We start from the raw sequence: 88,365 nt of genomic DNA, 5'->3' as shown, positions 1-88,365 counted from the left end.
GAGGCGGCGGGTTATCCACAGCTATTACCGCTATTATTAAGAAAGAAATGGCCCTGTGGATAACAGACCTGACAACTGGGGGACGAACTTGGGTACAGAATCGTGAGAATTTCTAGCAAGAATTCACCTTGTGCATAAACTAGCATTCTGTACACCGCTTTTACCCAGCTCGTACATACGTTAAACGCATGTAGTACCGAACTTATCATTTCTCTATCTTATTGATTTATATAGAAAATTATCAGTTATTCACAGAAAAGTAGCTCTATAAGAATAATAAATACAAACTATCTCCTCTTTCTTTAAACATCATTTCATACATATTCTTTAGTAAACAAAATTCAAAATTACGGTCAGCAAAATTGAATAGAAATTAGCCATTGCTATTACGCTTTGATTTTCATACAATTGCCGCCCTTAAAAATTAGACCCTTTTCACTTAACGGGTGACAGTGTTATGAAACGTACTTTCCAACCAAGCGTATTAAAACGTAAGCGTACTCACGGTTTTCGTGCTCGTATGGCTACTAAAAACGGCCGATTAGTTTTGGCTCGTCGTCGTGCAAAAGGCCGTCATAGCCTGACAGCATAATTGTTCGTTGAATCCCATCGAACGTCTGTGCATGCCGGATTTAGCATTTCGCCGTCAATCGCGATTGTTAAAACCTGCTGAGTTTAAGCGAGTCTTTGACAACACAGCGTTGCGTGGGAGTACGGCTGACCTCTTGGTGTTAGCCGCTCCTAATGAGCAAGATCAGCCACGAATCGGATTCGTGCTGGCGAAAAAACAGATTAAGCGAGCTGTAGACCGTAATCGTGTCAAACGGCTTATCCGCGAGTCATTTCGTGCTCACCAGCACGATATTGCGGCGCTTGATCTGGTTATTCTTGCCCGATCTGGTATTACCGGACTGGACAACCAGCAAATTCGTGAGATGATCGACGCCCTCTGGTTCAGACTGAAGCAACCTCATGGCCGACAAGCAAACGGAAACCGCAACAAGCGGCGTCAAACCGGGCGCTAAGGTCTTGCTGTCTTTGATAGCTGTCTATCGCTATGCCATCAGTCCTCTTTTCCCCAGCCGTTGTCGCTATTATCCTACGTGTTCTTCTTACGCTGCCGAAGCAATTCAGCGGTATGGAGCGCTTCGTGGTGGTATGCTTGCCGCGAAACGGATAGGTCGGTGTCATCCATGGGGTTCCCATGGTGTTGATCCCGTCCCCGATTTACCCACCCATTCACCTACTTGTTGTCAACGGAAACCCTGATCATGGATATCCGCAGATTGGCCATATTTATTGGCCTGGCCGTTAGTACTTACTTTCTGATTTATACCTGGAATCAGGATTATGGACAGAAAAACCTAAATAACGCGCCGATTGCTAGCGCAGAAGTTACCCAAGCATCGGATGCTCCACAAACCACGGACGTTAATGAAACACCCGTTGTAGGTACAGGCGATCAACCGATTGTTGATGCACCCGTAACAGATGTTTCTGTATCAGCTGAACCAACCGGTGAACTGATTACGGTGACTACCGATGTTCTACAAGTCAAAATTGATCCACGCGGTGGTGAAGTAGCCGAGGTGTTATTGCCGGCTTACCCACTGTCGATTGATCAACAAGACGTGCCCTTCGTATTGCTAGAGAAAAACCAGCGTCGCACTTATGTTGCGCAGAGTGGTTTAGTCGGCAAAGACGGTATTGATAAGGCAGGTCCTGCGTTATATAGCGCTGCCCAAACTACCTATACTTTGTCTGATGATCAGCAAGCGATTACTGTTGTTCTAACTCATGTTAGTGATAAAGCTAAGATTGAGAAGATTTATACCTTCCGTCGTGGTGATTATCTAATGGATATGAATTACCGCATCACCAACACTTCTGATAGCGAATGGCAGGGTGCATTTTACGCTCAGCTGAAGCGTGATGGTTCGCAAGATCCGTCAACTGCGTCAGGCATGGGTATGAAAGCGTATCTTGGTGCGGCATTAACCACCAAAGAAGATCGCTATAAAAAAGTAAGCTTCAGTGATTTAGAAGATGACGGTTATAAATCGGTACAAGAAGGCGGTTGGGCAGCAATGCTTCAGCATTATTTCTTGTCTGCTTGGGTACCATCGCAAGAGACTCAACACACCTACAATGGTCGTTTCGTTAAAGGCAATTATGTATTCGGTTTCTACGATGCTCCATTCACAGTAGCGGCTGGTGATACGGCCAATGTTGGTGCTCAGCTGTACGTTGGCCCTAAAGACCAAGAACGTTTAGAGACTATAGCTCCAAACCTAAATCTAACGGTTGATTACGGTATTTTGTGGTTTATCGCTCAGCCTTTGTTCTGGTTGCTCGAGTTCATTCATGGTTTTGTTGGCAACTGGGGTGTGGCTATTATCTTGCTGACCGTGGTTATTAAAGCGGCCTTCTTTAAGCTGTCAGCGACTAGCTATCGCTCAATGGCGAATATGCGCAAAGTGGCGCCGAAGATGGCCGAAATTAAAGAAAAATTCGGCGATAACCGTGAGAAGCTTGGTCAGGAAATGATGAAGCTTTATAAAGAAGAGAAGATCAATCCGCTGGGCGGCTGCTTACCTATTTTGGTACAGATGCCAGTGTTTATCTCCTTGTACTGGGTATTAATGGAATCCGTTGAACTGCGTCAAGCGCCGTTTTTCTTCTGGATTCGTGATATGTCGGTGATGGATCCATATTTCATCTTGCCGTTGATCATGGGTGCTTCGATGTTTATTCAAATGAAGCTTAACCCAACGCCGCCAGATCCGATGCAAGCGCGTGTTATGCAGTTTATGCCGGTGATCTTTACCGTATTCTTCCTGTGGTTCCCTGCTGGCCTAGTACTGTACTGGGTAGTGAACAACGTGCTGTCGATTGCTCAGCAGTACGTGATTACTAAACAGATAGAAAATTCGTAAGCACTGAGTGCTGATGAGAAAATGAAAGGGCGCTTCGGCGCCCTTTTTTATGGCTGTTCGTCGGCCTCATGTACAATGCTGTTTTACGACTTCTGTTTTTAAGGTACCGATATGACCAACGCCGTCCACCAAGATACCATTGCTGCAGTAGCGACTGCTCCCGGTCGTGGTGGCGTCGGCATTATTCGTGTATCAGGCGACAAGGCGCAGGCGGTGGCACTGGCAGTGCTCGGACATCTACCGAAACCGCGCTACGCCCACTACGGGCCGTTTAAAGCACAAGATGGCTGCGTACTCGACGAGGGCATCGCCCTCTTCTTTCCGAATCCCAATTCTTTTACTGGTGAAGACGTACTTGAGCTGCAAGGCCACGGTGGCCCAGTGGTATTGGATATTTTATTGAAAGAAGTGATAGCGCAAGGTTGTCGCTTGGCGCGCCCAGGCGAATTCTCCGAACGCGCCTTCTTAAACGACAAAATGGACTTAGCCCAAGCAGAAGCCATTGCTGATCTAATCGATTCTGCATCAGAACAAGCAGCACGCTGCGCATTACGCTCACTGCAAGGCGAGTTTTCCCGCCGGGTGCATAGCCTGCTCGATCAACTGATTCAATTACGCATTTATGTAGAAGCCGCCATCGACTTTCCGGAAGAAGAAATCGACTTCCTAAGCGACGGCAAAGTCAGCGCCATGCTGGCCGAAGTTGAAGCCGAGCTGGCCGCCGTTATGCGCGAAGCTAACCAAGGTGCGATCTTACGCGAAGGCATGAACGTGGTGATTGCTGGACGCCCTAACGCCGGTAAGTCTTCACTATTGAACGCCTTGGCTGGCCAAGAACGCGCCATCGTTACCGACATTGCCGGTACTACTCGCGACGTACTGAAAGAACACATCCACATCGACGGCATGCCGCTGCACATTATCGACACCGCTGGCTTGCGAGATGCGCCCGATGAAGTCGAAAAGATTGGGATTCAGCGCGCTTGGGACGAAATTAGCAAAGCCGATCGCGTGCTTTTGATGGTGGATAGCACCACAACAGAGACTGATCCGGAGAAATTACTGCACGCTTTATACGACGAAAGAGGCTTAAAAGAGCAAGCAGATGATTTTTTGCAATCAAAACGCATAACCGTGATTCGCAACAAAGCAGACTTATCCACAGAGGTAATCGGTTTAGATATACATAAGCGCTATCCCACCATCACCTTATCGGCCAAACAAAATGCCGGTGTTGACGTACTGCGCGAACATCTAAAAGACATCATGGGCTACAACGCTGCCAACGAAGGTGGTTTCCTCGCTCGCCGCCGTCATATCGACGCTCTCAACCGCGCCAACGACGCCGTCGCCTTTGGCCGCCAGCAATTGGATGGTATGGGCGCAGGCGAGCTGCTGGCCGAAGACTTGCGCATGGCGCAACAAGCATTGAATGAGATTACCGGCGCGTTTACCGCAGATGATTTGCTGGGCGAGATTTTTGGGTCGTTTTGTATTGGGAAGTAGCGGAATAGTTTTAGTTAGTTACAGTATTTTCTTTCTCCGAATTCTTAGCAATTTTTACATGTGACTTATAGTCCGTAGACTTATAGTCAACTAAACAGTGAAGTTCAAGTTCGACATTGTTTGTGGAACTAAGAATGGAACAGCGGTTGTTAGAGCAATTTGGGGCTCGGGTTAGAGATGCGCGTATAGCAAAGGCGTTAAGTCAAGAGCAACTCGGAAGCTTAGCAGATCTCGATCGTACGTACGTTAGTGGTGTGGAGAGAGGTAAGAGAAACGTCTCTTTAGTTAATATCGCGAAATTAGCCAAAGCATTAGATCTACAAATGTCGTTGCTCCTTGATTTTGAGGTGGCAGATGACTAGGGCTTATTATTTTTCTGATGTTAGTAGTTTTATTCAAGAATCTGATGATTCTATTATTGGTAAAATTACGCAAAAACATTCGCAAGATATTGTTAATCAACAAACCTTTGCTTGGACTGAGCAGATCAGAATTCTTAAACAGCAATTAGTCAATTTTTCTGATGCTTATGTCGCTTTCGAGGTGTTAATTCCGCGAATGGGACGAAGAGCAGATGTTGTTGTTTTGTATAAAGGAATAATTTTTGTTCTTGAATTTAAAGTAGGCTCAAGTCTCTTTAATTCTTCTGATCAGGAGCAAACTTATAGTTACTGTTTGGATTTTCAAAGTTTTCATGAAGGTAGTGATAACAAGCTTATTGTTCCAATATTGGTAGCAACTCGGGCAACAAAAATATATAAAACAGAGCTACATATCGATCGAAATATAGCATCTATTCAAAAAACTAATGGTAATTCTATAGCAAATATTCTTACGGATTTTACGGAAAAATATCCTAATTATTCTTCAATTGATTTTAGTATATGGATTAATTCTGCTTATAAACCTACGCCTACTATTATTGAAGCTGCTCGGGCGCTTTATGCAAATCACAATGTGGCCGATATAATGCGCCACGATGCTACGGCAAAAAATCTGACAGAAACGACAACAGCTATTAAGGATGTCATCTCGAAATGCCATAGAGATAAAAAGAAAGCAATTTGTTTTGTAACAGGCGTTCCAGGTGCTGGAAAAACCTTGGTGGGGTTGAATGTCGCGACTCGGCCTACAATCGACAAGTTGGAATCTGCAGTATATCTATCAGGTAATGGACCTTTAGTTAATGTGTTGCGAGAAGCCTTGATTCAAGATCGGGTAGTTCGAGGAGAGCGACGAGTAGCAGTGACCCCTGAAGTCAAAGCTAGTATTCAGAATGTCCATCATTTTAGAGACCAGTATTCCTTAGTCGAAACGGTACCTCATGAGCATGTGGTAATTTTTGATGAGGCTCAACGCGCATGGACGGAAGAGCACCTTGTCAGGAATAAGCCAGAGTATTCAGGTCTGGGATCTGAGCCAGATCTTCTGCTAAGTAGTATGGATAGACACGGAGACTGGTGTGTTGTTGTGGCGCTAGTTGGTACAGGTCAGGAAATTAATACTGGCGAGGCTGGAATTTCTTCATGGACTGATTCAATCAAGACTAATTTTCAGGAGTGGGATGTTTATTATTCAAACGCTCTAGATAGAAATTATTTTAATACTGAAGATCCTCGATATTATCAAAAGTCAGGCTTTCATTTACCTAGCTCGCAGAGATCTTATAGAGCATCGAATCTATCTAACTTCACAGATGCAATTTTGAAAGGGGACGCTCAGCTTGCTAAAGAAGATCACAGAAAAATTTCTGATAAATATCCTATCCGAATTACTCGATCTTTAGTAGATGCAAAAAATTGGATAAAAAAACAATGCCGTGGATTAGAAAGAATGGGAGTGCTGTCTAGTTCCTCTGCTAGACGACTGCGAGCGGAAGGTATATTTAATAGTAAAGAAACAGATGAAGCTCATTGGTTTTTAAAGCCGAGCCAAGATGTTCGAAGCTCGAACATGTTAGAGGAAGCAATGAGTGAGTTTAAAGTGCAGGGTTTGGAACTCGATTGGTCTTTGATTGGTTGGGATGCCGATTTTCGATACGTTGATGGAAGTTTTGAGTACTATAAATTTTCAGGAACAAAGTGGCAAAATCGAGGGACTAATGATTCGAAAAGGTATCTTGAAAATACCTACCGTGTACTTTTAACAAGAGCGCGTCAAGGTTTCATAATATATATTCCTATTGGTGATAAAGAGGATATAACTCGTTTGCCTGAATACTATAATTCGACGTATGATTTCTTAAAAGATTGCGGTATAGAAGAGTTAAGGTAGTTAATAAGAGCTAGCTTAGCGTGATTTTATAATAGCCCTATTTATTAAAGTAAATGTTTTCTTAACTGAGCTTTCTCTGCAACAAGTCCATCTAATGAGATCGATTGAGTTTGTAATGATCGGAGATAAGCGAGATTAAGCTATCGCGCGATTGCTAGGATCATTTAGGAGACGATGAAAAAAGATACGTAGCCGCTTTTCAGCGGCTTTATTTTTAGTGACGATTCATGGAATTTTAAACCACTTTATAATTCTCGTGCCCTGCTTGCCATTTACCAAGCTCTTCACGATTGTCGTGATCCCACGGATGAAAGTCACGACGATAGTAGTCTTTGTAGTCATTCCAAACGCTACGGATTAAGCCCGGTTTTTTCCAATAAAAACTAAAGCCTGATTTCCACACCGATGGGCTGAATAATTTTCCATCTTTCCATAAGAAAATGCATTGCACGATGGTCGCACGCAGTAAAAACATCCAAGTGACGTTGAACATAGCGAATACGCGCATAAAGTATTTACCACCGGTAGCTTCATACGCATCAAAACAGACGGCTTTATGTTCAGTTTCTTCAATGGCATGCCATAGCCACATTTCTTTAAAGCGTGGATCCATGCCTTCTGTTGCTTCTGGATTGGTAAGCACTTGATGAGCAAGAATAGCGGTAAAGTGTTCTACCGCGCAGGTAATCGCTAAGCGGCGACGTGCTGGCATCCACTTTTTCATCCACACTTTTTCTTTGCGTTCGAAGGCTTCTACCTTCGTGGCCGGATAGCCTAAGCTGTCGAGATATTTGCTGAACTGATGGTGCTCGTTGCCATGAATAGCTTCTTGTTTAATGAAGCTTTTGATCTGCTCTTGCAGGCGCGGGTCGGTAATTAAATGCTGATGATCGCGCACGGCGTCGATGAACATACGCTCACCTTCTAAAAATAGGCACGACAAAGCATTCATAAAATGAGTTTTGAAGGGATCGTTATCATTCCAATAACGCGGAAGATCTTTAAATTCAAAACCAAAGTCCATTTTACGACCTGGGAAAGTAACTTCAGCGCTGATTTCTCTTGCTGACTTTTTCATAACCTTGCCTACTTCTTATAAGTGTTTAAACAACGATAGAACCGGCAGGTTGAATGTGACAGGTTAACTAAGGACAAAGTGTGACTGAAAATCACAATATGAGTATCTGGCAGGTGCTTGCAGGCCTATACACACGAGGAATAGGCCTGATTTGACTTAATGACAGCTTACAAACTGGATAAGGTACAGATCCAATCTTTGGTGGCCTGCAAATGTCTTGGTTCGCTGTGAAGGCGATCAAACAGTAATGAGCCTTCAAGGCTGCTGACTAAAACACGCGCGAGCTGCTCGCGTGGCATAGGTAATAAACGTGCATTCGCGAGTGTATCGGTCACCCATTCTTCTAAGCGGCTTAAAAAGTGATCGACGGCCTCTAAACTGGCAGGGCTAAGTTCGTGCTGAGACGCAGCGTAAGCCAAGCTCATACACTGTAACTGGTGTTTATGAGAGTCTTCAAAAATGCTGAACAGCGCAAGTAAACGCTGGCGCGGCTTGGTCATGCCTTCGGTCATAAGATCGAGGCGATCAAAAAAGTCGGTATCGTAATCTTGCAGTAGCTCTGTGAGTAACTTATCGCGGCTTTGAAAGTGATAATGCACTGAGCTGGATTTAATGCCTGCTGCTTTTCCTAGCTCACGAAAGCTAGCGGCGGCTAAGTTGGCATGGCGTATTTGATCGGTGGCGAGTGCTTTTAGGTGCGTGCGAGTTTCTGACATAACGATTCCTCCCTGTGAGAACACATTCAAGTCTACCAAGCGTTAGAAGTGCAATGCCTGAGTGCTAATTAACGGTAAACGTCTGAATTGGCAGACTGCTTTTTGCGTCACTGACCTAAGTTGGTCTGATTTTTCACACAAGTATCATGACTAAAGCCAACGAAAAGCCTGCCGTTAACTAAGCTATAGGTTAATTCGTTTTTATGTTTTGTTGGGAGCTCCATTGTGCGAAGTCTATTTTTAGGATTAATGGCGACCTTGTTGGTTGGATGCATCGCCGAAGAAGCGCCGAAGGACATCGTTAACGAGCAAGGTGAGGTTGTGGATGATCCTACCTTGCTGCTCAATGGTTTATGGGATGGCCAATTTGATCAAGCAGGAACGCTTAGAGTATTGATTTATAACGGAAATGTGTTCGCTTTTGATGAGGCTACGGGCTATTACGGTACGGTCGATCTCGATGATAAAACCAAGCTCGCGGATATCACGCTTGAGGGTTATGACTTTATTGATGCGGATACCAGTGCAGAACAGTACGTTGCCGGTGGTTTAGCCGAGGACTATTTATTAAGTGGCTTGTTGTTTAGCAGCAGCGCTGAAAATGACACTTTGGTAGGAGATTACGAAACATCTACGGTTGGCGGCAGCTTCTCGTTAACCAATGATGGTACTTGGGAGAATAATTCCGCGCTTAACGCGATTGATGGGCAGTGGTTATCCACAGGGTATGAGCTTTATCTAACCGCGCTTTCGGATCGCGTTACGTTTAAAGGCATTAGCACCGATGCCTCCGGCTGTACATTTAACGGGGCAATTCGGCTATTAGATAAAAATCAGACGCTGTATCAGGTGGAAATGACAGAACGCAAAAATTGCTCTGAATTTAACGTGGTTAATGCACCTGGGTATGCAGCCGTTAACGTTGATGGTGACCTAGAGTTTTTTATTCGTAAAAGTGATGAGCTGCTCTTTATGAGCTTCACCCCAGCCGCGACGGATACACCGACAGATACGACAACCGACACAACAACGGATACCACCACTGATACAACGACAGACACGACCATTTAGCTGTGGATAAGTCTGTTGATTAGTGGGGAAAAACCTAAGACTAAAGTGTTATTTGTGTTGGAATAACTTTTGTATCAGTTGGCGTGATAATACTTGTCCACATTAGTGAACAGGTTTATCAACAGCCATAACGCCTTGAAATCAAAAGGTTTCAGCTAGATTACTCACAATGTGGATAACTAGTATTCACAACTCGCTTTTGTTTACTTGATCGTGTTAATAATTCTTCTGATCAAAAACTATCCAAATGCTATGGGGTTTTTCTACAGCGCTGTTATAATGCGCGCCCTTTTCTGCACGAACGAATATTGAGGTGGCTTGTGGATTATCCCGTTCGCTATGACGTCATTGTGATTGGTGGTGGTCATGCTGGTACTGAGGCTGCATTAGCAGCGGCCCGTACTGGCTGTAAGACCCTATTACTCACGCATAACACCGATACGGTCGGTGTGATGTCCTGTAATCCAGCGATTGGTGGTATCGGTAAGAGCCATTTGGTGAAAGAAATCGACGCCCTTGGCGGTGCAATGGCGCGAGCAACCGACTTGGCCGGTATTCAATTCCGTATTTTGAATAGCCGCAAAGGCCCAGCGGTGCGTGCCACTCGTGCCCAAGCCGACCGTGCTTTGTATCGTTCTGCGATCCGCAATATTGTTGAAAACCAGCCCAATCTCGATATTTTCCAAGCCGCTTGCGACGATCTAATCGTGCAAGGTGATGGCGTGGGCAGCACGGTTTGCGGTGTCGTCACCAATACCAATATGCGCATCCATGCGACCAGCGTAGTGTTAACCGCTGGTACGTTTTTGGGCGGACTTATCCACATTGGTATGGAAAACCACAGCGGTGGTCGCGCGGGTGATCCCCCATCAAATGCTTTATCGAAGCGTTTGCGCGAAATGCCCTTTAACGTTGGCCGCTTAAAAACCGGAACACCGGCGCGTATTGATCGTCGCAGCGTTGATTTTTCGGTGATGCAAGAGCAAGCGGGCGATACACCGCTGCCTGTGATGTCGTTTATGGGCTCGGTCTCTCAACACCCTGAACAAATTAGCTGTTACGTCACCCACACCAACGAGCGTACTCACGAGATTATTCGCAATAACCTTGATCGCTCGCCTATGTATGCCGGTGTGATTGAAGGTATTGGCCCGCGTTATTGCCCGTCGATTGAAGATAAAGTTACGCGCTTTGCTGATAAAACCAGCCACCAGATTTTTGTGGAGCCAGAAGGTTTAAATAGCAACGAGCTGTACCCGAATGGCATCTCAACCAGCTTGCCGTTTGATGTGCAGTTGGATCTTATTCACAGCATGGTCGGCTTCGAGAACGCGCACATCACGCGTCCGGGTTATGCCATCGAATACGATTATTTTGATCCGCAAGATTTGAAGCACAGCCTCGAAACCAAGTTTGTGAATAACTTGTTCTTTGCTGGCCAGATCAACGGTACGACAGGCTATGAAGAAGCTGGTGCGCAAGGCCTTTTGGCCGGTGTGAATGCCGCTATGCGCGCGTTAGAAAAAGACGCTTGGGTACCGCGCCGCGATCAATCCTATATCGGTGTGTTGGTCGATGACTTAATCACCATGGGCACCAAAGAACCGTACCGCATGTTCACCAGCCGTGCGGAATACCGTTTGGTATTGCGTGAAGACAACGCTGATTTGCGCTTAACCGAAGTTGGTCGTGATTTAGGTTTAGTTGATGACGAACGCTGGGCCGCATTTTCGGCTAAGCGCGAAGCCATTGAGCAAGAAGTGACGCGTCTTAAAACGACTTGGGTGCAACCGAATACCCCAGAAGCCGCAGCGCTATTAGACATGGGCGAAGCTGCGATTAATCACGAATATAGCCTGCACGATTTGCTCAAGCGCCCGGGTTTGGATTACGCCAAAGTCGCGCAGTTTAAAGGCGAGCCAGTGGCCGACCCACAAGTGGCCGAGCAGGTCGAAATTCAAGCCAAGTACGATGGTTATATTGCACGCCAGCTAGAAGAAATCGAACAATCGCGTCGCTATGAAAGTACTAAATTGCCGGTTGATTTGGATTACGATGCCATCGGTGGCTTATCGAACGAAGTGAAGCAAAAACTGCGCACCTTGCAGCCAGAAACACTGGGCGTTGCTTCGCGTTTGTCCGGTATCACCCCTGCTGCGATTAGCCAGATTTTGATTCATCTGAAAAAACGCAATATGGCGACCAAGATGAGTGCTTAGGTGGTGTTTTGCCACTAAATAGGCACAAACAACACTCAACGGGCTTGATGCGAATCAAGCCCGTTTTTTATCCTAGCTTATGTGCTCTTGTGTATTAAGAATGCTGTCGCTGAAAGTGTAATAAATTGCACTTAGATTCAATATTTTGAGGATTTAGTGCTTTTTATTGCACTTATTTCGACCTGAGAGTAATAATAGTGCATTAAAATGCATTATCCGGTGAGCCGATGGAAACCTTAACGCTTCAGACTTATCTTGATGGCCAGTGGTTGGATGCTTGCGTGTTGACGTTTCATGAGCCAGATAAGGGCCGTCACGGACGCGTCAGTCTAGAATACAACGCTTCATATGTAGCAAAACACCAAAGCAATTTAGCGGCGCGTGTCAGCATGCGTTATCCCATAGACTTTTTCCCGCATGAATGCGATATCTGGCCGGCCTTTTTGTTTGATGTTATGCCAATGGGTGCTGGCCGCCGCTATTGGTTGCAGCGCGAAAATCTTATGGATGGTGCGCAGCAGGATCTGCATTTGTTACGGCTGGGTTCACGTTCGCCTATCGGCAATATGCGAGTCAAAGAGAGTTGCTCAGATAGCGATATAGCGCCATTGGGTTTTGCTATGGCGGATGTCCTTTCCCGTGACACCCATTTTCTAGACTACGCCCGTGAACATGGTGCCGCCGTCGGTGGGGCATCGGGGGCTGGCGGTGACGCACCTAAGTTTCAGCTAATTTCTGGGCAAGATGGACTGTACTATCCCGAAGCTTCTTTACCTGATAGCGATGCCAACGAATTTTTTCTGGTTAAATTCCCGCGTCAAAATTCGAGCCAAGGTCGCCCGTTAGCCTCGGATATTTTAGTGCTAGAAACTGAGGCTGCGTATTATCGGCTAGCTAAACGACTGGGGTTAAATGTTGTGGGTTACGCCCAATATGAAACCAATCAATCTGAATCAGCAAACGTGAGTTATTTTGGTGCCGATGAAGAAAAGCGCATCACGACTCCTAGCCTTTGGTTGCCTCGCTTCGACAGATTGAAAGGTGTAGACGGTATGTATCGCTGCGCCATTGAATCACTCTACTCGCTGGTTGGTAACACAGAGCCGGGCGCAACCGTGTCGCATGGCGTTTATTTAAAACAGCTTGCGGATGATTGGCGAGATGCTGGCCAAGAAGATGATGTTGAGAAAATGGTTGTTGAATATTTACGCCGCGATCTTCTCAATATCGTATTGGGAAATAGCGATAACCATGGCCGTAATACCTCAATTATTCGCTGGGAAGGTGAAATTGAGTTGGCGCCTATTTACGATTTGGCACCAATGGTATTGGATGACTCTGGCATTACTCGCACCAGCCGTTGGAGCAATGAGAATGAACTGGGCGGACGCTATGATTGGCGAGGAATTTGTGCGGAAGCCAGTGCCGCAGCCCAAGTTAATTGCGACGCTTTGTGGAGTGGTCTTTGTGATTTTGCCAAAAAATTGGCCCCGTTAAAACGTTTAGCGGAGGAGTGTGGCGTTCCGGATGAAGTATTAAATCATCACGTGGCTAGTTTAAATTTACCTGGCACAGAGGAACGCCTAAAAACATGGGGGCTGTTACCATGAGCGGGATAACCGATATTCCAGATAACGAGCTGGCGCACATGTCACGAGCTGAGTTGTTGGCTTTGGTCGAGCAATCTGTCGCGTCGGGCCAGTTAACGTTGGGTGGTGCTACCCGTATTTTACGCAAACATATTGCGCGTTTAAATCAGCATGAATTTGCGAAGTTATGTGGCGTATCACGCCGCACTTTGGCAGCCATTGAAATGGACGAAGGCAACCCAACGGTCAATTCTCTAAATCAGGTGTTTAAGTTGTTTGGTTTAGAGCTCGGCCTACAGCGGATTTATCGTAAGGGATGATTTAAGCTCGTTACGCGAAATTTTAATCTTTTTTTGCTGCTAGTTAGGCACAAACAACACCCAACGGGCTTGATGCGAATCAAGCCCGTTTTTTTTGTCTGTTGCACAATGGAAGCTAATTCGTTGTGTTAGGGCAATGTCATGAGTGGTGAACAGCAGATTGTGAATAGTCTTCTTCAGCAAATGGATGACGCGGTTGTGGCTGAGGTGAAAACCAACGCGGCTTATGTCGAAGATTTACTTTTTACTGAGTTATTGGCGCGCATGCAATTACGGCGTTCGAGCACGGATATTTTGCATCAGGTGAATTATCAGCTGACGTTTGCGCAAAAGAACCTCGATGACGATGAGTTTGTCGTGACGCGCGGTTGTTAATAGCAACGAAAATTGTCTATTAACCGCTATGCTGTGCGAGTAATTCAGTTAGCACCGGCGATACAAATTGGCGCTTAACGGTTACCGCATAAAAGCTCTCGTACACATTTGGCAGGGTCATAAATTCTTGCAATGTGCCTCGGGCTATTTCATCTTTTACCACCACCGGCGGCAGTACCGTCAATGCGCCTGTGTCTCGTGCCAGCAGACGCAACATGGCCATGTCATCGGCTTCTGCTTGTACATCAGGATCGTAATTCCAGCGGCTACAAAAACCATCGAAAGCGGTACGTAATTCCGTTCGTGTGGTCGGTAGCACCCAGCGCTTTCCCGTATAACCTTGCGGAAAGCTAGTCGTCGGCTTTTGCCCTTTAGGCCCAACCACGGCGAGTGGTTGGCGCGCCAATAATTGGCTTTGCCACAGCGTATCCTGATCATCAGCAGTAACGTTGCTGTTGGTAAGAATCAGATCAAATTGATGATTCGCCAAGCCATTTAACAAATTGGCCATGCCGCGCGCATGCAGACTAAAGCGAACTTTAGGTTGATTGATTAAGGGCGCTATAAATCCCTCGATAAAGTTACGCGACATAGTAGATAACACACCAATACGCAGCTGCTGATATTCCGGTTCTACGCCATGGCGCAGTAATGATTCGAGTTCTTCACCGCGGCTAAAAATGTCGTTGGCATAGCCTAGCACTCGCTGCCCTGTGGCCGTCAGCACTAGTCGGCGACCGCTACGTTCAAACAATTTCGTTTCCATACTCTCTTCTAACGCGCGGATTTGCGCAGACAGTGCCGACTGCGACACATGCAGCTGGCGCGCGGCTTCCGTCAGGTTGCCTAGGGTGGCGACGCGCCAGAAGTAATGAAGATGATGATAATTTAGGCGGCTCACTCAATCGTTCTCAAAAAGTGAATGAATTATGAGTTTATATCTATTTTACTTGCAATGACCAGCGCAGAGATACTGAACGCACACCTAATCCCATAACCAGAGGTTGCGTACCATGAGTATTTCCTCTCTGCTGATGGCCACGGTGTTGGCGGCGATCCCGCTAACACTGATATTGGCCGCCATGCCTGCCGGTTTGCAGACCCGGCGCTTTGCTTTAAACGATCACCAGCGTTGGCGTTTTGCTTGGCGTGCGGTGCAACTCGTTGCCGTATTCACACTCACCGCTGTTGCCTCATCCTTTATGCTTCCTGACGCGGATCTGCATTGGTTCAGTGATTCTCCTCTGCGGCTAACCTTACTGGTGCTGTTAAGTGTAATGGCTCTGGTGGTGGTTAAATTCTCGTACCGCTATCTTGCCGCAGAGCCCGGCTTTGGCCGTTATCTACGCTGGCTGTTGCTCACGCTCGCGGCGGTTGCGCTGGTGTTTATCAGCAATCATCTTCTACTGTTCGTGCTGGGTTGGATTGCAATAAGCCTAGCCTTACATCAGTTATTGATGTTTTACCCCGATCGCCCTCGAGCAGCGCTGGCGGCACATAAAAAATTCTTACTGGCACGAGTGGCAGAAGCCTCGTTGTTAACCGCTTTTTATTTGCTCTGGCAACAGCATGGTAGTGCTCATATCGATACGATTTTGGCCGCGTATCAGGCTCCGGCTCAACTCAATTTGAGCGAGCAGATCGCCGCTGTACTGATTGCCCTAACAGCTCTGATTAAGTGCGCTCAGTTACCGGTTCATGGCTGGTTGATTCAAGTCGTGGAAGCGCCTACACCAGTATCTGCCCTGCTACATGCTGGGGTGATCAACTTAGGTGGTTTCTTATTGATTCTTTTTGCCCCTCTGTTCTTACAGGTGGCTGCGGCGCAGTGGTTAGTGCTGGTCGTTGCAGGTTTAACCACAGTATTAGCGGCCTTGATTATGACCACCCGTATCAGTGTCAAAGTACGGCTGGCTTGGTCGACGAGTGCGCAAATGGGACTGATGCTACTTGAGTGTGCACTGGGTTTGGTGGAGCTAGCGTTACTGCATCTACTCGCTCATTCGTCATATAAGGCTTGGGCATTTCTCAGTTCCGGCTCGGCCGTGCAGCAACATATTCAGCAATCGTTACTTGTTTCACCGCCGCCTGGGTTGCGCCAATGGTTTGTCGTGGTTGTTCCGGCAACGGCTGTCGTCGTTGGCGCGGCTTGGTTGTCGGCATATTTACATCCTGTCTCGCAGTTACTCAGCAGCTGGTTACTCTTGGCTCTGGCGTTGACGGCTTTTCTGGCACAGAGCGGTCAGGGATCGATCTTTTCCGCTGTTTGGTTGCGATCACTCACTTTGGCCGTTTCATTAGCGCTGGCTTACAGCCTGCTTAAAGTCTTGATGCAGCCTCTTGCGGGCAATTTGGGCGAGACCGTGCGGCCTGAACTTTTCAGTGCGGCAGATTGGTGGGCGTCTGGGTTGTTCTTAGTCTTGTTTGTAACTTGGTGGCTGCTGCGCTGGCGTTCGCATTGGCCGTCGATGCAGCGGTTATCGGTCGCCTTATTTGCCGGTTTCTATTTAGACGAATGGTTTACCCGTATTACCTTGCGCCTATGGCCAGCGCGTTTACCTGTGCGCGCCAATCCTAAACTGGCACCTATGCAAAATTCTGAACAATTAGCACAACAACTACTGGCGGCTAAGGGTCGTACGGAGCAATTGTCATGAAAACACAGACGGTTTCTACAGAATATGCGGCGCGTTTGGCTGCGGTGAACGCGGCAGGACAGCGTGTTGCGCCAACATGGCCGCTTGATCAGTTGATTGCAGTGAATCCTCTTTGGGAGATGCGCGATCAGCCATTCCCTGCTGTAGCCGCTCGGCTTGAAGCGCTGGGCCGTATTCGTTGTCTGATGCCAGCAGAGTACTATGCGCGTTTATGGCAGCGCAGTCAGATTCGTGAGATCGATTTGCTGGCTGCCGCGGCTGAGGCTAACGCGCCTGAAGATATTGATACTTTATTGCGGGCGTTGAATCACTCGAACAAGCAAGCGCATTGGCACAACGTATCCGACTGGCTCGATAGTACCCGCGATAGCCAGCATAAGATGGCTTGGCGAGATGAAATTACTCATCAAATTAGTCAGTTCTGTGCGGCCTTTTGTCAGCAACAAGGTCATGAATCGCACAACAATTTATACCTGAGTTGGGTAAGGCAGATCCGCGTTGATCAAGGTATTGCCATTCTGATGGGGGAGCCGGGTTTGACGAAGGCATTTCGTGAGTTGCCAGATGACCCTCAAGCGTTGATTTTGATTGCTTTGGAGGAGCTTGGTTTTTCGACACCCGCGCAGATCGAAGCCTATACCCATGCGTTGCTACTCGACATCAATGGTTGGGCATCGTGGTTAGCTTTTGAGCGTTGGCAGTCGCACTTGGATGGCGGCAGCGACGATGCGTTGCCGCAGCTCATTGCAATCCGGTTGGGCTGGGAATTAGCGCTTTGGCGTCACTGGCAATGGCGGCATCAACAGGCATCGCAACTGTTGCAACAGCAGTGGTACGGCCAGCTTCCACAAATTAATTCACTGATCGAATCACAGCAGCAGTTACAGAAACCCTTGTGGATATGGCAGCGGGCGGCAGAACTGGCGCGCCAGCGCGAGGAACAGCAGATCCTTCTGCAAAAACCGTTAGCAGCCTCGCCACAACCTAAATTGCAGGCGGTGTTTTGCATTGATGTGCGCTCCGAGGTGATGCGTCGTGCATTCGAAGCGCAGAGTAGCAAGATTCAGACATTCGGTTTTGCCGGTTTTTTTGGCATCCCTTTAGTCTACACCCCCGTTGGTACTGATCTTAATCGGCCACAACTTCCGGGTTTATTGGCGGCGGGTTTACGCGCGAGTGAAGGCGGTTTTAAGGCGCAAGCATTAGCGGTAAGTCGTCGAGCGCAGCAAGAGAGCAATGCGGCGTGGTCTGACTTTAGCCGTGGGGCGGTGACGTCATTCAGCATGGTTGAAGCCGCGGGCTTGAGTTATGTCGCGAAATTGCTGCGTAAAACCTTTGGCCTCAGTGCCGAGGCGCATCCGGTGAATGATATGCCGGTGACTGGAGAGTGGACCTTGTGGAAGGGGGAGCCGAGCTTAACTCTGGTGGAAAAAACGGATTTGGTCGAAGGTATTCTGAAAGCCATGAGTATCAAACGGTTCGCGTCCGAGGTGTTGCTCGTTGGTCATGGTAGTCATACCACCAACAATCCTCATGCCGCAGGGTTGGATTGCGGTGCTTGTGGGGGCCAGACCGGAGCGGTGAACGTGCAGGTTCTTGCCCAGTTGTTGAACAACCAAGGTGTACGCGCCGCATTGGCCGACCGTGGCTGGGTTATTCCGACGAGTACTCGTTTTATCGCTGCGTTGCACAACACCACAACGGATCATATCCAATGTTTTGGCCAAGTATCGGAGCTTGGTACGCAATGGCTCAAGGATGCCACTGTGTTAGCGCAGCGCGAGCGTGCTGTTGGTTTAGGTTTGGCCGATGAAGCCTTTTTTAATCAGCCAGAAAAACTGGATGCGGCGATCCAGCGTCGCGCGCTCGATTGGTCGGAAGTTCGCCCTGAGTGGGGGCTAGCAGGTAATAGTGCATTTATCGTGGCACCGCGTCAGCGTACCCGTGGTCTGAACTTTGATGGTCGTGCCTTCTTGCACGACTATGACAGCAAAGACGATGAAGGCTTCGCCGTACTGGAGCAAATTATGACCGCGCCTATGATCGTTACCCATTGGATTAATATGCAATACAACGCCTCGGTTACCGATCCACTGAAATTTGGCAGTGGCAACAAGGTGCTGCACAACGTCGTGGGTGGCAATCTTGGTGTTTTTGAAGGCAATGGCGGTGACTTGCGCATTGGTCTTTCGCAGCAGTCACTGCACGATGGACAGCAGTGGGTGCACGAACCCTTACGCTTGAGTGTTTATATTCAGGCTCCGCAAGAGGCCATCGCGAGCATCATTAGTCAGCATGACAACGTACGGCAGTTAGTCGACAACCAGTGGCTTTATATTTTCCATCTGACCGATGAGGGGGTCAGCAAACAATACACAGCCAGCGGCTGGCAGGAGGTTCGGAATGCTTGATGTTATTGAGAGACGCATGACGCATTTGCAGTGGCTTGAAGCAGAAGCCATTCACATTATTCGTGAGGTCGCAGCCGCGTTTGATAACCCCTGTATGTTCTATTCCATTGGTAAAGACTCTACCGTCATGCTGCATTTGGCGCGTAAGGCATTTTATCCCGGTCGAGTGCCCTTCCCGTTGCTGCATATTGATACCACGTGGGAGTTTGCCGAAATGGCACGCTTCCGTGATCGACTAGCGGCAGAGCACGATTTGCAGGTGCATGTTCATATTAATGAGGCGGCGTTAGCGGAGGGTGTTCATCCGATTGAATCTGGCTCGGTAAAGTACAACGATCAAATGAAAACGGCGGCGTTGAAACAGGCAGTGGACCATTACGGTTTTGATGCGGCGTTGGGCGGTGCCCGGCGCGATGAGGAAAAATCGCGTGCCAAAGAACGTGTGTTCTCGGTACGCAGTGCTAATCATGTCTGGGACCCGAAAGCGCAGCGCCCGGAGCTTTGGTCGATCTACAACAGTAAGATCAAAAAAGGCGAGTCGGTGCGCGTATTCCCGCTCTCGAACTGGACTGAGCTGGATATCTGGTTGTATATCCTCAAGGAGAAGATCGACATAGTACCGCTCTATTTTGCTGCCGAACGCCTCAGTTGGGTCGATGACGATAGCGGTCAAATTCTTGCTCTAGATGATGAACGCATGCGTCCGTATTTATCGCCTAAGGAGCTGGAATCTTTGCAAATGCGCTGGATTCGCTTCCGCACTTTGGGTTGTTATCCACAAACCGGCGCAGTGGAAAGTCGTGCGACAACGCTTGAAGGCATTGTTGCTGAAATGTTGACCGCACGCACCAGTGAACGTCAGGGGCGGCTATTGGATGCTGACCAAGCGGGCTCTATGGAAAAGAAAAAGCGTGAGGGGTATTTCTAACCGACAGCGATCAGCGACCGGTTGCGGTGGGTAATGTCACAACGACGCTAAGTCCATGCGGCCGGTTTGCAGCAAGCTCAAGGCTGCCGTGATAACTGTCGACAATATCGCTGACGATGGCTAAACCAAGCCCATCGCCTTGAGCGCTGTGCTCGTCCAGACGGATTCCGCGCTGTAGTAAGTGCTTACATTGATTCGGTTCAATGCCCGGCCCTTGGTCGCGTACTTGTATTCGCCAACCGGCTTGGTCGTCCTGGTCTTGGTGTTGATACGCTTCGATACTGAGCTGGATCTCTCCACCGGCGTATTTGCAGGCGTTGTCGAGTAAATTGCCGAGTAGTTCGAGTAGGTCGTCATGATCTTGCGGTAGCACGGCATCTTGGTCGTAGGCCGCATGTATTCGCGCCTGTGGATACAGTTGCCCAAGTATTTGCAGCAATGGTGGTAGATCTTCGGCCAGTTTGAGCTGGCGTCCGGGGGATGACATTCCAACAATACGCGCACGTTTTAACTCGCGCTCTACTAATCGACTTAGGCGTGATAGTGCGTCGCGTTGCTCGATTTGATGCGAAGCATCCAGTTGTTCGGCCAGAAGTTGCAGTTGTTGCAGTGGTCGCTTCATTTCGTGGGCAAGATTACCCAAGGCATTGCGCGAACGACCTACGCGTTGCTGTAGCAGGCTGAGCAAGCGGTCGATTTCTTCGGCCAGTGGTTGCACCTCTTGTGGGTACAACCCAGAAGCGGCATTTAAGTCATCTCTTTCACCAAAGCGCAGCGCGCGTAGTTGCTGTTTCAATGGCTCCAGACGCGCAAAGGCGCGGCTTAACTGGTAGCGCTGGATCAGCATTAAAGAGACTAAGGCCATTGCCAATAGCGATATCGCAGCTATGCGGTAGCGATTGAGTTGGTTGTTCAGGGGAGTAATATCTTCGGCGACCCAGATGGTGAAATCGTGGTCTTGCACCCGAATACCTTTGGCCCAATTGAGCCATTGTTCGGCGAGCTGATCGCCTTGAATACCAAGTTGTTGCCACTTTTGTTGTTCACCAAAAGTGAGGGTAATAACGGGCGCTTGTTTGTCCCAGAGCGAGCGGCTACGCAAGTCCGTGCCGTGCTCATCGCGAATGGCAAAATAGTGGCCGGAATACACGCGTTGATACAAGGTACCGAGATGGCTGTCGTCGAGTTGCCATTCTCCATTCTCATTGTGGCTTAATGCCGCGATAAGACTGTCGGCATCATGCTGTAAGCGGCTCATGACGGTATCGGTGACGAGCTGACGCACGCCAAAATCGGCTAATAACAGTAGCGGCAGCATGATGAGCAAAATAGTGATCAGCCATTGGCGTCTTAGCTGCTGCTGTAACGAAATCATGGCGTTAACTCAGGTGCTAGCTGATAGCCTTGGCCGCGCCGGGTTTCGATAAAGTCTTTACCAAAATATTGGCGCAGCCGATTGATGTAAACCTCCATCACGTTGCTGTCTTTTAACTGGTCTTCTTCGTAGACATGTTCGCTTAGGCGGGTTTTCGAGTGCACGTCATTGGGATGCAGCATCAAGTAGCGTAGCAAACGAAACTCAATACCGGTGAGTTCGATAACACGGCCATCGTTGGTGGTTGCGTGTTGACGTTCGGAATCTAAACTCACTCCACGCCAACTCAGTTGATTGCTGGCTTGACCGACTTGGCGACGATTGATGGCTTCTAAGCGCGCTAGTAATTCTTGACTGTGAAAGGGTTTGCCGAGGTAATCATCGGCACCAGCTTTTAGCCCTTGCACACGTTCGTGCCAAGAGTCGCGGGCCGTTAAAATTAGAACTGGCGTTTTATTTCCTGACGCTCGCCAGTTTGTAAGTACTTCCAAACCTCCTCTTTTAGGCAGGCCAAGGTCCAAGACGATGAGGTCTGGTTGCAGTTCGTTGCCCATAAATTCACCTTCTATGCCGTCGTGAGCAATCTCGACGGCATAGCCTGCATGGCGCAGTATGGGCTGCAAGGAATCGGTCAGTTGTGTGTCATCTTCAATTAGCAGGAGCTTCACGTTTGGCTGGCCTCAATCGTTCTCGGACTCAACTTTAATAACTTTTCCGGTACGCGCATCGACATAAGCTTCGTGCCTTTGTCCTTGTGCATCCAGCCACTTTAACTCGTACGTTAGCATGCCTTTTTCCCATTCGACTTCGGCATCCAGAAGTTCGCCACCGAGCGGGGTAAGTTGCAGGATAGATTCAAGTGATAGTATCTCACCCTGCTCTACCCATGCCCTGACCTGTGCCGCGTTTGGGTGCTTTTCTGCAAATGCGGGATTAATCGTCCCAACGGCCATAGCCAGGAATAACCACGTTATCTTCATCGAATTTTCCTTTTGCGGCGTTTTTGTGGCAGCTATCACACTGACTGAACGATCTGACTTCTGGGTTACCTTGTACTAAACGCTCTGGTACTTCGCGGTGTTTGCGCTTGTAGTATGGCAGTTCTGTAATGCGCATGGGAGTTACACTGTCGCGAATACTGGCCATCATACGGCTATGGTTACTCGCGCTGTGAGCGCTGAGATAGGCCAAAATATTTGCCTGGGCTGTATCGCTAACCGTGGCATCGTCGCCATAGTGATCATCCAGTGTTGTCATAATGGCGTGCCAACTACGAGCTGGGAGGAAGTGTGCTGGGTAGGCAATGTGGCAGCTGCCGCATTCCGCTTTATAAGCCGCAGCATCAGCAGTCGTCGTGCCTGGCGTTGGCGTCGGTTCTATATTTTTACTGCTTCCCTCCTTTTTGTAACTGCCCTCTTGGTTATAACGTTTCTCGCTTGTTTCGCTGTAGCGATTACTGCGTTCGTGGTCATCATCGTCTTCATCCGCAAATGACAGATTATTGATGGAACTGAGTCCATACAGCCCTAGGGTTAAAGCACCGCCGAGCATCAAGATACCGGTGGTATAGCGCAGAGTGTTAAGTATTGGTTTCATTGTTCTCTCTCGATTAATACTGATTTAGCCAAGTGATGACATCGCCTTTTTCTTGGGCAGTGCATTCTCGTCCTAGCGTCCATTTGCAGTTGCGTAAGAACCACTTTTCGGTTTTGGTGCGATCAGCGAAGCGTTCTGGGTTCGCACTCACCGCCATAGGAGCAATGCTTCTGCCGGTTTTTTGGTGTTTGCCTGATTGTGCAGGGTCTTTGCCGTGGCACGTGGTGCAACTGCGCTGTTCGCCACCATTGGAAAAGGATTGATTCCAAAATGCTTCTCCAGCGCTGGCACTGAAGGGGCCTGAACCCGTTGCCGCGAGTGTTTGCAATTGCGTTGTCGCATCCGCTAGTACGCAATGACTTGCGAGTGGGCTAAGCATTAGCCCGACGAGTGCAATGATCTGAGTGATGGATTTCATTAGGTTTGTCTCAGCTGTTTTTACGTGAGGTATTTACATCATCAGCGCGGGATTCTTTGCGGCCAGTCACCATAGAGCGGGGCAAGTTTTCGCGATGATGAAAGCTACTAAAAATCACACCTGCAACGTGTAAGCCGACCAAGGCTAAGGTGAAGTTGGCGAAGAATTCATGGATTTCTTTCAGCGTGTGTTCGTCGAATGTTGCAATCCAAGTGCCTGCTAACGGCCCTGCTTGTTCATCGGCTCCGTAAAGCGCCATGCCAAAAAGGGTCGTGCCCGCCAAGGACAGAATCAGGGCGATGACCATAGCGCCACCGGCAGGGTTATGACCGATGTAGCGTTTTGCTTTACCTGCGGGGATGGCAACGACATAGCGCCAAATGGTACTTGGCGACGCAACGAAATCGCCGAACCGCGCATGATGAGTGCCGATTAGCCCCCAAACAATACGGAAGCCGATCAGAGCTGCCACGGTATAACCAGACCAAGTGTGAATGGTTTCAAAATCGTCTTCGGTGAAATACGCGAGAAAGAAAAAGAAAACCAACGACCAGTGAAAGATACGGACCAAAGGGTCCCAAACTTTAACGGTTGGGTTGTTTGCTATGGGATTGTTCACAATGTGCGCTCCAGTAATTCTGCTGTAGGTTTGCAGAATAACGGGCACTTACTTAAACGAAGCTTAAAGGCTGATTTATATAAGGATACCGTTTAAGAAATAGAGTGCGGACTAGTGTGTCCGCTTGGTTGGCACCCAGAACATCAAAACCATTCCCCAGATACAAGCGCCTAAGCCCCAAATAAAGGTTGCCGCCAGTGTCGCGCCCATATTGATGCCCACTTCGGCCAAAATTGGTCCGACTAATTGCGCGACTCCATAGAGTGCGATTAAGGCTGCGCTTAATCGCGGTCCTTGATGCGGGTGCAGGGTTCTTGCGAGGCGTTGGGTCAGGAATACTGCACCAAGGAAGCTACCGCCCATGAAGATAGCGCATATCCATAAACCTAGTGCTGCTTCAGGCATGACGAGAATCGCGGCGACGGCGACCGCTTGCACGGCATAATTGATGATTAACGCATTACGATCGCCAAGGCGAGTGCCGAGTGAATTCCAAATAATAGTGGATGGAATTGAGGCGATGGCAACAAGGAGCCAAGCACTTGGGTTGAGCTGTAAATTCCAATCATGGGCGACGGCGGGTAAAAACGTCATGGGCAAAATATAGCCGAGGCCTGCACCGGTATAGGCAAGAAATAACGGGGTGCTTGCCCTATCCCACAGTGGGGTATTGTCGTCGCGGCTTTGCGCCGGCGTACCTTTTGATAAATGTGATAAGTACCACGCACTCCACAATGCTAATGGCATTGAAATAAGCGCGGCAGGGAACCAACGTTGATTGCCTGTAAGCCAAATTTCGGTGGCATCGACAATAGCATTGCTGCTGAGCAAACCAACGCCAACGCCTAAATACATTAGCCCGCTAAGGTGGGCCTTATTGTTGGCGACGAGCCACTCCAGCACTAACGCGGGTGCTAATACGAACACCACGCCATTGGAGATACCATTCAGTAAGCGCAGCAGGGCTAGTGATTCATATTGAGCGGAAAATATTTGGCCAAAGGTAATAACGGCGTTGCCAATAAGCGCTAGAGTCAGCGCCATCTTGCCTAGCCCGCGTTGATAGCTGAATAAGGCCAGCATGGCGCCAGTTAGATAGCCGACGTAATTCCAAGTGGCAAGTTGAGCGGCTTGGGCCAAGGTCAGAATACCATCCTGCACAAACAGTGGGATCAGCGGGGTATAAATAAAGCGCCCAAAGCCGTGCACCACGACTAAGGCAATAGCAGCTGCGAGTAATGGAACTAGGGCAGATTTGGGCGCAGTCATTGGATTCATAATGGTGTCTTAGTAAAAAGTGCGTGCAGTATAGAGGGTGACGTTTGTTAGATCACGATATGGCTTTGGTTAAGACTGTTCTGTACAGCGAACCGAGGAGCGGTGCGAGTGGCGATTTGTGATAAACTGCGCCGCTCGACAACCAAACGATAGATCCCATGAGCACATCGACTAAATCCTATGCCACGAATATCACCCAAGGCGCTGACGCTATGGGTATCGCTCTCAGTGAAGAGCAATTGTACGCACTGCAAGAATATTTAGCGCTGCTACAAAAGTGGAACAAGGCTTATAACCTGACGGCGATTCGCGATCCCAAGGATATGGTGAACTTACATTTACTCGATAGTCTTGCCGTCAATCCTTATGTGTTGGGTGCTCAGCGGGTTATTGATGTGGGCACTGGTCCTGGTTTGCCGGGCATTATTTTGGCCATTATGAATCCGGATATCGCCTTTACCTTGCTAGACAGTAACGGCAAAAAGACGCGATTTTTGTTTCAAGCGGTGACACATTTAGGTTTAAAGAATGTCACCATAGTGAACGATCGAGTTGAGGCATATCATCCCTCGGAGCCTTTCGATATTATTGTCAGCCGCGCATTTGCTTCATTAGCGGATATGACCTTTTGGTGTAAGCATTTACGGGCTGAACATGGGCACTTTCTGGCAATGAAAGGCCAATATCCACAGCAAGAAATCGATGACTTGCGTGGTGAATTTGCAGTAACCGAGAGTTTTGAATTACAGATTCCCGGGGTGGAGGGCGAGCGCCACATTATGCGTTTGATTCCTACCGCCAATGTTTAACGGTCCACTTAACAACGTCCAGCCAAGTAAAAGGAAAGCTGATCTGTGAGTAAAATAATTGCTATCGCGAATCAGAAAGGCGGAGTGGGTAAAACCACGACTGCGGTAAACTTGGCTGCGTCTTTGGTTGCGACCAAGCGTCGAGTGTTGTTGATCGATCTTGATCCGCAAGGCAACGCGACGATGGGGAGCGGCGTCGATAAGCATGATCTAGAACGCTCGCTGTATGACGTTTTAACGGGGCGCTGTCGCACCGCTGAAGCAATGCAGCACAGCGAAGAAGGTGGCTTTGATGTTTTACCGTCTAACGGTGACCTTACCGCAGCTGAAGTCGAACTGATGGAGTTACCGCGTCGTGAACAGCGTTTACGCGAAGCTTTAGCTGAAGTGCGTCCTGATTACGACTACATCCTGATCGACTGCCCGCCGTCACTCAATATGCTAACCGTGAATGCATTAGTTGCAGCGCACGGTGTTTTAATTCCAATGCAGTGTGAATATTACGCACTGGAAGGCTTGAGCGCCTTGATGCAAACGATTGAGTCAATTCAATCAGGGCCAAATACTGCTCTGCAAATTGAAGGCTTAGTGCGCACTATGTATGACCCGCGTAATAGCCTTACGGTTGATGTATCTAACCAATTGACCGAACACTTTGGCGATCGAGTTTACAGCACGGTGATACCGCGTAATGTCCGTTTGGCGGAAGCGCCAAGCTTTGGTTTGCCAGCATTGAAATACGATAAAACCTCTCGCGGCGCGATGGCATATTTGGCCTTGGCCGGAGAAATGAATCGCCGCACTAAAGCGGCACAGAAGACAGCTGCCGCCTCCGTTTGAGCGGCAAAGAAAGGATTAGGTAATACGCATGACGACGACAAAACGTAAACGCGGCTTAGGGCGCGGCCTCGATGCCCTTTTGGCCAGTTCGCGCGCTGCAGCGGTTCCGACTGAGCCGTTGGCCGAGGGCGAAGAAAGCCAGCCGGTAAAGCTACCCGAAGGTGAGTTGCGTCATTTACCCATCGAGTTTGTGCAGCCCGGCCGTTATCAGCCGCGCCAAGATATTCAGCCAGAAGCGCTAGAAGAATTAGCGGCGTCTATTCGTGCTCAAGGTTTAATGCAACCGATTGTTGTACGTCCATTACCTGGCCAAGATGATCGTTTCGAGATCATTGCGGGTGAGCGTCGCTGGCGTGCTTGCCAGTTAGCCGGTATGGATCGCGTGCCTGCATTGGTTCGCGATGTGCCGGATTCTGCTGCCATTGCGATGGCTCTCATTGAGAACATTCAGCGCGAAAACCTCAATCCTATGGAAGAGGCTATGGCGTTGCACCGTTTGCAGCACGAATTTGAGCTGACGCAAATGGAAGTAGCGGAAGCCGTAGGTAAGAACCGTGCGACCGTGGCTAACTTGTTGCGCTTAATGAATCTAAATGAAGACGTAAAGCGCTTGCTGGAGCATGGCGATATCGAAATGGGTCATGCTCGCGCTCTGCTCGGCCTTGATGGGCAAGCGCAAAGCGATGCTGGTGTGCAGGTGGTTAGTCGTGCTTTAACGGTGCGCCAGACTGAAGCTTTGGTTCGCCACATTCAATCCGGTGCCAATACTGAGAGTAAGCCAACTGAAAAACCAAATCCGGATGTGCAGCGTCTAGAACGTATGTTAGGGGATCGATTGGGGGCCAAGGTTGCGATTCAGCACACCGCTAAGGGTAAAGGGAAATTGGTGATTAGTTACACCAATTTAGATGAGCTTGATGGCATTCTTGAGCACATTAAGTAAGCCAGTATTCTTACGCCTGATCGATATTTTCCTTCCTGTTGTTAACGATAGTTTCATGTCTTTCATGAAGCTATCCCCCTCTTTCTGTCATATTTGACTCGTTTCGCCTCCACCTTACTCAATCCTGACTATTATTAAGGTTATTAAGTCGCGCATTTCGCTGCCGACTGATCCAGACTGATAGTTCAGTAACTTGCGAGGCCGAAGTTATGCGTTCTTTGTTCCTTTTACTATTAGCTTCAGCGTTAAGCGCCAGCGTTTTCGCTGACAAACGCTTTATGCAGCTAGTGCCTGATGACGAACTAACGGAGATACGGCTCGATAGCCATACGGAAGTTGTGATTGACGATAATAAAGAGCCGACAACTGCTGCTACGATAGAGCGCAATCAATTAGATCAGGCGTCGACACCGCGAGAGTTGAATAATGTTCCTGCTCCTGCGGCAGCTCCCGCCCCTCCGGTAGCTCCTCCTATGGTCACGATTAATCCTCGTCCTTAGAAAATAGACCCGAGTTGCAGACAAAACATCCAAAAATCCTTCTCTAAGCCTCGGAAATATCGAGTGAATGCTCGGTATCTGCGCTTCATTCCTGCCTTTTCTACTCAAATACGCATTTATTGCGCGATAAAGCGCCACAGCGGTTGAAGCCGACAGGCCTTGCCAATATAATCACCGCGCCCTGAAACTGGGTGTTGCAGAAATCTGACTAAAACGTGGAGCACAGGTTGTCATCGATACCACGTCCACCGGTTTATAGAATTGTGTTGTTACAACTGATTCTGACCGTTCTTTCTGCTTCGTTGGCTTGGTTGTATAGCGATGTCGCTGCCTACTCGGCGCTATTAGGAGGGTTAACATGCGCCCTGCCCAATGCGTACTTCGTATGGCGAGCATTCCGCTACAGCGGAGCAAGATCCACTGTGCAAGTTGTACAGTCGTTTTACCAGGGTGAATCCTGGAAGTTTGTGCTGACAGCGTTGAGTTTTGCGGTAATTTTTCAACGCGTCGAGCCTTTGAATGTTCTGGCACTGTTTGCAGGCTTCATAACAGTGCAGCTGGGGCACGTAGCCTCAGCAAAGATCGCCAATTTATAAACCTTTGAATTGAGAGTGAACAATGGCTGGTAACTCCCAAGAGTATATCTCGCACCATTTGACCAACTTAACCTACGGCAAACTGCCGGCGGGCTACGTTCGTCATAACGAAGATGGCACGACCACTGAACTAACCAGTTCAACTTGGACTATGGCTCATGGCGGCGAAGAAGCTGCTGCAATGGGTTTCAATGCAGTTCACGTTGACTCACTGGGCTGGTCTATTGGTTTAGGCGCTCTGATTATGTTTTTGTTTTGGCGCGCAGCGCGTAACGCCACCACTGGTGTTCCGACTGGCTTCCAGAACTTTATCGAAATGGTTGTTGAGTTTATCGACAACACTGTTAAAGAAGGCTTCCACGGCGCAAATAAAGTCGTAGCTCCTCTTTCTCTGACCGTATTTACTTGGGTTTTCATGATGAACTTCATGGATTTGATCCCAGTTGACGTATTACCTTCTATTTTCGGTGCCTTCGGTGTGCATTATATGAAGGTTGTACCGTCTACCGACGTGAACGTGACGTTGGGCATGTCGCTATTTGTATTTGCTTTGATGATCTTCTACTCGATCAAAATCAAAGGTATTGGTGGTTTCGTGGGCGAATTGACCCTGCATCCATTCAATGCGAAAAACCCTATCGTTCAAGCGCTATTTATTCCTGTGAACTTCTTCCTGGAGTCGATTGCGTTGCTGGCCAAGCCTATCTCTTTGGCGCTTCGTCTTTTCGGTAACATGTATGCAGGTGAGATGATCTTCATCTTGATCGCATTAATGTTCTCCGCTGGCGTTGGCATGGCATTACTTGGTGGTGTCCTGCAATGGGCTTGGGCGGTATTCCATATTCTAGTGATCACACTGCAAGCGTTCATTTTCATGATGTTAACCATCGTGTATTTGAGCATGGCGCACGAAGATCATTAATTTTTAACCCTTAACTTTAACTAACTTAACTTCTATTTGGAGATAATTATGGAACAAGGTCTGGTATTCCTGGCTGCAGCTCTGATGATCGGTCTTGGTGCCCTAGGTACTGCAATCGGTTTTGGTCTGTTGGGTGGTCGTCTGCTTGAAGGCACTGCGCGTCAACCTGAACTAGGTCCAATGTTACAAGGTAAAATGTTCCTGATCGCAGGTCTATTGGACGCAGTTCCAATGATCGGTGTTGGTCTGGGCTTGTACCTGATGTTTGCTGCCTAAGGGTTCTTTGGTAACAACGAACTTCCTTAATCAACGAACATGAGGGCTCTGGCGTGAACATAAACGCGACTCTGATCGGCCAGATCATTACTTTCGCGATCTTCGTGCTGTTTTGCATGAAGTTTGTGTGGCCTCACCTGCTCAATGCGATGCAGGAACGCGAAAAGAAAATTGCCGATGGTCTAGACGCAGCAAACCGCGCTGCACGTGACTTGGAACTGGCTCAAGAAAAAGCCGTTGCCCAAATCCGTGAAAGCAAAGAAAAAGCAGCTGAAATCATCGAGTTAGCTAACAAGCGTGCTAACCAAATCGTCGACGAAGCCAAAGAAGCGGCTCGTAGCGAAGGGGATCGTTTGCTAGCTGGTGCTCAAGCTGAAGTTGAGCAAGAAGTGAACCGCGCTAAAGAAGTACTGCGTAAGCAGGTATCTGAGCTAGCAGTAGCTGGCGCAGCTAAAATTCTTGGCAAGTCAGTCGACGCTTCAGCTCAAAACGAGCTGTTGAACAAATTAGCTGACGAGCTTTAAGCGAGGTTTACATGGCTGAATTAACAACTCTCGCTCGGCCATACGCCAAAGCGGTGTTTGCTGAAGCAAGTGAGAAGAAAGCTCTAGATGCATGGTCGGAAGACCTTGCATTGTTGTCTGCAGTATCGGCTGATGCCGGTATGCTGAAGGTAACTGGGCACCCTTCTCTAACGTCAAAACAGCAAGCACAAGCGCTTATTGACGTATGTGGCGACAAGCTGAATGAAGCAGCCAAAAACCTGGTAGCAGTCCTTTCTGAGAACAAGCGTTTGGCTTTATTGCCTGAAATCGCCGCTCTTTATGAAGAGATGAAAGCTCAGTTACAGAACACCGTAGACGTAGTCGTCACATCGGCGTTCGAACTGACGAGCGAGCAGGCGGAAAAGCTGACGCAGTCGCTTAAAGCGAGACTGCAGTGTGATGTACGTATGACAAGTGAAATCGACGAGACTCTCGTTGGTGGCGCCATCATACGTGCCGGGGACTTGGTAATTGATGGCTCCGTAAAGGGCAAGCTGTCCAAATTAGCCGAAGCGATGAAATCCTAGTTTGAGGGACGATGCATGCAGCAACTGAATCCATCCGAGATCAGTGAAGTCATCAAAAAACGCATCGAAAATCTCGATGTGACTTCACAGGCCCAGAATGAGGGCACCGTCGTATCAGTATCCGACGGTATCGTTCGTATCCATGGTCTTGCCGACGCTATGTACGGTGAGATGATTGAATTTGAAGGCGGCGTATACGGCCTAGCAATGAACCTTGAGCGTGACTCAGTAGGTTCAGTGATTTTAGGTGATTACAAAGGTTTGGCCGAAGGCCAAACTGCCAAATGTACTGGCCGCATTCTTGAAGTGCCGGTTGGCGAAGCTCTATTGGGTCGCGTTGTCGACACTCTGGGTAACCCAATCGACGGTAAAGGTCCGATTGAAACGACATTGACTGCACCTGTTGAGCGCGTAGCGCCCGGCGTTATTGCACGTCAATCCGTTGATCAACCATTACCGACTGGTTATAAGTCAGTAGACTCCATGGTGCCGGTAGGCCGTGGTCAGCGTGAGTTGATCATTGGTGACCGTCAGACTGGTAAAACTGCGATGGCGATCGATGCCATCATCAACCAGAAAGGCACTGGTATTAAATGTATTTACGTCGCCATTGGCCAGAAGCAATCTTCTATCGCCAACGTGGTACGTAAGCTTGAAGAACACGGCGCGATGGATCACACCATCATCGTCGCAGCTGGCGCGGCTGATCCTGCAGCAATGCAGTTCTTGGCTCCGTACTCTGGTTGTGCGATGGGTGAATACTTCCTAGACCGCGGTGAAGACGCTCTGATCATCTATGATGATTTGACTAAACAAGCATGGGCATATCGTCAGATTTCCCTATTGTTGAAGCGTCCTCCAGGTCGTGAAGCATACCCAGGTGACGTATTCTACTTGCACTCACGTTTGTTGGAGCGCGCATGTCGCGTAAACCCGACTTATGTAGAGCAAATGACTAACGGTGCAGTGACAGGCAAAACTGGTTCTTTGACCGCTTTACCTATCATTGAAACCCAAGGTGGTGACGTATCGGCTTTCGTACCGACTAACGTGATCTCCATTACTGACGGTCAGATCTTCTTAGAAACCAACCTATTCAACGCGGGTATTCGCCCAGCAATGAACGCGGGTATTTCGGTATCTCGTGTAGGTGGTGCTGCTCAGACTAAGATCATCAAGAAGCTTGGCGGTGGTATCCGTATGGCTCTAGCTCAGTATCGTGAATTGGCGGCTTTCGCTCAGTTCGCATCTGACTTAGACGAAGCTACCCGTAAGCAGTTAGAACATGGTCGCGCTGTTACCGAGCTGATGAAGCAAGGTCAATACGCACCAATGTCAGCTGCTGAAATGGGCTTGGTAATTTTTGCTGTCAACGAAGGCTACCTGAACGACGTTGAAGTGGCTAAGATTCTTGCATTTGAAGCTGCCCTGCTGAGCTTTGCTAACAGTGAATACGCTTCACTGATGGCGAGCATCGGTGAGAAAGGCAATTACAATGACGAGATCGCAGCTGGTCTAAAAGAGTGTATTGAAGCATTCAAGAACACTCAGACCTGGTAAGTCCAACGCTGACGGTGATAAGCCGTCAGCAGGATTCACTCAATGAGAAGGCAGCTTAAGTATGGCAGTCGGTAAAGAAATTAAAGGTCAGATTTCGAGTGTGAAGAGCACGCAGAAAATTACCTCAGCAATGGAAAAAGTTGCTGTAAGTAAGATGCGTCGTGCTCAGATGCGCATGGAACAAAGCCGTCCATATGCGGATAAAATCCGTAACGTGGTTGGCCATTTGGCGAATGCGACGTCTGAATATCGTCACCGTTATCTGCAAGACCGCGAAATCAAGCGAGTTGGTTATATCGTGGTGTCTTCCGACCGTGGCCTGTGTGGTGGCTTAAACAACAACTTGTTTAAGCAATTGGCACAGAATGCTAAAGATTGGAAAAGCAAAGGCGTAGAAGTCGATTATTGTTCAATCGGTTCTAAGGCTAATTTGTTCTTCGCTAACTTTGGTGGCAACGTGGTCGCTTCTAAGTCTCACCTTGGTGATGCTCCAGAACTGGCCAGCCTGATCGGAGCGGTAAAAGTGATGTTGGAGGCATTCGACAGTGGTCGAATCGATCGCCTATTCATCATGCATAACCGTTTTGTGAACACGATGACCCAATCGCCTCAAGCGGTGCAGTTATTGCCCCTTAAGGCAGAAAAAGATGACGCACTGAAGCATCATTGGGATTACATTTACGAGCCAGATGCTAAAGAGATCTTAGAAGGTCTATTAGTACGCTACGTAGAATCTCAGGCGTACCAGGGTGTAGTTGAGAATAATGCCTGTGAGCAGGCTGCACGTATGTTGGCAATGAAGAATGCCACCGATAACGCCGGTGACATGATCAAAGAGCTGCAGTTGTTGTATAACAAAGCTCGCCAGGCAGCTATTACCCAGGAAATTTCAGAAATCGTCAGCGGTGCTGCGGCTGTATAAGCCCAGTAACGAAGGTTTTTAGATTAAGAGGAACCGAATATGAGCGGATGTATCGTACAGATCATCGGTGCCGTAATCGACGTGGAATTTCCGCGTGATGTGGTACCTAAGGTCTACGACGCCCTTACTGTTGATGGTACAGAAACCACCCTCGAAGTTCAGCAACAGCTGGGCGATGGCGTAGTTCGTACTATTGCGATGGGCTCGACAGAAGGTCTGAAGCGTGGGCTTCAAGTAACAAACACGAACGGTCCTATTTCTGTACCTGTGGGTATCGAAACACTGGGTCGTATCATGGACGTTCTTGGTCGCCCTATCGACGAATGTGGCCCTATCGGTGAGAAAGAAGTTGCTTCTATTCACCGCAAGGCACCAGCATTTGACGAGCAAGCAAATTCTACAGATTTGCTAGAAACTGGTATCAAAGTAATCGACTTGGTTTGCCCATTCGCTAAGGGTGGTAAAGTAGGTCTGTTCGGTGGTGCTGGTGTTGGTAAAACTGTAAACATGATGGAATTGATCAACAACATCGCTAAGGCACACTCAGGTTTGTCTGTATTCGCCGGTGTTGGTGAGCGTACTCGTGAAGGTAACGATTTCTACTACGAAATGGCAGAGTCTGGTGTTGTAAACCTAGACGACAAAGCTAAATCAAAAGTAGCAATGGTTTACGGTCAGATGAATGAGCCGCCGGGTAACCGTTTGCGCGTTGCATTGACTGGTCTGACGATGGCTGAGAAATTCCGTGACGAAGGTAAAGACGTACTGTTGTTCGTTGACAACATCTACCGTTACACCTTGGCGGGAACGGAAGTATCTGCACTGTTAGGCCGTATGCCTTCAGCGGTAGGTTACCAGCCAACTTTGGCAGAAGAGATGGGTGTTCTTCAAGAGCGTATCACTTCTACTAAGACTGGTTCGATCACGTCTATCCAAGCGGTATACGTACCTGCGGATGACATGACTGACCCAAGCCCAGCGACTACCTTCGCTCACTTGGACTCAACAGTATCTTTGTCTCGTGACATCGCTTCTAAGGGTATCTACCCAGCGATCGATCCACTAGACAGTACTTCACGTCAGTTGGATCCACTGGTTATCGGTAACGAACACTACAACGTAGCTCGTGGTGTTCAGGGTGTTCTTCAGCGCTATAAAGAACTGAAAGACATCATTGCGATTCTGGGTATGGACGAACTGTCTGACGAAGATAAGCTGCTGGTATCTCGTGCACGTAAGATCGAGCGTTTCCTGTCTCAGCCATTCCACGTGGCAGAGATCTTCACAGGCGCGCCTGGTAAGTACGTATCTCTGAAAGAAACCATCCGTGGTTTCCAGGGAATCCTGAACGGTGACTATGATAGCCTTCCAGAACAAGCGTTCTACATGGTTGGTACTATCGACGAAGCCGTCGAGAAAGCCGGTAAAATGTAATGGGCGGGCAGGCACCGAGTAAGTTGTCCGGTGCCAGCCTCCTCTGATCAGAGGATTAGATTATGGCGATTACCGTCCACTGCGATATCGTCAGCGCCGAAGAGAATCTTTTCTCTGGCCAAGTTGAGCGCGTAGTAGCATCAGGCATTTTGGGTGACCTTGGTATTGAACCAGGCCACGCCGCTTTGATCACTCCGTTACAGCCAGGTCCAGTCCGTATTGTTAAACAAAACGGTGAAGAAGAGATTGTTTACGTCTCTGGTGGTTTTCTAGAAGTGCAGCCCAATTCAGTCACCGTGCTTGCCGATACTGCGGTTCGTGCAGACGATCTGGATGAAGCAGCCGCTCTGGAAGCGAAGAAACATGCAGAGCAAGCGATGGAAAATCAAGGCGGCGACTTTGATTACTCACGCGCTATGTCTCAGCTGGCGATTGCTGCAGGTCAACTGCGTGCTATCCAGCAAATTCGTGAGAAACTGGGTAAGCGTTAAGCGAACCGATTTTTTACGATTAAAAGCCCGCCCTGTTATGCAGTGCGGGTTTTTTTGTGCCTAGTAGTTATTGCTATCTTTTAATGTCAGTAACAAGCATTTGCCAGCAATAGCTTGGCTGCCCATAATAGCGCTTTATGTCTAGCGCAAGGGAATGCTATGAAAGCTTCGTTGTACGCCGCGATCTGTGGCTGTTTGTTTACCTCATCTGTCTACGCTGTTGATTATACCGGACAAGACCATTGGTATATCGGTTACCAAATGGGTACCGGCACAGGACACGATCGCATTAATGGTGGCATTGAGATTGAAGAAGATTTTGAACACACCAATTCGCAGTTGACCTTAGGTGCCGTGGGGAAAGGAGGAGTGCGCTTCGAGATAAGTTACAGTAAGACATACTTAGAGTACGACTCTGATGGCTCGGACGAAGAATTAGCAGGCTGGGATTTCGATTTAATAGTTCCATTTACCCAAGCACGAGTGCGGCCTTATCTAGCCGCTGGGCTAGGCGTCTATAAATATGAAGGAACTGGAGATTTTTTTACTAGCCGCGACGGCAATGTCGGTGGCCATGCGATTAACGCTGGGGCCGGCATTCTGGTTTATGTAATAGAAGAATTAGAATTGGATGTTTCTTATCGTTATAAACGTGTTTCTTGGGAGCATTTTACTGTTGGTGGTGAAGATGTTAATTGGGTTACGCCGATGAGCGGTCTGCAGTTCGGTGGTCGATTGATGTTTTAACTGCGTTATAACTTAATTTTAGGTTTTTGATTATAAAATGAGCCAATATAATCCGTTTTTATTGTTGGAATTTCGCGCGAAAATTTCCCCCAATGAAATAGCATTTAGCGATGGTGTAGAAAGTCTGACGTTTTTTTCACTCCATCAACTTTGTCTGCGTGTGTCAAAGCAGCTTTCCTTGCAAAATATTGCTGTTGGCGATCGTGTTATTTTGGCACTAACACCAAAGCTAGGATTTATTTTCACCCTTGCCTTGTTTCATCGAGGGTGCTTAAGTTGTAGTTCCCACCTAAATACGAAACTTCCTGACACGTTAGAATTTGATTGGCTAATTACCGATAGAGATGCAGTTTTGAGCGAACAGCGATCGGTTATCAATATTGACCAAGCTTGGTTTGCCAATCTGCCGGAACTCTCATTGCGCGAAAATTCAACACCTCACGATTACGGTAGTTCATTTTGTAGAATGATCTTAACGAGTGGTACGACGGGCGTTAGTAAAATAGTTTGCCTTACGCCAATGCAATTAAATCAGCGCCTCAATCGAAATCATATGATTTGGTCTTGTGCGTCTGGTAATGAGATTAATCTAATGGGATTAGCCACAATCGGTGGATTTATGACCATGCTGTATTGTATGCAGGTTGGACGTGCAGTTTTGCTACCAACCAGTAATGAGACATTTCTTCGAATGTTACGAGAGTTTTATGTGGTGTCTCTCATCGCATCTCCCTTGCAGATAAATAATATCCTCGATTACAAACAGTCGAAGCAGGCTTTATTCGCGGGTATCAGAGAAATTAGGCTGGCAGGTAGCTCTATCTCTGGAGTACTAGTTAAAAGGGTACATAATTTATTTTCAGGAAAGCTTTACGGTGTATATGGATCAACAGAAGTAGGCGGTGTTGGCATGATAGAACTCGCTCAGCCAAGCGATGTTATCAACGCTGCTTATGTTCAGCCGGGAGTTGAGGTTCAAATTGTCGATGAGCTTGATAATTCCGTTGATCTTGGAGTCGAAGGCAATATTCGCATTAAATCGGCAGGGATGATTCATGACTATGAGGATGATGCTGAAGCGTCACGGCAATCTTTTCGTGATGGCTGGTTCTACCCGGGAGATAGAGGAAAGTTACAGCCGCAGGGGCTATTAAGTCTAACAGGACGAACGGCAGAAATTATTAATTTAGGCGGCTGGAAAATAAATCCAGACGAATTAGATAATGTAGCCGAAACTTATACCGGACTAGAAGATGCGGCCAGTTTTGCTATCGATTTACCGAATGGTACCGTTGGAATAGCAATGGCGATTGTCGAAAATACGAATATTAATTTAGACGTCTTTCGTGATTTTCTACTTGAATCTCTTGATCCTAAAAGTACGCCGACATATTTCTTTCGCGTAAACAGTATTCCACGCAATGGAATGGGGAAAAAATTACGAAGTCGCCTTAACGAAGAGCTACGAAACTTGATTGCATGAGGTTGTTGTTAGAGAACTTGTAACTTGTTTAAAGTGAGTAGCAACAGGGGCATAATGAATTCGTTGTATAGATGAATTTGGGTCGCTTTCATGCAGAATATTAATATATCTCGGGTGGATTTGAATCTATTCGTTATCTTCGATGCTATTTATCGCGAAGGAAATCTGACTCGAGCCAGTGAACAGCTGAACCTTTCCCAACCCGCGGTAAGTCATGCCCTTGCTAGATTGCGGGAGCGCTTCAATGACCCATTGTTTGAACGTTCGGGTAAAGGCATGGCGCCGACGCCGTTAGCTAAGGCGATTATTGGTCGCGTAAGAGCTGCGCTTCAGGATTTGGAGTCCACACTGACAGAAGGCTTGGCGTTTGATCCGCGTTTGGCCACTCGTATATTCACGATGGCGAGTCGTGATGTCATGGAGGCTGCTGCTTTACCCCAGTTAATGCAACGCTTGCAGACCAGTGCTCCGCAGGTGCAATTGCGCAGCTTACGCGTTGCTCGCAAAGATATGGAAAGTGCTTTGGCTAGCGGACAAATCGATTTTGCCGCAGATGTATTGTTGCCGGTCTCTGATCAAATCCGTCATCAAGCATTGGGCAGTGAAACGCTGGTTGTCGTTATGCGACAGGGTCACCCGCTAGCTTCTAATCGGCTAAATCTGGATGACTATGTGAATAGCCGTCATATTTTAGTGTCTAGTCGGACTGAGGGGCAGGGTGTTGAAGATTTTGCGTTAACGCGATTGGGTAAGGTTCGGCAGGTTACTTTGCGCTGCCAGAACTACTACGCGGCGGTGCAAGTGGTAGCCAATACCGATTTACTATTAACGTTGCCGCGCACCTATGCCGAGCAGATGCAGGTTCAGACTGGGCATATTATTCAGCCATTGCCATTACCATTGGAGCCGTTAGAAATACATTTATATTGGCATGTTAAGTCGACCAGAGATCCAGCAGTCATGTGGATGAAAGAGCAAATGGTCGACTTATTTTAATATCCAGTTTTGCTAGAACTACCAGCTCTTATAAGGGAGGAATTTACCGTTCAACGTCAATAAAACGCGGTCGCCTTTCGGATCTTCAATTTTGTCAACTTCCATTGAAAAGTCGATGGCGCTCATGATGCCATCGCCGAATTTTTCCTGAATAACTTCCTTTAATGTTTCGCCGTATACGCCAACGACTTCGTACAAGCGGTACACCAAAGGGTCTGTAGGGACAGCTTGATCCCAAATCTTGGTCGGATAAGCTTTAAGAGCTGTGCAAACTTCTGTACCTAATCCTAGGTATTCGGTTATGGCTTCGGCCTTTTCTGCCGGAGCACTGTTCATTCCTAAACAAGCGGATGTCAGCCAAACTGGTGACATGCCAAGATCCTTACCAATCTTCTCCCAAGTTAAGCCTTTTTCCAGTTTGGCAGCGATGATTTGTTCGGTCATGGTAACTTTATCGATCATGTTGGACTCCGTTTGAATTCTAAATCCCATTGTCATTTTCGAACTGATACAGGGATTATTATTGTTTTAGCGCACCGTTATGGCGCAAAAAAGATCTAAACGTGACGGTTCAGCGCTTATTTCGTTAACCTAGAGTGTATTTAGCAATGCCAGTGCCAGAGATATGAGGGGGGCTTGTTAAACGTCTTGCTGAGAGCTGTGGTTGCGAATAAATTTGAGAAAATTTTCTTCGGTCAGTGGTCGGCTGAATAAATAGCCTTGAAAGGAATGACAGCCATGATTTGAAAGGTAGGCGCATTGATCATTGGTCTCGACACCCTCGGCAATAATATCCATTTTTAAGTTCTGACCGAGCTGAATAATAGAGTCAACGATACTAATGGGGGTCTTGGAATCAAGAATGTCCATTACAAATGAACGATCAATTTTAAGTTTGTTAATAGGAAGTCGCTGTAGGTAGCTGAGTGACGAGTAACCTGTACCAAAATCATCTAGCGCGAAAGTAAAGCCGAGTAGACTTAGAGCGCTCATTTTCTCACGAATGATATGTTTATCGCCCATAAACAATGTCTCCGTTAGTTCAAGCTCGAGTAACTTAGGGCATAGTTTGTGGTACCTAATCGCCTCGGTAATAAACTCTTCAAATTTTGGATCCATAAATTGCGCGGCGCTGATATTAATCGCTAAACGATTAAAACTAGTTGGTAATAATTCAGCATCGCGCCATTGCTTTAAAGTTCGGCAGCTTTCCATCACTAGCCATCGCCCCAATGGTAGGATTAAGTTCGTTTCCTCGGCGGCAGAAATAAATACGTCAGGACTAACCGATTGACCGCGATTTACCCAGCGGCACAACACTTCGGCACCAATGATATGGTTTTCATCATCAAGTTGGGGTTGGAATACCAAGGAAAAGGCGTTATCTAAGATTGCTTGGTGCAAGTCATTAAATAGGTGTAGCCGCTCTTTGGTTTTTTCTTGCATGCTGTGGTTATAAATACAGATTTGGCTGCGTCCAAGTGCTTTGGCGTGGTACATCGCGGTATCCGACTGGCGAATTAAATCACTCGCGGTAATACCGTCGTGAGGGAAGCAAGCGATGCCGATACTGGCGGATAAATGGAAGCTATTCACATCAATTGTAAATGGCTCTTTAATGGCAGACAAAATCTTCATACCGAGAGCTTCGGCATTTTTACTTGCTAATAACTCTGTCGTTGCCAGTTCACCGCTTAATACTAAAAATTCATCACCGCCCAATCGAGCGATAAGATCTTGGTGATCTGTCGTCGATTTAAGACGGGCAGCAATATCAATGAGGAGTTGGTCCCCTATCGGATGTCCAAGCGAATCATTAATATTCTTGAAGTGATCTAGGTCGATAAATAACACGGCCCCCCAGCTGGATTCTTGCTGAGATTGCACTATTTTTTGCTCAATACGATCTAATGCTAAGCGCCGATTGGCGAGTTCCGTTAGTGGATCAAAGTTAGCCTGATATTCAATCAGCTCTTGCTTGAGTTTAATATCGCTAATATCTCTAACTAACCAGAGCACTCCGCGTGAGATATCGTGATTTTCTTGATCAATAAGCGGAACCATGCGTGATTCGAAAAAAACATTATCATGGCGAAACTCATGAATCACTAATTCGCGCGTATCAATCGCGCGTTGTTTATTTTCTTCTAACAGTGCTACTTCAGATAGATTGACCCACGCGGTAAATGGGGTATCAATTAAGTCTCTATTTAAACGGTCGACTGAGCTCGCGCTACTACCAAAGCGGCCACGAATAATACCATTACTGTCTACCACAAAGGCGATATCAGGAAAGCCAAGTGTGAAAGCGCTATTAAGCATATGCTGCTGTTCGATCTGGCGCATGGAGTGTTTTAAATGGATGCTAAGTCCATTAAATGCATTTTCTAGATAGACAAATTCTGTTGATGTATGGGTTTTGATTGTGTCCCCCATTCGGCCTTCTTGCAGTAACTTAGTGAAGGTCACAAGTCGTTGCAAAGGTTCTAATACATGCTGGCGAACTATATGGCTCTGACCTAATTGATAGAGAACCATCATGGCTACGACGATGGATATTTTTTGCAACAATCCTAGCAGCATAGCGTTGTAGTCTTGATGGGAGTCATAGTGGGCATACACCCAAGCGGCAGAGTTACTACGAGATTTGTTAGACCGAATTTGAATAGGTATTAATGCATAAAATTGATCTTGTTGACGTGATACCTGAAATATACGCAGCTTGGAATCGAGATCTTTTGCTACCAGATTGCGGTTAAATCGGTGACCGATATCTGCTCTGCTGGTAGCGAGTTGTACTTGCTTATCTTTTTCGTCAAACAGGGCCATATACAATAAATGAGGACGCGTTGCCATATTACTTAGGCTCTGATCCGCTTGGCTCCAATCATCGTTCAGTAGTTGTTGCTGCATCACAATACGCAGACTTTCCAGGTCGTACTGAATTTTGCTTTTCCAGTTTTCTTCAAATAGGTCTAGTCGGCTCTGGAAAAGAAAATAGCCAAGAATTATTGCAGTGACGCCAAGAGCCAATAATGACCAATACATGAGTAATCGACGGATAGAATAATGCCGCTTCATTTTGTTACCGAGATAAATTGGTCGGTAGTGAATCTCGAAAGCTCTGGTTTTCTGGATATTAGATGTTGCCGAGACATTAATTCGGCGAGCTCATTTGCAGTTCGGCTTAAATATGAATGCTCGCCTGATAATTGGCGGCGATTTTCTTCAGGGCTTGGGAATATTAGCTGGCTATAGACCTTGGGTAGTTGTTCGGGTGGTAGTCGCAGGCGTTGGTTAACTACAGTAAATGCATGCGAATCGTGCTCAATAATGAGCTTTCGTGCTTTGAAATAACCATCGATAACGCTACCTATTCGCTTATCTTGGTTGTTGACGAGCTGGCGGTTAAAGACAAGTACGTCGACGATTTGCCCGCTGATTTGTGAGCTGTCAAAGAGGACCTGAGCGCCAACATCCGCAAGCTTGGACGAATAAGGTTCAAATGTAACCATGGCATCGATGTCGTTACGGAGATAGGCATCTTCGTGGTTTGCCGGAGGGAGATACTCAATTTTAACATCTGAGGCGGATAGATTGGCGGCTTTCAGCAGTGAATCCAGCATCAGCGCCCCTACTGCGGTCGTTTCTGCTGCAATATGTTTCCCCCGTAAATCCACGAGCGATGTAATTTCTGGGCGAGCCATAACAACATCAGCACCATTGGATATGTCACAAACCATGACGACCACGAGATCTAACCCTTCCGCGGATAAGGTAATGACTTCGTCTAAGGTCAGTGCTGCCCCTTCCAGTTGTTCTAAACGAAGCGCATTCATCACATCCGTCGATGACGGTAACTCAATTAGCCTAATATCTTGATCTTTATAGTGACCAAGCTGTCGTGCTAGATAAAACGGTTCATAACCAGGCCAAACATTGGTACCAATACGCAGTGGTGCCTCGGTCGGCAAGCATGCTGCGACCAATCCGAGAGTAGCGATGGTTAACAATATCCATATGGCGCGCACTATGATCGAAAGCCCTAATGTTAATTATTCTCCACTGAGTCTAGCAGAGCTTGGTCAAATCGCCGGATGTTCAGCGCTGAGCCTGTTACGAATATGCACGACGTTTGGCTAATGGTATCTGGTAGTTATCTGTGGTCCGCTTGATAGGTTGTAGTACTAGGTTTAGGAGTTCATATGTCAGTTGTTGATAAAAATAATAATGAGGTGGACAGCTTAGGGTCGAGATTTGAGCGGGTTTTTTATCGGTACTTTGCATGGTTTCCGATTTTAACCCTTCCTATGTTGGTGTGGGACTTAATGGCTGCTGGTGACATGGCGCCAGGGCTGATCATAGGGTTGATTCATGCCGTGTTGGTTTTTCGATTCGTCAGTGTCAATAACGTCCCAAGCTGGTTTCGTAGAAAGTAGCAATATTTCTAATTACTACTGGCGAAAGACGACAAACTCAATCACAGTGTGCTCAACCCTTGCGGCTAGGCACCTTCGGGTGTTCTACTCATACGTTGATAAAGCTAAATTTAATTCCCGTCAGAGACTTCTATGCCAATCGATTGGAAGAAATACGAACTTCAGGAAAATTTCTTCGACGAGTTAATCAGCAGTCCGGGCAATGCTCGCCAACCTGCCCGTCAGCTCGTCAATTATCTAAGTTCCTTGTCAGAAGATGACATTAATTCGCGCAAAATAGCCGCCGACTCCACGATCAAAGATATGGGAGTTTCGTTCACTGTTTACACCGAAGGTGGGAACATTGACCGCGCCTGGCCTTTTGATATTGTGCCGCGCGTGATTTCTAAAGCTCAATGGGACAAAACAGCGGCTGGCTTAAAGCAGCGTTTGAAAGCCCTGAATATGTTTATTGACGATCTTTACCATGATCAAAACATTATTCGAGACGGCATTATTCCCGAGTTTATTCTCAAGCAATCAAAGAACTACCTTAAAGAGTGTGAGGGTGTGAGTCCGCGCTTCGGCGTTTGGGCGCATATTTGTGGCACTGATTTGGTGCGCGATTCTGATGGCCAGTTTTATGTGCTGGAAGATAACTTACGCGTGCCGTCGGGCGTGTCTTACATGCTAGAGAACCGCTCAATTATGAAGCGCGTTTTGCCTGAGGTGTTCGAGAAGGTCAATATTGCCCCTGTTGGTGATTATCCTGAGCATTTGTTCAATACTCTCGTGGCATTATCGCCACGCGATATTGCCAAGCCTGTGATCGTGGTTCTTACGCCGGGTATTTATAACTCGGCTTATTTTGAGCACGCGTTTTTAGCTCAACGTATGGGTGCAGAGCTGGTTGAAGGCAGTGACCTTGTTGTTCAAGATGATGATTGTGTTTATATGAAGACCATTGCCGGTCTTGAACGTGTCGATGTGATCTATCGCCGTATCGACGACTTGTTCTTAGATCCTGAAGTATTTGATCCAACATCGGTATTGGGCGTTGCTGGTTTAATGCGCGCTTGGAGCGCAGGTAATGTTGCGCTCGCAAATGCTCCCGGGGCAGGAGTTGCCGACGACAAAGTAGTGTACGCATTTGTGCCGGATATTATTCGTTACTATCTAAAAGAAGAGCCTTTAATACCTAACGTTGAAACCTTCTTGTGTTATGACGACGAGCAGCGCGCCTATGTGCTCGATAACCTCGATAAGTTAGTTGTGAAGCCGGCGAACGAATCCGGTGGTTACGGTATGTTGGTGGGGCCGCATTCGACTAAAAAAGAACGCGAAACCTTTGCCGAGTTAATTAAAGCGAACCCGCGTAATTATATTGCTCAGCCAACATTGGCATTATCGACCGCGCCGACGTTGGTGGGTAAAAACAAATTGGAGCCGCGTCATTTGGATTTGCGACCATTTATCCTGCAATCCAAAGACACCTATGTGACAACTGGGGGGTTAACCCGTGTTGCTATGAAAAAAGGCTCCCTGGTGGTCAACTCCTCCCAAGGTGGTGGTAGTAAAGACACTTGGATCGTAGATACCACAACGGGTAATCGCTAATGCTATCTAAAGTTGCTGAACGAGTTTATTGGGCTGCTCGCTATATTGAGCGCGTAGAAAGTACTGCACGCTTGGTCAATATTTATGACCAGTTGTTATTTGATATGCCGCGTCAGGTCAACTTCGGTTGGTACAACCTGATCGTGATTAATAGTTTGGAGCAAGACTTCAACGATCGTTACTCGGTGCGTGATGAGCGTAACGTGGTGAAGTTTTTATTGGGCGACGATACGAATCCCTGCTCAATTGTTAGCTCGCTACAAAGTATCCGTGAAAATATCCGCACCACTCGTGATGTTATTCCTGCGGAAGCTTGGGAGATGGTTAACGAGCTTACCCAGTTCGTGCAAGAGAACTTGAACCAAGGCATCAACCGCAGCAATCGTCATGAGTTTCTAGATCACGTGATTAAGGCCTGCCAGCAAATTGTCGGTCTGATGTTTGTGAACATGTCTCGTGATGAAGCGTGGGATATGTTAATGCTTGGGCAAAATATTGAACGTGCTGATATGACAACGCGTAACTTGGATGCCGCTATTGCAGCGATTTTACAAGTTGAAGACGATGAGTTTGCGGTTAACTCTCGGCAGATTATTTGGGCTAACGTATTGCGCTCACTTAATGCTGATCAACCGTTCCGTCGGGCAATGCGTTGCAGCATTAAAGGGGCGCCGGTTGTTCACTTTCTTTTAGCAGATGACCACTTTCCGCGAGCCATTACTTATTGCTTGAACACCATTATTGCGTCTGCCAAAGCCTTGCCTAAATCTAAAGATGTTAAGCGTGAAGCGGATGCCCTTCACAAGGTCGTCATTGCCAGTACCAACAGTGAATCATATGGGTCGTCGTTTCGTGACGATTTGAACGAGCTGCAGATAGCGATACAAAATTTGCACCAGCTCATTGGCAGAACTTGGTTTCTGTCAGAACAGTAGATACCCGTCGGGGCAGGAAACACCATGACCATTACCGTTGCTTTGCAGCATAAGACGTATTACGACTTTGATCGCCCAGTAAACTTGTCTGCGCACGTGGTGCGCTTACGTCCAGCGCCGCACTGCCGCACGCCAATAAAAAGTTATAGTTTGAAAGTAGAGCCAGAGCATTTCATTAACTGGCAACAAGATGCTTACGGCAACTTCTTAGCGCGTTTAGTTTTTCCTGAAAAAACCAAACGTTTAGCAATTGAAGTCGAAGTAATCGCGGATATGACCGTGATTAACCCGTTTGATTTCTTTATTGAAGACTACGCCGAAGAATTTCCATTTGCCTACGACAAACAGCTGCGTAAAGAGCTAAAAGCGTATTTGCATTGCGAAGAGCAAGGCCCACTATTCAAGAAAATGGTTGAAAGCATCACCAAAGAGAAGATGCGCACCATTGATTATTTAGTGACTGTAAATCAGAAAATTCAAAGCGCGCTAGAATACGGTGTGCGTATGGAACCTGGCGTTCAGTCACCCGAAGAAAGCTTAGAGCTGGCTAAAGGTTCGTGCCGTGATTCGGCATGGCTTATGGTGCAAGTGTTGCGTCATTTGGGTTTGGCGGCGCGTTTTGCTTCGGGCTACTTAGTGCAATTAACGTCGGATGAGAAGTCACTCGACGGTCCTTCTGGCCCGGAAGCCGATTTCACCGATTTACATGCTTGGTGTGAAGTCTTCTTGCCGGGAGCGGGTTGGGTCGGCATGGATCCAACATCCGGTCTCTTCGCCGGTGAAGGCCATATTCCATTGGCTTGTACCCCAGATCCAGTATCGGCAGCACCCATTAACGGTGCTACAGACAAATGTAAGGTGACCTTCAGCTATTCCAACGAAGTAACGCGTATTCATGAAGATCCGCGTGTGACTAAGCCGTATTCGGATGCCGAATGGGCGGATGTTTTAGCCCTTGGTGATAAGGTCGATGACCTTCTCGAAACCAATGATGTGCGCTTAACCATGGGTGGTGAGCCTACGTTTGTATCGATTGATGATATGGAGTCAGCGCAATGGAATACGGCGGCTTTAGGTAAAGATAAGCTAGCACTAGCGAAGACGCTATTACTGCGTTTGCGCGATCATTTTGCCCCGCAAGGCCTGCTGCATTACGGCCAAGGTAAGTGGTATCCGGGTGAAGAAGTACCGCGCTGGGCATTAGGCTTATTCTGGCGTACTGATGGCGAGCCAATGTGGCGCCGTCCTGAGTTGTTAGCGCGTGTCGATAAAGATTACGGTCATACCGAGAAAGATGCGGCTAAGTTTATAGATAAGCTGGCTAAGCGTTTGCGACTTGATGGCGAATGTATTCAAGCAGCCTATGAAGACGGTTTGCATTATCTGTTGGCGGAACAAAATCTACCGGTTGATTTCGAACTCAGTATTGCCAATGCGAAGGATGATCTTGAGCGTCGTCGTTTAGCGCGTGTGCTGGATAAAGGGTTAGATACCCCAAGTGGCTATGTGTTGCCAATAGATTGGGATATGTATTCAGAAGGCTGGCGTTCTAGCCCGTGGGAATTCCGTCGTGGTCGGTTAACCCTGATCCCTGGTGATTCGCCAATGGGATTGCGTTTACCGCTGGGTAGCTTGCCGCCGCCAACGGAAGATCAGCTTATTCAAGAAGCCGATGCGATGCGTGATCTTGCCCCTCTGGCGAGTCGTGATCAGATCATTCAGGCTTCTGCAAAGGGCCAAGTTGACGCTAAGCAAGCGACACCTAAGCATAGCGAGCAACCGAATCCAGCTGACGATAAAACGCCAGCTAAAGATCGCTGGAAGAATCTGGTTCGCACCGCTATGTGTGTTGAGCCTCGTGATGGCAAGTTGCATATTTTCTTACCACCACTGCCATATCTTGAAAGTTACATTCAGATCATGGCCCTAATTGAAGAAACGGCCGCTGAACTCAATACGCCGGTGATTATTGAGGGCTATGAACCGCCTCGCGACCCACGTTTGCAAAAATTGCTAGTAACACCAGATCCAGGTGTGATCGAAGTTAACATCCACCCTGCGAGTAACTGGCGTGAGATGGTTAGCAATATGACAGAGTTGTATGAAGCAGCGCGTCAAACTCGTTTGTGCGCGGAAAAGTTCATGCTTGATGGTCGCCATACTGGTACCGGTGGTGGTAACCACATTACGCTCGGTGGTAAAACGCCAGCCGATAGCCCTATGTTGCGTCGACCAGATTTGCTACGCAGCTTTGTTACCTATTGGCAGAACCATCCATCGTTGTCGTATCTGTTTTCTGGTGCCTTTATTGGCCCAACCAGTCAGGCACCGCGAGTCGATGAAGGCCGAGACGAGAACTTGTACGAACTTGAAATTGCCTTTGCGCAAATTCCAGAAGGCGAAGTGCCACAGCCGTGGTTAATCGATCGTCTGATGCGTAACCTTTTGATCGATTTGACCGGTAACACTCACCGCGCAGAATTTTGTATCGATAAGTTATTTGCGCCGGGCAGTCCTGCCGGGCGTTTAGGGTTGCTGGAATTCCGTGGCTTCGAAATGCCGCCGCATGGCCGCATGGCATTGGTTCAGGCTTTGTTGATTCGAGCACTGGTGATTCGCTTCTGGAAGAACCCTTACAAGCAGAAGCTAGAACGCTGGGGCACGCGTTTGCATGATCAGTTCATGCTGCCGCACTTTATTTGGGAAGACGTCAGCGAAGTTGCTAAAGACTTGCAAGCTCATGGTCTTGATTTCAAAGCAGAGTGGCTATTGCCATTCCGTGAATTCCGCTTCCCGCATTACGGCACAGCGACGCTGGGTGATATCCAGCTGGAGCTATGCTGGGCGGTTGAGCCATGGCATGTACTGGGCGAAGAAGTCTCAAGCTTTGGTACTGCCCGCTATGTGGATTCGTCGGTAGAACGCGTGCAGGTGAAAGTTACCGGCATGGTAGGTAGCCGCTACATTTTGGCCTGTAATGGTCGCCGTGTACCGTTACGTTCAACTGGTCGCAATGGCGAATTTGTGGCGGGTGTTCGTTATAAAGCATGGGCGCCGCCATCGTCATTGCATCCAACCATTGGTGCGCAAGCTCCGTTGGTCTTTGACTTGATCGATACATGGAATGGCCGCTCGGTGGGGGGGTGTGAATATCACGTCACTCATCCGGGTGGTCGTAGCTACGATACATTCCCGATCAATGCCAATGAGGCGGAATCGCGTCGAGTGAACCGCTTTGCTGAAATGAACCATACGCAAGGGGCCTATTCTCCGCGTCCGGACGTTGATGCCTTGCGTCAGTTCTTCCCGAAAACCGATCCTCGCCCGATGGCGCCTCCGCCTGAAGAGTCAACGGACGAATATCCACTGACTCTTGATCTACGGACGCCAATGGGAAGCTGAGAATGTTGGCTAGTTCTGACATAATGCAGATAACTTATTTATCTGCAGGCTTTCCTCATGTCCATTGATCCGGCTGTTATCTTGCCCGCCGGGCTGTCGTACCCACCTGTCGCCGGAAACGGCGATGAGGTGCGTGACAATGAGGGTAATATTCTCCCGCATTGGTCCTATCTTCTAGAAAGTATCGCAGAGCTTGGTCCTGAGGCCTTTAGCGAGCGCCAAGCGAAAGCATTGCGTATTCTGCGTGATGATGGCGCTACCTATAATATATACAGCGATGCTAAATCACCGTCCCGCATTTGGAATCTAGATCTTGTCCCCAATATCATCAGTAGTGATGAATGGGGGACGATAGAAGCTGGCTTACAAGAGCGTGGCGAGCTATTTAACTTATTATTACGCGATATTTATGGCCCCGGTAAGTTGTTGCGCCAAGGTATCATTCCAGCTGAAGCCTTGTTTAGCCATCGCGGTTTTTTACGTGCTTGTCATGGCATAACCGTTCCGGGCGAGCATGAGCTTATTTTGCATGGCGTCGACCTAATTCGCGATGACGATGGCAAGATGCTGGTCATTGGTGACCGTACACAGTCGCCAAGTGGGGCTGGTTATGCGTTAGAAAACCGTACCGTGATGTCTCGGGTGTTTCCGAGTTTATTCCGTGACAGCCACGTCCACCGTTTAGCCGCGTTCTTTCAGCAGCTGCGTAATAAACTGATTAGTTTGTCGCCGCATAGCAGCCGTTCACGCATCGCCGTGCTAACGCCCGGTCCGCGCAATGAAACCTATTTTGAGCATGCGTATCTTGCCAACTATTTGGGGTTTTATTTAGTTCAAAGCGATGACCTTGTTGTACGCAATGGCTTCTTATGGATGAAGTCCCTCGATGGTTTAAACCGCGTTGACGTATTACTGCGTCGCGTTGACGATTGGTACTGCGATCCGGTCGAGTTGCGCAGCGATTCACGTTTAGGTGTTGCCGGTTTATTAGAAGCCGTGCGTGCCGGTAATCTGATTGTTGCTAATCCGCTAGGTTCTGGCGTATTAGAAAATCCGGTATTTCTGCGTTATTTACCCGATATATCGAAAGCCTTACTTGGCCGTGAACTGCGTTTACCCTCGGTTCAAACGCATTGGTGTGGTGAGCCGGATGACCTTGCCTATGTTCTCGAACATTTACCTGAATTAGTTATTAAACCGATTTATCGCACCAGTGGCATAAGCAGTTCGGCTGGCGCATTGCTAACCCAAGCTGAGTTGGTTGAGTTGCGTTTACGTATTTTGGCGAATCCCGCTCAGTACGTTGCCCAGCCTGTGATGGCGGCTAGCTATTTACCTAGTTTTCAAGACAGTCAGTTATTGCCTCGCCCTGCGATTTTGCGCAGTTTCGCGGTCGCTAGTAATAATTCGTACAGTATTATGCCCGGTGGTTTAACCCGCGTGGGTGGTACTGAGAGTGAATTTATTATCTCTAGTCAAAGTGGCGCGAACAGTAAAGATACTTGGGTGGTTGCTTCTGAGCCTGAGCGTTTACTCGAAAGTAATTCGCGTGGCGACGATCTGCAGGTTCGCGAAGCCGAAAATATTAATTTGCCAAGCCGCGTGCTTGAAAATTTATATTGGATGGGACGTTATGCCGAGCGTGCTGAAGCGTCACTACGTATTTTGCGCACCACCTTTATGTTACTCAATGGTGAAGAGCCATTAACCCCGCGTCTGCGTCAAAAATTCCGCGCGGCGGTGGCTAAAGTCACCACGACGGTATTGGTTGGCGATTTAATCAGCGATCAAGATTTAGTGCGGCAGTTACAGGATGGCGCGGTACTGAGCAGCATTGCCAATAATCTTAACTCCATGCTGTTCTGTGCAGATGAAACCAAGGAATTATTATCGTCTGATACCTATCGGGTGATTAACGATATTCGTGATGCCTTAGCCGATTTAAATAGTACTTTCACGGTTGCGCGTTTGTCGGCACCGGAAGAAGCACTTGATCCTTTAGTGACAGCATTAATGGCGCTGTCGGGTTTAAATCATGAAAGTATGATTCGTGGTTTCGGTTGGCGCTTCATGGAATTAGGTCGTCGCTTAGAACGAGCAACGCAAAGCAGCGCCCTAATGAATTGCTTGTTATCCACTGTGTTGCCTGAGCCGGAACAGTCTCGCGTTAACGAAGCATTGCTATTAACCCTCGAAGGTTTAATTAGTTATCGTCGTCGTTATGGTGCCCGAACTGCAATTCAAACCAGTTTAGATCTCGTGCTACTGGATGGCGACAACCCGCGCTCTATTATTTATCAGTTAACTCAAATGTTAGCTCATGTGCGTAAATTGCCGAACTCAAAAGGGTATTTACACGAGCTACCACCGGCGGAACGCATCATGGTAGAAGGCAGTGCGCTTGTGCGACTGTCGTCATTAAATGATATGTGTGCTGATGTTGATGGTACGCGTTTACAACTTAAAAATGTGCTTACGGAATTAGAAGCCTTGTTGCTGCGAGCCAGTGATATGATTACCGACCGCTACTTTGATCACCGTGAACAATCTCAGCAGTTGGTCAGTAGTCAGTGGGAGGGTGTGTAATGCGCTATCGTATTCGTCATATTACGGAATACCGCTACGCCAATCGGGTATCGCATTGCTATAACTTAGCGCACATGATTCCGCGCAGCACACGTCGCCAGACTTGTATCAATAGCCGTATTGATGTGTCTCCGACAGTAGCGCAAGGAACACGCCGTACCGATTATTTTGGTAACAGTGCCTACCACTTTGAAATTCAAAAACCTCATCGCGAATTAGTGATTACTTCTAGCTGTGAAGTTGAAACGGGTTCGCAAATTGGCGATGCAAATTTGGATATTGGCCGTACTTGCGGAGAGGCGCGTAAACAGATGGCGCGTGCGCGTTCTGAGGACGTTATCCTTGCCCGTGAATATCAATTAGAGTCGTCAATGATTCGCGCCGATGATCAATTGCGCGACTTTGCTAAAGACTTATTTAGTGACGAGCGCCCATTACTAACGGCCGTGTCAGATTTAACTCAGCGTATTTTTGAAGAATTTACTTATTCACCGGCGGCCACGACGATAGCGACACCGATTGCCGAAGTAATGGCGAGCCGCAAGGGCGTTTGCCAAGACTTCGCTCACTTACAAATCGGTTGTTTGCGCGCGATGGGCTTTGCCGCTAAATACGTCTCAGGTTATTTAGAAACCTTACCGCCTCCGGGCCAAGAAAAAATGGTCGGTGCAGACGCGACACACGCGTGGCTTTCTGTTTATTCGCCGGGCGAGGGTTGGTTCGAATTTGATCCAACTAACAATACCATGGCGGGTGAACAGCACATTATTACCGCATGGGGGCGCGATTTTTATGATGTCACGCCATTGCGCGGCGTGATTTTTGGCGGTGGTAGTGATCCTGCAATGACCGTTTCTGTTGATGTAACACGGATTTGATTTGTGCTGTTGAAAAAAATAATAAAAACCCCGCGAAGTAGCGTAATGCTGTTCACTTAAGCGGGGCAGCCATTCTCATACCGCTTTCAGGCTGGAGTTCACGCTGGTATCATCGACAGCACTGCAACGCTGACTCAATTCTCACGGACGACTGATGCTTAAACGACTTTTTGCTACCCGCAAACACCCCTGTATGCCTGGGCTGAATACGCCAGAACAGATTAACGTCAACTTGTCGGGGTCTGTACTGTCGCTGAAGCTGCCACCCCATTACAGCTCGGATGGGTTTGAAGCACGTTGCGCCCCCATTGAGACAATGAACATCTACGATCCTAGCGGCTACAGTGGCGACCCAGTGGGTACCGCTGTATTTAACAGCAAGTGTTTCATAAGTCGTCGGTGGGAGATTTTTGGGCCGCTGACACAGCTTCAATTCGATGGCTTGATATCCTTTGTCGCCGTGGTGGAGCGCATCGACAGCCTCCCGGAAGGCATGAGTTGCTTTAACCCCAATCATTTTGAACAGGTGATTAACCGCCTGATATTTAAAATGGGGCCTGAGCAACCTGCTTTCGGAAAGAAAGTAGGCCCTGTAAACTGGCGTACCGAAGTAAAAAATGATTGTTTGTGGGTATGCTATGAGATGCGCAAAGCAGACGATGGTGACCCCAACTCATTTGCCCCTTCTCAGTTCTCAAGCTATGCGGTCACTCCACTGGATGATCATCACTATATCCGTTTGATGTTTCATAATCTGGGGTATAAACCCGCCGAATACTCCAACCGTTTTGTCAACAGCGTGCGCGATAAAGTGCTGAACTCCGTTACCCTGACACTGAGTGAGCACGCTCTGAAGAGAAAAGCCGACGTTCAGGCCCACTGGCCAGATGCCACAATGTCGCAACAACGCCCCCCCTACAACTGGATATACCCTGAGTGGCGGGACGGAGACACCAGTAAGGGCGAACTCCATACGGTCATTACCCGATACCATACTCAACCACCCGAATTTTACCTGTAGCTTTAAAGAAAGGATTGCCCTATGAACGGAAGCACTACCAATACCCCGTTAGTCGCCATTATCACCCAGCGTGACAGCAGCAATATCTGCCGCCCGGTGTATATGGCCGAAAAACAATACGAACAGTGGAAGTTCATTAAGCACAACCACAACGGCAATTATTACCTGACCAACTTAATGCGGGCACTGTACGATCTGGCGGCCTGTCCGGGCGGGCGCACCCATACTGCCACCCAGCAAAAGGTATTTGGACCCTTTATTATGCAATATAGCCTGGCACAGGCGGACCGTATTGAATTGATTGCCCTTAAAGTGGATCAAAGCCTCGTATCAAGTGAGCAGCAATCCTCCGGACTTTATCGTGCGGCATGGAGCCCGATAGGTAATGAATGGGCGACTCAAGATGGCCATAAAAAAAACATGGACTTAACCCACCAATGGAAAGGCGCTCATACGGCGGCGATTCCTGGGAAGTTTAAGAGGAAAGAGGACGCTGGAGAGATCATCGGTGACCACATCACCAAAGCCTATCGTGCGGCGTTCAGTGCGTCCGAGGTGCAGGCGCAGGGTAATCACTTTTCCTTGTTCTGGATGAACAACGAGTTTAAAGACCGCGCTCATGTCGAGAGCATCGTGTCCTTTATTCAGCAGGCAAAATTAAATAACGCCTCTGTGCGTTGGTTGATCCACGGTGAGGCCGCCGGTGTGTTTGTGGACGCAGTTAAATACCTGAATACCCAGCCACAAGCCGGGGCATTGAAAGACACGGCCAACAATCTGGCGAAACAGTCGGTCTTTTTCTCAAATCCACGTGGTAAAGACTGCCGCGAACAACAGTTAGAAGCGCTGTGCGAAAAAGTCGGTCTGAATTACGTGGGCACCAAAATCAACGACTTCGATATTCTGTTTAATGGCGATGCACGGGATAAGTTCTCTGATAAAGCGATCACCGCTGGCTCCATCATGGGCCTGAGTGGTGTCACAGGGTACGTTGGCTACACGGCACTTTCGAATGGTTTTAACGCGGTGATGGCTGGCAGCTCTATTGCCACCACTATGGTCGCTGGCACATCGGCGTATTTTTTAGCGAAAGATAAAGCCACTACGTTTGGCGGGTATGCCCGCAACCTACCGAAAGTCGTTTCTTCGGCATTTGGTAAGGGAAACCAGCAGTGGCATTGATGAACTAACGGATTTCAATGACGGATACGGGCTTGTGCGGAAAGCAGCAGAGCCAACTCAAGTCATTCGACGGGAATGTTCTGGGTAAAGGTTAACAGGTCTGAGAAGTTGATCTGTTGACGTAACACGGATTTGATTTGCGTTAATTGCATGAAATAAAAGACCCGCATAAGCGGGTCTTTTTCTACGATTGAGCTAGGCATTATTAGCCGCGAGTAGCGATTAAGTCCTTTGCTCGTAACGCCGCTGCACGCACTTGATCAGGCGCGGTGCCACCAATATGGTTGCGGGCTGCTACTGAGCCTTCCAGCGTTAATACTTCAAACACGTCGGCAGTAATTTCAGTCGAGAACTGCTGCAATTCTTCCAGTGACATTTCGCTTAGATCTTTGCCTGTGTTTAAACCGTAAGCCACGGCTTTACCAACAATTTCGTGGGCATCACGGAACGGAATGCCTTTACGTACAACGTAATCGGCTAAATCAGTTGCGGTAGAGAAACCACGCATCGCGGCTTCGCGCATATCATCCTTACGCGCAATTAAGTTCGGTGCCATATCAGCGAACGCGCGCAAGCTGTCGCGCAGGGTATCGGCGGCATCGAACAAAGGCTCTTTATCTTCTTGGTTGTCTTTGTTGTAAGCCAATGGTTGTGACTTCATCAGTGTTAATAGGCTCATTAGATGCCCATACACTCGGCCTGTTTTGCCACGCACTAATTCAGGTACATCGGGATTTTTCTTCTGCGGCATAATTGAAGAGCCAGTACAAAAGCGATCCGGTAAGTCAATGAAACGAAATTGTGCCGAAGCCCACAGTACTAATTCTTCTGAGAAGCGCGATAGATGCATCATGATCAGCGCTCCCGCACTGGTGAATTCAATAGCGAAATCACGATCCGATACCGAATCTAAGCTGTTTTCTGTTGGTGCATCAAAACCCAGTAATTCAGCGGTGTAATGGCGATCAATTGGGTAAGTCGTCCCAGCTAAGGCGGCAGCACCTAATGGCAACTGATTCATCCGTGCACGGCAATCCTGCAAGCGTGAATAGTCGCGCTCAAGCATGGAATTCCATGCCAGTAGATGATGACCAAAGGTGACTGGCTGCGCTGTTTGCAGGTGAGTAAACCCCGGCATAATGGTATCGGCTTCTTTCTCCGCCAATTCAATCAAGCCTTGTTGTAGACGCGTGAGTTCGGCGCTGATGCTGTCAATTTCGTCGCGCAGGTATAAGCGAATATCGGTGGCAACTTGGTCGTTACGTGAACGTCCGGTGTGCAGTTTTTTGCCTGTGATGCCAATTTTCTTGGTCAGGGCGGCTTCGATGTTCATGTGCACATCTTCTAACGCGACCGACCATTCAAATTCGCCGCGTTCAATTTCAATGCGCACTTCTTCCAGGCCACGCAAAATATCGTCGCGTTCTTGCTCGGTTAATACGCCAACTTTGCATAACATTTTTGCGTGAGCAATCGAGCCAAGGATGTCTTGGCGGTACATGCGGCGATCAAAATCCACCGACGCAGTAAAGCGGGCAACAAAGGCATCGGTCGCTTCGGTAAAGCGGCCACCCCAAGAAGCGTTGGTGGTTTGATCGGACATAGTGCACCTCATAAATCAGAATAAACGGCGTGGAGGATAAAGAATGGCGCGAATTATAACCGTTTGGCAGCCCAAATGTCGCCGTTTGTGCAGCTTTGCTTGCCAGTGTGCTTGCTGCTGAGGCGCAGGCACGACAGACTAGCGCTAACCTAATGATGGTTGGCTCGAATAAACAGCAAAAGGCACCCGCGTGAATCGTCTTGCTCACATAGAACAACAGCGCTTATTAGAAAGTTTTTTCCTGCCGGATCTTTGTAATGCTCGGGCGATTCTTATATTGCTCGTAGTGACAGAAGGTCTGGTTTTGGCGCTCACTTTGGTAGAAAGCGGGCTTACCAGTTTTTCGATTCCTCGCTTTGCCTTGGTGTCATTCTTTGTGCAGTGGGTGGCTTTGTTATCGGTCGCTATCTTATGCCAATCTCGTACATTACTTGTGCGCCTGCCAACGTGGGGGGCTAGTGTATTAGCGATGGCTATTATTCAGCTCGTGACTTTACTCGTGTCGATATTGGGCGACTTTATCTGGCCGCAGTACATTCAAACCATCGACTGGTCTTGGATTATGCGCAATATGCTCGTTAGTGGCATTTTTGCCGCGATGGGACTGCGCTACTTTTATGTGCAAAGCCAGTGGCGTTTGAAAACTCAGGCAGAATTAAAGTCGCGTCTAGCGGCACTGCAAGCGAATATTCGTCCGCATTTCTTTTTCAATACACTCAATACCGTTGCCTCCTTGATCGTGATTGATCCTGAGAAAGCTGAGCGTATGTTACTTGACCTTGCACAGCTTTTTCGGGCGGTATTAAAGGGCGGCGATACCCCGACCTCTTTGGCTGAAGAAATCGCATTGGGGCAAGGCTATTTAGACATTGAGCAAACGCGTTTAGGTGAACGGTTAACGGTGGTTTGGGAATTGCCTCACAGTCTGCCGGATGTGAAAGTGCCACAATTGATGTTGCAGCCTATATTGGAAAATGCCGTATATCACGGCATTCAACCTTCCATCGATAATGGCGAAATCTGTACTTCACTAACGCATGTTAGTCGTAGCAAGGCGAGTAATGGTGAGCCAGGTTGGTATATTAAAGTGAGCAACACTAAGCAAGCCGGCCCGACGACGACACAGGGGAATCGCATTGCCCAGCAAAACATTAAGGCACGCCTAGACGCTCAGTTCGTTGGACGAGCGAAGCTAGAAATAGAAGATCTAGGGCAGCGCTATAATGTCAGCATATTCATACCAGATGATTCGCATGAGGAGGCGACATGAGTTATCGAGTGCTGCTAGTGGACGATGAGCCATTAGCTCGCGAACGGTTGAAGCGTTTATTGCTAGAGCATAGTGATTTTCAATGTGTAGGTGAGGCCGCCAATGGTCTTGCTGTATTATCGTGGCTGAGTCAATTTCAGGCGGATGTTGTGTTGATGGATATTCAAATGCCCGGCATGGACGGTCTAGCCGCAGCGGCAGAGATTGCACAGCTTGCCAACCCTCCGGTCGTGATATTCTGCACGGCTTATGACGAACATGCGTTAGATGCGTTTCGAGTAAACGCCGCAGACTACTTGCTTAAGCCTATTCGTAAAGAAGATCTCGCGCGCGCACTGAAACGAGCGGCCGAACGACTTGGCAGTGCGATACCTATGCCTATATCGAGTGCAGCTCGAACTCACATCAGTGCTAAAACGCATGCCGGTTTACAGTTAATACCCGTTTCTTCGATCTTCTATTTTAGTGCAGACCAAAAGTACGTTAGCGTGGTTCATTCCCAAGGTGAAACCTTGATTGATGATTCCTTACGACAACTTGAAGATGAATTCGGTGAGCAGTTGATTCGTATTCATCGCAGCACTTTAGTGACGCGCCAAAGTATCGAGCGATTAGAAACAAATGACCATGGTGCCGTTCTGTATTTACGTGGATTGGAGCAAGGGCTGTCGGTCAGTCGCCGTCACCTACCTAGCTTACGTAAGATTATGAAGCAGCTTTAACGGCTGCTTGTCCCCCCTTCCGTTTCGCCCCAACCACTCTTACTAGGCCACAACCTAGGTCTTAATAGGTAAAACTGGGTGAGGATTTCTGCAAATCCTCGCTGCCTGCTATCATGCCGCCAACGACATTCACTGGCCGCCGGGTAATTGGTGGCGCTACACGCGGAATTTATCCGCATTAGGATGGTTATGACATCGGTACAGACCCTGCGTATTGCGACGCGCAAAAGCCCTCTTGCCTTATGGCAGGCAGAGCATATTAAAGCGCGTCTGATTGAACTGAACCCCGGCTTGGAAGTTGAGCTAGTGACCTTCACGACTCAAGGCGACAAGATTTTAGATGTTCCGCTAGCCAAAATTGGGGGGAAGGGTCTGTTCGTTAAAGAATTAGAAGTCGCTATGCTGGATGGTCGCGCTGATATCGCCGTTCATTCCATGAAAGACGTGCCGATGGAATTTCCTGAAGGATTAGAGCTTGGCATTATTTGCGCGCGCGAAAATCCCCTTGATGCCTTCGTTTCTAATCATTACAAAACCATTGAAGAGTTGCCTCACGGGGCGGTTGTTGGTACTTCGAGTTTACGCCGCCAGTGCCAGATTCAGCAGCAGCGCCCAGACATAGTGATTAAAAGCTTACGCGGTAATGTGCAAACGCGTTTAGGCAAATTGGATGCTGGTGAATTTGATGCCATTATTCTGGCAGCAGCAGGCTTGCTGCGCATGGAAATGGATGAGCGTATCGCAAGCTTTATTCCTGCCGAGCAATCGCTACCTGCAGGTGGCCAAGGTGCCTTAGGCATTGAATGGCGAGCCAATGACAGCGCCGTTCACGATTTGATAAACCCCCTGCACGATGACAACACTGCCAGCTGTGTGTTGGCCGAGCGCGCTTTGAATCGCCGCTTACAGGGTGGCTGCCAAGTGCCTATCGCCTGCTATGCCGAACGTACCGGTGAGAAAATTCACCTGCGTGGTTTAGTTGGCAGTGTCGATGGTCTACAAGTTTTACGTACAGAGTGTGAAGGTGTCGCTGGTGATGCCGAAGCAATGGGCATAAAGGCCGCAGAGGACCTGTTGGCTCAGGGTGCGGGTGCTATTCTCAGCGCCGTTTATGGCCACGAGGTTAAGTAGTTTGGCTAAGTTTGATCGCCGTGTCGTCGTGGTCACGCGTCCGCGCGATCAAGCGGATGAGTTGATTACCGCTATTGCAGCGATGGATATCGAAGTTCGTCATCAACCTTTGATTGATATTGTGCCCTTTGCTGACGATAGCAGTGGCGCTAGTCAGCGCTTGCGCAGTCAGTTTTTAGATATTGATCACTATGACGCTGTGATTGCGATAAGCCAAAATGCGGCAGAGTGCGGACTTGACTGGTTAGATCGATATTGGCCGCAATGCCCTGTTGGTATTGCATGGTACGCCGTTGGGCCAACAACAGCAGATGCATTGCGGAATTCCGGCATGATCGTCTCTATGCCAGAGACTCGTTTTGATAGTGAGGGCTTACTTGCCGTTGCTGGATTGCAAGAAGATGCCATTCGCGGGCGTAAGATTCTAATTTGGCGCGGCGTCGGCGGGCGTGAAACCTTAGCCGAAGTGCTGCGTGCACGAGGTGCTGTCGTTGAATACGCTGAATTGTATGAGCGCACTCAAGTGCCATACAGCCAAGCGCAGTGGCATGAAGTTTTAGAGGAGAAACCACTATTACTGTTAAGTAGTGGTCAGGCACTGGATATTGCCGAACAGCAGGTAACTGATCTTGCTCAGCAGGTTGCGGGCATATTGGTGCCGAGCGAACGTGTAGCCGAGCGCGCAAATAGCGCAGGTTACGCATGTGTACTGGTTGCGGCCAGTGCTCGTAACGAAGATACTTTAGCCAGCCTTAGGGCATGGTATTCAGCAGATGAATGACGGAGACCTCTGGGTTTCATAAGAAAGGAAAAACACTGTGAGTAACGAACCACAAGGCGAGATCGTGGAAACTAAGGTCTCAAAAGCAGCAAAAGAAAAAAAGCCAGCGACTGAGAAGCGCAGCGCTCATCCTTTGTCTTGGATTAATTTGGTCCTGATGTTGGTTCTTATCGCCATTATGGGGTTTGCTGTTTGGCTGGGTTGGCAGCAACAACAAAGCACCACGGCAGAAGTTGCGGTGTTGCGTGATCATCTTAATACGGCGTTGCAAACACTCGATCAAACATCTGCGCGTGAAAATGATTTAATGGGTCGCGCCGAGTCGTTGGCAAAATCATCACAGCAGTTACAAGAACAAGTTGCACATAACACCGATCGTTTAGGTAAGTTGCCAGGTGCTGAGCGCCAAGACTGGTTGCTCGCTGAAGCAGAATATCTGTTGCGTTTAGCCAATCAGCGTTTGCAACTAGAGCGTGATTGGGATGGTGCTTTGAGCATGCTGAGCGCTGCGGATAATGTACTGCTGGAAACTCGCAATCCACGTATGGATAAAGTACGCGCGCTTATTGCTCGTGAGATTTTAGCCTTGCGTGCGGTACCGGCGATTGATCGCGTTGGTGCGATTTTGCGTATTCAGGCATTACAGGAACAAGTAACTAGCTTGCCATGGATGCCAGAAAAACTAATTGCTGAGCCGCAAACGCAAGATGTCGCACCGATTCCTTTAGAAGAACAAACTTGGTACTGGAACGCTTGGCGTTACGTTAAAGACAACGTGACTCGCATGGTTCGTATTCGTGAGCGTACCGCGCCTATTGCTGCGCCGCTAACCCCCGACCAGCAGTACTATTTACAGCAAAATATGCGCTTGATGCTGGAACAAGCTCAGGTTGCTTTGTTGCGTGAACAAACCGATTTGTATCAACACAGCTTGAAGCGTGTGCACCAATGGTTGGATGAATATCTAATGATGTCAGATGAGCGTACGCGTGCCGCTTATGCTGCGTTGACTGAGCTGCAGGCTTGGAACGCTGCGCCAGCGCGTCCAGATATTTCTGCTTCATTGTTAGAGCTGCAAACCTTAGTAGAACAGCAACGTCGCGGCACTGTGATACCAGCGGCAGCGGTAAAAGCCGAGGAGGGAACTGAATGATCCTTCTTGTTCCGCTAATCCTGTTTGTTGCCGCGGCTGGGTTATTGGCCGGTGCGTTCTATTATATTGATGCAGGCTATGTATTACTGAGCTTTTACAACTACACCTTAGAAACCAGCTTATGGTTGTTCTTGGTGTTATTAGCTGGCGGTTTGATTGCGCTTTATTGGACCATTCGTTTTATTTTGATCGTATTGCAGAGCGATGGTCGCTTTAACTCATGGCGTCGTCATCGTCGCAGTGTGAGTGCGCGTCATCAAACTACGCGTGGCTTATTATCTCTGGCTCAAGGGCAGTGGCGTCGAGCCGAGCGTCAGTTAAGCGGCAGCGCCAAAGATGCCGATCAGCCGATGATTAACTATCTTGCTGCCGCACGTGCGGCTTACGAGCAAGGCAAAACTGAAGCAACGGATGAATGGTTAAAAGCCGCGAGTAAGAGCACTAAAGGTTCTGAGCTAGCCGTGGGTATTACCCAAGTTCAATTACTGCAATCACGTAAGCAGCATGAGCAAGCGTTAGCCGTATTATTGCAGTTGCGTCAAAAGCATCCGCGTCATGCGTACGTTCTTAAATTGATTGTTAAAACCTACCAAGATCTTGAAGACTGGGTAGCTCTTAATGATTTACTGCCGACCTTGAAAAAAGCGACCAAAATTCCAGCTGACGATTTAAAGAAGCTGGAAGAAAATGTCAGCCTGCAACTATTGGATCGCGCTAAGAATACGCAAGGCGGTAATTTAACCTCAACGTTTGAGTCTATCGCTCGTGACACGCGTTATACCTTCCCGGTGATGAAACGCTACATTGATTTGCTGTTAGAAACCGATCAAGAAAGCAAAGCGGAAGAAGCCCTGCGCACCGGTTTGAAATACGTATGGCATGACGAGTTGATTGAAATATATGGTCGTCTTAAAAGTACCGATGCTAACAAGCAGCTTTTGTTTGCTGAGCAACAAGTACAAGAACGACCTAATGACCCAGTGCTGTTATTGGTGCTTGGACGATTGGCACTACGAGTAAACAACGTTGAAAAAGCGCGCGAGTATCTGCAAACAGGACTACGCATTAAAGGGTTGCCCGAACTGCATGCTGAAATGGGTAAAGTTATGCTGGCCGAAGGGGATGAAACCTTAGCCTGCGAACACTTCCAGCTAGCTTTAGGCCATTGATAGAATAGCCACATCACATAGTCCTGCTGAATAAATATAATAAATCAGCAGGGCTAGCAGAGATTTATTGCCATGACACAAATCCGCACCGCGTTAGCCGATTACCTTACGATTCTCACCAGCTTGTCGACCATATTAACCGGCCTCTATGCAATTTATAGCGGCGGTTCGCTATTGGATAACTCATCACAACAGGGCTACTGGGATGGGTATTTACGACATGCTATCGCCGTGGCGATTACTACGATGGCCTTGTATTTCTTTTTAGATCAGTCGGTAAAAGTTGCCCGACGTATTGTTGAATCAGGCTCAAGTGCTCTGCCTAAATGGCTGGTGTATGGGTTGTTCTACTTTGGCGGCATGATCTTTTTCACAGTATTTCAGATCGTATTGCAGTCAAATATGTTTGATGAAGTACAGTTGTCGTACTTCATTGTTCCGCTGATTATTTGGTTGTCCGTCACTATTCCTCTAATGCTTGCTTCTCGTTCGGGGCGGCGCTCACGTCGTTAGCCGTGGCGATATGGTCATAGGCGCCAAAATTGTTATTAAGTAGACGCCCCTACCGACCTTTGTTAGCCTACGCCCTTCGCGCTTTACATAAAATTACGATCTATAGTGATTGAGCGCGCTAGTGTGCTATGCGCATAACCAAACAGCGATAAATAATAACGATAACAGTACAGGGCTTGGAGCTTCACATGAGCAAATATCATATTGTTATTATTGGCTCTGGGCCTGCAGGGCTTAGTGCCGCTGCCCGTGCTGCCTATCACGATCAGCAGGCGGGCCGAACTGAACCCAGTTATGTCTTGCTAGAAGGCTTTTCTCGAATTTCTAAGACGATTGATGAATACCAGAAAGGTAAGCATGTTATGGCTGAGCCTGGTTTCATTGATTTGCGCAGTGATCTCAATTTCGAAATTAACACCCGCGAACGCATTCTCGATGAGTGGAATCGTGGCGTACAAGAATCCAAGGTTAATATCCGCTACAACGCCGAAGTTGTTAGCGTAGAAGGCACTCAAGGTGACTTCACCATCAACTTGAAAAATGGTGAAAAAATCTCTGCTGAGTTTGTGGTGTTGGGGATCGGCTTGCAGGGTAATCCACGTAAGCTCGGCGTTGCTGGTGAGGATTTACCTGATGTCGCTTATACCCTATCGGATCCCGATGAATTTAAAGAGCAAACCATCGTTGTGATTGGTGCTGGTGATGCCGCCATCGAAAACGCTTTGGCGTTAGCCCGTAATAACAAAGTATATATTGTTAACCGTCGTTCGGAATTCTCGCGTGCAAAAGAAGGCAATCTGAATGCGGTGCTGGCAGCGATTAACAACAAGCGCTTGGACTTTTCCTGTATTTACGATGCGGGCGTTAGCGAAGTTCGCGAATACACCCAAGACGGCTGTAAGCTGCAGATTGATTTGAAAACCCCTGATGGTCTAAAAACCATCAGCTGTCATCGTGTGATTGGCCGTTTGGGGGCAATCGCGCCGCGCGATTTCGTCGAAAAATGCGGGATTACTTTTCCAAGCGATAAGCCGGATGCGATTCCGGTGCTGTCGTCGAAATACGAATCCAACGTTCCAGGCTTATACATTATTGGTGCCTTGGCCGGTTATCCGCTAATTAAGCAGGCGATGAACCAAGGCTACGACGTTATTGAGTTTATTCTTGGTAATAATATTCGCCCGGTGGATCATGAGTTATTAGCCGCCCGCTTTGCCTTGCTACCTTACCATCGTGATGTTGAAGAGGTGATCGAACTGCTGCAGCAGCAGATCCCTATGTTCCGGCAGATGAACGCCCTGCTGCTGCGCGAATTACTCAACGAAAGTGATTTGCACGTTAGCTTCCCCAAAGCTGAGATGGCAGAAGCGCAGCGCTCGTTGGATCAGCTTGTGCGCAACGATACTCGCGGTCGATTGCGCCCTTCTATCGCGGTGATGGAGGGTGATTTTCTCTTCCGTAACGAAGACTACTCCAATACCTTCTATACCATTCTCGAAGGCGAAGTGGATATTCGTGTTAAGAACAAAGAAGGTAAGTATCTCACCTTCACGTTAGGCCCTGGTCAGTTCTTTGGTGAGATGAGTCTGATTTCTGGTCGTCCGCGTAACGGTGATGCCATCGCCAAGAAAGACTGCATATTATTAGAAACCCCTCGTCGTACCATGCTCAAACTGGTCAACTCGAATGATGAAATTCGTTTGGGAATCGACTGGGTGTTCATTACCCGTGCACTGCAAGGTTTCTTTGCGCCGCGCGGCAACGTGTTTGATATTCGTCAAATTGCGCATGCAACTAAGCTCAATCGTTACGTCAAAGGTGACCACCTCTACAAAGAGGGTGAGAAGGGCGACAAGCTGTTTTTGATTCGTAGCGGCACGGTGAATTTGCAGAAGAACATTGGCGGGGTCCCCATCAGCTTGAGTCAGGCGAAAACGGCTCAAGTGATTGGCGAAATGGCCTTACTCGGTAGCCCTTTGCGCCATGAGTCAGCAATTGCCGTCAGCCAAGTTGAAACCATCGAATTATCGCAAGATGCGTTAAACGCCCTCTTTGCCCAAGACGAGGTGGGTCGTACAAAAGTCGAAGAAGCCGCTGCTCAGCGCCTACTCACGAATACCGATGTGCAAACCTATAATCAGCGTAATAACCGCGTTTCCTTCTTAATGGATCAAGGTTTGGGTGAAGCGACCAATGCGTTAGTGATTGATACTAAGTTGTGTGTCGGCTGCGACAACTGTGAGGTGGCCTGTGCCGAAACTCACGGTGGTATTTCTCGTTTAAATCGCAAAGCTGGCGTTGGCTTTGCCGATTTGCAGGTGCCGGTGGCTTGTCGTCACTGCGAAATTCCCCATTGCATGAAAGATTGCCCAGCTAATGCCATTCACCGTGCCCCAAGTGGTGAAGTTTTTATTGATGACTCATGTATTGGTTGTGGTAACTGCGAAAGTAACTGTGTCTATGACGTTATTCATATGGCGTATCCACAGCGCGAGAAAAACAGCGTTTGGTCGTGGATGTTTTTAGGCTTAGGTAGCCGTCCGGGTGAGAAACCCGTTGATAAGAAGAAGCAGGCCAGTGAAGCGCAGGGTAAAAAAGCGGTTAAATGCGATTCCTGCAAAGACCTTTCTGGAGGTCCTGCATGCGTGCGTTCGTGCCCTACCGGTGCAGCAAAACGTATTTCTCCCGATCAGTTTATCGACATTCTGAAGGTGCAATAACGTGGCGCTGAATAAGAACATTCTGTTATTTAACAACTCCATGTACGGCAAAATCGCTTTAGGGTTGGGGATTGTCTGTAGCGGCATTTACATGACGTCAGAAAACCCTGCCAATGGCGGTACGTGGCAGGGATATACCTTAGGTACGCTGGGTGCGCTGATTATTGTTTGGCTAACCTTGCTCGGTATTCGTAAGCGTAGCTATCGCTCATCGTTAGGCACAGTGCAAGGCTGGACGTCGGCTCACGTGTATTTGGGCTTAGTGCTTCTGCTAATTGGCACTCTACATTGCGGTTATCAGTTTGGTTGGAATATTCATACGCTCGCATACGTACTGATGGTCATCGTCATCGTCAGTGGTATGTACGGTTTATGGCTGTATTTAATGCTGCCAAGCGCGATGGAAAGTAACCGTAAAAATCTATCGCGTGAAAATATGCTGCGTCAGTTCGATAGCTTTAATCAGGAAGCTGTGATCATTGCCGCTGACCTGCCCATTGAAATTCAAAATGCCGTCGGCTCGGCGATAAAGCACACCACATTAGGTGGCGGCACCTTAGCGCAAATTCGCGCTAAGGATTCGTCGCGCGTGTCGTTAGATGCGACTGCGCCATTAAATTTGGTTGATAACCGCGATCAAAAAGCACTGCTTTCTTATATTGCCCATGAGTTGCCTAAACCAAAGCACAGTGTCGAGCAGCACGAGAAGTTACAAGCCTTATTGGATGTACTCAGTCAGCGTAAAACCTTGCTGAATAGTTTACGCCTCGACATGCACTGGCAGACTCTGCTGCATGTCTGGTTGGTCGTTCATATCCCCTTCAGCATTGCGCTATTGGGAGTGTTAACCGCACATATTATTAGTGTGTTTTTTTACTGGTAATAGCCAATGAAACTCGTTTTAGAAGTCAGTACCGGTGAAGAAGCCATTGTTCGTGAGTGGGACGGTAAAGTCCTTAGCATAGGTCGTTCGCCTCATAGTGATGTGCAATTGTTTGGCCCAGGTGTGGCCGAGCATCACGTGCGTATAATCGCTGATGGCGACGGTTTGCGTTTAGAGTGTCCGATGAATACCTCGGTCGTGATGAACGACGAGACTGTGCGCAAAGCGAAATTATCGGTCGGGAATAGCTTTTATATCGACAGTCATAAAGTTTCTATTATGGCGTCTGGCGATAGCGCGATCACCGCTAAAGTGCGCATCCTGCAATACGACGATGTCAGTAAAATTCCAACGGCGACAACGCCGGATAATATTTCTGCTCGCTCTACTAAGTCGCGTAAACGACTGTGGAGCTATGGCCTTTTAGCGGTTGGTCTTTTGGTGAGTTTGGTTTTACCAATGCTGTCGTCGTTTGATTCAAAAGCGAAACTGGTATTTGAAGAATACGGTTTGCCCTCGGACACCATTTGGACATCGGGAGATTTAGCCTCGGCGCACAATATTCCAGGTATTGCTAACGAGTGTAAGGTTTGCCACGAAAGCCCCTTTGTATCGGTGCGCGATTCGGTTTGTTTAACCTGTCACCAAGAATTACCGGCACACGGCAATAACGATATTCATATGCAAGTGGGAGAAGATCCGCGTAAGTGTTTGAGCTGCCATAAAGAGCATAACGAGCCTTCTACGCTGGTCCATACCGACAATGCTTTCTGCACCGATTGTCATGCCGATGTAATGGATTGGGCGGACAACAAAAAATCGCTACCACCGGTACTTGGCTTCTCTGCTAAGGGTCACCCAGAGTTCAAGTTGCAGTACTTAACGCCGCAAAATACAGCCACTGGAGTCGATTGGCAGAACATCACTCACGGCACTTCTGAAATGCTGGCAGAAAGCTCTAACCTTAAATTTCCACACGATTTGCATTTAGGTGGCGATAAAGTTCAGCGCGATGATGGTAATGCGTTGGAATGTTCCGACTGCCACTCGTTAGATAAAAATGGCGAGCACTTTGTCCCGATTACTATGGATAGATCTTGCCGCTCATGTCATGCCTTGGAATTTGATATTCAAGCTAAGGGACGTGAATTGCATCATGGCGAGCCGGAGCTGGTATTACAGCAATTGACCGAATATTTTGCACTGCAATACGCAGATCCAGCGTTACGTGCGGAGCGTGAGCAAGATAGTCGCCGCTTGCCGACTATCGCATCTATGTCGGCAGTGGATCGTGATTCCTGCAAAGGTAACGCGATTGACTGCGCGCGCAAGGCTGCGCTGCTAGAGGCTGAAACTCAGTTCGAGCGCACCGGCTGTGCTGTCTGCCATATGATCACCAAAGACGAGAGTAAACCGCTCGCTGACCGTTGGCATGTAGAGCCGATTCAATTACAAGACAACTGGTATAACGCGCGTTTCGATCATACCGTGCATATGGTCGGTGATGAAAAAAGCGAAACAGCGATGTGTATCACCTGCCATAAGGCAGATGTGTCATCGGCAAGTGCCGATGTGCTGATTCCCGGTATTGGTAAGTGCGTACAGTGCCATACCGATGCCCGTGAAGCAGTGACTAAAAAACAAGTATCCAGTAGCTGTATTGATTGCCATAGCTTCCACATTCCCGGTAAGCCGATGATGCTTGATGCATATCTAGGGCGGCTCCATGACTGAGCAAAGTTTGCGTTTTAAATCCAAGCCACTAATCCGGTTAGTGCAACAGCTTGCACTGACTGGCGCAGTATCCTGTGTTGCGCTTGGCATAGTGTCGTGCGGTGGTGGTAAGAGTGCGGATTCTAGTGGTATTGGCGCTGGCGATGTTTCTTGTGCGGGCAATTGCCAAGCCGACAAGCTCAATAGTTTAAGTATTGCCGATGTTGAAACGGTCATTGCCCAAGCGGTGAATGAAGCCAAGGCGCGCAACGCTAAGGCTACCATTGCGGTAGTCGACCGTGTAGGCAATGTGCTCGGTGTCTATCGTATGACAGACGCTGACAAACAGTTAAAAATTAGCACGACAGCCGACACAGAAACTGCAATTGATGGCGGCCTAGAGCAGCTTATTTTACCTGATGGTGCTGATGCCCTCGCGGCTATCGCAAAAGCGGTGACTGGCGCCTATTTAGCCACCGAAGGTAATGGCTTTAGTACGCGCACGGCAGGACAAATTATTCAGGATCATTTCAACCCGGGCGAACGCAATCAACCGGGCGGTCCTTTGTTTGGTGTGCAGTTTAGCCAGCTCGCCTGCTCCGATTTCTCCCAACGCGATTTAGGTACGGGCGTCACTGGCCCTGGGCCGCATCGTTCGCCGCTCGGCTTGTCTGCTGACCCTGGTGGTTTTCCGCTCTATAAAGACGGGGTCGCGGTTGGCGGCGTTGGTGTGATCAGTGACGGCCGCTACAGCCTTGATAAAAACCTATTGGATGTCGATAGCGATCAAGACGAACTGATTGCTTTGGCGGCGTCGTTTGGTTACCAGCCACCGCTCAATCGTCGTGCGGATCGCATTACGGTTGATGGTAAGACGTTACGCTTTGCCGATGTCGATAATATCGATTTGGAGTCAGCGCCCGATGGTTCCAATACGTATGCGGCATTAACCGCCGCTGATGGTGATCTGATTAGCGTGACGGGTTACATCACCACTGCGGCAATTCGTGCTGGTACCGTGTTTGGCCAAGCGGACTCCGGCATTCGTGCCGATGCTGGGCTTTATGCCGGGCAAGATGCTTTTGTGTTTGTTGATGGCGCAAATACTAACCGCTATCCACCGATTGCTGGTACTGCTGTGGCTGAGCCGGGCACTGCGGTCTTGTCAGCTAATGAAGTACAAACCGTCATGACCGAAGCATTGGCCGTTGCCAATAGTGCGCGTGCGCAAATTCGGCAGCCATTAAGCACGCAAGCACGAGTGACGGTAAGCGTGGTCGATACTCAGGGCAATGTGTTGGCCATGGCACAAACCCGTGATGCGCCGGTATTTGGTATTGAAGTCTCGTTGCAAAAAGCGCGTACAGCGGCCTTCTTTTCGTCGCCAGATGCAGCCGATTTTTTAGGTGATGCTGGCCTTGCGAAGACGCAGTATTTTAATTCTGACTTAACTGCAGATCGCCAAATAAATATCGGCGATTACTTAACCGATTTACGCACCTTTACTGCAAATAGTAATGCGTTGGCGGATGGCACTGCCTTCTCGGATCGCGCCGGTGGTAATTTATCGCGCCCATTTTATCCCGATGGTATTGAATCAAATCCTAACGGCCCATTGAGTAAGCCAAGTGGCGAGTGGAGTCCGTTTTCAACGGGCTTACAGCTCGATTTAGTGATGAACGGCATAGTGCAGCATTTATTTCATGTGCTGGCCGGAACCCCTGAAGTCGGTCAAACCTGTGTCGGTTTAGATATTAGCGATTTAAACAGCGTGGTCGAAACGGCTAGCAGTAATCGCCTAGCGAATGGTATTCAGATTTTCCCCGGCAGTGTGCCGATTTATCGTGGCGATGTGCTGGTGGGTGGTATTGGTGTATCTGGTGACGGTGTCGATCAAGATGACATGATCGCCTTTTTAGGTTTGCACAATGCGTCGCAAGCGTTGAATGGCTCAATTAATAATGCCCCCAGCGCGATTCGTGCCGATAACCTGAAACCTAAAGGCGAACACCTGCGTTTTATTCAGTGCCCGCAAGCGCCATTCTTAAATTCTGATAGCCAGAATGTGTGTCAGGGGAAGTGATATGAAACATATTATTTTCTCGCCATCGTGCTTTAACTTGTTAAAAACGAGCCTGTTGGTGTTCTCCATGAGTGCGTTTTTACCGTTAAGCGCACAAGCCGACGTTTCTAATGCAGAAGCATCTGGGGCAGACGTTATTTGTGGCCCCGATGCGAATAGTCAGCGTCGTCTACCGGGAATCGCTAACAGCGATTGTATTGCGCTAGAAAAAGATCCGGAAAATGTAAAAGCGTTACCGGAAAAAAGCTCGCCAACCCCGCGCCCTGTATTACTTGATTATGAAAATAAAATCATAGGTTTTGATGACCGCTGGCGTATTGTGGAACTGGTAGGCTACGAAGAGAACTTACTTGATCCGTATAATCGTAATGTATTAAAAGCTGACCGGCCTTTGTATGACGATTGGTTTTTTAATATCTCGATTGTTTCTGATACTTTCTACGAAAACCGTCGCGTACCTACGCCGGTGGGTTTGCAGAGTACACGCAACAGCGGCGATTTAGGCGTCTTCGGCTCCAGTTATCAGCAAGCCTTGATCGAAAATTTATTATTTGAATTTGTCTATTACAAGGGTGATACCACCTTTCGTCCACCCGATTATGAATTCCGTTTTATTCCAGTTATTAACTACAACGCTACTTATCTCGATGAGATTTTAGGCGTCAATGTTGATCCTGCCGATAACACGACGCGCTATGAAGACTTTATTGGTATTCAAGGTCTGTTTGTCGATAAGCACTTGCGTAACGTCAGTGATAATTTTGACTTCGATAGTTTACGCGTCGGTATTCAGCCGTTTAACTCAGATTTTCGGGGTTTCTTATTTCAAGACAGCCCGTTCGGTGTGCGCTTGTTTGGCAACCGCAGCAACAATATCTTTCAATACAACTTGGCTTGGTTTCGCCGGTTAGAAAAAGATATTAACAGTGGCTTAAATGACGTTCGACGTACCCTGCGCGATGACGATATTTTTGTTGCAAACCTCTACTGGCAAGATATGCCAGTGTTAGGATTCTTTAGCCAAGCGACGATTATTCATAACCGCAATGGCGAAGAAGATAATAATCGTTACGATGAAAACGGCTTTATTCAACGCCCGGCTTCTTTAGGTGGCGAGCGCCCGAAAAGCTACGAAGTTACTTATTTTGGCTATAACGGTGATGGTCATATTGGCCGCTTGAACTTGACGGTGTCGGCGTATCAGGCGATCGGCACAATAAGAAACGATGTCTTTAGTCAGCGCGATGCCGATATTAATGCACAGTTTTTTGCCGCTGAATTATCCCGTGATTATAGTTGGGCGCGTTATCGCTTGTCGGTAATGTACGGTAGTGGTGATAGTGATCCGTATGATGATGTGGCCGAAGGCTTCGACGCCATCTTTGAAAATCCACAATTTGCTGGAGCGGATACTAGTTATTGGATGCGCCAAGGCGTGCCGTTAATTGCCGGTGGTAAAGTGGCAATTAGCAGTCGCAATGGCTTACTCAATTCATTACGCACCTCAAAAGAACAAGGCCAGTCAAACTTCACCAACCCCGGTATTCGTTTGCTGGGGGCCGGAGCTGATTGGGATCTGCTACCAGAGCTGCGCGTGTCGTTTAACGTCAACCGCTTATGGTTTGACGACACCACCGTTATTGAAGTGGCACGTAATCAAGGCGATATCGATACGCACATTGGCGACGATGTCTCCGTCGCCATTATTTATCGCCCATTTATGAGTCAAAACATTGTTGCGCGGGCGTCCTACGCCAAGCTGTTTGCCGGTCAGGGATATAAAGACTTATTCCCCGATGAAGATCCGCATTCCTTGCTGTTAAACCTGACGCTCTCTTATTAATGCTTATGTTTAGATTCACTCGCACTGACACCGGAATGCTTAACCAATGAAACGATTTATTCATTACTTACTACTGCTCAGTGCGTTGATCGCAGCTACCGCATATGCGTCTGAAAAGGCACATAAAGTCGAGCGTGACTATGATTTCTATCCGCCTGCTCCTGCATTCCAAACCCAGGATGTGGCCGATGAAAAAAGTGCCGGTTGTATGAGTTGTCATACCGAAACTGATAGCAAAAACATGCACAGTAATTCAGCGGTTGTTCTTGGCTGTACGGATTGTCATGGTGGTAATGCCAGTGTGAAAATCGAAGCGGGTATGACGCGAAAAACAGACGGCTACTTTGCCAAGATGGAGCAAGCACACGTATTACCGACGCTGCCCGATGCGTGGTTATATCCAAGCAGTGCGAACCCTGAAATTAGTTATACCTTGCTGAACAAAGAAAGCCCTGAATTTATTCGCTTTATGAACCCGTCGGATTACCGCATCGTCGAAGATGCTTGCGGTAGCTGTCACCAAAAAGAAATTGAAGCCTCTAAACGCAGCCTACATGCCACCGGCGCTATGCTGTGGGGTGGTGCGTCTTACAATAATGGTATTTTACCGTTCAAAAATTATATCTTAGGCGAGGCTTACACCCGCGATGGCAAAGCGGCTGCGATTCAAGGGCCGATTAAACCGGACGCGGCGATGACAGAGCAAGGTGTGATTGATACCTTGTATCCACTGCCCGCTTGGGAAACGGTCAAACCCGGCGATATTTTCCGCGTATTCGAACGCGGTGGTCGTAACATTACCAACCTATTTCCAGAAACCGGCATCCCCAATTCGCTCGGCGTATTGCAGCGTTTAGAAGAACCGGGTCGTCCGGATTTTCGTCAGTCGAATCGCGGGCCGGGTACTGGGCAGCGTATTTCGGTGCCATTGATTAACATTACGAAAACCCGCTTAAATGATCCTTTGTTATGGTTTATGGGCACCAACGACCAACCGGGCGACTATCGTAATTCGGGTTGTGCTTCATGCCATGTGGTTTATGCCAATGACCGTGATCCGCGTCACTCGGGTTTTTATGCTCAGCATGGGCATGAAGGTAAAAGCATCAGTAAAGATCCGACCATCTCTAAAACAGAATCGGGTCATCCGTTGCAGCACACCTTTAGTAATGCCATTCCAACCAGTCAGTGCATGATCTGCCATATGCATCAGCCGAATATGTTTATGAATACCTACTTGGGTTACACCATGTGGGATTACGAATCTGATGCGCCCTCTATGTGGCCAGAAAAACAGAAGTACCCGACGGAAGAAGAAAAACACAATGTTTATGAGCACAACCCAGAAGGCGCTGCCGCACGGGGTAAATGGGGTGACCGTGAGTTCTTGAAGAATGTATCGGATTTAAATCCAGAATTAAAAGATACCCAGTTTGCCGATTACCACGGTCACGGCTGGAATTTCCGTGCGATTTTTAAACGTGATCGTAAAGGTAACCTGTTGGATGCCGAAGGCGAAAAAGTCTCGGATGAAGATCCCGAGAAATTCGATAAAGCGGTGCATATGTCATCTGTGCATTTGGATGTCGGCATGCATTGTGTGGACTGCCACTTTTCCCAAGACGGTCACGGCAATGGACACTTGCAAGGTGAAGTTGCACTGGCGGTAGAGATCGACTGCCAAGACTGTCACGGTAATGCCGATTCTTATCCTAACTTGACGACGTCAGGCCCGGCGAAATTAGAAAATGGTCGTGACTTAACGTTATTGCGCACGCCTGATGGCCGTAAACGGTTTGAATGGATTAATGGCAAGTTATTCCAGCGCGCCTCGCTTGATCCCAACAAAGAATGGGAATTGTCCTTAGTTAAAGATTCGGTAACCCTCGGCAACGCGCACTACAACGAAAAAGCCGCACGTGCGAAATTGATGAGCAAAGACACCGATAACTTAAGTTGGGGCGAATTTGTACCGACCAATAATCGTGCGCATCAAGATAGCGAGATGGAGTGTTACAGCTGTCATACGTCTTGGACTACCAGCTGCGGCGGCTGTCATTTACCGATTCAAGCGAACCAGAAAACCGAGCGTCATCATTACGAAGGCGGCGAGTCGCGTAACTATGCAACCTATAATCCACAGGTCGCGCGCGATCAGATCTTTATGCTGGGGCGTCGTGGTGATCGCAAAGGCGGGAAAATAGCCCCAGTACGATCAACCTCAGCCTTGGTGTTGTCGTCTACTAACTCGAACCGCGAAAATACTTATATTCAGCAGCCACCGATTTCGTCGAGTGGTTACAGCTCGCAGGCAATGAATCCGCATTTCCCGCATACCGTGCGTAAAACCGAAACGAAAGACTGCCAAGATTGCCATGTATCGGACTCCAACGATAACAACGCCATTATGTCGCAACTGTTAATGTTTGGTACTAACTACATTAACTTCGTCGGTAAGTATGCTTGGGTTGGCTCTGAAAATGCGGTGAATGCCGTCGATGTGACTGAGTGGGAAGAACCGCAAGCAGTACGCGGCAGTTACTTACAGAAATACGCTTACCCTGATTTTTATCAAGCGCACTTAGATAAAGGCGGCGAGTTAACGGCACATACGCATTCGGCTGGTGAGGTCGGTTGTTTGCAAATGCGTGGCGAGTATTTATTCGTGGCGGAAGGCAAGGAAGGGTTTAGTGTTTATGACATCGCCAGTATTGATAATAAAGGCGTATCACAGCGCATTATTACCGCCCCATTTAGCCCACTCGGCCACGATGCCCATATTGATAGTAAAGATGCTTCTTGCATGACCATGCCATCCATGACGCAGCCGATTGCTTATGAGCGTAATGACAGTGAATTAATGCGGGTAACGAACAAAGAAACCCCAATGCATCCAATTCATAAATACGCCTTTATTACCGACCGTGAAGAAGGTTTGATTTTGGTTGATATCAACACCTTTGCCGATGGTGAGCCGCGCAATAACCAACTTGAGCGCGCGCTTACTTGGAATCCGGGCGGTGTGTTGAAGGGTGCGAATCACATTACGATGGGCGGTTATTACGCCTATATCAGCACGCCGATTGGTGTTTTAGTGGTGAACCTAAACGAGCCGTTAAAACCGAAATTAGAATCTATTATTTCGGTTAAAGACGCCCGTGCGACCGCACTGCAATTCCGTTATTTGTACGTTACGACGGCAGAAGGTGTACAGGTCGTTGATGTGACGGATGTTAAGAATCCGCATCTGCTACCTACTAAGATCGAACTTGCTGATGCACAGCGTATTTATTTAGCGCGTACTTATGCCTATGTTGCGGCAGGTAAAGATGGTTTGGTGATTCTCGATATTGAACAGGCCGACCAACCTAAGGTGTATCAGACATTCAATGCTGACGGCGAGCTTAAAGATGCGCGTGATGTCATTGTCGCAACCACCAATGCTTCTCTGTTTGCTTATGTGGCTGATGGAGTTGGTGGTTTAAAAGTCTTGCAGCTGACATCACCCGAAATCCAGCCCAAGTTTTATGGGTTTAGCCCTGAGCCTAACCCCCATTTGATTGCTCATTATCAAACCTCTAAACCGGCACTGAGTTTGTCGCGTGGTTTAGCGCGTGATCGCGGTGTGGATGAAACCGGCGAGCAGATTTCTGTCTTTGGTCGTTTAGGTTCACGACCGTTGAACCTAGAAGAAATGAAACGACTGTATCTTAACCCGAATGGTAAGCCTTGGACTGTGCCGGTCGATTCCAGCACGTTAAAGCGCTCCGACAGCTATGTGAAGGGCGATAGGCACTCGAATGATTAAGCAGGTAATGATAATGAATAAAGGGTTACTGCCTATTATTTTTGCGTTTTTCATCTGCGCCGCATCTGCGGTGCAGGCGCTACCGCAAAACGATGAGCGTGTGCACGAAGGCGTTGCCTCGTGTGCTAATTCCGTTTGTCATGGCCGCGCTGCGCCGAAAGATGGCTCGGACGTGAACCTCAATGAATACCGTATCTGGTTAAAAAATGATGCGCATTCATTAGCCTATAAAGTGCTGCTCAACGATAAATCTAAAATGATCGCTGCAAATTTAGGTTTGCCTGATGCGCATACCGCCAAAATTTGTTTGGACTGTCATGCCGACAATGTTGCGCCAGAATATCGCGGCGCAAAATTCCAAATTAGCGATGGTGTCGGTTGTGAGTCTTGTCACGGTGGTTCGCAGAATTGGTTGGCAACACATACTGGTAAGGACGCAACCCATCCGCAAAACCTAGCGAACGGCTTGTATGCCTTGACTGATCCCGATGCAAAAGCTGGTTTATGCTTATCGTGTCATCAAGGCACCAAAGATAAATTAGCGACCCATAAAATCATGGGGGCAGGCCATCCGCGCTTACGCTTTGATATGGCGGTGTTTTCGGCGAATCAGCCGCGCCACTATGATCTTGATGCTGATTACTTTGCGCGCGGAAAATCCGAGCTAGCGCCTGCTGATGCATGGTTATCTGGCTTAACTAATGCGGCAATCGGTAGTTTAGAGTTGATCGAGGACCATTTTGATCGTGGCCAGGTTTTTCCTGAGTTAGCCTTGTTTGATTGTCATAGCTGTCATCATGGTATGAACGATAAACGCTGGAACGCAAATAGCACGCTGGCACCTGGCTCAGTAAGGTTAAATTTGAGCCAAGTTCGCTTGCTCGCTGATGTTATTGCCCCCTTAGATTTGTTTTCTAGTGGTGAGCTTACCTCTATGCGTACTGCAATTAATGCTGTTAATAGCGGTTCGCAGGCATCAGTCACACAAGTTAAAGCCGGTGCTGCTGCGTTAACCTTGCAGTTACGCAGTATTAAAGCCGTACTTGCAGAGGCCTCATTGGACGCTGTAGCTTGGGCTGCAATTCGTGAGAATATGTTGAAGCAGGCCGCGCGCGGTGCTTACTCTGATTTCATCATGGCTGAGCAAATGTTTTTGGCGTTAGATACTTTAAATATGGCCATTAATCCGAATGGTACGTATCAGCGCGAAGTGGATGCTATTTTCGCCACGGTAAAAGATGAAAGCCATTTTTCGCCAGCAAATTTTAAACAAGCGTCTCAACAATTTTATCAACGCTTAGGTAAGTGACATGAGTGACGTCGTTGAAGATAACAATATTGGTGGCGCATGGACTTTGCCGGTGTCGCCGAAACCGCCCGAGGTGCTTCCTCGTATTGCCGATGCAGAAGTTGCCCGCCTAAAGGGTGCTACTGGTGGCGCAGCAATTGTTTTGCTATCAGATATGCCCGTAGATAATAAATTGTTAGATATGCCCAGTGATGGGTCTTATGTTGTTGGTTCAGCCGCCACTACAGATTTAATCATTAATCACGAATCGGTGGGAGCTGAGCATTTCGAACTCGTTGCTAATGAAGGGCAATACAAAGTCACCAACCTAGCATTACTACAAGGAACTTGGGTTAACGAAAAACGAATCCGCAGCCAAAAACTGGTGAATAAAGACATTATTCGCAGTGGTTGCGTTGAATTTGTGTTTTTAACCTGAGTTGTAATTATGTCTATGCTGCAGGACGGTAGAACATTGATTGAGCCATTGATATGAAAATTACCTTCTATGGAGTCAGAGGCTCGATCGCTGTTTCTGGGCGAGACTTCGTGAAGTACGGTGGCAATACATCTTGTGTGCATGTCGAGTTAGATTGTGGTCGTCATTTGGTCTTTGACGCAGGTACGGGATTGCAGAATTTAGGTAAGAAAATTCGTAAGACCAAGGACTCTATTTATTTATTACTGAGTCATCATCACCTCGATCATATTCAGGGATTTCCATTTTTCGATCCTATTTATTCATCCAGCGCTGATATTCATTTATTGATGCCAGCGGTATCGGAAGGCGAGGTTTTTCCTTTGCTCGGGCAGATGGGCGGACGTACATTTCCGGTACCTTACCAAAATTTGGCGTCACGCATTACGACCTCCCCTTTGCTTGAGTGCAGTGACTACGATTTCTTGCACTCCACTCGATTATCGACCTTGTCGCTAAATCATCCTGGCAGTGGCTTGGCTTATAAGTTAGAAGCCGATGGTGCAACGGTTGCGTATGTCACTGACAATGAGCTTTTTCCGCCGGGTACACCGCTTAATCATTACGACCAATGGGTTAAGTTTTTGCATGGTGTTGATGTGCTTATTCATGATGCGCAGTACACCGATGATGATATGCCACACAAGCATGGTTGGGGACACTCAACGATTAAGCAGGTTATGCAGCTGGCCAAAGATGCAGAAGTAAAACATTTAGCTTTATTTCACCATGATCAGGAACGAACAGACTATCAGCTGGATGCGATTGCCAAAGAATGTAGTGAGCAGTTACATGCTAACAATAAAGAAACGAGCTGTTTTTGCACATTTGAAGGGATGGCATTGAGGCTGGATAAAAACGGATTAAATTCGCTATGAAAAACCTCCTATGATTCGCTCTCTTTTTCGGATTACGCGTTTGTCGCGATTATGGCGCATGATTCCACATGGCTATCGCTCTTGGTCGCTAAATCTATTCATCTTTGCTTTATTAGTGCTTTTGTTTCAATGGAGCATTCAGCCGGGTAAGTCGGATTCTATTATTCATCGCATGAACGGCATGCTATACGATGTGCGTTTATCAACCATGATGGATGACAGCATGGAAGCCGGTACGACCGCGATCGTAGTGGTTGATATCGACGAGAAAAGCTTACAGCAATATGGTCGCTGGCCTTGGAGTCGCGAAACAATTGTAAGTTTGCTGCAGCATATTAAGGCGCAAGGCGCATTAATTACCGCATTCGATATTGTCTTTTCTGAGCCAGAACGAAACTTGATCGAGCGCATTCGGGAGCGACCGGAATCAGCGCCAATTCAGGATTTTTTACAAACATTAGAAGCGGATTACGATTTCGACGGTAAGCTCGCACAGCAGTTTACTGAGCAAGATGTCATCCTCGGGTATTTATTTCTTAATGCCGAAGCCGATAGAACAGGTTATTTACCGGCATCTCCGTTTGCAGCATCTAGTTTATATCAAGCTATGCCGGTGCAGAGTTTTGCAGGCTATGCCGCGCCACTAGAGATGTTTGTTGAAAGTGCGCTGGGCAGTGGTTACGTCACTATCCAACCGGATGTTGATGGTATTATCCGCCGGGCCCCTCTGATACTGAAACACGATGACGTCTTGTATCCATCACTGGCTCTAGAGACGGCTCGGCAATTTTTACTGGCCGAGCACATGAACATTAAAAGCGCCAATGTGAATGGTGTCGAAAGCATTGTAAACATTAGTCTAGATAACGTTGTGATCCCGACCAACGAATTTGGTGAGGCTGCTGTTCCTTATCGTGGCGGAGCTAAGAGTTTTCCCTATATTTCTGCGGCTGATATTTTAAATGGCGAAGAAATTCCCGAGCTAGCCGATTCTATTGTACTGGTAGGCACGTCGGCAGTTGGCTTAGCAGATTTACGTTCAACGCCATTACAGCCCTTTTATCCTGGGGTTGAAATTCATGCCAACATCATCGACGCCATCGTTAATGAGCGCCCCTTCCCGTATCAACCGGATTGGTTTTCAGGTGCCTCGGTACTCGTAATGTTGCTGTCTACGTTGATTTTAACCTATGCCTTGCCACGTCTTGGCGCATTAATGATGCCCTTGGTTAGTTTTACCTTGTTGGGCGCATTAATCGGCTTTAATTTTTACAGCTGGAAATATTGGAGCTTAGATTTACCCTTATTTATACCGGCGTTGTTGGTCGTGGTCATTTCTCTTAAAGAAATTGCCGGTGGATTTTTAGGTGAACAATCACAACGCAAAATGATTAAGGGGCACTTTGATAAATACGTGCCGCCGGCTCACATCGAACGCATGATGAGCAACCCTGATGGCGTTAACCTTGATGGTGAAAAGAAAGAAATGTCGGTGTTGTTTTCTGATATTCGTAGTTTCACCACAATTTCGGAAAAACTCAGCACGCAAGAACTTAAACTATTGCTTAACCTCTATTTCACCCCGATTACCGGCATTATTTTTGATAACCAAGGTACGGTGGATAAGTTTGTTGGCGATATGGTGATGGCGTTTTGGAATGCACCACTGGATGTGGAGGATCATGCCCATTATGCGATCAAAGCGGCGATGGAAATGCTGAAGAAAACTGAAGACTTGCGTGCTGATTTCGCTCAGCGTGGTTTGCCCCCCGTATTTATTGGTGTCGGTGTTAATACTGGCGAAATGAACGTTGGTGACATGGGTTCTGACACCCGCCGCAATTATACGGTACTGGGTGATGCGGTAAACTTGGGCGCCCGCCTTGAAGGTTTAACCAAGTTTTATGGTGCCGATTTATTAGTGGGTGAAAGCACTCGTGCCGTTGCTCCTAAATGGCTCTATCGTCATATGGATCGCGTGGCAGTGAAGGGTAAAGAAAAACCGGTTGATATCTACGAGCCGCAAATTGAGCTGGCGTTAGCGCCTGCCGAATTAATCGCGAAGTGTGAACGCCATGAAGAGGCGATGGAATATTACATATCCGGCGATTTTGCCCAGAGCTTAGCGATTTTTACAGAGCTAGGACAACAGTATCCTAAGGATAAAATTTATCTATTATTTCTTGAACGCATTACTGTGCTTATGGAGAGCGACCTGCCAGATGACTGGCATGGTGTTTATATTCATACGTCTAAGTAATCGTTTACATTTAGATTGGCTGTGTAGAAGACAATAAAAAACGGGCCTATGGGGCCCGTTTTTTATTTATCGTCGGAACATTGCCATTATGGTGGTGATGACAAGGTGAACGATTCGCTGGTGAATCCACTAAGGTCGATTTCATTGGTTACTGTTAGGAAAACATCGAATACGCCTGTTGTACCTGGGTCCCATTCAATGGTGGCTGTACCGTCGCCATTATCGGTGAGGAAGACCAGATTTGGATCTGATACTTCCCAGCTATAGGAGAGTACCCCTCCCTGCGAATCGGAACTGCCAGTGCCATCTACGACCATTCCTCCAGAAAAGGTATTTATTATCCCACTTGCAGGCGTGAACATGGCTGTTGGCTCAGCGACAATGCTAATGATCATAGTATCGGTATCAATAGCACCTTGGTCATCGGTGACTTGAAGTTGCATTTCAATATCGCCAATAAATCCTTCGATCCAATCCACTTCGATGTACAGCGGGCCTTCGAGTTCGGTGAAAGAAACGTCAGTGCCGAGTGCAGCGCTATTTACAATCGTCCAGCTGTAATCAACGATGTTGCCATCCACATCGAAACTATCGAACGCATCTAGATAGGTAAAGCCATCCAAACTGCCAAATGTGGTGGGGCCTTCAGTAAAGATCACCGCCGTCGGCGCTTGATTTGGTGGCGGAGTAACCGTGATGACGATAGTGTCTGTGCCAACGCCACCCTCGTTATCGGTAACAGTTAATTCAAATTCGATAGGACCCGTATATCCAGGGCCAACTTCAATAACATAAGAGCCTGGGGTCTGGCCTTCATAGAAAAACAGTAGCTCTTGAGTATTGCCGCTGAGAAGACTCCACTGATAACTATTGATCGTGCCATCTTCGTCATAACTTGCCGCACCATCTAAATTTAGAATCAAAGGCATTGGACTTTGCTGTGGATCAACGGCGAGGTTTTCAATGCTGAAATCGTTGCCCGCAACAGCAATTGGCGCGACATTCGGAATGTCGGTGTAGAGTAGGTTAATGGTTAGGTCGGTTGATTCCGTATTGCCGCCTTCATCGGTCAGTGTTAAACGCAGTACTAGGCTGTCTTCTGTGCCATCAACAATGTTTGGATCGGTTGCGCGGAAATAATTTAACGTGGTGATATCACCGCTGGCGGATTGTGCTGTTTGCTGGCCAACTTCATCAAACAGTTCTGCAGTTGCTCCCGCTAATACGGGGCCACTAACAATGCTCCAGCTATAAGTGCTGATAGCACCTGAACTTGAAGTCGCTGATAACGGTAGTATCAATGAGGACTCTAGATTTAGTCCTGTAAGATCAAGCAGGTATTGTCCGCTCAGCTCATCGACACCCAAATTACCAGCATCGGCGGTAATAACAGGAATCAAGGCTGGTAATATATCTTCAAGCGTCAGTGCTACTGTGTAGCGTTCTCCGGCAACTACATCCGTTAATGTGACGGTCCCTTGTGACAAGGCTTGGCCGAAAGCATCGAAGGCAACAACGGTAATGTCGTAACTGCCAGGGATTAGACGTAAAACAACGGTCGGATCTGCGGCGGTTAACGTAGCTTCTTGGGTTTCTTGTGTAGCTTGCGACACGACAGTGATTTGCAGGCTAGCAATGGTTTGCGTCGCTGAGGTCGTGCGGGGTGCAACGACGCTTAACGATAAATCCGCTGCGCGCGTCGGTGCCGCATTAACAGTACTGTCGGTACTTGAAGATGTATTGTTGTCGCCGCCACACGCGGCAAGAGCTAGGGATAAGCAAAGCAATAAAAGGCCTTTAATTCCCAGAGAACTCTTCATGTTCGAAACATATTTCATGACTAAAATCTCGTGAATACTGGGTAATCACACATATCGGCAATGTGCATTAATTAATAATTTCGTTGAAGTCTAAAACAACTTCGGCTTCCGAAGCTGCGGCATCAGGCTCTTGTGTTGTAGGATCGTCAGTGACTATAGGGTCCTGAGAATCCGCAAAGGCTTCGGCATTATTTTCTAATGGCTCTTCTGGCTTTTCCGTCACGTTGAAGGAGTCAATACTGCTTAGGCGCTCTAGGGCATCGGCTACTTCACTGGTTTCGACAGCCCCCGATTCGATTAAACGTTCGATATCCGCTTTGCTTAAACTGTGACCTTCAGAAAACTCAGGGGGGATCGTTTCGTAATACGTAATGTTGCCGCCAGCATCTATGGATGCGAACGAATACTCAGCGGCAGCGCCTAGCTCGATGGTGCCTTGCGATGTTTCGGCGGCGATCGTGCCTTCGTAAACACCGAGTAGCAATTTACCATCGGCAGTAATACGGACTTCGTAATGGGTACCACGAATACCGATTGAGCCAACCGGTGTATCCAGTTTGTATTGGGTATGGTCGGCTTTACCAACTTGACCTGAAATAGTACGTAGACCACCTTTTAATAACTTCATGGCGACCGCGTCTTCTTCCGCTTCTTGGTATTTATATTCCAATACCTGCCATTCGCTGTTTTCGGTCAACGCAATCATAGCGCCATCTTTCATACGAAACTGTGCGCGTGAATCTGGGCCTGTAGTGACTAAGTCTGTTTCAAAAATCTTAGTGCGGCGTTTAACTTCGCGTCCGTCAGAGCCTTGTTGAGTTGCTGTCACAGCACCGCTGGCAACTAACGTAATACCAGCATCTGCCAATGCTAAATTTGGCAGGGCGAATAGGATGGGTAAAAGTAAACCGGTTAGATATTTCATCACTCTTCCTTAAAACTGGTAGCCGAAGCCGACACGAACGAAGTTACGTTGATAGTCGAAAAAATCTATGTTGCTGGCACCATCAATGAAGCGGTACATGGCATTGATGTTGGACGCACGTCCGATTTGCCATTCGTGCTTGAGCGTTGCGTAAAACAAGCTACTTTGACGTCGTTCATTGCTGGTAGAGAAATCATCTTGATATTGATAGTTCTGATACGAAGTGCTTAGCGATGTGCTATTACCATTTTGGTAGTGATAACTAAGATCGTAGGTTAGGCCAATAGCATTACGAGCATACTGCTCGCCTTCCGTTTGCATTGCCCACTCAGTGGAGGCCAATATGTTAGCGGCATGGTGCCAAGCTGATGGTGCATACCCCAGTCGAAACCCAACCATTGCGCGCACTCGTTCTTGGGTGCTGTCGTCAAATGTTAGGTGAGTTAAACGCGAGATGATTTGTGGGCGTAGCGTTTTGTTTTCTTTATCGAGATCAACAAGGCCAGACAAAGACGTTACGAGGCGACTGAAATCACCATCAATTAATAGCGGTCGTAGTTCGCCGGAGAGTGTTACCGGGAATTTTAAATCACGGAATGTGTAAACATTACGGACGGTGAATTCAGTTTGCTGCTGGCCGTCGTAGTAGCCGCGATGCCATAAGCGCAGATTGAGCGCGCTTTTCTTGCTGAATCGATACGTACCGTCAACGGCTAGATCATTGAAGAAGCTGTCTTGTTTGCGACGGTCATTGCTTACGGTTAACTGCGAACCATTGAACTCAACGGTGCTGCTGTCTAAACCCAGATTGTAATTGTCATCATAGCCGGCACCTACCTCAACGGCGGCCTCCCAAGCGCTTCCATGAGTTTGATTAGTAAGCTGTTGTAACTGCGCATCAGCAACTTCAACTAGCTCTTCATCGCTGGCTTGTTCACGCACGTAAGCCAGTTCATAAGTAGCCGCATCGACATTACCGATTTCAACGTAAGTTGCCGCCAGTAACATATGTGCTTTGTAATCATTGGGATCGTTTAATACTACGCGCTCGAGCGCAAAGGCCGCTTGATCATATTTCTGGTTGAAATAGGCGATACGACCATACGTATAGTCAAAACAGATGTCGCCTTCATGTTCGCTGCGGTAGCTTTCTGCCAAGCTCATTGCATTGACATAGTCGCCAGAGCGCACTTTTTCGTTCATTTGGGCGTAATCAATAACCTCTGAAGCCACACTCAAATTTGCGCTGGCTCCGAACACAATAACGGCTATTGTCGAGCCGAGGCGTGTTTGTTGTTTATACATGCTTTGCTTAAGGCGGCTATAAGCGGAAAAGCCCATCGTATGGTCCTTCTTATTTGGATAGTGCGGAATAAAACACTCGTACTAATCCCACGACTGCGCGGGCTGATATTTGAGTGGCACGACTATAACATAGTGATTTTTGTTGGCACACGGCAAAACCTGCATTTACATATACATTGCTTTACGTTCGTTCACCATAAGTTGCAATGCGATTACCTTGTATATCTTGCCTGAGCTGTCTTTTTTATAGAAAAGGCTGAGTTTTTCCCAAAAAAAAGGAGGCCGAAGCCTCCTGTTTTATTAAGCGAATTACCAGTATTAGGCAGCGCTTTCTGTCTTCTCGAAATGAACGCTCATTTGCGGGAACGGAATTTCAATCCCTTCTTCGTCGAAGCGCAGTTTGATCTTCTCGGTCAGATCCCACTTAACTGTCCAGTAGTCGGCGGCGTTAACCCAAGGACGCACGACAAAGTTAACAGAAGAATCGGCTAGTTCTGATACAGCGATCTTTGGTGCGGGATCTTTTAGCACTAGCTCATGGCCGTTAACCATTTCTTCAAGAATGGCTTTGGCTTTTAGTAAGTCACTACCGTAACCAATACCTACAACCATATCGACACGACGTGTTGCTTGCTCAGAGAAGTTGATCATAGTGTTACCAAAAACACTGCCATTCGGTACGGTAATCACTTTGTTGTCAGGTGATTTTAAGCGCGTGCTGAGGATAGTGATTTGTTCTACAGAACCACCAACACCGTTGATTTCAACATAATCGCCGACTTTGAATGGGCGGAACAAAATCAACATCACCCCTGCAGCAAAGTGGCTAAGTGAATCTTTTAGAGCCAAACCAACGGCTAAACCTGCCGCACCTAACAAGGCAACGAGTGATGTGGTGTCTAAGCCAAGTTTTGATAGCGCAAAAACGAGTACAAGCAGTAGTAATACGCTGCGCAGAATACCGGATAAGAAATTGACCAAAATAGGATCAAGTTTGGCGGTCGTCATTACTTTGCTCACACCATTAGTAATCATACCAACAGCAATTCGACCAATAATAAAGATCAATAGGGCTAGAATGATTTGGGTGCCCCACGGTAAAACGTAATCGGCCCACAGTAGTTCAGGATTCAGGTTTAGGCTTTCTAGGTTCATTGGCGATCCTTCTTTAGGTTATTAAAATTCGATTAAGCAAATTACCGCTCATGATGGCGGTAACGTTTAATGTGTTTCTGTTCGAGAGTTATTAGCTTCAGCGAGTTCCTGCAATCTAGCCGCGAGGTGCGTAGGCAAAAACATCAGAATGCATGTTGGCTTCAGTCAACCCTAGCGGAGCAAGTTGGTCGAGTGTGCCATAAACCATGTTCGGAGAACCACAGGCAAACATCTGTACATTGCTCAGATCGTCGAAGTCTTCATGAATCACTTGATAGATCCAACCGGCGCGACCGTTCCAATCATCAGCATGCTGCTGAATGATAGGGTGGTAGTGAAAGTTAGCGTGAGAATGTGACCATTGTTGTGGCAGGTCAGCTAAATAAAAACCAACGGCTGCACGATTTGACCAATACAGGTGAATTTCGCGCTGTGGTTCTAATGCCAGCGTTGCTTCAATCAGGGCTTTCATTTGTGAAAAGCCGGAACCTGATGCCACCATCAAGAGGGGCTGATCGGCGTTTTTCTGCAAAAAGGCTTGATGGATAAAGCAGTCACCCATAGGCAGGGTTACGCGCGCAATAACCGCTTGGCGTAAAAAACGAATTACGTTTTCGGCGGTGTCGCTATTGGCAGCGATGTGTAGCTCTAATTTGCGCGGATCTGAAGCGGTGAGCTTACCGGGAGCCGAGGCAATGGAATATGGGATTTGTTCCGCCTTGTCACCCTCGCCAACGTGCAGCATTAGATATTGCCCGGCGAAAAAATCGGGTGTTTTTCCGGCTGGCGCCATTAACTCAACACGATAAACATCGTCTGGTAACGCTTCAATCAGACTGATCTGACAAGCCAGTGTGATCGCCGGTTTGTGGTCCGGGGCGTAGACATCGCTCATAACTATTTCAACGTCACTCTTAGGGTAGGCAACGCAACATAATACCTGATTATCTTGCTCAAGTATTGTGTCGCCAAGGTCGTTACGAAAGCTTAGTTCGCCACGTAGGCGTTCGCCTTGGCAAATTTGGCAGACGCCATTTTCGCAACTAACCGGCACCATCACTCGTTGTTCCAAAGCCGCTTCGGCAATGGTCTGATCTGCACGGCAGTTAATGGTGACGCCCCGAGGCTGGAACGTCACTTTATAAACTGGCGTTTGTAGTTTATTCATTCATCAAGGCCGAGGGTTTTCCACAGGGCATCGACGCGTTTCTTCACGGCATCATCCATGACGATAGGTTCACCCCACTCTCGGGTGGTTTCGCCCGGCCATTTGTTCGTGGCATCCATCCCCATTTTTGAGCCTAAGCCCGAAACCGGCGAGGCAAAATCGAGGTAGTCGATCGGCGTGTTTTCAATCAAAGTGGTATCGCGAGCCGGGTCCATACGCGTAGTAATAGCCCAGATAACATCTTCCCAGTTGCGGGTGTTGACGTCGTCATCCACTACGATCACAAACTTGGTGTACATGAACTGGCGCAAGAACGACCACACCCCCATCATCACGCGCTTAGCATGACCCGGATACTGCTTCTTCATGCTGACAATCGCCATGCGATAGGAACAGCCTTCAGGTGGCAGGTAAAAATCGACGATCTCGGGGAATTGCTTCTGCAAAATCGGCACAAACACTTCGTTCAAGGCAACGCCTAAAATCGCCGGTTCATCTGGTGGGCGGCCGGTATAAGTGCTGTGATAAATCGGATTCTTGCGATGGGTGATACGCTCAATGGTGAAGACCGGAAATTGATCGACCTCATTGTAATAGCCCGTGTGATCGCCAAACGGCCCCTCGGGTGCCATTTCTCCCGGATGAATAACACCTTCGAGAACAATCTCGGCTGATGCTGGCACGAGTAGATCGTTGCCGA

Annotated in this window: 76 protein-coding genes (1 of these 76 only partly in view); 56 read left to right on the top strand and 20 right to left on the bottom strand. The window is 47.9% G+C overall.

The window, feature by feature from the left end; genetic code table 11:
• Nucleotides 1–457 precede the first annotated feature (457 nt).
• The 7 genes from rpmH (at nucleotide 458) to TOL_RS17985 (ending at nucleotide 6,716) form a co-directional block, all read left to right on the top strand.
• A complete protein-coding gene (gene rpmH / locus TOL_RS18010; RefSeq protein WP_015488814.1) occupies nucleotides 458–592 on the top strand; it encodes a 50S ribosomal protein L34 in 135 nt (44 codons plus the stop codon).
• Between the two features lie 31 nt (nucleotides 593–623).
• On the top strand, nucleotides 624–1,025 hold the full coding sequence (gene rnpA / locus TOL_RS18005; protein WP_015488813.1) for a ribonuclease P protein component: 402 nt from the start codon (nucleotides 624–626) through the stop codon (nucleotides 1,023–1,025).
• Nucleotides 973–1,269, top strand: coding sequence for a membrane protein insertion efficiency factor YidD (gene yidD, locus TOL_RS18870; protein ID WP_075272566.1), 297 nt, complete (start codon nucleotides 973–975; stop codon nucleotides 1,267–1,269). Before rnpA ends, yidD begins: the two co-directional genes overlap by 53 nt.
• Before the next feature lie 2 nt (nucleotides 1,270–1,271).
• The gene (gene yidC / locus TOL_RS18000; protein WP_015488812.1) at nucleotides 1,272–2,936 is read left to right on the top strand and encodes a membrane protein insertase YidC; all 1,665 of its coding nucleotides are present in this window, start codon (nucleotides 1,272–1,274) and stop codon (nucleotides 2,934–2,936) included.
• A 111-nt stretch (nucleotides 2,937–3,047) separates the two neighbouring features.
• Nucleotides 3,048–4,442 (top strand): tRNA uridine-5-carboxymethylaminomethyl(34) synthesis GTPase MnmE, encoded by a 1,395-nt coding sequence (gene mnmE, locus TOL_RS17995; RefSeq protein WP_015488811.1) that lies wholly within the window; start codon nucleotides 3,048–3,050, stop codon nucleotides 4,440–4,442.
• Between the two features lie 134 nt (nucleotides 4,443–4,576).
• Nucleotides 4,577–4,804, top strand: coding sequence for a helix-turn-helix domain-containing protein (locus TOL_RS17990; protein ID WP_015488810.1), 228 nt, complete (start codon nucleotides 4,577–4,579; stop codon nucleotides 4,802–4,804).
• On the top strand, nucleotides 4,797–6,716 hold the full coding sequence (locus TOL_RS17985; RefSeq protein WP_015488809.1) for a DUF2075 domain-containing protein: 1,920 nt from the start codon (nucleotides 4,797–4,799) through the stop codon (nucleotides 6,714–6,716). Before TOL_RS17990 ends, TOL_RS17985 begins: the two co-directional genes overlap by 8 nt.
• Before the next feature lie 235 nt (nucleotides 6,717–6,951).
• Here TOL_RS17985 and TOL_RS17980 read toward each other — a convergent pair whose 3' ends face one another.
• Together TOL_RS17980 and TOL_RS17975 are read right to left on the bottom strand one after the other, a co-directional pair.
• Entirely contained in the window at nucleotides 6,952–7,794 is an 843-nt protein-coding gene (locus tag TOL_RS17980) for a metal-dependent hydrolase (protein WP_015488808.1), read from the bottom strand.
• Nucleotides 7,795–7,961: 167 nt separating this feature from the next.
• Nucleotides 7,962–8,510: a TetR/AcrR family transcriptional regulator gene (locus TOL_RS17975; RefSeq protein ID WP_015488807.1), complete on the bottom strand. Its 549-nt coding sequence runs from the start codon at nucleotides 8,508–8,510 to the stop codon at nucleotides 7,962–7,964.
• 225 nt (nucleotides 8,511–8,735) lie between these two features.
• On the opposite strand from TOL_RS17975, the gene TOL_RS17970 reads away from it, so the two are divergent.
• The 5 genes from TOL_RS17970 (at nucleotide 8,736) to TOL_RS17950 (ending at nucleotide 14,084) form a co-directional block, all read left to right on the top strand.
• A complete protein-coding gene (locus TOL_RS17970; protein ID WP_015488805.1) occupies nucleotides 8,736–9,581 on the top strand; it encodes a hypothetical protein in 846 nt (281 codons plus the stop codon).
• Nucleotides 9,582–9,901: 320 nt separating this feature from the next.
• A complete protein-coding gene (gene mnmG / locus TOL_RS17965) occupies nucleotides 9,902–11,800 on the top strand; it encodes a tRNA uridine-5-carboxymethylaminomethyl(34) synthesis enzyme MnmG (protein ID WP_015488804.1) in 1,899 nt (632 codons plus the stop codon).
• A 227-nt stretch (nucleotides 11,801–12,027) separates the two neighbouring features.
• Entirely contained in the window at nucleotides 12,028–13,410 is a 1,383-nt protein-coding gene (locus TOL_RS17960; protein ID WP_015488803.1) for a type II toxin-antitoxin system HipA family toxin, read from the top strand.
• Nucleotides 13,407–13,709, top strand: coding sequence for a helix-turn-helix domain-containing protein (locus tag TOL_RS17955; RefSeq protein WP_051052441.1), 303 nt, complete (start codon nucleotides 13,407–13,409; stop codon nucleotides 13,707–13,709). The genes TOL_RS17960 and TOL_RS17955 overlap by 4 nt, the downstream gene beginning before the upstream one ends.
• A gap of 141 nt (nucleotides 13,710–13,850) precedes the next feature.
• On the top strand, nucleotides 13,851–14,084 hold the full coding sequence (locus TOL_RS17950) for a hypothetical protein (RefSeq protein WP_015488801.1): 234 nt from the start codon (nucleotides 13,851–13,853) through the stop codon (nucleotides 14,082–14,084).
• Nucleotides 14,085–14,103: 19 nt separating this feature from the next.
• On the opposite strand, the gene TOL_RS17945 is transcribed toward TOL_RS17950, so the two are convergent.
• Entirely contained in the window at nucleotides 14,104–14,985 is an 882-nt protein-coding gene (locus TOL_RS17945; RefSeq protein WP_015488800.1) for a LysR family transcriptional regulator, read from the bottom strand.
• A gap of 112 nt (nucleotides 14,986–15,097) precedes the next feature.
• On the opposite strand from TOL_RS17945, the gene TOL_RS17940 reads away from it, so the two are divergent.
• The 3 genes from TOL_RS17940 to cysD are packed head-to-tail and all read left to right on the top strand — an operon-like array spanning nucleotide 15,098 to nucleotide 20,080.
• Complete coding sequence (locus tag TOL_RS17940; RefSeq protein ID WP_015488799.1) at nucleotides 15,098–16,741, top strand: NADH-quinone oxidoreductase subunit L; 1,644 nt, start codon at nucleotides 15,098–15,100, stop codon at nucleotides 16,739–16,741.
• On the top strand, nucleotides 16,738–19,152 hold the full coding sequence (locus TOL_RS17935) for a DUF2309 domain-containing protein (RefSeq protein WP_015488798.1): 2,415 nt from the start codon (nucleotides 16,738–16,740) through the stop codon (nucleotides 19,150–19,152). The genes TOL_RS17940 and TOL_RS17935 overlap by 4 nt, the downstream gene beginning before the upstream one ends.
• A complete protein-coding gene (cysD, locus tag TOL_RS17930; RefSeq protein ID WP_015488797.1) occupies nucleotides 19,145–20,080 on the top strand; it encodes a sulfate adenylyltransferase subunit CysD in 936 nt (311 codons plus the stop codon). Before TOL_RS17935 ends, cysD begins: the two co-directional genes overlap by 8 nt.
• 10 nt (nucleotides 20,081–20,090) lie before the next feature.
• On the opposite strand, the gene TOL_RS17925 is transcribed toward cysD, so the two are convergent.
• The 7 genes from TOL_RS17925 to TOL_RS17895 all read right to left on the bottom strand — a co-directional run bounded on the left by TOL_RS17925 (nucleotide 20,091) and on the right by TOL_RS17895 (nucleotide 25,366).
• Nucleotides 20,091–21,455, bottom strand: coding sequence for a sensor histidine kinase (locus tag TOL_RS17925; RefSeq protein WP_015488796.1), 1,365 nt, complete (start codon nucleotides 21,453–21,455; stop codon nucleotides 20,091–20,093).
• Nucleotides 21,452–22,123, bottom strand: a complete 672-nt coding sequence (locus tag TOL_RS17920; RefSeq protein WP_015488795.1) for a response regulator transcription factor — start codon at nucleotides 22,121–22,123, stop codon at nucleotides 21,452–21,454. Before TOL_RS17920 ends, TOL_RS17925 begins: the two co-directional genes overlap by 4 nt.
• A 12-nt stretch (nucleotides 22,124–22,135) precedes the next feature.
• The gene (locus TOL_RS17915; RefSeq protein ID WP_015488794.1) at nucleotides 22,136–22,435 is read right to left on the bottom strand and encodes a PepSY domain-containing protein; all 300 of its coding nucleotides are present in this window, start codon (nucleotides 22,433–22,435) and stop codon (nucleotides 22,136–22,138) included.
• Nucleotides 22,389–23,051, bottom strand: coding sequence for a diheme cytochrome c (locus TOL_RS17910; protein ID WP_015488793.1), 663 nt, complete (start codon nucleotides 23,049–23,051; stop codon nucleotides 22,389–22,391). Before TOL_RS17910 ends, TOL_RS17915 begins: the two co-directional genes overlap by 47 nt.
• Nucleotides 23,052–23,064: 13 nt before the next feature.
• Nucleotides 23,065–23,469, bottom strand: a complete 405-nt coding sequence (locus TOL_RS17905) for a DUF1924 domain-containing protein (protein WP_015488792.1) — start codon at nucleotides 23,467–23,469, stop codon at nucleotides 23,065–23,067.
• 10 nt (nucleotides 23,470–23,479) lie between these two features.
• Nucleotides 23,480–24,088, bottom strand: a complete 609-nt coding sequence (locus TOL_RS17900; RefSeq protein ID WP_015488791.1) for a cytochrome b/b6 domain-containing protein — start codon at nucleotides 24,086–24,088, stop codon at nucleotides 23,480–23,482.
• 111 nt (nucleotides 24,089–24,199) lie between these two features.
• Complete coding sequence (locus tag TOL_RS17895; RefSeq protein ID WP_015488790.1) at nucleotides 24,200–25,366, bottom strand: YbfB/YjiJ family MFS transporter; 1,167 nt, start codon at nucleotides 25,364–25,366, stop codon at nucleotides 24,200–24,202.
• Between the two features lie 158 nt (nucleotides 25,367–25,524).
• Between TOL_RS17895 and rsmG the strand changes: the two genes are divergently transcribed.
• The 16 genes from rsmG to TOL_RS17815 all read left to right on the top strand — a co-directional run bounded on the left by rsmG (nucleotide 25,525) and on the right by TOL_RS17815 (nucleotide 38,957).
• A complete protein-coding gene (gene rsmG / locus TOL_RS17890) occupies nucleotides 25,525–26,175 on the top strand; it encodes a 16S rRNA (guanine(527)-N(7))-methyltransferase RsmG (RefSeq protein ID WP_015488789.1) in 651 nt (216 codons plus the stop codon).
• 45 nt (nucleotides 26,176–26,220) lie between these two features.
• Nucleotides 26,221–27,015, top strand: coding sequence for a ParA family protein (locus tag TOL_RS17885; RefSeq protein WP_015488788.1), 795 nt, complete (start codon nucleotides 26,221–26,223; stop codon nucleotides 27,013–27,015).
• A 28-nt stretch (nucleotides 27,016–27,043) separates the two neighbouring features.
• Nucleotides 27,044–27,958, top strand: a complete 915-nt coding sequence (locus tag TOL_RS17880; RefSeq protein WP_015488787.1) for a ParB/RepB/Spo0J family partition protein — start codon at nucleotides 27,044–27,046, stop codon at nucleotides 27,956–27,958.
• Nucleotides 27,959–28,167: 209 nt separating this feature from the next.
• The gene (locus TOL_RS17875; RefSeq protein WP_015488785.1) at nucleotides 28,168–28,458 is read left to right on the top strand and encodes a hypothetical protein; all 291 of its coding nucleotides are present in this window, start codon (nucleotides 28,168–28,170) and stop codon (nucleotides 28,456–28,458) included.
• 215 nt (nucleotides 28,459–28,673) lie between these two features.
• Nucleotides 28,674–29,054 (top strand): F0F1 ATP synthase subunit I, encoded by a 381-nt coding sequence (locus TOL_RS17870; RefSeq protein ID WP_041588555.1) that lies wholly within the window; start codon nucleotides 28,674–28,676, stop codon nucleotides 29,052–29,054.
• A gap of 22 nt (nucleotides 29,055–29,076) precedes the next feature.
• On the top strand, nucleotides 29,077–29,976 hold the full coding sequence (gene atpB, locus TOL_RS17865; RefSeq protein WP_015488784.1) for a F0F1 ATP synthase subunit A: 900 nt from the start codon (nucleotides 29,077–29,079) through the stop codon (nucleotides 29,974–29,976).
• Nucleotides 29,977–30,024: 48 nt separating this feature from the next.
• A complete protein-coding gene (gene atpE / locus TOL_RS17860) occupies nucleotides 30,025–30,252 on the top strand; it encodes a F0F1 ATP synthase subunit C (protein ID WP_015488783.1) in 228 nt (75 codons plus the stop codon).
• Between the two features lie 53 nt (nucleotides 30,253–30,305).
• Entirely contained in the window at nucleotides 30,306–30,776 is a 471-nt protein-coding gene (locus TOL_RS17855) for a F0F1 ATP synthase subunit B (RefSeq protein ID WP_025266606.1), read from the top strand.
• An 11-nt stretch (nucleotides 30,777–30,787) separates the two neighbouring features.
• Nucleotides 30,788–31,324 carry a F0F1 ATP synthase subunit delta gene (locus TOL_RS17850; protein WP_015488781.1) on the top strand — a complete coding sequence of 179 codons (537 nt, stop codon included), beginning with the start codon at nucleotides 30,788–30,790 and terminating at the stop codon, nucleotides 31,322–31,324.
• Between the two features lie 15 nt (nucleotides 31,325–31,339).
• Complete coding sequence (gene atpA, locus TOL_RS17845) at nucleotides 31,340–32,884, top strand: F0F1 ATP synthase subunit alpha (RefSeq protein ID WP_015488780.1); 1,545 nt, start codon at nucleotides 31,340–31,342, stop codon at nucleotides 32,882–32,884.
• A gap of 61 nt (nucleotides 32,885–32,945) precedes the next feature.
• On the top strand, nucleotides 32,946–33,806 hold the full coding sequence (gene atpG / locus TOL_RS17840; RefSeq protein WP_015488779.1) for a F0F1 ATP synthase subunit gamma: 861 nt from the start codon (nucleotides 32,946–32,948) through the stop codon (nucleotides 33,804–33,806).
• Between the two features lie 39 nt (nucleotides 33,807–33,845).
• Nucleotides 33,846–35,240 (top strand): F0F1 ATP synthase subunit beta, encoded by a 1,395-nt coding sequence (atpD, locus tag TOL_RS17835; RefSeq protein WP_015488778.1) that lies wholly within the window; start codon nucleotides 33,846–33,848, stop codon nucleotides 35,238–35,240.
• A 62-nt stretch (nucleotides 35,241–35,302) separates the two neighbouring features.
• Entirely contained in the window at nucleotides 35,303–35,731 is a 429-nt protein-coding gene (locus TOL_RS17830; protein WP_015488777.1) for a F0F1 ATP synthase subunit epsilon, read from the top strand.
• Between the two features lie 159 nt (nucleotides 35,732–35,890).
• Nucleotides 35,891–36,478 (top strand): hypothetical protein, encoded by a 588-nt coding sequence (locus tag TOL_RS17825; protein ID WP_015488776.1) that lies wholly within the window; start codon nucleotides 35,891–35,893, stop codon nucleotides 36,476–36,478.
• A 37-nt stretch (nucleotides 36,479–36,515) separates the two neighbouring features.
• On the top strand, nucleotides 36,516–37,961 hold the full coding sequence (locus tag TOL_RS17820; RefSeq protein WP_015488775.1) for a class I adenylate-forming enzyme family protein: 1,446 nt from the start codon (nucleotides 36,516–36,518) through the stop codon (nucleotides 37,959–37,961).
• Between the two features lie 90 nt (nucleotides 37,962–38,051).
• Nucleotides 38,052–38,957, top strand: coding sequence for a LysR family transcriptional regulator (locus TOL_RS17815; RefSeq protein ID WP_015488774.1), 906 nt, complete (start codon nucleotides 38,052–38,054; stop codon nucleotides 38,955–38,957).
• Between the two features lie 18 nt (nucleotides 38,958–38,975).
• Here the strand turns inward: TOL_RS17815 and cynS are convergent, their stop codons facing one another.
• From cynS to TOL_RS17800, 3 genes are all read right to left on the bottom strand, one after another.
• On the bottom strand, nucleotides 38,976–39,416 hold the full coding sequence (gene cynS / locus TOL_RS17810; RefSeq protein WP_025266601.1) for a cyanase: 441 nt from the start codon (nucleotides 39,414–39,416) through the stop codon (nucleotides 38,976–38,978).
• Between the two features lie 180 nt (nucleotides 39,417–39,596).
• Entirely contained in the window at nucleotides 39,597–42,038 is a 2,442-nt protein-coding gene (locus TOL_RS18595; RefSeq protein ID WP_015488772.1) for a putative bifunctional diguanylate cyclase/phosphodiesterase, read from the bottom strand.
• On the bottom strand, nucleotides 42,035–42,988 hold the full coding sequence (locus TOL_RS17800) for an ABC transporter substrate-binding protein (RefSeq protein ID WP_015488771.1): 954 nt from the start codon (nucleotides 42,986–42,988) through the stop codon (nucleotides 42,035–42,037). Before TOL_RS17800 ends, TOL_RS18595 begins: the two co-directional genes overlap by 4 nt.
• Before the next feature lie 174 nt (nucleotides 42,989–43,162).
• Here TOL_RS17800 and TOL_RS17795 point away from each other — a divergent pair, with 174 nt between their 5' ends.
• The 8 genes from TOL_RS17795 to TOL_RS17760 all read left to right on the top strand — a co-directional run bounded on the left by TOL_RS17795 (nucleotide 43,163) and on the right by TOL_RS17760 (nucleotide 54,996).
• Nucleotides 43,163–43,396 (top strand): hypothetical protein, encoded by a 234-nt coding sequence (locus TOL_RS17795; RefSeq protein WP_015488770.1) that lies wholly within the window; start codon nucleotides 43,163–43,165, stop codon nucleotides 43,394–43,396.
• Nucleotides 43,397–43,528: 132 nt separating this feature from the next.
• Entirely contained in the window at nucleotides 43,529–44,992 is a 1,464-nt protein-coding gene (locus TOL_RS17790) for a circularly permuted type 2 ATP-grasp protein (RefSeq protein WP_015488769.1), read from the top strand.
• A complete protein-coding gene (locus TOL_RS17785) occupies nucleotides 44,992–45,927 on the top strand; it encodes an alpha-E domain-containing protein (RefSeq protein WP_015488768.1) in 936 nt (311 codons plus the stop codon). Before TOL_RS17790 ends, TOL_RS17785 begins: the two co-directional genes overlap by 1 nt.
• A 24-nt stretch (nucleotides 45,928–45,951) precedes the next feature.
• Nucleotides 45,952–49,329 carry a transglutaminase family protein gene (locus TOL_RS17780; protein WP_015488767.1) on the top strand — a complete coding sequence of 1,126 codons (3,378 nt, stop codon included), beginning with the start codon at nucleotides 45,952–45,954 and terminating at the stop codon, nucleotides 49,327–49,329.
• 57 nt (nucleotides 49,330–49,386) lie between these two features.
• Nucleotides 49,387–51,915 carry a circularly permuted type 2 ATP-grasp protein gene (locus tag TOL_RS17775; protein ID WP_015488766.1) on the top strand — a complete coding sequence of 843 codons (2,529 nt, stop codon included), beginning with the start codon at nucleotides 49,387–49,389 and terminating at the stop codon, nucleotides 51,913–51,915.
• Nucleotides 51,915–52,793 carry a transglutaminase family protein gene (locus TOL_RS17770; protein ID WP_015488765.1) on the top strand — a complete coding sequence of 293 codons (879 nt, stop codon included), beginning with the start codon at nucleotides 51,915–51,917 and terminating at the stop codon, nucleotides 52,791–52,793. Before TOL_RS17775 ends, TOL_RS17770 begins: the two co-directional genes overlap by 1 nt.
• Before the next feature lie 154 nt (nucleotides 52,794–52,947).
• Nucleotides 52,948–53,814, top strand: a complete 867-nt coding sequence (locus TOL_RS17765) for a hypothetical protein (RefSeq protein WP_041588554.1) — start codon at nucleotides 52,948–52,950, stop codon at nucleotides 53,812–53,814.
• Nucleotides 53,815–53,835: 21 nt separating this feature from the next.
• Nucleotides 53,836–54,996 (top strand): hypothetical protein, encoded by a 1,161-nt coding sequence (locus tag TOL_RS17760; RefSeq protein WP_015488763.1) that lies wholly within the window; start codon nucleotides 53,836–53,838, stop codon nucleotides 54,994–54,996.
• 205 nt (nucleotides 54,997–55,201) lie between these two features.
• Here the strand turns inward: TOL_RS17760 and argH are convergent, their stop codons facing one another.
• Nucleotides 55,202–56,599, bottom strand: coding sequence for an argininosuccinate lyase (gene argH / locus TOL_RS17755; RefSeq protein WP_015488761.1), 1,398 nt, complete (start codon nucleotides 56,597–56,599; stop codon nucleotides 55,202–55,204).
• 190 nt (nucleotides 56,600–56,789) lie between these two features.
• On the opposite strand from argH, the gene TOL_RS17750 reads away from it, so the two are divergent.
• From TOL_RS17750 to TOL_RS17670, 17 genes are all read left to right on the top strand, one after another.
• Nucleotides 56,790–57,869, top strand: a complete 1,080-nt coding sequence (locus tag TOL_RS17750; RefSeq protein WP_015488760.1) for a sensor histidine kinase — start codon at nucleotides 56,790–56,792, stop codon at nucleotides 57,867–57,869.
• On the top strand, nucleotides 57,866–58,591 hold the full coding sequence (locus tag TOL_RS17745) for a LytR/AlgR family response regulator transcription factor (protein ID WP_015488759.1): 726 nt from the start codon (nucleotides 57,866–57,868) through the stop codon (nucleotides 58,589–58,591). Before TOL_RS17750 ends, TOL_RS17745 begins: the two co-directional genes overlap by 4 nt.
• 189 nt (nucleotides 58,592–58,780) lie before the next feature.
• Nucleotides 58,781–59,722, top strand: a complete 942-nt coding sequence (gene hemC / locus TOL_RS17740) for a hydroxymethylbilane synthase (protein ID WP_015488758.1) — start codon at nucleotides 58,781–58,783, stop codon at nucleotides 59,720–59,722.
• On the top strand, nucleotides 59,703–60,503 hold the full coding sequence (locus TOL_RS17735) for a uroporphyrinogen-III synthase (RefSeq protein ID WP_015488757.1): 801 nt from the start codon (nucleotides 59,703–59,705) through the stop codon (nucleotides 60,501–60,503). The genes hemC and TOL_RS17735 overlap by 20 nt, the downstream gene beginning before the upstream one ends.
• A gap of 37 nt (nucleotides 60,504–60,540) precedes the next feature.
• On the top strand, nucleotides 60,541–61,656 hold the full coding sequence (locus TOL_RS18590) for a uroporphyrinogen-III C-methyltransferase (protein WP_015488756.1): 1,116 nt from the start codon (nucleotides 60,541–60,543) through the stop codon (nucleotides 61,654–61,656).
• Nucleotides 61,653–62,825, top strand: a complete 1,173-nt coding sequence (locus tag TOL_RS17725) for a heme biosynthesis HemY N-terminal domain-containing protein (RefSeq protein ID WP_015488755.1) — start codon at nucleotides 61,653–61,655, stop codon at nucleotides 62,823–62,825. The genes TOL_RS18590 and TOL_RS17725 overlap by 4 nt, the downstream gene beginning before the upstream one ends.
• A gap of 72 nt (nucleotides 62,826–62,897) precedes the next feature.
• Nucleotides 62,898–63,338, top strand: coding sequence for a hypothetical protein (locus TOL_RS17720; RefSeq protein WP_015488754.1), 441 nt, complete (start codon nucleotides 62,898–62,900; stop codon nucleotides 63,336–63,338).
• Between the two features lie 188 nt (nucleotides 63,339–63,526).
• Nucleotides 63,527–66,058 carry a cyclic nucleotide-binding domain-containing protein gene (locus TOL_RS17715; RefSeq protein WP_015488753.1) on the top strand — a complete coding sequence of 844 codons (2,532 nt, stop codon included), beginning with the start codon at nucleotides 63,527–63,529 and terminating at the stop codon, nucleotides 66,056–66,058.
• A 1-nt stretch (nucleotide 66,059) separates the two neighbouring features.
• On the top strand, nucleotides 66,060–66,941 hold the full coding sequence (locus TOL_RS17710; RefSeq protein WP_015488752.1) for a hypothetical protein: 882 nt from the start codon (nucleotides 66,060–66,062) through the stop codon (nucleotides 66,939–66,941).
• Between the two features lie 6 nt (nucleotides 66,942–66,947).
• Entirely contained in the window at nucleotides 66,948–68,675 is a 1,728-nt protein-coding gene (locus TOL_RS17705; RefSeq protein WP_015488751.1) for a cytochrome c3 family protein, read from the top strand.
• A complete protein-coding gene (locus TOL_RS17700; protein ID WP_015488750.1) occupies nucleotides 68,668–70,737 on the top strand; it encodes a heme-binding protein in 2,070 nt (689 codons plus the stop codon). Before TOL_RS17705 ends, TOL_RS17700 begins: the two co-directional genes overlap by 8 nt.
• A gap of 1 nt (nucleotide 70,738) precedes the next feature.
• Complete coding sequence (locus tag TOL_RS17695; protein ID WP_144055399.1) at nucleotides 70,739–72,580, top strand: hypothetical protein; 1,842 nt, start codon at nucleotides 70,739–70,741, stop codon at nucleotides 72,578–72,580.
• Between the two features lie 46 nt (nucleotides 72,581–72,626).
• Complete coding sequence (locus tag TOL_RS17690; RefSeq protein WP_015488748.1) at nucleotides 72,627–76,388, top strand: LVIVD repeat-containing protein; 3,762 nt, start codon at nucleotides 72,627–72,629, stop codon at nucleotides 76,386–76,388.
• A 13-nt stretch (nucleotides 76,389–76,401) separates the two neighbouring features.
• Nucleotides 76,402–77,697 (top strand): multiheme c-type cytochrome, encoded by a 1,296-nt coding sequence (locus tag TOL_RS17685; protein ID WP_015488747.1) that lies wholly within the window; start codon nucleotides 76,402–76,404, stop codon nucleotides 77,695–77,697.
• A 1-nt stretch (nucleotide 77,698) separates the two neighbouring features.
• Nucleotides 77,699–78,115, top strand: coding sequence for an FHA domain-containing protein (locus TOL_RS17680; RefSeq protein WP_015488746.1), 417 nt, complete (start codon nucleotides 77,699–77,701; stop codon nucleotides 78,113–78,115).
• Nucleotides 78,116–78,168: 53 nt separating this feature from the next.
• Nucleotides 78,169–79,032: an MBL fold metallo-hydrolase gene (locus tag TOL_RS17675; protein ID WP_015488745.1), complete on the top strand. Its 864-nt coding sequence runs from the start codon at nucleotides 78,169–78,171 to the stop codon at nucleotides 79,030–79,032.
• Between the two features lie 10 nt (nucleotides 79,033–79,042).
• A complete protein-coding gene (locus TOL_RS17670) occupies nucleotides 79,043–81,292 on the top strand; it encodes a CHASE2 domain-containing protein (RefSeq protein WP_015488744.1) in 2,250 nt (749 codons plus the stop codon).
• An 86-nt stretch (nucleotides 81,293–81,378) separates the two neighbouring features.
• Here the strand turns inward: TOL_RS17670 and TOL_RS17665 are convergent, their stop codons facing one another.
• From TOL_RS17665 to ubiD, 6 genes are all read right to left on the bottom strand, one after another.
• Nucleotides 81,379–83,112: a PKD domain-containing protein gene (locus TOL_RS17665; protein WP_144055398.1), complete on the bottom strand. Its 1,734-nt coding sequence runs from the start codon at nucleotides 83,110–83,112 to the stop codon at nucleotides 81,379–81,381.
• Nucleotides 83,113–83,179: 67 nt separating this feature from the next.
• Entirely contained in the window at nucleotides 83,180–84,037 is an 858-nt protein-coding gene (locus TOL_RS18585) for a FecR family protein (protein ID WP_015488742.1), read from the bottom strand.
• Nucleotides 84,038–84,046: 9 nt separating this feature from the next.
• Complete coding sequence (locus TOL_RS17655) at nucleotides 84,047–85,378, bottom strand: tetratricopeptide repeat protein (protein WP_015488741.1); 1,332 nt, start codon at nucleotides 85,376–85,378, stop codon at nucleotides 84,047–84,049.
• A gap of 282 nt (nucleotides 85,379–85,660) precedes the next feature.
• Nucleotides 85,661–86,497, bottom strand: coding sequence for a mechanosensitive ion channel family protein (locus tag TOL_RS17650; protein ID WP_015488740.1), 837 nt, complete (start codon nucleotides 86,495–86,497; stop codon nucleotides 85,661–85,663).
• A gap of 115 nt (nucleotides 86,498–86,612) precedes the next feature.
• Nucleotides 86,613–87,665, bottom strand: coding sequence for a 2Fe-2S iron-sulfur cluster-binding protein (locus TOL_RS17645; protein ID WP_015488739.1), 1,053 nt, complete (start codon nucleotides 87,663–87,665; stop codon nucleotides 86,613–86,615).
• Nucleotides 87,662–88,365: the end of a 4-hydroxy-3-polyprenylbenzoate decarboxylase gene (gene ubiD, locus TOL_RS17640; protein WP_015488738.1), read on the bottom strand. It continues 805 nt past the right edge of the window; 704 of the gene's 1,509 nt are visible here — the last part of the coding sequence; the start codon falls outside the window, past its right edge — the gene reads right to left on this strand; it ends in the stop codon at nucleotides 87,662–87,664. Before ubiD ends, TOL_RS17645 begins: the two co-directional genes overlap by 4 nt.

This window comes from Thalassolituus oleivorans MIL-1 (assembly GCF_000355675.1).
Classification (GTDB): Bacteria; Pseudomonadota; Gammaproteobacteria; order Pseudomonadales; family Oceanobacteraceae; genus Thalassolituus; species Thalassolituus oleivorans.
Note: the sequence above shows the minus strand (reverse complement) of the source record. Positions and strands in the feature narration are given on the sequence as shown.

Bases quoted from the DNA above. Each gene is read 5' to 3' on its own strand.
- TOL_RS17715 (WP_015488753.1), top strand. From the start codon at position 63,527: ATGAGCAAATATCATATTGTTATTATTGGCTCTGGGCCTGCAGGGCTT.
- TOL_RS17720 (WP_015488754.1), top strand. From the start codon at position 62,898: ATGACACAAATCCGCACCGCGTTAGCCGATTACCTTACGATTCTCACC.
- TOL_RS17645 (WP_015488739.1), bottom strand. From the start codon at position 87,665: ATGAATAAACTACAAACGCCAGTTTATAAAGTGACGTTCCAGCCTCGG.
- hemC (WP_015488758.1), top strand. From the start codon at position 58,781: ATGACATCGGTACAGACCCTGCGTATTGCGACGCGCAAAAGCCCTCTT.
- TOL_RS17880 (WP_015488787.1), top strand. From the start codon at position 27,044: ATGACGACGACAAAACGTAAACGCGGCTTAGGGCGCGGCCTCGATGCC.
- cysD (WP_015488797.1), top strand. From the start codon at position 19,145: ATGCTTGATGTTATTGAGAGACGCATGACGCATTTGCAGTGGCTTGAA.
- TOL_RS17770 (WP_015488765.1), top strand. From the start codon at position 51,915: ATGCGCTATCGTATTCGTCATATTACGGAATACCGCTACGCCAATCGG.
- TOL_RS17960 (WP_015488803.1), top strand. From the start codon at position 12,028: ATGGAAACCTTAACGCTTCAGACTTATCTTGATGGCCAGTGGTTGGAT.
- TOL_RS17665 (WP_144055398.1), bottom strand. From the start codon at position 83,112: ATGAAGAGTTCTCTGGGAATTAAAGGCCTTTTATTGCTTTGCTTATCC.
- TOL_RS17745 (WP_015488759.1), top strand. From the start codon at position 57,866: ATGAGTTATCGAGTGCTGCTAGTGGACGATGAGCCATTAGCTCGCGAA.
- rpmH (WP_015488814.1), top strand. From the start codon at position 458: ATGAAACGTACTTTCCAACCAAGCGTATTAAAACGTAAGCGTACTCAC.
- TOL_RS17940 (WP_015488799.1), top strand. From the start codon at position 15,098: ATGAGTATTTCCTCTCTGCTGATGGCCACGGTGTTGGCGGCGATCCCG.
- TOL_RS17950 (WP_015488801.1), top strand. From the start codon at position 13,851: ATGAGTGGTGAACAGCAGATTGTGAATAGTCTTCTTCAGCAAATGGAT.
- TOL_RS17735 (WP_015488757.1), top strand. From the start codon at position 59,703: ATGGCCACGAGGTTAAGTAGTTTGGCTAAGTTTGATCGCCGTGTCGTC.
- TOL_RS17700 (WP_015488750.1), top strand. From the start codon at position 68,668: ATGACTGAGCAAAGTTTGCGTTTTAAATCCAAGCCACTAATCCGGTTA.
- atpE (WP_015488783.1), top strand. From the start codon at position 30,025: ATGGAACAAGGTCTGGTATTCCTGGCTGCAGCTCTGATGATCGGTCTT.
- TOL_RS17690 (WP_015488748.1), top strand. From the start codon at position 72,627: ATGAAACGATTTATTCATTACTTACTACTGCTCAGTGCGTTGATCGCA.
- TOL_RS17905 (WP_015488792.1), bottom strand. From the start codon at position 23,469: ATGAAATCCATCACTCAGATCATTGCACTCGTCGGGCTAATGCTTAGC.
- TOL_RS17990 (WP_015488810.1), top strand. From the start codon at position 4,577: ATGGAACAGCGGTTGTTAGAGCAATTTGGGGCTCGGGTTAGAGATGCG.
- atpG (WP_015488779.1), top strand. From the start codon at position 32,946: ATGGCAGTCGGTAAAGAAATTAAAGGTCAGATTTCGAGTGTGAAGAGC.
- TOL_RS18595 (WP_015488772.1), bottom strand. From the start codon at position 42,038: ATGAAGCGGCATTATTCTATCCGTCGATTACTCATGTATTGGTCATTA.
- TOL_RS17785 (WP_015488768.1), top strand. From the start codon at position 44,992: ATGCTATCTAAAGTTGCTGAACGAGTTTATTGGGCTGCTCGCTATATT.
- rsmG (WP_015488789.1), top strand. From the start codon at position 25,525: ATGAGCACATCGACTAAATCCTATGCCACGAATATCACCCAAGGCGCT.
- TOL_RS17650 (WP_015488740.1), bottom strand. From the start codon at position 86,497: ATGAACCTAGAAAGCCTAAACCTGAATCCTGAACTACTGTGGGCCGAT.
- TOL_RS17680 (WP_015488746.1), top strand. From the start codon at position 77,699: ATGAGTGACGTCGTTGAAGATAACAATATTGGTGGCGCATGGACTTTG.
- TOL_RS18585 (WP_015488742.1), bottom strand. From the start codon at position 84,037: ATGAAATATCTAACCGGTTTACTTTTACCCATCCTATTCGCCCTGCCA.
- TOL_RS17705 (WP_015488751.1), top strand. From the start codon at position 66,948: ATGAAACTCGTTTTAGAAGTCAGTACCGGTGAAGAAGCCATTGTTCGT.
- TOL_RS17725 (WP_015488755.1), top strand. From the start codon at position 61,653: ATGATCCTTCTTGTTCCGCTAATCCTGTTTGTTGCCGCGGCTGGGTTA.
- TOL_RS17910 (WP_015488793.1), bottom strand. From the start codon at position 23,051: ATGAAACCAATACTTAACACTCTGCGCTATACCACCGGTATCTTGATG.
- TOL_RS17825 (WP_015488776.1), top strand. From the start codon at position 35,891: ATGAAAGCTTCGTTGTACGCCGCGATCTGTGGCTGTTTGTTTACCTCA.
- TOL_RS17915 (WP_015488794.1), bottom strand. From the start codon at position 22,435: ATGAAGATAACGTGGTTATTCCTGGCTATGGCCGTTGGGACGATTAAT.
- TOL_RS17670 (WP_015488744.1), top strand. From the start codon at position 79,043: ATGATTCGCTCTCTTTTTCGGATTACGCGTTTGTCGCGATTATGGCGC.
- TOL_RS17675 (WP_015488745.1), top strand. From the start codon at position 78,169: ATGAAAATTACCTTCTATGGAGTCAGAGGCTCGATCGCTGTTTCTGGG.
- rnpA (WP_015488813.1), top strand. From the start codon at position 624: ATGCCGGATTTAGCATTTCGCCGTCAATCGCGATTGTTAAAACCTGCT.
- atpA (WP_015488780.1), top strand. From the start codon at position 31,340: ATGCAGCAACTGAATCCATCCGAGATCAGTGAAGTCATCAAAAAACGC.
- TOL_RS17925 (WP_015488796.1), bottom strand. From the start codon at position 21,455: ATGATTTCGTTACAGCAGCAGCTAAGACGCCAATGGCTGATCACTATT.
- TOL_RS17875 (WP_015488785.1), top strand. From the start codon at position 28,168: ATGCGTTCTTTGTTCCTTTTACTATTAGCTTCAGCGTTAAGCGCCAGC.
- TOL_RS17895 (WP_015488790.1), bottom strand. From the start codon at position 25,366: ATGAATCCAATGACTGCGCCCAAATCTGCCCTAGTTCCATTACTCGCA.
- TOL_RS17765 (WP_041588554.1), top strand. From the start codon at position 52,948: ATGCTTAAACGACTTTTTGCTACCCGCAAACACCCCTGTATGCCTGGG.
- TOL_RS17955 (WP_051052441.1), top strand. From the start codon at position 13,407: ATGAGCGGGATAACCGATATTCCAGATAACGAGCTGGCGCACATGTCA.
- atpB (WP_015488784.1), top strand. From the start codon at position 29,077: ATGGCTGGTAACTCCCAAGAGTATATCTCGCACCATTTGACCAACTTA.
- TOL_RS17850 (WP_015488781.1), top strand. From the start codon at position 30,788: ATGGCTGAATTAACAACTCTCGCTCGGCCATACGCCAAAGCGGTGTTT.
- argH (WP_015488761.1), bottom strand. From the start codon at position 56,599: ATGTCCGATCAAACCACCAACGCTTCTTGGGGTGGCCGCTTTACCGAA.
- TOL_RS17820 (WP_015488775.1), top strand. From the start codon at position 36,516: ATGAGCCAATATAATCCGTTTTTATTGTTGGAATTTCGCGCGAAAATT.
- TOL_RS17985 (WP_015488809.1), top strand. From the start codon at position 4,797: ATGACTAGGGCTTATTATTTTTCTGATGTTAGTAGTTTTATTCAAGAA.
- TOL_RS17775 (WP_015488766.1), top strand. From the start codon at position 49,387: ATGTCCATTGATCCGGCTGTTATCTTGCCCGCCGGGCTGTCGTACCCA.
- TOL_RS17695 (WP_144055399.1), top strand. From the start codon at position 70,739: ATGAAACATATTATTTTCTCGCCATCGTGCTTTAACTTGTTAAAAACG.
- TOL_RS17935 (WP_015488798.1), top strand. From the start codon at position 16,738: ATGAAAACACAGACGGTTTCTACAGAATATGCGGCGCGTTTGGCTGCG.
- TOL_RS17980 (WP_015488808.1), bottom strand. From the start codon at position 7,794: ATGAAAAAGTCAGCAAGAGAAATCAGCGCTGAAGTTACTTTCCCAGGT.
- TOL_RS17830 (WP_015488777.1), top strand. From the start codon at position 35,303: ATGGCGATTACCGTCCACTGCGATATCGTCAGCGCCGAAGAGAATCTT.
- TOL_RS17975 (WP_015488807.1), bottom strand. From the start codon at position 8,510: ATGTCAGAAACTCGCACGCACCTAAAAGCACTCGCCACCGATCAAATA.
- TOL_RS17795 (WP_015488770.1), top strand. From the start codon at position 43,163: ATGTCAGTTGTTGATAAAAATAATAATGAGGTGGACAGCTTAGGGTCG.
- TOL_RS17790 (WP_015488769.1), top strand. From the start codon at position 43,529: ATGCCAATCGATTGGAAGAAATACGAACTTCAGGAAAATTTCTTCGAC.
- mnmE (WP_015488811.1), top strand. From the start codon at position 3,048: ATGACCAACGCCGTCCACCAAGATACCATTGCTGCAGTAGCGACTGCT.
- TOL_RS17685 (WP_015488747.1), top strand. From the start codon at position 76,402: ATGAATAAAGGGTTACTGCCTATTATTTTTGCGTTTTTCATCTGCGCC.
- TOL_RS17815 (WP_015488774.1), top strand. From the start codon at position 38,052: ATGCAGAATATTAATATATCTCGGGTGGATTTGAATCTATTCGTTATC.
- yidD (WP_075272566.1), top strand. From the start codon at position 973: ATGGCCGACAAGCAAACGGAAACCGCAACAAGCGGCGTCAAACCGGGC.
- TOL_RS17655 (WP_015488741.1), bottom strand. From the start codon at position 85,378: ATGGGCTTTTCCGCTTATAGCCGCCTTAAGCAAAGCATGTATAAACAA.
- TOL_RS17760 (WP_015488763.1), top strand. From the start codon at position 53,836: ATGAACGGAAGCACTACCAATACCCCGTTAGTCGCCATTATCACCCAG.
- atpD (WP_015488778.1), top strand. From the start codon at position 33,846: ATGAGCGGATGTATCGTACAGATCATCGGTGCCGTAATCGACGTGGAA.
- yidC (WP_015488812.1), top strand. From the start codon at position 1,272: ATGGATATCCGCAGATTGGCCATATTTATTGGCCTGGCCGTTAGTACT.
- TOL_RS17780 (WP_015488767.1), top strand. From the start codon at position 45,952: ATGACCATTACCGTTGCTTTGCAGCATAAGACGTATTACGACTTTGAT.